The organism is Arthrobacter sp. MMS24-T111, from assembly GCF_054888995.1.
This window is the reverse complement of the sequence record NZ_JBTZRO010000001.1, coordinates 1594725-1704675: the sequence shown is the minus strand read 5'-3', so window position 1 is coordinate 1704675 and position 109951 is coordinate 1594725. Positions and strand designations below refer to the sequence as shown.

Below are 109951 nucleotides of genomic sequence, written 5' to 3'. Positions count from 1 at the left end.
GGACCTCGTGCCCGGCTGCGGCGAAGCCCCGGGCAAGGGCGTCCACTACCCTTTCCGTGCCTCCGTAGGTGGCCGGCGGGACCGGGATCCACGGCCCTGAGACAAGTCCAATCCGCATTCCTGGCCTCCCAGGTTACAGGCCGGGCTCCCCAGCAGGCCGGGCAAAATATCACCGGATGCGCTCTTGCACCCGATGAGTCTTCGATTCCGAGGGCCGCTGCATGACCACCTGATCCGACTATTGCCCACGACGGCCGCCGCCACAAGACCCAATGTGGCGGATCTCATAGCGGGCGCCGGAATGGCGCCCCCTGCCGGCCGGTTATGCAGGCCATGAAGATTGAGATCTGGTCCGACGTCGCCTGCCCGTGGTGCTTCATCGGCAAACGCCGCTTTGAGGCCGCCCTGGCATCCTTTCCGCACCGTGATGCTGTTGATGTGGTGTGGCGGAGCTACCAGTTGGATCCCGGGCTGCCGGAGCATTTCGATGGCACCGAACTGGAGTACTTGAGCAGCCGCAAGGGGATGCCGGCCCAGCAGGTCTCGCAGATGTTCGACCATGTGGCACGGCAGGCCAAGGACGAGGGCCTGAACTACCGCTTCGACAAGGTGGTGGTGGCCAACAGTTTCACGGCGCACCGGCTGATCCACCTCGCTGCCGCCCACGGCAAGCAGGACGCCGCCAAGGAACGCCTGCTCAGCGACCATTTCGAGCACGGCAAGGACATTGGCAGCCGGGAGTACCTGGCAGGACTGGGCAGGGAGCTTGGCTTGCCGGAGGACGAGGTGGACGAACTGTTCACCACGGACAAGTACGCGGACGCGGTCCGGTCCGACTTCCAGGAGGGCCAGTCCCTGGGCATCAGTGGTGTCCCGTTCTTTGTCATTGACCGCAAGTTCGGCCTGTCCGGCGCCCAGCCGGCGGAAACGTTCACGCGCGCGCTTAACCAGGCATGGCAGGAAGCCAACCCGCTGGTGCTGGTCGATTCCGCGGAGGCCGGGGCCTGCGGTCCGGATGGCTGCGCAATCTAGCGCCGTTTACTGACACATCGCGGTAAAGTGTCTGCATGCCCAGGATTTCAGCGGCCAGCAACGCCGAACAACGCGCTGACACGCAGCGCCGTATCCTCACAGCCTTCGGCGAACTCCTTTTCACCCACGGCCTTCCCGGGTTGACCATGACGGACGTGGCCCGGCACGCAGGGGTGGGCCGGACCGCCGTCTACAACTACTACGCGGACATCGAAGAACTGTTGATTTCCTACGCGCTGGAGGAGACGGAAAAGTTCCTCTCGGACCTGCGCGATTCGTTGGGCCGCCTGGAGAACCCGGTGGAGCGGCTGGCCCTTTACGTCCGCGCCCAGGTGGTTGACCTCAGCCGCCGCCACCTTCCGCCCGGACCGGCCATGGGCGCTGTGCTGTCGCCGTCGTCCTTTGCGAAACTCTCAGACCATGTCAGCGAGCTCAGCACCCTGCTGCAGGGCATCCTGCGTGACGGCATGGAGCAGGGCTACCTGCCGGTGGCGGACGTGGGGCAGCAGTCCCAGCTGATCCTGGGCACGCTGTCCTCCAGTGCCGCCAGGGGCAGCGACGAGCCTGCCGAACTGGAAGCGCGCGTGGCCCGCACGGTGCGGTTCATCCAGCTGGGCGCGGGAGCAAGGTTCGACGACGAAGGGCGGCCCCTGCGCGTGGCCGGCCTTCCAGCGGCGGCCGGCTAAGCCGTGGTCAGCGCGCCGGCACTACCGGAAGCTTGTTGGCATCCGCAATGCGGCGGCTTTCCCGGGGCAGCCCAGGGTCCCCGGGGTCTGGTCCACCACGTCGGCCGGGACGAGCGCTGCGAAGTCATGGGCCAGGATGACGTCCACGCTGGCGTCGGTCCTGCTGTCCTGGAAGTAGTCGGACCCCGGAACGTTGCGCTGCACCGTGAAAGCGGCGGCCTGCCCGGCCGCTCCAGAGACCACCGCCGCAACGCCCCGGTAGCCCGCATTGACGTTCGACACATTGCCCACCGCGAACTTCCGCGCCAGGAACTCATCCGCCACGGAGCGGGCCAGGCCGGCCCGGGTGGTGGAGTTGAAGACGTTCAGGCTGACCTTGTCGTTGGGCGTGTAGTCGAACACCGCGGTGGGGCACGAAGACACCGGCTTCTGGCTGGGCTCGGCCGTGGGAACCTTCAGCCGCCCGTTAATGATGGCAAGGGCAACGATGATGGCCGCGGCGATCAGCCCAACCAACAGGACCAGGACCACGCCGTGGAGCACGCGCCGGCGGACCCGGGCCGTTTCGTCGGCGTCCTTGGCCGCTTCCATCGCCGCCCGCAGCTCGGCGCCGGACACCACCCGGTGACCGTGCAGGACGCTGGGGTCCTTCGGCCGGCGGCTAGCCATCGAGCACCAGGACCCGGGCGTGGATCGCCGTGCGCTGGTGCAGTGCCGTACGGACCGCGCGGTGCAGGCCGTCCTCCAGGTAAAGGGTTCCCTGGTATTGCACCACGTGCGGGAACAGGTCACCGAAGAATGTGGAATCTTCGGCCAGCAACGCCTCGAGGTCCAGCGTGCGCTTGGTGGTCACCAGTTCGTCCAGCCGGACCGGCCGCGGCGGCAGCGACGCCCACTGTTTAGGGGTGCTGTAACCATGGTCGGGGTAAGGGCGGCCCTCGCCCACAGCTTTGAATATCACCATGCAACAGTAGGCACCGCGCCGCTCCAGCGAAAGCATCCGGGCGGACCGGCGCCAGGTTGTAGCCAAACAGTGACCATCCGTCACATCGGCCCGTTCCACGGCAGCGGGCCGGTTCCTGCTGACAGAATGGAGCCATGACCGCATCCGACTCCCCCGCCATGCCCGTGTCCGGAACCCGACTGCCATCCACGCCGCCGCTGGCGCTGCTGCTGGATGTGGACGGACCGGTGGCAAGCCCGGTGACCCGCGACGTGAAGCCGGACATCATCCTTGACCTGGTGGCGCTCGCGGCAGCCGGAATCCCCGTCATCTTCAACACCGGCCGCTCGGACGCGTTCATCCGCGAACAGGTCATGGAACCGATGATCGCCGCCGGAATCCCGGCGGGAACGGTCATCCACGCCGTGTGCGAGAAGGGCGCCGTCTGGTTCAGCTACACAAACGCCGGGGCAGGCCCCATCCACGTGGACCGGGAACTGGCTGTCCCTGCAGCGTACGGCGACGACATCCGGCGCCTGGTGGCGGATGATTACGCCGCCCACATGTTCTTTGACGAAACCAAACGTGCCATGGTCTCGGTGGAGCAGCACATCGACGTGCCCAGCGCCGAGTACCTGGCCGAGCAAAAACTGTTCGACGCGGACGCCATGGAGCTCATGGGCAGCCACGGCCTGGGCGTTGTCCGGCTGGACCACCATGCGCCCAATTCCGACGACGCCGTGGGCTACCGGGTGGATCCCACCATCATCTCCACCGACATCGAGTCCGTTCGGCTGGGCAAGGACCTAGGCGCCAGCCGCGCGGTGGAACTGCTGGCCGCCCAGGGGATCACGCCCCAGGCCTGGCGGACGGTGGGCGATTCCCGGACCGACTACGCGATGGCCGACTGGCTGCACCACAACGACCACCCGGTCAAGCACGTTGACGTCCGGCCCGCGGACGGCGTGCCCGGCAAACCATACCCGGTCCTCACGGCAGCGGACCTGGGACTGGACAGCACGGTGATCCACGACGACGCCGGCGGCGCTTTCCTGCGCGCCTGGCGGGAGGCGCTGGGCGCCTAAATCCCTGCCGCCGCGGGCCGAAACCTGCTGTTACCACGGCAGGACTATCATGCAGGTAAGAAAGCTTACTTCGACCACCACGGAGACAACCATTACAGAAGCACCGGTCCAGGACGAGGTCTACTACGGCGGCCAGGCGTCCGTGGAGGAACAATTTCACGCCGAGATCACCTCGGCGGCGGCGGAGCAGCGGCTCAGGCACCGCCCCGATGTCATCCGGCACAAGGGCCGCTACGCCCTGATCAACGACACCAGGACCCCTTACCAGGCCATGGTGGAGGACCTGCTGTTCCTGCGGAATGTCCTGGCAAACGCAGGCCTGGCGTACCTCCTGGTCCGCGGCAACAACGACCGCCCGGTGGTGGCGCTGGACTGGAAGAGCCGGAAGAAACTCCGCGCCGCCCTGGTGGAGGCGTGCCGGGACGAGCCCTTCTACTCCATGACCGTGGACGCCAAGAAGAAGACCTCCGTCCTGGTGGCCGACGGCGAGCTGTCCTCCAACCGGCAGGCACGGATCTTCCGCCTGTACCGGCCGCGGGTGGAGCCGGTGGGCGGTTTCGAGTTCGGCGCCTCCGCCGGCGTCCAGATCGAGCTGTGGTCCTTTGAAGGCGAGGAACTGATCCTCCCCATCGAGAACTCCCTGACCCGCAGGACCATGCTGCGGCAGGACGCCGTCCGCGGCACGGTGGAACGCTACGGCCACACCTGGCCCACCATCGAGAACATGTTCGCCGACCACGCCAGCGACATCAGCTTCGACATCGACCTGGTCTTTTCCTGGGTGGACGGAAGTTCTCCGGAGTACATCGCGGCCCGCCGCGCGCAGCAGCAGGGCGTGGTCCTGGGCGAGGGCGACGACCATGAGGCCCGGTTCCGGCAGATCAACGAACTCAAGTACGCGCTGCGCTCCGTGTACATGTTCGCCCCGTGGATCCGCCGCATCTTCATCGCCACGGACTCCCCCGCTCCGGCCTGGCTGGCAGAGCACCCGTCCGTCACGATCGTCCGCAGCGAAGAGTTCTTTGCCGATCCCTCAGTGCTGCCCACGCACAATTCCCAGGCTGTCGAGTGCCAACTGCACCACATCGAAGGATTGTCTGAACACTTCCTCTACTCCAATGACGACATGTTCTTTGGCCGGCCCGTAGGCCCGGACATGTTCTTCACCCCCGGCGGCATCACCAAGTTCATTGAGGCCGAAACCAGGATCGGCCTGGGCGAGAACGCTGCCGAACGCAGCGGGTTTGAGAACGCCGCCCGGGTCAACCGCAAGCTCCTCTGGAACCGGTTCGGGCGGATCACCACCCGGCACCTGGAACACACGGCAGCTCCGCTGCGGCGCAGCCTCGTAGCCCAGATGGAGGAAGAGTTCCCGGAAGAATTCCGGAAGACGGCGGCCAGCAGGTTCCGGGCGGCGGACAATATCTCCGTCACCAACTCGTTCTACCACTACTACGCCCTGCTGACGGGCCGCGCGGTCACGCAGACCGCCGCGAAGGTGCGCTACGTGGACACCACCATGCGGGCCGGGATCAACTATCTGCCCAAGCTGCTCGCCAAGCGGAACATGGACTTCTTCTGCCTGAACGATGGCAGTTTCCCCGAAGTCAGTGCCGACGAACGCGCAGAAGCGGTGACCGAGTTCCTGGAAAAGTACTTCCCCATCAAGGCGCCCTGGGAAAAGTAGGCCCGGGCACGGGTGCCCGGACCTGCCGGCGGGCCATCTCCGGGACCGGCGCTCCTATTTGCTGCTGGTCATGCCCTGCTTGGTGCTGCGGCGCTGCTTGGCGGTTTCCGGAATCCGGACTCCGGCAGCTGCCAGGCGCCGGGCGGTTTCCTCGGGTGAGACGTATTCACCCACGGTGGCGCCACGGCCCATCGGCACCACGGAGTGCACAATCGTGTGCTCGTACACGTGCACCAGGTTGAAGGCCTGTCCGCCGTCCTGCCCGCGGGTGCCTCCCACCGGAACGTTGAGGTCCTGCGTGTAGCAGGATGCGGACGCGACCGAGACCGGGACACCGGCGAAGCTGGCCGTGGTGGAGTAATGCAGGTGGCCGGCCAGGATGGTACGGACGTCAGAGTTGCGGACCACCGCTGCCAGGGAGGCTTGGTCGCGCAGCTCCACCAGCACCGAAAGATCGAGCACCGACGGGACCGGCGGGTGGTGGAGTGCAAGGATGGTGCCGTCCGGTGCCGGCGTTTCGAGTTGCTGTGCCAGCCACTCAAGCTGTGCTGTGCTCAGCTCGCCGTGGTGGAATCCAGGGACGGTGGTGTCCAGGGTAATGACGCGCAACCCGTTGATGAAATAGCTGTGGTCCACCGGTTCATCGGTGCCTGGCTGGTCCAGCAGGCCCCGGCGGAAGTTCGCGCGGTCGTCATGGTTTCCCATGGCCCAGATCACCTTGGCGCCGATTTCCTCGCATGCAGGGTCCACGATGGCACGGAGTTTCACATAGGCTTCGGGATCACCCTTGTCTGCGAGGTCGCCCGTGAAAATCACAGCCTCCGGCCGTGCACCGGACGCTTTGACTTCCTCGAAGAGCTGGATGAGGCGTGCTTCGCTGTCGACGGTTCCGTAGAGGGGTTCTGGACCTCCCAACAGGTGGGGATCGCTCAAGTGGAGTAGGAAGTGGCGTGGCCGGGGATGTTCGGCCTCGATGTGCTCCATTGCTACCTCTATGGTCGGTGGGAAGCCGTTCTTCCCTTGTACCCTTCAGTAATATTTATCCAATCAGACATTTGGCAAACTTGGGGTGAATCGCCGTAGCTGATGTGGAAAAAAACAAAAGAACTGCGCTTCTGCAGACTTAATTCGGCCTGCCGGGCGTATCAGCCCAGCGCTTCCTCTATCGCTTCGATGACCTTGGGCGCGTCCGGCTCCACGGTGGGGCCGAACCTGGCCGCCACCGTCCCGTCACGGCCCACCAAGAACTTTTCGAAATTCCACTTCACCGCTCCCGGCAGCAAACCGGTCCGGAACTTGGTCAGCTCGGAATAGAGCAGGTGCTGGTTGCGGCCCCGGACGTCCGCCTTGGCTGTCAGCGGGAAGGTCACCCCGAAGTTGCGCTCGCAGAATTCCGCGATTTCGCTGTCGGTGCCGGGCTCCTGGCCGGCGAACTGGTTACACGGGACGCCGAGGATCTCGAAGCCGCGGTCGCGGAATTTTCCGTAGAGGGCCTCGAGGCCGGCGTACTGGGGCGTGAAGCCGCAGTTGGAGGCGACATTGACCACCAGCACCACCTTGCCCTTGAACTGGCCGAAGTTCGTCCTGGTTCCGTCGTTGAGGAGCAACGGGATCGGGTACAGGGGCGCCGGGCGCTGTGTTTGCGAAAGGAAGCTCATAAGGGCAATTCGTTGCCGTCGGCACGGTGTACGGGTCCGACGTTGAAGAATTTTCCCGTCTAGGACGTCGTCGGGACAGGCGTGGGCTCCGTCGTCGTCGGGGCAGGTGCTGGCGAAATCGTCGTAGGGACGGGCGTGGGCTCCGCCGTCGTCGGGGCAGGTGCTGGCGAAATCGTCGTCTCAGGCGCCGTCGGGGCAGGCGCGGGCTCCACCGTCGTCGGGGCAGGTGCTGGCGTCGACTCCGTAGGCGTCGGCGTCGGGCTCGGCTCCGTCGGCGTCGGCGTCGGCGTCGGGCTCGGCTCCGTCGGCGTCGGCGTCGGGCTCGGCTCCGTCGGCGTCGGGCTCGGGCTCGGGCTCGGGTCCGTAGGCGTCGGCGTCGGCGTCGGGGTCGCTTGAGTGGGAGACGGGGACGGAGACGCCGTCGGGCTGCCGGGTGCCGGATCGGTCGACGGCGGTGCGGCACTGGGCGAAGGCGGGGCAGACGCCGTCGGGGCCGGCGTCGTCAACTGCCCGTTGGACATTGGAAAGAAGGTACCGGACGGCGCGGGGCCAGGCAGCAGGGGCGTCTGACCAGGCGATGCCTCCAGCCCGGCGGCCGGGGACAATCCCCGGTCCACCAGGAGCGGAATGGTCCAGCTGACCCTCCCGTCGGACAACCCAGGCCCGGGGCCGTAGGAAACCATGCCGGCCGGGAGTGCCTGGCCCACGGCGTGCAGCTGGACGAAGCTCCAATTCAACGGATTGGTGTAGCGGCCGTTCTGGATGGTCTCAAAGTGGAGATGGCAGCCCGTTGACCAGCCCGTGGTTCCCACCCGGGCGATGACCTGGCCCACCTGGACCCGATCGCCGGTATGGACGCCAGTCGATTCAAGATGGTTGTACGTGGTGATGAGGCCGTCACCGTGATCGATCTCAACCCGGTTGCCTCCACCCCAGGGGTGCCATCCGGCCGCCCGGACCACCCCGGAATCGGCCGCATAGACGGGGGTTCCGCAAGCGGCCGCGTAGTCCTGGCCAAGGTGGAAGTCTCCCGACGTCCCGCTGAGGGGACTCACCCGGAAACCGAAGGGCGAGCTCGTGTCGAGCACCTGGAGCGGCGCCATCAGGAAGCCTGCCGGCGGCCGGCCTACACCGGCCGGGCTTACCACTACTCCCGCCGACGGATCCTGGAAACCGCCCAGCGCTGCATGCGGGAAGGCCAAAGTGACATTGGGATCCGAGGCGATGGCCGGCGGAAGGGAACCGGCACCAACCTGGTCCAAGGCCTGCCGCCCGGTACTTCCATCCGCCGCCCCGGTGTCCGCGCCCGGGACCGCCCCGGCCGACGCCACGCCACCGGCAGTCCCGGCCCGGTCAAGCTCCCCTGCCAACCGGACGGGACCTGCGGGGCCACCGGAGAGATTGACTGCATAAGCGGCAGCCGCGACTATAGCGGCGGCGAACACGGCACGGACCAGGTGGGGAAAGGTCCGCTGGGCCGGTTTGCCGTTACCGGGCACCCAATAATTGCCCATTGATTGACTCCAGGACGGGGGTTGCCGCGCGTTGTCTCGACGGTACGTCCCATGGGACCACAGGTCCGGGCGCCGGGGAACCCTGGAGGAGCACAATGCGGGATTTTTTGTGGGCTTTAGGTGCAGGGACTTACCTGCCGGCCAAGCCGCCGACTGACGCGCAGACCGAAATGGGCAAGAATGGCTCATGCGCAATTTCGTTCGTACCTGGCGGGACGAAATCAAGAAGACTTTCTCCGGGAATGCCGACGCACCACCGGAGTGGTCGCTGCGGCTCGCGGAGGGCGACGACGCCGGCTACCACCTGCCAGGGTCGGCGGTGTGGGCGGTCCACGGCTCCATGTCCCCCATTGTGGGCGGTATCCGGACACTGCTGATGCAGTCGCTGCATCCCGGCGCCCTGGCGGGCGTGCACGAGCATTCCAACTTCCGCGAGGATCCCCTCCGCCGGCTGGCCAACACCATCCGCTGGATTTTCACCGTGACTTACGGTTCCACGGCCGCCGCGGAGGAGGCCTCACGGCGCGTCCGCCGCCTCCATGAGCCGGTGCAAGGCAGCTACCAGGACAACGCCGGCACCGAGCGCTCCTACAGCGCCAACGATCCCGGGCTGGCTGCCTGGATCCACATCGCCTTCACGGACGGTTTCCTGGCCGCCCACCGGATCTGGGGCGGCCCGATCCCCGGCGGAGAAGATGCCTATGTCCGCGAGTGGGCACAGGCCGGACGGCTCATGGGTGTGGAGGACCCGCCGGTCACCCGGGCGCAGATGCGGAGCCAGCTGGACGCCTGGTATGAGCGGGGCGAACTGCGGGCTGACGGCAGGGTCAAGGAAACGGTGGAGTTCATTCGCAACGCACCCCTGCATCCACTGTTGAGGCCGGGTTACCGCGTCTTGTTCGCGGCCGCCGTTTACAGCCTGGAGCCCCGGTACCGCCGGATGCTGGGCCTCTCCGTTCCACGGCTGGGCCCTTTCCCGCTTCCGGTACGGTTGGCCACAAAGCTGGTTCTCGGCTTCGTGCATCTCGCCCTGGGCGGCATCCGCAGGCGCAAGGGTCCCAGCGAATCAGCGGCGCTGGAGCGGCTGCGGCGCCTGGGCGAACCCGCCGCTGATTTGGCCTGAGAAACTCAACCGCCGTCCCGTGGGGGAGGACTGGTGGTTTAACGAAAGAACCCGGCCCCGGCAACTGCCGGGGCCGGGTTCCAACCGGCGGAGAATGGGGGATTTGAACCCCCGAGGGCGTTAACCCAACACGCGTTCCAGGCGTGCGCCATAGGCCGCTAGGCGAATTCTCCAACTGCTTCTGAATCAAAAGCAGGTACCAGATTACCTGAACTTTTCCGCATCGCCCAATTGGCCCGCGCGGGACCCGTTTTCGAACGTGCCCGGCAAGACCTTCAGAGTCCCGCCAGGCTCCGTCCCGACCTGGCAATGGACGCCCCCAATGCGCCCATTCCCTGTTGCTGCACCGTTGAGCTGCCGGGTCCGGTTCGTTCAACCAGGCCACGCAGCTCACAATCTTGAGATTGCCCCAATCGGTGTATATACAAATGATCATGGCTGCCCCGGGGATAAGCAATGGAAATCCGCGACGTGACCGGCGTTTCCTGCCTCGCGCCACCTCCGTCACCGCGGCAGCCGGCCGATTCGAGTCGCGCCCCATGTTCAGGTAAAGTGTTTGACGGCCCCTCATGTGGCGTCATCCTGTTGAACTCCCCCAGGACCGGAAGGTAGCAAGGGTAAATGGGCTCTGGCGGGTGCATGGGGGGTCTTTACTATTCCCCCACAGGGCGGCAGGATGTCAGCCCGGATTGGTAGGGTTTTCTCTGTGACAGTTACCACCGCCCTGTACCGCAGATACCGTCCCGACTCGTTCGCTGACGTTATCGGGCAGGAGCATGTCACCGAACCGTTGATGACGGCTTTGCGCAAGAACCGTGTCAACCACGCCTACCTTTTCTCCGGTCCCAGGGGCTGCGGCAAAACCACCTCCGCCCGCATCCTGGCGCGCTGCCTCAACTGTGCCCAAGGCCCCACGGACACCCCGTGCGGAACCTGCCCCAGCTGTGTGGAACTGGCCCGTGGCGGCTCGGGTTCCCTCGACGTCATCGAGATCGACGCCGCGAGCCATGGCGGCGTGGACGATGCCCGGGACCTCCGTGAGCGCGCCACCTACGCCCCGGTCCGGGACCGCTACAAGATCTTCATCATCGACGAAGCCCACATGGTCACCTCGGCCGGGTTCAACGCCCTCCTGAAGATCGTCGAAGAGCCGCCGGAACACATCAAGTTCATCTTTGCCACCACGGAGCCGGACAAGGTCATCGGCACCATCCGCTCCCGGACCCACCACTACCCGTTCCGGCTGGTACCGCCGGAGCCGCTGATGGCTTACCTTGAGCTGCTGTGCCGCCAGGAGAATGTTCCGGTGGCTCCCGGCGTGCTGTCCCTGGTTATCCGGGCCGGCGGCGGATCCGTCCGCGACTCCCTGTCCGTCCTGGACCAGCTCATGGCAGGTGCCGGACCCAACGGGCTGGACTACGAGCTCGCCGTTGCGCTCCTCGGTTACACCCACGCCTCGCTGCTGGACGACGTCGTGGAGGCCGTGGCCGCTTCTGACGCCGCAACGGTCTTCCGGGCCGTGGACCGCGTCATCCAGACAGGCCATGATCCGCGGCGGTTCGTGGAAGACCTGCTGGAACGCTTCCGCGACCTCATCATCGTCCAGGCGATGCCGGAGAGCGCGCATGCCATCCTGCGCGGCATGCCGGCGGACCAGATCGCACGGCTTCAGAACCAGGCGCACAACCTTGGCGCCGCAGAGCTGTCGCGGGCTGCGGACGTTACCAACACGGCCCTGACCGAGATGACCGGAGCCACGTCACCGCGGCTGCACCTTGAACTGTTGTGCGCGCGGATCCTCCTGCCCAGCTCCGAGCAGAACGAACGCGGCATGGCGGCACGGATCGACCGGGTGGAGCGGCGGCTCAACTACGCCGGGAACGACGTCGGCGCTGCCGCAACGGCCCTGCCGGCAGCCGCGGCAGCGCCTTCGGCGCCCGCACCGGCTGCCTCCGCCCCCACACAAGCGGCACCTGTCTCGGCACCAGCGGCCCCCGTCTCGGCACCAGCCACCCCCGCCCAGGCGCAGGTGCCCGCCGGACCGGCGTCCGGCCCTGCGTCACCCAGCCAACACCCTGCCGAGGAAGCCGCCCGGCCCGTTCCCCACCCCGGCCGGGATTCGGCGGACCAGCCATCGAATGCCTCGCCGGCGCCCGCCGTTCGCACGCAGGAAACCGAACAGGCCGCTCCCGCCCAGGCCGGATCGGCCGCCCCTGCGGCGACGGCTCCTTCCGCGGGACCGGCAGCCCCTGCAGGTCCGGCTTCCGCGAGCAGCCAGGGAGCGTCCGCGCAGGATGCACGCAACTCCCTCACTCCCCCACGCGTGAGCACCAACGACTGGCCCGTGGAGGAGCCGGCCCGCGGCCGCCCAGCCCAGGCGCCCGTTGCGGCAGCAGCCCCCAAGGCAACGCCTCCGGCGCCACAGGAGCAACCTGCACGGTCCGCCCCTGCAGCTTCCCCGGCAATGGGCGATGTTGAAGTCCTCCGCAGGGCCTGGCCTGATGTCCTGCAGACCTTGTCGAAGATCAAGCGCAGCACCTGGGCCTTGGTGGAACCCAACGCACAGGTCAGCGCCTTCGACGGCAGCACCCTGACCCTCTCCTTCACCACGCCCGGACTCGCCGGAGCCTTCGGCCGGGCGGACCACTCCGACAATCTGCGCCAGGCCATCCACAAGACGGTTGGCATCGATCTGCAGATCAACGCGGTTGCCGGCGGCGCCAGCCAGGCGAGCTCTGAGCCAAACCCAAAAGTGCCGGCCAGCCCGGTGGTTCCGGCCACTTCAGCTGACGTTGCCTGGGGGCTTGCTCCGGCCCCCGCCACATCATCCGAGGCCACGGCGGACAGTGCTGCCGCAACCACGCCGGCTGCAGCACCAGTACCTGCACCCGCGTCGCCGGCACCAGCCGTAGCCCCTGTATCGGCACCTGCCTCCGCATCCGCCCAGGCCGCGTCGTCTCCGGCATCCGCTGCAGCCGCTCCGCCCGCTGGTAAGAACCAGCGCCGGGAGTCCGTCCGGCCGGGCTCTGAAGGCACTGGAGCCCCGGGCAACGCATCCGGCCCCGCCGTGTCGCAGTCGCCCTACCCCTCCGCCGCCGGAGACTACTCGTATTCGGACGACGACTGGGGCCCGCCCCGGGACGAGGACGCTCCGCCGCTGGATGAAGAGCCCCCCATGGACTGGGAACCTTCGGCCCCTGCTTCCGGCCCCACCGCAGTGCCTGCCTCGACCGCCGGCGCGGACCGGCCTTCCGGCAGCAACCGCACAGAAGCCGCGCCTAACGCGGAACCGGCAGCTTCCCCTTCCGGCAATTCCGCACACGGAGAGGCCCCCTTTGCGGTAGCCGCCCACGACCCCTGGGCCCGGGCCGTCGAGCAGGCCCCCGGCGTTTGGGTGGTTGGAGACAAGACCAACGTGGGTTCACCGTCTGTCAGTGCTTCCGCGAACGAACCGGCGCCCCCGGCCCCGGCTCCGCATTACGAACCGGCCACTGCGCAAGTGCCGGCTGCCATCCCCGCCAGCGCAACCCGGGCCACGGCCGAGGCCGACTGGGGTGTGGGAGCGGTCAACCACAACAGTCGTGCGGACTCCGTCCGGGAAACGTACAAGCCGGTTGAGGCCAAGCCTGCTCCGGAACCCGAACTGGCCATGGCATCAGCCGGGCCTGCCACAACTGCCCCGTCCCGGCCACAGGCTCCGGCGGCCGCACCCTCAGCAGGGCGGCCTGAAACGCGGCAAAGCCTTTACCAGCGGCTGTCCAACAGCCCGGAAGCCGAGGCCGGCCGGGCCAAGGCGCCCGCCAGGGCCGCAACTGCACCCAGCGCGTACGTCCAGGACATCCCCAGCGCCGACGACGAAACCATCGAGGAGTCCGGTGTGTTCGGACGGGCGGCGGTGGAGCGTATTCTGGGCGGAAAGCTGATCGAGGAACGGTCCAACGACGGCACTCCCATAACGCCCCGGTACTGACCGGCCACAACGCCGCAAACCGTTGGTCCGCACCTGTTGACCTGCCCGCCATCCATGTCGAACTAAAGAGGGAATTGTGTACGAAGGTGCTGTCCAGGAGCTGATTGACGAGCTCGGACGCCTTCCAGGGGTGGGACCCAAGTCGGCGCAACGGCTGGCGTTCCACATCCTCGAGGCCGATCCCCAGGACATGAAACGGCTGGTCGAGGCCATCACCACGGTCAAGGACAAGGTCAAGTTCTGCACTGTCTGCGGCAACGTCACTGAACAGGAACTCTGCAACATATGCAGGGATCCGCGCCGGGACCCTGCCGTGATCTGCGTCGTGGAGGAGTCCAAGGACGTCCTGGCCGTGGAACGCACCCGGTCCTTCCGTGGCCGGTACCACGTACTTGGCGGTGCGATCAATCCCATTGCCGGCGTCGGGCCCGAGCAACTTCGGATTCGCGAACTGCTCACGCGGCTGAACGACGGCGCCATCCAGGAAGTCATCATCGCCACAGACCCCAACCTGGAGGGCGAGGCCACGGCCACGTACCTTGCCCGCATGCTGAAGACGATCGGTATCACCGTCACCCGCCTGGCGTCCGGCCTGCCGGTGGGGGGCGATCTCGAATACGCGGACGAAGTCACTTTGGGCCGCGCCTTCGAAGGCCGTCGAAACGCCTTGGCCTGACCGGCTCCCCGTCGGCTGCAGCATCGGGCACGGCCGGATTTTCCTGCCGAAGTCGCCGCCGCTTGGACGCCATCCGGGCTCCAGCCACCAGCGCGCCGGCAACGACGCCCTGGATCAGCAGGCCGGTAGCACCCAGAGGCACGTGCGTGGCCTCCCCGCCCAATGGTTCACCGTTGACGCATGGCACCTGGGTTCCGTCTGCTGCTTCCTGCAGTCGGGACGACAACCAGCCGAAGGGCTCCTTCGCGGCGTCCTGCCCGGCAGCAAGCATGACGAACACCACGCTGGGGCTGGATGCGGCCAGCCACATGATGCGCTCGGTCCGGTAAACCTCGGTGGTTCCTGCCTGGACCCTTGAGCATTCATAGGCCAGGAAGGTCCCATCCTGAGCCTGTTGAACATTCATGGCCACAGTTACCGGTTCCTCAGAACGGACGGCGGGGAGCAACAGGACGCAGGTCCCGATGCCGCCGGCCACCAGGAACAGGGCCACGAACCACCCCGCAACGCCGGCCCAGGCGCGGTTCCGCACCAGGGACGCCACTGCCGTCCCCATGCCGCTGAAGAACCCGGCCTCGACCGCCGCCACCACGGCGGAGACCGCTGCCGGTGTTGCATGCTGCCCGGCCATCGCCGCCAGGGCCAGGAGGACGGCCAGGATGAGCACCGCGAATACCAGGCTGCGCATGATCGAAGCCACGATCGGGGCCACCAGGCCGGCCGGCCAACCTGGCCCCACGGACCTGCGCCAACAGTCCATGCCCCAGTGCATTGCCACGAACGCGGATGCAGCCGGCAACAGCAGGAGCGCGAGCAGATAGGCAGTCACGGGCATCGATCCGGCAGGCTCGTCCGCACCCCCGAACAGCAAGGAAAGCGTCCCCACAACAACCCCCATGGCGACGGCGGCGCCCATGGTGGACGACCAGAAACGCAGGGTATGCACAACCCGCCACCAGTCCAGCGCCGCTGCCCGCACCGCCGGTCCGAACACCGGACCGGCGGTGGATTCAGCCGCCTCGTCGCCCAGCGGTTGGCGGCCGCCGTCGTCCCGTCCGATGGGTTCGAAGTAGGGCCCGGGCCGTTGCGGATCGGGGAGCTGCCAATCGTCGGCCATGCGTGGACTCCTTTCCCCGGACAGGCCGTCCGGGCGTTGTCCGGCCGGGCCGCCGCCTTCATGCCAGTCCCATCGTGGGCCGGTATGTGGTCATAATTCAACGTCCCTCCGGGCACGGCGATAAACTGTCGGAGGAAGTCGCGCCGCCAGGCTTCATGGCCTCCAAAACTCCAACTGATCCGATGAAGGTACGCGCATGAGTACGCCCACTACCGAACTGCACAACGCAACCCAGCCGCAGGTGGCGCCCGACGCCGGCGCGGTGACCAAACAGCTCATCGTGCAGAAATTCGGCGGCTCCTCCGTGGCGGACGCCGAGGGGATCAAGCGCGTGGCCAAGCGCGTGGTCGATGCCCAGGACGCCGGCAACGAGGTGGTGGTTGTCGTCTCGGCAATGGGCGACACGACAGATGAGCTCCTGGACCTCGCAGCGCAGGTGACAGATTCCGCCCCCGCCCGCGAAATGGACATGCTCCTGTCCGCCGGGGAGCGCATTTCCATGGCGCTGCTGGCCATGGCCATCAACAAGCTCGGTGCGTCCGCACAGTCCTTCACCGGGTCCCAGGCCGGCATGATCACGGACGGCATCCACGGCAAAGCCCGGATTATCGACGTCGACCCGCACCGTATCCGGACTGCGCTGGACAAGGGCAACATCGCCATCGTTGCGGGCTTCCAGGGCATGAGCCGGGCCACCAACGAAATCACCACCTTGGGCCGTGGCGGCTCGGACACAACGGCTGTGGCACTTGCCGCGGCGCTCGAAGCGGATGTCTGCGAAATCTACACCGACGTCGACGGCATCTACACGGCCGATCCGCGCGTTGTCCCCTCAGCCCAGAAGATCGACACCATATCCAGCGAGGAGATGCTGGAACTCGCCGCCTCGGGCGCGAAAATCCTGCACCTTCGCTGCGTGGAATATGCCCGCCGGTTCGGCGTGCCGCTGCACGTCCGTTCCTCATTCAGCCAGCATGAAGGCACCTGGGTCATTCCCGGCGCCGACGACAAGATCACCACTCAAGAGGGAGTTGCCTTGGAGCAGCCAATCATCTCCGGCGTTGCGCACGACCGTTCCGAAGCGAAGGTCACCGTGGTCGGCGTTCCCGACATCCCCGGCAAGGCCGCTGCGATCTTCCAGGTCATCGCCGACGCCCACTCGAATATCGACATGATCGTCCAGAACGTTTCCACCCACGGCACGGGCAAGACGGACATCTCCTTCACCCTGCCGATCGTCGAGGGTGCCGATGCCCTGGCCGCCCTCCACGCAGCGCAGGACCAGATCGGCTTCGAGGCCATTGAATACAACGAGCAGATCGGCAAGCTCTCCCTGATCGGCGCCGGCATGCGGTCACACCCCGGCGTTTCGGCCACGTTCTTCAAGGCCCTGTCCGATGCCGGCATCAACATCAACATGATCTCCACCTCTGAAATCCGCATCTCGGTGGTAACCCACGCTGACCTGCTGGACGAGGCCGTGCGCGTGATCCACCAGGCGTTCGGCCTGGACAGTGAAAGCGAAGCGACAGTTTACGGCGGCACCGGCCGCTGAGCAGGCACGAAAAAGCCGGGCTGCCGTTACTTTGGTAACGGCAGCCCGGCTTTTTCGTATCAGGACTCCCGGTCCAGGTCTTCCCGGCGCACTGCGTAGTGGTGGCCCGTTGAATCGGTTTCCACCACGAAATGTGAAAGATCCTCTTCGGAGGCCTGCTCAAATTCGTCGTGTCGGTGCACCACGGGCGTGTCGGCATCCAGCCGGGTGGCAGGGCCGAAGAAGAAGCGGAGCCTCTCGGTCAGGCCCATGAAACCGCTGAGGACATGTGCCACTGTTTCCCACCCCCTTCCCGAACCTCGGGCGAAAGTGCTGCTGCCTCCTAGCGGAAACAGTGCCCTTATTCTAATCCCGGCGCCGGAAAAAGGCGCCGGTGACGGCGGCGTGAAAGGGCTACCGCAAGGAACGGTCCTCAGGGTTCCTGGGCACAACATAGGTGCTGCCATCCGGTCTGGTAATGGTCTCCCACTGCTGGGTTTCCGCCTGGCGCTGGGCCAGCAGCCGGCGGTTTTCCTCGGTCATGTCGTGGGCCAGCGCGGAGCGGTTGGCCGGGCCGAAGACAGCCCTGAGTTTTCCCGTGGCGCGCATGAAGCGCTGGGAGGCGTTGCCTTTGTCCCCGGACCTGTCCCTGGCCATGAACGCGTTCCTTCCATTCACTGCTTGTTTCCCATCAATGTACACTAATAATTAGTGCACTAACAATGTAAGGAAGCCATGACCACCACATCTCCCGTCGATGCCGCTGATGAAGACCTCTTGCTGGAACACCAGCTGTGCTTTGCGCTGACGGTGGCCGCCCGAAGCGTCGTGGGCGCCTACAAGCCAGTGTTGGAAAAACTCAACCTCACACACCCGCAGTACCTGGTGATGCTGTGCCTGTGGGAGACCAGTCCGCGTACGGTACGGAACATCAGTGAGGCTTTGGCCCAGGAACCGGCAACCATCTCTCCGCTCCTGCGCAGGCTCGAGGCGGCAGGGTTGATTACCCGGGGCCGCGCTGAGGGTAACGAACGCGCCTTGGCGGTTGCCCTGACGCCAGAAGGAAGAGCGCTCCGGCAACAAGCCCTGCAGGTTCCGGGGACCATGATGGAACGGCTGGGCCTCACCAGGGAACAGTTGGCCGAACTGCACGCCTCCATGATGGGACTCATCGCCGCAACGTCGGAGGGCACGCGCTGACCGGTCAACCATCAAGCGGCCCGCCTGCCGGCCCGGGGTTCTGCCGCAAAACCGACGACTAGAATGGCATGACGAAAGGGAGGTGGCCTGATGCGTAACCTACGGTTGGCCGCGGCGGCCCTGGCCATGGGTGCAGGGCTGCTCTCCGGCTGCAGCGGCTCCTCCACCGGCGGGCCCACCGCGTCCGGCAATTCACCCGTGGGCCCCACTCCCGGTACTGAAACTTCGGCTGCGGCCCCTGCGCCCGCAACTTCACGGCCCAGCAACGGGCCGGGACAGGGAAACGCTGAGCTTGCCATTACCGTGATGCCGTCCGAGGGCGCACCCGCGCTCGCCTACACCCTGGTCTGCACCTCCGGAACTCCCGCCGCGAAGAGCAGCCACCCGGATCCTGCTGCTGCCTGCGCGGCCCTCAAGGCGAACCCCGCCATCGTGGCCTCGGCGGCGCCGGGAAGCGACCGGACCTGCACCCAGCAGTATGGCGGCCCACAGAAGGCGACTGTGACCGGGGCCGTGGATGGCGTCGCCGTCGAATCCTCCTTCGCCCGGACCAACGGGTGTGAAATCAGTGCGTGGGACGCTGCCAAGGATGTGCTCGGTGCTGCCGGTGGAGCCTCTTAGCCTGCTGGCGGAGGACAGCGCCCAGGCACGGGAGGAAGCCCACCTGCAGCGCGTCAGCCGCTACGCCGATCCTTATCTTGCCCGCCGGTCAGCCGGGCAGAAGCATCCGGTGGAAGATTTCCTTTTCACCTATTACACCCAGAAGCCGGGCCAGCTGAAGCGCTGGCACCCGGGGGCCGGGACCGTCCTCACGGGCGGGCAGGCGGCCGCCCGGCAGGGCTGGAAGCACTACCGGACGCTCGACGACGGCGAGCTTGCCTCGCTGGGACTGACTGCGGGGAGCATGGCAGTCACCTTCGACCGGGCGGCCTTCCTTGCCGACCGCACGGAGGCAGTGGCGTTCGCCGGGGTGATCCTTCGCGGCACGGCGGCACGGCCTGCACAGTTCGGCTGCTTCGGCCTGCATGAATGGGCCATGGTCTACCGGCAGGACAAGTTCGATCTCCGCCACGAATACCTGCACCTGCGGCTGGGATCAGCCGGTACGGACAAGGTGGTGGAGGACAACAAGATCCGGTGCACCCACTTTGATGCGTTCCGGTTCTACACCCCTGACGCCATTCCGCTCAACGAGTTTTCACCCAGCCGTGAATCGCAGCGCCACCTGGAGCAGCCGGGCTGCCTGCACGCCAACATGGACCTCTATAAGTGGGCGTACAAGCTGCTGCCGGCCCTTTCGAGCGAACTGGTCATGGACTGCTTCGAACTCTCCTGGCGCATCCGGGCCATGGACATGCAGGCTTCCCCGTACGACCTCGCCGAGTGGGGCTACCCCGCCATTCCCATCGAAACTCCGCAGGGCAAGGCTTCCTACGTTGAGCACCAGCGCAATTTTGCCGCCGAGGCTGCCGCCTTGCGCGAGAGGCTTGCCCTGGACCTGGACGCCCTCGCAGCGGGAGCGCCGATGTGATCGACCTGTCCATCAGCGTCCGAGAAGCCCCGGATGCCCCCGAGTATGTTTTCCGGCTGGTGGCGGAGGACGGAACTTTGGCGGCCGAAACCACCCTGCCGGCACCGGAGGCCGCCCTGGCGACCGTGGAGGAATTCGGGGAAGACATCTTCTTTCCCCGGCCCGGGCCACCGAGGCTGTGCACCCAGCAGTACGGAGGACCCCAGGTTGCCGTCGTTTCCGGCACGTTCCATGGACGCCCGGTCCATTCGGTCTTCACCCGGACAGACGGCTGCGAGATCGCCCGGTGGAAGGCCATGGCTCCCCTGCTGGGCGGTAACGCCACCTGACTGCCGGCAGCCGGGCACGAAAAGGGTCCCGGACAAGTCGTCCGGGACCTTCCCCCATGCTTACGTGATGGTCAGGCTCCGGGTACTGCCTGCGCAATGCCCATCTGGGGCGCGCCGGCCGGAGCCGGGGCAGAACCGGAACCCACCTGCACGTTTACCCAGGTCTTGATGCCGTTGCTGCCCAGGCTCAGCCGCGAAAGGTATTGCCCAACACCCAGGCCGGTCCAGTTCAGCGTGGCCGAGGTGGCCGTCCCGTTGGGTGCCACGATCGGGTTGGGGTTGACGGTCAGGTTGCCGGCGTCGCCCGCAAAACTCACCGCCTGGACCGAGGCCGTGGCCGGCCCGTTGTCCGGGGTGGCGTACAGGTTGGCCACCACGTAATAGGTGCCGGGCCGGGGCGATTCCAGGTCAAGGAACTCGCTCGCCGAGGCCGTCGCCACCTGGGTGGCCGTCAAGCCGCCCGAACCGTTGGGCGCGTACACCACCATGTCCCAGTCGACGTCGTTCGACTGCGCCTGGATGCCCAGCCGCGCGAAGGTGGAGCCAGCGGGAACCTGCACTTGGACCAGGGCATTGTGGGCATCATTCGTAGGTGCGTAGGCGCCCGGGGTCTTGGTGATCGCGGTCTGGTTCAGTGGCGCCAGGCCTTCCACGCCGACGGCGATCGGGCTGTCCGAGCCCGACACCAACTCCATGGAGCCGCTGCCCGTGCCCGTGGCCGAGCTGAACGAGAACGACGGAGCGATCTGGGCGTCGACCGGGCGGATGGCAATCGGCGATGTGACGGTGCGCGGCCCCTTCCAGGTGAGGCTTCCGGTGCTGAATTTGCCGACCGGTGCGCTGACGTTCCGGATGGTCAGTGTGACTTCACGCGTTTGTCCGGCTTTGGCGAAGTTCAGCGCCTTGGGTTCGACATTGACGTTGAAACCCGGCATGTTCACCTCGGGCCGGTACATGCCCGGTACCAGGGCCGTCAGCTTGCGCTTGACCTGGACCTCACCCACCAGGCTGCCCAAGGCGACCGACGGGAGGTTGAGGTCGCGGGCAGCGATGGAGCCGGCCTGCGGGGCCCCGGTATCGACGCCTTGTCCGTTCAGGAAACCAAGCCAGTCCCGGATGCCGGAGTCGTAAACGAGGCCGGGATCGAGGACCCGGGTGGAGTCGATGTGGCCGGCGCCGCCCTGGAACGGATCCGTGTTGGGCGAACCATCCGCGTTGACCAGCGGGTAGGCGGTGGTCATCATGGCCGACTTCACCATGGCGGGTGACCATTTCGGTTGCTTGCCGAGCACCAAGGCGCCGAAGCCCGCAATGTGCGGCGCGGCCATGGAGGTACCGGACATGAATCCGAACTGGTCGCCATGGTTGCCGATCGTGGAGACGCCGGCAAGGACGTTCACGCCCGGGGCCGAGATATCAGGCTTGAGCAGGTCGCCGCCTGAGGCGACGGTGGGTCCGCGGGACGAGAAGCCCGCGATCTGGGGCGCCGGCGCCGAGGGAAGTCCGGTCAGGTCACCCTTGACCAGGCTAACCGTCAGTGCCGTGTTTGCCTGCAGCTTGGACTTCAGTTCCAAGCTCTTGGGTGCGTTGACGTGGACGGTGGGAATGACATGGTTGTCGGCGTCCTCGGAGCTGCTGGTGAGATTCACCAGGATCATGCCAAGACCGCCCTTGTCCAGGACTTCCTTGCTCTTGGCTGTCCGGTCCACCACTCCGCGGTCGCAGACCACCACTTTGCCGGCCACCTTGGCGGGGTCCAGGGTTCCGGGCCCGCACAGGTTGGCGTTTTCCGCTCCGGGAGCAGCGGCAGCAGCGGCCACCACGACGGGCTTGTCCGCAACCTCGGATTTCATGATGGAAGCGCCGCGGTACAGCGAGCCGTCGGAAACCTTGACCGTTCCCACCAGGTCGCTGGGGAAGGTGGAGGCGGCCACGGTGGTCAGCCATGGTGAGGCATGGTTCACGGTGGAGGCTGTCGGGCCGGAGTTGCCGGCCGAGGCCGACACGAAGACGCCTGCGGCGGCTGCGTTAAGGAAGGCGAGCGCCACGGGATCAGTGGTGCTGTTGTTGTTGCCCGAAATTGAGTAGTTCAGGACGTCCACGCCGTCCTTGATGGCTGCGTCGACGGCCTCAACCGACGATGACGAGTAGCAGCCGCCGGTGTCCGGGTTGGTGTCCTCCCAGCAGACCTTGTAGACCGATACCTTGGCTGCCGGAGCCACGCCGGAGCTCTTTCCGAAGCTCGCTCCGTCGATGACCTGCTCGACGTTGGCGTTGCCAGCTGCCGTTGTTGCCGTATGGGTGCCGTGGCTGCCCACGTCCACGGGGGAAATCTGCTCCTCGGGGGCGCGGTCGCCGGGGGGTATGTACTGGAGGAAGGAGTCGGCGAAGTAGCGGGCGCCGATCACCTTGGAGTTGCAGAGCGAGCCGTCGAAGCCGGCACCGGTTCCCTGGCCTTTTTGGCATTCACCTTCAAAGGTGGTTCCGTCCGCCTTGAGCATGGCAATCTTGCCGTCGCCGGTGCGGTAGGGGACGCCCACCTGCGGGGTACCCTGCAGGGGCTGCAGGGGCTCGCCCTGGAGGAAGGGGTTGTCCGGGGCGTAGCCGGAATCGATCACGCCCACCACCACGCCCTTGCCGGCGTTGGCTTCACCCCCGAACTGCTTGGCCCAGGTCCCGTCCGGTCCAGTGAGTTTGAGGAAGTCGGTGCTGGTGTAATCGGGCTTGTTCTCGACGTCCGGCGCCACCACAAGCACACGCTTGTCCTTGGACAGTTCGGCCGCCTGGTGGGCGGTCAGCTCCGCGGTGAATCCGTTGAGGGCGGCGGTGTACTGCTTGGCCGGGGACACTCCCTGGGCTCCCGCAACGTCACGCTGCTGCTGGCGCAGGTGCGCGTCGTAGGCTTTGTAGTTTGGGCTGCCGGCATCCAGTTTGCGGCCTTGCTGCGGTTTGGTTGCGCCAAGCCCGGCGGCTCCCCCTCGTAGGCTGCTGCAGCCGGGCCGGCCAAGACCACGATGTACCGGCCGTCCTTGAACTGGCTGTCTTTCGCGGTGGCGGCGGCATTCCCGGGACTTTGGCTCCCCGGCGCCGCCGTGGCCGGCGTTACTGCCAGCGAGCTTATAAGGAGGGGCAACCCAACAGCCAGGGCGGCCGCCTTCCGAAGTCCCCAGCCCGCAAGGGGCTCTTTCCAGTTGATTTCACGCGCAACCCTTTCACGATGTACCGCCCAGACTTGGTGGGCGCCCCAGACGACTGGAACTGCAGAAGTAATTACAGATCTTGTAATTAGCTGAGACCAGACTGTTCACAGGGTACAGACTGAGAGCGAGATATGACATAGAGCACATTTTGGAAATTTTCGCTTGTCATATCCGTCCCGCCGGAACATTCGGGCATACAAAAAGGACGCCCCGAAGGGCGCCCCGGAGTTGCTGGGGAATTCCGCGCGGCTAGTGGCGGGGGGTCCGCACCACGTCGCTGATCCACTGCCTGGTCTTCTCGTCCAACGGGCCGGCGACCCGGGTTTCGCGGGCCATGCGGTCCGCCTTCACCTTCTGCAGCACCATCCTGCCCAGGCCGGCAAAAACGGCAGCGGCAACCATCGGCAACAGCAAGGACTTGGAATTTTGCGCCATCAACCAACCCTAGCGAACGCCCCACTGCAACTCCAGAAGCACATCCTTCGGGCCTCCACCCCGGTCCTCCCGGATCGGGGTCTGCTCCATGAACGTGCGGAATGCGGCGGCATGGGCCCGGGCCGGTAGAATAATAGGGCAAGCTCGCGGAGCGCCCGTCCACCATGTCCCCGACACCCCGGTACGGCGTGAGACGGCACCACTCCGCTGCGCCCTTAACCAAGCTCACGCACAGGAGTTGCCGGATGCCCCGGATCGTTGTTGACGTCATGCCCAAGCCCGAGATTCTGGACCCGCAGGGGAAGGCGATCGTTGGCGCTCTCCCCCGGCTGGGCTTCACCAGCTTCAGCTCTGTCCGCCAGGGCAAGCGCTTCGAACTGACGGTCGACGGCGAGGTGACGGAAGAGATCCTGGCCCAGGCCCGCGATGCCGCCGAGACCCTCCTGTCCAACCCTGTGATCGAGGACGTCGTCAACGTCGAGGTCGTCGAGGCCTGAGATGACTGAACTTCCCTTGATCGGCGAGGCAGTGGCCGTCGCCGCAGAGCCGCGCCTCGCCGGCGCCCGGATCGGCGTCGTGACTTTCCCCGGAACCCTTGACGACCGGGACGCCGCCCGGGCCGTGCGCCTGGCCGGCGCCACCGCCGTCGAACTCTGGCACGGCGACACGGAACTTGGCGACGTGGACGCAGTGGTCATCCCCGGCGGTTTCTCCTACGGCGATTACCTGCGCGCCGGCGCGATCGCCCGTTTCGCCCCGTTGATGTCAAAGATCATCGATGCCGCGAACAGCGACGCCAAGCTCCCCGTGCTGGGCATCTGCAACGGGTTCCAGATCCTGACCGAGTCGCACCTGCTGCCCGGCTCCATGATCAAGAACGACCACCTGAAGTTCCTCTGCCGCGACCAGGTGCTGCGCGTCGAGAACGCCAACACCGCGTGGACGCTGGACTACCAGGCGGGCCAGGAGATCACCATCCCGCTGAAGAACCAGGACGGCCAGTACATCGCGGACGAGAAGACCCTGGACGCCCTTGAGGCCGAGGGCCGCGTGGTGTTCCGCTACGTCGGCTTCAACCCGAACGGCTCCCGCCGCGACATCGCCGGTATCTCCAACGCCGCAGGCAACGTGGTGGGCCTCATGCCGCACCCGGAGCACGCCGTTGAGCCGGGCTTCGGCCCCGAGGCTGCGTTCTCCCGTGAGACGGGCATCGGCGGTTCCGACACCGACGGCCTCGGCTTCTTCACCTCCGTACTGAACAAGATTGTGGGAGGCGACAAGTGACCACCGAAACCACCAAGAAGTTCAACATCGACACCGTCGAGAACGCAGCCAAGACCCCGGACACCGAGCTGCCCTGGGCCGAACTCGGCCTGAAGCAGAACGAGTTCGACGAGATCGTCAAGGTCCTGGGCCGCCGCCCCACCGGCGCCGAACTGGCCATGTACTCCGTCATGTGGAGCGAGCACTGCTCCTACAAGTCCTCCAAGAACCACCTGCGCCAGTTCGGCCAGAAGGTCACCGAGGAAATGAAGAAGGACATGCTGGTGGGCATCGGCGAAAACGCCGGCGTGACCAACCTGGGGGACGGCTGGGCCGTGACCTTCAAGATCGAATCGCACAACTCGCCGTCGTTCGTTGAGCCCTACCAGGGCGCCGCGACCGGCATCGGCGGCATTGTCCGCGACATCATCTCCATGGGCGCCCGCCCCGTGGCCGTCATGGATCCGCTGCGGTTCGGCGCCATCGACCATCCGGACACCGCCCGCGTCATGCACGGCGCCGTGGCCGGCATCGGCGGCTACGGCAACTCCCTGGGCCTGCCGAACATCGGCGGCGAGATGGTGTTCGACTCCGTCTACCAGGGCAACCCGCTGGTCAACGCCCTGGCAGTGGGCGTCATGCGGCACGAGGACATCCGGCTGGCCAACGCCTCCGGCAAGGGCAACAAGGTGGTCCTGTTCGGTGCGCGCACCGGCGGCGACGGCATCGGCGGCGCCTCCGTGCTGGCCTCCGAGTCGTTCGATAACACCAAGCCCTCCAAGCGCCCGGCAGTCCAGGTGGGCGACCCGTTCGCGGAGAAGGTCCTGATCGAGTGCTGCCTCGAGCTCTTCAAGGGGTCCCTGGTGGAAGGCATCCAGGACCTCGGCGCCGCAGGCATCTCCTGCGCCACGTCGGAGCTGGCCTCCAACGGTGACGGCGGCATGCAGGTTGAGCTGACCTCCGTCCTGCTCCGCGACCCCACGCTGACCCCTGGCGAGATCCTGATGTCCGAGTCGCAGGAACGCATGATGGCCGTGGTCACTCCCGAGAACGTGGAAGCGTTCGAGGCCGTGATGGACAAGTGGGCTGTTGAGTATTCCTGGCTGGGCGAGGTGACCGACACCGGCCGCCTCATCATCACCTGGGAAGGCGACGTGATCGTCGACGTCGATCCCCGCACCGTGGCCCACGACGGCCCGGTCTACGACCGTCCGTTCGCCCGCCCGGAGTGGCAGGATGCCATCCAGGCCGACACCTTCACGGGCTCGGTCCAGGACGCCGGCCGTCCGGCCGCCCCTGCTGAGCTGGCCAAGGCCGTCACCGAACTCGTGGCATCGCCGAACATGTGCTCCAAGTCCTGGATCACCAACCAGTACGACCGGTACGTGGGTGGCAACACCGCCATGGCATTCCCCGATGACGCCGGCGTGGTCCGGGTGGACGAGGAATCAGGCCTGGGCGTGGCCCTGGCCACCGACGCCAACGGCCGCTACACCTACCTCGATCCGTACCACGGCGCGCAGCTGGCCCTGGCGGAGGCCTACCGCAACGTGGCCACTGCCGGCGCCATCCCGATGGCCGTCAGCGACTGCCTGAACTTCGGCTCCCCCGAGGACCCGGACGTCATGTGGCAGCTCGCCGAAGCGATCCGCGGCCTGTCCGACGCCTGCATGGTGCTGGGCATCCCGGTCACCGGCGGCAACGTCTCGCTGTACAACCAGACGGGCACCACGCCCATCCACCCCTCCCCCGTGGTCGCAGTCCTGGGCAAGCTCGACGACGTCGCACGCCGCACGCCGTCAGGCTGGCGCGAAGACGGCCAGGCCATCTACCTGCTGGGCACCACGGGCGCCGAGCTGGATGGTTCCGAGTGGGCGAACATGCGCGGCCACCTGGGCGGCCAGCCGCCGAAGGTGGACCTCGAGGCCGAACGCGCACTGGGTGAAATCCTGATCAACGCGTCCCGCGACGGCATGATCGACTCCGCGCACGACCTCTCCGAAGGCGGCCTCGCGGCTGCACTGGTGGAGTCCTCGCTGCGTTACGGCGTTGGCGCCCGGATCGCGCTGCAGGACGTCATGGACCGCGACGACGTGGACCTGTTCACGGCGCTCTTCTCCGAGTCGCAGGGCCGCGCCGTGGTGGGCGTTCCGCGCTCCGAGGAAGTCCGTTTCACCGACATGTGCACCGCCCGCGGCTTTGCCCACACCCGCATCGGCGTGGTGGATGCGGCCAGCGGCACCCTGGACATCAATGGCGTGGAGAGCCTGTCCCTGGATGACCTCCGCGAAGCCCACGAGGGGACGCTGCCGAAGTACTTCGGCTAGGCCCCACAAAACGCGGACGGACACTCAAGCCCATAGAGAGGGTTTTGGGTGTCCGTCCGCATTTAAGGACCGGTTCAGTCCTCGCTGTGGAGCTCCCGCTGGCGGGCGCTGAGCAGCTCAATCTCCGGCAGGCCTGCCACGAAGCGCTCGACGGCGGCAAGCACCTCCACCAGGTGCGCCCGGTCAGCAGAAACCAAGCCGACGCCCAGCTGCGTGCGCCGGTACTGGGCGTGGTCACCCACCTCAGCCACCGAGACATCGAACCGGCGCCTCAGTTCAGCCAGCAGCGGCCTGACAACCGAGCGCTTCTCCTTGAGGCTGTGGACCGGCCCCAGCAGTATGTCGAACTCGATCCAACCGATCCACATGGATTCATGCTATCGAGGGTCAGATGGTGAGTTCACCCATCAGGTCCCAGCCTTCGCCGTCGAACTGGCGGCTGACGATTTTCGGTGTTTCCACCAGGGCCTGCGGCATGTCCGCCATGGCCTTCTTGAAATGCTCGCTGTTGACGTGGTCGCCTGCAGCGTCGTCCTTGAAGGCTTCCACCAGGACGTATTCGTTGGGGTCCTCCAAGCTGCGGGACCAGTCAAACCACAGGTTGCCCGGCTCCTGCCGGGTGGCCTGGGTGAAGTCCGCAACGAGGTCCGGCCAGCGTTCAGACCATTCGGGCTTGACCTTGAACTTGACGACGATAAAGATCACTGGGATGTTCCTTCCGCGGCGAGAGAGCGTGCCCCTTCAATGTACCGGGAAGTAACGTGCCGCTGCGCCGCGCGGGTGACTGGTCCGCCGGCGGCGTAGAACCAGTTGGCCGGCTTGCTGAAGGCACGGATGCGAAGCCACACCTTCCCCTCCCCGTCAAGCTCCGCTTCGAAGGACTCCTCGCCACGGGCGGGGTGGCCGGGAAGCGTACCGTAGCCAAAGCCGGCCGATTGCGGCCCGTCCAGGTCCGAGGGTTCGTGGACCCACACCACCTGGCAGGGCGCATTGAGGCGAAAGGGCCCGACGCCGAATCCGCTCACCACGCGAACGCCGGGCGCCGCCCTTGGCGACCCCGCACGGACCCGCAGCCCGGCCCGCCGCTGCAGCTCCCAGCCCAGGATTCCATCCGCGACGTGCCGGTACACTTTGGTCCCGGAGCCAAGGTACGCCTCTTTGAGGACACGGCCATACCCGGCCGGTGCCGCACCCGTTTCAGTGCTGCCTATGCCGGGGTACTTCAGGCCACCCCCAGGCTGTCCCTCTTCAATCATCGCTTCCGGCCCTTTCGAGGCGCGCCCACCCCAGTTGCTCCTGCTGCTTCCGGCTCAGGCCGGCCACCACCAGGTCATAGGAGTCCTCCACCATGTCCCGGATCATCGCTGCCGGCAGGTTGCCATCAAGGCGCACCCCGTTCCAATGGGTCTTGTTCATATGCCACGCACCGGTAATCTCCGGGTGCACTGCGCGCAGCTGTACCGCCAGCGCCGGTTCACACTTCAGGCTCACCGAAAAGTCGCGCTCGTCCATGGTGGACAACGCGAACAACTTGGCCTCGTGCCGGGCACCCCCGGCGATGTGGGCCCGGACCTTGAAGACTGAGGTTTCCGGCCCGAACGGAAAATCCTCATATGCTCCCGGGAACGAAAGGCAGATCGTCCTCAGCTCAGTTGGGTCCATGAAGGAAGCCTATAAAGCCGGGCTGCTCGGTGCTAGTCTGCGAGCATGTCACACGACCAGGGCCCCATACCTGTTCTGGACCTGCATTCCGCACGGCAAGCGGACGGCTCTTTCAGCCCGGAATTCATCGAACAACTGCGGCACGCCACCCACAATGTCGGGTTCTTCCAAATCACGGGATACGGGGGCAGGCCAGGGCAGGCCGAACAGCTCCTGGACACCATCCGGCGCTTCTTCAACCTGCCGCTGGACGAACGGATGAAGCTGGACAACCGTTTGTCACCGCACTTCCGCGGCTACACGCGCATGGGTACCGAAGTCACCCAGGGGCGTGCGGACGCCCGGGAACAGATCGATTATTCGCCGGAACGCGAGCCCGTCACGGAGGTTCCGGCAGACCAGCCGTACTGGCTTTTACAGGGCCCCAACCTCTGGCCCGGAGAGGCGTTCCCCGAACTCCGGCCGGCCGCCATGGAGTGGGCCGCGCTGATGTCCGGTGTGGGCATGGAACTGCTCAGGGCCATTGCCGTCTCGCTGAAACTCCCCGAAGACTACTTCGACGAGCCTTTCCGCGATGCCCCCGCCTGGATGGGCAAGCTGGTGCATTATGTGGGCGGTGTGGTGGAAGCCGCCGGCGACCAGGGCGTGGGCTCGCATGCCGACTACGGCTTCGTCACCCTGTTGCTGCAGGACAACGTGGGCGGCCTTGAGGTGCTGCCGCCGGGTACCAGCCGCTGGCTGCCGGTGGAACCGCTGCCGGCGGCCCTGGTGGTGAACTTGGGCGAGATGCTGGAAGTAGCCACCGAGGGTTACCTTGCGGCCACCATCCACCGGGTCCAGGCGCCGCCTCCGGGCGTCGACCGCTACTCGGTACCGTTCTTCTGGTCGCCCCGGCTGGACGCGGTGATCCAGCCGGTCCCTCTGGCTCCGGAGCTTAAGGCCGCGGCACGGGGCATCACTGATGATCCCGCCAACCCCCTGTTGGCGTCCTTTGGCATGAACATGCTCAAAGGACGCATGCGCGCCCATCCGGACGTCACCGAACGGCACTATCCGGAGCTGATGAAGCGCTAGAGGTTGTACTTCCAGGCCAATTGGGCCGGGCAGGCGTTCATCACCACGTCCAGCCCTGCCGCCTTGGCGCGTTCCGCGGCGGCCTCGTCGATCACCCCCAGCTGCAGCCATACGGCTTTGGCGCCGGTGGCGATGGCCTGGTCCACCACGTCACCCACCCGCTGCGAGTTCACGAAGCAGTCCACGACGTCGATGGGCCGCTTTTCCGCCGGAATGTCGGCGAGGGTGCGGTACCCGGTCTCGCCATGGACAGGTTCGCCGGGCAGATTGACGGGGATGATGTCCATGCCGAGCTTGTCCCGGATGAACAGCGACGTATCGTAGGCGGCGCGCCACTCATTGGTGGTCAGGCCCACGATGGCCCACCGCCCTTTGGTGCGCATGAGGCGTTCAATGACTGCGGGATCGTTGGTGTGGCCCATGCGATCAGCCTACGCTGCACTTTCCGGAGACGTTGAGGCCAGGCAACGGCCGGGCCAGCGGACTACTTCGCCGGGGATTCAGCCTTCCGGCCGCTGCCCAGGCCCGGCGACTGGCCCACAGGTCCCGGCGCATCAGCCGACGTGGGCGTGACTGCACCGGGGCCGTCCTGGCCCTCTGCCGCGGCCTTCGCCGCGGGCGCGTCCGGCTTGCCTGCTGCCGGCGTCCCCGGAGGCGCGGCGTCTGCCGCCGGTGGTGCACCGCCGTCGTTCCGGCTGCGGCCGTTCCCGTCCGTCCCGCCTCCCGGCGTGGCGGGGAAAGCAGCCCAGGGCCGGGCCGGCACGCAGGCTCCCGGCCTGCCGCCGTCGTCGTGCGTGGAAGCTCCGCCGCAGCTTGGCACGCCCCCGCGGCCAGCAACTCCGGCAGCGTCGTCCAAGAAGCGGCTTGCGTGGCTTTTGCCGGGCGCGGCGGGTGAAGGTGACGAAACCGTGCCCGGGCCTTCGCCGTCGGCGGCGAGGACCGGGGACCGGTAGCCGCCTCCTGCGGCCGAAGCACTGGTGGCGGACGGCGCGCCCCACGGTGGAGGCCAGTCAGCCAGCACTTGCTGCACTGTTTCGTTGCCGGGTGCGGAGGAGCTGGCGGCCACCCCGCCAACCCCCAATCCCATTCCCGCCACCAGGACCAGGCCCAGGGCGGTGGGGCGGTGGCGCCGCCGCCGACGGCGCGCGAGGTCATCTGCGGGCTGCTCCCCGGCAGGAGGGTCTTCCAAGGCGCCTCCCGCCACGGGCGTGCCGGCGGCTGGCGCCAGCAAAGCTGCAAGCTCCGCACTGGGTGCCGGGGCGGGGAGCGAAGCCAGTGCACCGAGCGAAAGCAGGACGTCGCGAAGTTGCGGGTCATCGCCGCAGCCGGCGTCCCGGAGCAGGTCGTCGACAAGGGACACGAGGTTGCCGGATGGTGGTGTCATGGCGCGAGGTACTCCTTCACTGACGCCAGTTCCCGGAGTTTCAGCAGCGCACGGCGCTGGAGCTGCTTCACGGACCCGGGGCTCTTGTCCATGGCCTCCGCCGCCTGTTCCACGGTCAGGCCGGCCACGAGTCGAAGCGAGAGCGCTTCGCGCTGGTCTTGGGGCAGCCCGGACAGGAGTTCCAGGACCTCGCCGGGCGAGATGTTGCGCAGGGCTTCTTTTTCGGCGGAGGTGTCTTCGCGCTGGTCGAGCTCGGGCTCAAACGGCAGCTTTACCGGGTGACGGCTTTGGCGCCGGCGATCGTCCACCATACGGGCATGGGCAACGCTGAAGATGAAGGTCCGCAGCCCCGCTTCGCCTCCCCGCACGGTGTCGAGGCGGGGCAGGACGGAAAGGAACACTTCCTGCATGGCCGCCTCCGGATCGTCGACTCCCCGGGCCGTAAGGTAGCCCAGGACTTGTGATGCGTACGTTTTGTAGACGAGGCTGAAGGCAGCAGGCCCGGGGACGGCGTGGTCAGGGGCCGCATCTGTCTGTGCATCGGTCACTGACGTGGTGCTTTCAATCAAAAGGGCGTCGGCAAGGGAAGCGTCTCGCGTGGATCCGGAACGCTCCTCTTACTTTACCCTTCAGTAACCTCCCTGGCCGGCGATCGCCACGGGACGCCGCCCGTGCGGCGGCACTGCCAAGAGATCAAAAGAGCCGGCCTGGAACGTGATGGGGGACAGGTTCCAGACCGGCACTTCACAGGGGTAATCGCTGCGGACCGCGGGAGGGTTACGCCTGCACGGAAGTTTTTTTGGATTTTTTTCGGCCGGTCCTCAGCGGGCCGATGCGTTGGTCCAGCGCGGCGCGGCCTGCCTGCGCGGCGTTTTCGCCAGTGCATAGGCGTGCAGCCTCACCGGCAGCCGCTGGTCATCGCACGCAGGTACGACGACGGCGGGCAGGTCGCCGGAAACGGCGTCGGCGGCCGCAGCGGGTGCAGCGGCAGGACGGGAGACTGCCCCGGCGGGGCTGAGATCGGTCACCAGGCCAGTCCCCGCACATTCACGCACGGCCGCGATACCGGCAGCTACAGCCGCTTTGTCCTCGAAGCCTTGCGAGACGGCCATGACCGACCCGTCCGGCCCCAGGAGCCGGAACCTGTAGAGCAACTCCGGATCAAGAAAGACTTCAAAGTTCCCTGCCACGGCATGTCCTTCCGGTCTGGTGTTTTCGACCGGCGACGGCTCTTCGCTGGGTGCATCCCTGCACCGCCAAACGCATAGCGGGACCGTCCGCTGATCAGTTCAAATGGTGTTAACGAGTCTGGCCGCGGCGGCTGCAGGGGTACAAGACCCACTGCGTTAAGCCTGTGTAAATTACTGCCCACTCCGCCAAACACCAGCGGCGGCCCACCTGCAAGGGGTGGGCCGCCGCCGTCGTCTACCGTGTTCCGGAGGGACGTGTCAGTCGTTGATGAGGTCGTTCACCACGATGGTCTGGTCCCGGTCCGGACCAACGCCAATGGCGGAGAACCGGGTTCCGGAGAGCTTCTCCAGCGCCAGCACGTAGTTCCTGGCGTTTTCCGGGAGGTCCGCGAGGGTGCGGGCGCCGGTAATGTCCTCGGTCCAGCCGTCGAAGTATTCGAAGATGGGCTTGGCGTGGTGGAACTCGGTCTGCGTCATTGGCATCTCGTCGTGGCGGACCCCGTCCACGTCGTAGGCCACGCACACAGGGATCTGTTCGATGCCGGTGAGCACGTCCAGCTTGGTGACGAAGTAGTCCGTGAAGCCGTTTACGCGGGAGGCGTGGCGGGCCAGGACGGCGTCGTACCAGCCGCAGCGGCGCGGGCGGCCGGTATTGACGCCGAACTCACCGCCGGTCTTCTGCAGGTACATGCCCATCTCGTCGAAGAGCTCGGTGGGGAACGGTCCGGCGCCTACGCGGGTGGTGTAGGCCTTGATGATGCCGATGGAGCGCGAGATGCGGGTGGGCCCGATGCCGGAGCCGACGGACGCGCCGCCGGCGGTCGGGTTGGAGGAGGTCACGAACGGGTAGGTGCCGTGGTCCACGTCCAGGAACGTGGCCTGGCCGCCCTCCATGAGGACCACCTTGCCCTCATCCAGGGCGGTGTTGAGGACCAGTGTGCTGTCGATGACCAGCGGGCGGAGGCGGTCGGCAAAGGACAGGAAGTACTCAACGATCTCGTCCACCACCACGCCTCGGCGGTTGTAAACCTTGACCAGGAGTTCGTTCTTCTGGCGCAGCGAGCCTTCCACCTTCTGGCGGAGGATGGATTCGTCAAAGACGTCCTGGACACGGATGCCCAGCCTGGCCACCTTGTCCATGTAGGCGGGGCCAATGCCGCGGCCGGTGGTTCCGATGGCGCGGCTGCCGAGGAAACGTTCGGTCACTTTGTCCAGCACCTGGTGGTAGGGGGCCACCAGGTGGGCGTTGGCGGAGACGCGGAGCCGCGAGGTATCGGCGCCGCGGGCCTGGAGTCCGTCGATCTCTTGGAAAAGGGCTTCGAGGTTCACCACGCAGCCATTGCCGATGATGGGGACCGCGTTGGGGCTGAGAATGCCTGCGGGCAGCAGTTTGAGTTCGTACTTTTCACCGCCTACGACGACGGTGTGCCCGGCGTTGTTGCCGCCGTTGGGCTTGACGACGTAGTCAACACGGCCGCCCAGAAGGTCGGTGGCCTTGCCTTTTCCTTCGTCGCCCCACTGGGCTCCTACGATCACAATTGCTGGCATGGGATCCTCCCCCATTCGTTCGGGCTGCCCGGGGCCGGCCGCGGGGAGCGGACCTGCGCAGCGCCGTTCATGAGAATGCCCCGAACAGACCGGCCTTCGCCGCACCGCGGGGCGGCGAAGCGATGCAAGAGTTCCGGGGCTCTTACCACCCAAGTTTAGCGGATCAGGCACTTTGTCCACTCGATGGGCCCGCCGCAGCCCCGCAAGGGACTACGGCGGGCCTGGCCCCTTACTCGTCCTCGGCTTCCCCGGCCGGCCGGGACGTCTGTTCGGCGAGAGTGTCCCAGAAGGAGGTGTCGGCGTCGGCAATGGAACCGTCCGCGATCGCCGCGGCGGTAGAGGTCAGGGTGGTGACCGTCTGCTTGATCAGGTAGCCGTTACTCCGCTGCCCCAGCGCGTAACCATCCAGGTAATGGTCGGACATGCCGCGCATCTCGAAAAGCAGGGTGGCAATTCCGTATTCCACGGAGATTCCGTTGCGGCTGATGGTCTCCGCACTGCCGCCCTGGTACTTGCCCAGGTGGCCCCAGCCGGTGGAGTCCACGTTGTTGAAAACCACGGCACCAAGCCGCTTGGACTTTTCAACAACGGCGGGATCGGCGTTGGGGGTGGTGGGGTACAGGATGGATCCGGATACCAGCTTTCCGTCCCGCTCGGCCCGCGTTCCCTGGTGGTGCAGGTCGATCATGTAGTCGATCCGGTACTTGCTCATCACGTTGTTGTGCAGCGCCTGGGTTTCCGGCTGGATTTTGGCCACGTGGTCGCGGTTGAGGTCGACTCCCTCGGCGTTGTACCGGGTCAGGTTGCGGTCTCCCTTGGCGAGGTAGTTGTCCAGCGGGAAGTTCACGTCCCCCATGGCGCCGTCCGCGTTGAGCATGGGCAGCACCAGGATGTTCACGCCCTTGAGGATGTCCGCGGACTTCCCCGTCCCCAGGTGCTTGATGAACTCCATGGCGCCCTCGGTGGTGAGCTGTTCGTTGCCGTGCTGCTGGGTCAGGTACAGGATGGTGGGCTTGGCCGGATCCGAGATGTACTTGGCCAGATGGATGTCGCGGCCCTTGACTGTTTGGCCGATCACTTCCAGCTCCATGGCCGGCTGCTTGGCGTCCTGGTCCTCCAGGAAGGAAACCATCTGGCTGTAGGTCGCCAGCTTGCTGGTGGTGATCTGGCCGTTGCCGCCGTAGTTGGGGCCTTCGCCAACCGCCAGGGCAGGCGCGGGTGCGGCGACGACAGCGAGCGACAGGGCGCCTGCTGCCGCAAGGGCCTTGAAAGCAGCCAGGGATTTCTTCACGTGCGGTACCTCTTTCGAGTGCATTGAGTGGGTCCAGCCGCCATGTCCCCCATCGCGGGCTGTGACAAAATCCAAGCAATAATGTGAAATTCTGTCAATTTATTTGACGGCTTGTATTTAATACCGGAATGTACCGCACGCCAACGCTCATAACGGTTGGAAAGTCGAGAAAGTTCCCATGCTGGAGTAGACGATTATGACGGTCGATAATTAATCGGTCCGGCGGCAGAAGTACCCAGGTAAAGACTCAAAAGTCCGGGATGATTAATCAGGCCAACGCGGACGGCAGAAACTTTATATTCACCGGCTCGCGCTGAGACGTCGCCTGGTTTTACGCCCTGCCACGGCTTGTCAGGCTGGACGTTGACGTGGATGGAAACAAGGGAGCCGAACGCCGTCACGACAGTTCCGGCATCGGTAAGCGCGCCTGCGACGATTGGGGCCAGCGTTGCCTCCAGAGTGGACACCACCGTGTCCAGTGGCACCGCAACGGAGTTGGTGACGGCAGACACAACCCCGTTCACCAGCAGTGACGTCAACGGTGAGCTTAGGTTTAGCCCCAAGGGAATGACGGTTGGTTGAACGGTTCCTGCCCTGAATTGCCCCACGCTTCCGGCGATCTCAATCCTGGTGCTGCCCAACGAAACGCCAGTGAGCGGGACCTCAACGCTCGCCGTGACAGTCGCAGACACGATCACGGCATCAACAGCCGTCCGCAGGCGCGTGGTGATCTGTGCCAGGAGAGCCCGCGCATCCGCCTGCAATTGCGTTATGTCCGCCTCCGTCAGGAACACCGGCGTGTTAGGGTCCCGCCCGCTAGCGAGCGTTTCCTTTCCCGGAAGCTTGGCCAGATCCACGTTGAGGCGGCCCGTACCAAGGTTGAGAGTGATAGCACCTCGTGCCTGGGGTTGGGTAAGCACCTTCCGGACTTCATCGAGATTCATGGCTCCCACGTCGGCCGATGTGGTGGTCTTAACCAGGCCCAGAGGCGCCAGCGCGTTCTGAACGGCTTGACCCAGTGCACTGATGAGGTTTTGCTGCAGGACCTGCGGTGTGGGCATGCTGCCGAGCGCGGCGTTCGTGGTGCTAATGATTGATTCGGCAGCAGGCACATTCGTGCCCAGGTTCAGGCTGGCGACACCGTACTCCCGCGTGACGGCAGGGTTTGCCGCCAGCGTAGGCCAGCCGTTGACCAGGTCGCATCCCTGGACGGACGCGGACGACGCCACAGCACCTACGTCCAGTGACACTCCGGCCAGTGACGCAGGAACAAGATTGTCCAGCCTGACGGTGGCCGACTGGGGTGCGGTGGCAGCTCCGGTGGCCGTTCCGCCCACGTCCACAGCGCCGGACTGGTCGGTGACCAGTCCGGCGGCGGCGCGGGATTGTCCACTGTCCTGCGCCTGCGCCCACTGCGTGTACGTGCCCAGGCCTCCTACCGGAACGCCGAGGCCCAGGCCCACGGTCACAGGGTTGGTCCCCAGGGCCGTGACAGGCAGCTTGCTGATAAAGGCGTCCGGAATCCCCGTCACCGGAGTAGCCGACAGCGGCTGCGGCGACGCTGCGCCGCCGGCGTTGGTGACGGTGAGGCCTTCAACTCCCGCGATGGAATTGAGGTCCGTTCCCAGTACCCTGCCGGAAAGCTGGGTTGCGGACGCCTGGCCGCTGAAAAGGGTGTTGGTGGAACAGTCCCCCGGGGAACCAACGCCGACAGAACCGCCGGCCCATTCGTTGTCCACCCATGCCGCCGTGGTGACGGTGGTGGTCGCCACCAGGGAGACTGCGGCCGCTGCCGCTATGGCAACGGATGTCAGTGGGTTCCTTGCCCCGCGTCGCAGCAGGTTCCCGCGCGCGGTCTTCACGATGCCTCCCCCCTCCGGGTCATGTTCCGGCGGACTGCAGCCACCACCGCTGCGCCGAGGAGCAACAGGCCGCCGCCGGCCAACAGCCCCTGCACTACCGCTGCCCCGGTATTGGCCAACGGTGCGGGCGGCCGCTGGCCGGACGGGACCACGGCGTGGTCGTTCCCGGCAGCGGTGACCCCAATACCCAGCGTCAGCGCGGTGTCCGGCGGGTCCTGCGAATCCGCGGGCCGGGACAAGACAAATCGAAGGTAGGGCGAGGATCCGATGCGCAGATCACGCAAGGGAACCAGCACATCCTGGCGATGTTCAACGAGCGTTACCGGCGCTATCCGCGGCGTGGAGCCGATGGGGCAACGCAGGTCCCCGCCCAAGCCGCTGCTTCCCTGCCACGGGACATCGCATTCGTCCACGGACACAACGTAGGTGTCCGTACCGGCGATCTCACCGTCGGCGGTGACCTGCAGGGTGGACTCGCTGCTGGGCTGGTCCAGCGAAATGCCTATTTGCCAACTGAACGATTCCCCCGCTGACAGCCCCGGCAGTGTCAGTGGATAGACCGACGAGGAAAGCGACAGGAAGCCGGCCGCCCCCGTCTCCGGTACCGGAATCAGCTGCTCGTCCGCCACGGCTGCGCCAGGCGCAGCGCCCACCAGCAAAACCGCGACAACCCCCGCGGCCCGTACGACGTCCCTGGTGCTGGGTCCCGCCATGTCATCTACGACCTTACTGTTGTGGTTTAGCCCCGGTGGCGCAGATCTCTGCCTGGACCGCGGCCCGGCGCCGCGGCCAGTAGGCCCACGTGACCAGTGCTGCCACCGCCAGGGTTGCCGCGCCCAGGAACTCCGGCCCCCGGGAGGCCATGATCCAGGTTCCCAACCCGGGAACCGTGAAGAGCACCTTCTGCGCCGTGGCCACCTCGTAGGGCAACGGATCATCCGAAGTGTTGGCGTCGCCGCGGAGCCTTAGCGACGCTGTGGCCCCCTCCACACTGGGCGGGTCAACTGCCACCACGCGGTGGGTCACCAGAGCGGTCGCCGCTTCCCGGCGGACCGACACGACGTCGCCCGGGACGAGATCCTTGGCGGTGACCTGCACGGTCAGGGACAGCGCACCGACTGGATAGAGCGGCTCCATCGATCCCGTACGGAAGACGACGAAGGACGCCTTGAAGAAGAAGCCCAGGACCAGGACCAGGATGCACGCCAGCCCCAACAGGGCAACGACGGTGAGCAAAGCTTCGCGGAATCCCCTGGCCACACGGAGGGCAGCCGGCCGGGCCCGGGGTTCGGACGCCAATCCCGGCAACCGGAACCCGGGCTTGCGCCGGGACGCTGTCTGCCTCATCGGAGGGGTTATGGCAGGCCCACTGTGCTTGAGAACTTCCAGAGCGGGACGGTCTTCTGCCCCTGCAGGGATGACGGGGCATCCGTGGGGAGGGTCAGCGCGAAGCAGATGTCCACTGCGGAACCGGCGGTGACGTTGTCGCCCTTGGGCAGGCTGATATTGGTCGCTGCCCCGGGGATGGAGATGGCGCTAAGGAGTGAACCCGCAGGAATGATATTTGCATTCTGCACGGACCCGAATCCTGCAGCGTTGCATGAAGACTTCGGCACGCCCTGCTTGGCTTCGTACCTCAGGGCCGAGTAGAGCTGGGACGAGTTGGTGACGGCGTCAATGGGAGTGGATTGCGCGGTTTCAGTCAAGCTGGCTACCAGGGCTTCGGATCCGGCCACCGCCCGCAGCTGCATCGGTGCGTAAACGGTGCTGCCCGGCACCAGGTTGTCCGCATTGACGCTGAACGTCAAAGCGCCGCCGTTCCGGTCCGGCTGGTCACTCCATGCTGCTGTTCCACCGGTGCCTGTCCACGTGTTTTGCTGCATCTGGTACACCTTGGTCCCCGGGCCACCGCCGTTGTCGCTCTGGCCGAAGACCCACTCGTTGTCCGTCCACGCCGCGAGAGTGAAGGCCGCGCCGATCCCCAAGACAAGGCCGCCGGCAAGAATAGCGCGGACTCTATTAGCCTTTTGCGAGCGCGGCTTAGCGCTGGCTGATCCAACCATAATTTCCCCCAAATTAGAATTAAACCCCGAACGGTAAGACCGGGACACGGGTATGGGGGATTATCGGTATTTCCCCCAAAAGACCGATGTTTCTAGATCACCATCACTTACTAATTAAAGTCAAGTCGGTGTATTAAATGTTATCAAGTACCGCTTTCTCTCGGCGGAATCGTGCGGACGAGCTCCGACTGACGCTGCCGCGCCACAATATGAAACCGATTTGCCCCGCCGCCACGCTGTCGCTTTAGGTAAGAGAGGACCATCCGGAGCGGCCGAGAGACCTGGCTCAATGACGCCGCAGCAACCACGGTCCGGCAGGAAAGCTGCCGCCCGAAGGTGCTACTGCCAGGACCGATGGAAAGGAAGATTCCAGCATGCCGCTCAACACCGACCACATTCGCTCCACCCACGCCGGGTCCTTGCCCCGCACCGACGAACTCATCGCGGCCAACACCACAAAGGAATCCGACGGGATCACCCCGGCGTTCCTGGAGCTCCTGGAAGACTCCGTTGTGGGCGTGGTCCAGCGCCAGAAGGACTTGGGCATCGATATCCCCAACGACGGCGAGTACGGGCACACGATGTCCAACTCCGTTGACTACGGAGCCTGGTGGAACTACTCCTTTGCCCGGCTCGGCGGCCTGGAGCCGACCACCGTGGACCGGTGGGCGGAAGCCGCAGTCCGGCGGTCCTCCCCCGGAAACGTTGTCCTGACGTCCTTCCCCGACCGGAGGGACCGGCAGGCGTTCAACGAGGCGTACAGCGATCCTTCCTCCGGGATCCTGGCGCACCGAAAGAGCGTGTCCCAGCCCAAGATCGCCGGGCCCCTGACATATACCGGCCATGACCTGGTGGCCTCGGACATCAGGAACCTGAAGACCGGGCTCGCCGCGGCCGGCCTCAGCGAAGGATTCGTGGCGTCCCTGTCCCCCGGTTCCTGCGCCCGCGTTGCCAATGAGTACTACAAGAGCGATGAGGAACTCGTCTACGCCTGCGCCGACGCGATGCGCGAGGAATACAAGGCCATCATCGACGCCGGCCTGACGGTCCAGCTCGACGATCCGTCCCTGGCCGAGAGCTGGGACCAGATCAACCCGGAGCCGTCGCTGGAGGACTACCTGAAGTTCATCCAGCTGCGCGTCGAGGCCACCAACTGGGCCTTGCGGGACCTTCCGCAGGAACAGATCCGGCTGCACGTTTGCTGGGGCTCCTGGCATGGTCCGCACACTACGGACATCCCCTTCGCCGACATTATCGGCTCAGTGCTGCAGGTCAACGCCGGCGCCTACTCCTTCGAGGCGGCCAACGTCCGCCACGAGCACGAATGGCGGGTCTGGGAGGACACCGCCCTTCCTGAAGGCAAAGTCATCATCCCCGGCGTCGTCTCCCACGCCACCAATGTGGTGGAACACCCGGACCTGGTGGCGGACCGGATTGTCCGCTTCGCCAAGCTGGTGGGACGCGAGAACGTCATCGCCTCCACCGACTGCGGCCTGGGCGGCCGGGTGCATCCGCAAATCGCATTCGCCAAGCTGGAGGCTCTTGGCGAGGGCGCCCGCCGCGCCACCAAGCGCCTCTGGTAGTTATCCGCCCCTTCCGGGAATGACCGCCGGTCCACTGCGCCATGAATGAGGTGCGCTGGACCGGCGTTTCGTTTCTCCGGGCTTGGTAAACTGGCAAAGGTCGACCCGGAATCGGCCCACCCCAACTAACCACCGTTGATGAGCTGCGCCACCGTGCGCCCATTTTCGGCGGTGGACGCAACATCAATCCCCGCAGGAGAACCAGCCCTTCATGACCGCACTGGCCCCCGAAACATTCCACGAACAGCTCATGAGCCGCCGCTACGAGCCCAGCGTTGCCGCTGTCAACGAGCTGTGCGATTCCCTGCAGGACGCCAAGCCCGGAACCGTGGTGCCCTATGTGGACCCCATGCACGATGTTGAGGAATGCCGCATCATCAGCCTGTACTCCAACATTGGCGAGATGGACCAGTCCGGTTTCATCACTGCCGGTGACCAGGACGCCGCGACCCGCATGCTGGGCATCCAGTGGAAGCTTGGCCTGCGCCCGGAATTCGTGATGCCCTGGAACGTCCACCCGTGGCACGTCCCGGGCGAGGCCAACGGTAAATTCACCCCGGACCAGGTGCAGGCGGGCCTGAAGCCGCTGCTGAAGTTCCTTGCCCTCGTCCCCCGCGCCTCCGTGATCGTGGCGCACGGCACCGAGGCAAACCGCCTGGCCAACCTGCTGCTGAAGACCGAAGTACCGCTGCTGTGGCGCCGCGGCCTCAAGACCTACAAGGTCCGCTCCCTGAGTGGCCGCGCCTTCGCCGGTTCACCGGCCCGCCAGGAGGAGTTCCTCGCGGACATGCATACGGCCTACGCCGATGCCATGGCACGCACCGGCATCGCCAACCAGGCCTAGGGTTTCGCCAGGCTCAACCATCGACGACGGCAGGTCACCTTCGCTGGGAAGGTAACCTGCCGTCGTCGTAATTATTCGAATCTAGCCCTCGATGGCTGCCTTCGCCGCGGGATCGGAGTCGTTCAGGAACTTCTCGATCCGCTCCGGCTCGTCAGCTTCCCCGATGGCCGACGAAGCCCTGCCCAGCGAGTAGAGCGCACGGAGGAACCCGCGGTTCGGCTCGTGCTCCCACGGGATGGGCCCGACGCCGCGCCAGCCGTTGCGGCGCAGCGCATCCAGTCCGCGGTGGTAGCCCACCCGGGCGTACGCGTAGGAGTCGATGGTGCGGCCCTCGGTCCACGCTTCCTCGGCCAGGATCGCCCACAACAGTGAGGACGTGGGGTGCTTTTCCACCAGGTCCAGGGCCTCGTGCCCGGCTTCCAGCTGCGCGTTGACCTCGGTTTCCGCAGGCAGGAGCGTGGGCTCGGGCCCCATCAGGTTCCTGCGGAACTCATCCGACATCTAGAACGTCTTTCCGGCCGAACCGAGCTGCTTGGTGGCTTCCACCACGCGGGCCGCCAGGCCGGCTTCGGCGGAAGCGCCCCAGACGCGGGGGTCGTAGGTCTTCTTGTTGCCCACTTCGCCGTCGACCTTCAGGACGCCGTCGTAGTTCTTGAACATGTGGTCCGCCACCGGGCGGGTGTAGGCGTACTGGGTGTCGGTGTCGATGTTCATCTTGATCACGCCGTAGGAGACGGCGTCGGCGATTTCCTGGTCCGAGGATCCCGAGCCGCCGTGGAACACGAGGTCGAACGGGTTGTCCTTGCCGATCTTCGCACCCACCTGGGCCTGGATGTCCTTGAGGATCTCCGGGCGCAGCTTGACGCCGCCGGGCTTGTACACGCCGTGGACGTTGCCGAAGGTCAGTGCGGTGATGTAGCGGCCGTTTTCGCCGGCGCCCAGGGCGTCGATGGTGGCCAGGGCGTCCTCGACCGTGGTGTAGAGCTTGTCGTTGATGGCGTTTTCGACGCCGTCTTCCTCGCCGCCGACCGTGCCGATCTCCACCTCGAGGATCATCTTTGCGGCAGCCGTGCGCTGGAGCAGGTCGCGGGCGATGCGCAAGTTCTCCTGCAGGGTTTCGGCAGAACCGTCCCACATGTGCGAGTTGAAGAGCGGGTTGCGGCCGGCCTTGACCTCGGCCTCGGAAGCCTCAAGCAGCGGCAGGACAAAGCCGTCCAGCTTGTCCTTGGGGCAGTGGTCCGTGTGCAGGGCGATGTTTACGTTGTAGTTCTTGGCAACTTCGCGGGCGAAGGCCGCGAAACCCAGGGAACCGGCAACCATGTCCTTGGTGGACGCGCCGGACCAATAGGCGGCGCCGCCGGTGGAGACCTGCACGATGCCGTCGGACTCCGCCTCCGCGAAGCCCCGCAGTGCCGCGTTCAGCGTCTGCGAGGACGTGACGTTGACGGCGGGGAAGGCGAATCCGCCCGCCTTCGCGCGGTCGATCATCTCGGCGTAGATCTCTGGGGTTGCAATGGGCATGCTGGCTCCTCTGCTGAGTTTCGTCTGTGGGTGGATGACCCTCAAGTAGACCGCTTACGGCTAGGCACCATCCTAGCCATTCCCGGGCAGGCCGGGTGTTTCGGGTCACGGGTTGGTAATACTCAGACGTGCTGGCCGAAGACGTGCCGGCGGACCCAGGCGTGCATGGCGATGGCGGCTGCGGAGGCGGCGTTGATGGACCGGGTGGAGCCAAACTGCTCGATGGACAGGGTGGCGACGGCTGCCTCGTGGACCTCCGGAGTCAGGCCAGGGCCTTCCTGGCCGAACACCAGCACGCAGTCCCGGGGCAGCGCGTAGGTTTCCAGCGGGACGGAGTCCGGGAAGATGTCGATCCCGATGATGGCGAGCCCCTCCCCCTGCGCCCACTGGACGAAGTCCTCCACGGTGGGGTGGTGGCGTACGTGCTGGTAGCGGTCGGTGACCATGGCACCGCGCCTGTTCCACCGCCGTCGGCCGATGATGTGGACCTCTTTGGCGAGGAAGGCGTTGGCGGTGCGCACCACCGTGCCGATATTGAGGTCGTGCTGCCAGTTTTCGATGGCCACGTGGAAGTTGTGCCGCCGCGAGTCCAGCTCCGCAACGATCGCCTCGTGTTTCCAGTAGCGGTACTTGTCCAGCACGTTGCGCCGGTCCCCGTCCGCCAGGAGGTCAGGGTCCCAGTGGTCGCCTTCCGGCCATTCGCCTTCCCAGGGCCCGACGCCGACCTCGGCCTTGGCGGGTTCGGCATCCCCGGGCTCGCGGTTGGGTTCGTCTGTCATCCCGGGCGTTTGGTTCACCCTTCAACACTAGACTGGACCACTGGAGCATTCATCACCGGTGGAGGTAGACGTGGCAGAAGAAGTCCAGGCAGCAGGAAACCCCGCGGTTTACCGCAACGGCCAAGAAATTGAATGCTGGCTGACGGACATGGACGGCGTCCTGGTCCACGAGAACCAGCCTATTCCGGGCGCTGCGGAGCTGATCCAGCGCTGGGTGGATACATCCAAGCGGTTCCTGGTGCTGACCAACAACTCGATCTTCACCCCGCGCGACCTTGCTGCCCGCCTGCGCTCCTCAGGTTTGGAAATCCCGGAGGAAAATATCTGGACCTCGGCGCTGGCCACGGCCCAGTTCCTGAAGGACCAGGTGCGCGGCTCGGAATCCGGAAACCGCGCCTACACCATCGGCGAGGCGGGCCTGACGACGGCGCTGCACGAGGCGGGTTTCATCCTCACCGACCAGAATCCGGACTTCGTGGTGCTCGGCGAGACCCGGACGTACTCCTTCGAGGCCATCACCATGGCCATCCGCCTGATCCTGGCCGGCGCCAGGTTCATAGCGACCAACCCGGATGCCACCGGCCCGTCCAAGGACGGCCCCATGCCGGCCACCGGGGCGATCGCCGCCCTGATCACCAAGGCCACCGGCCGGGAACCCTACATTGTGGGCAAGCCGAACCCGATGATGTTCCGTTCCGCGATGAACCAGATCGACGCCCACTCCGAGACCACGGCCATGATCGGTGACCGAATGGACACGGACATCATCGCGGGCATGGAGGCGGGCCTGCACACGGTGCTGGTGCTCAGCGGCATCACGCATAAGGACGATATTGCCGCCTACCCGTTCCGGCCCAACCAGGTGCTGAACTCCGTGGCGGACCTGAAGAACCAGATCTAGAAGATACTTACCCGGGAGCCGCCCCTGGGCAACGGGAAGTACTCGTCCAGCAGCTCCGTCAGGAGGGGCCGGTAGATTTGCGGGTTCCAGCCGGGGCTGGCGTGGGCCGGCGCGGCTCCGATGGTTTGCAGGCCGCTGGATACCATGTTGTCCTTGAACGCCACGGCCCACGTCTCCGAGGCCGTTTCGTAGTCGACGGTCTGGTCTTTGGGGTTGCCGACGTAGGCCATCTTGGCCGTTCCAAGCTGCCCCGCGAACTGGCTGCCCTCGAAGTGGTAGATGTACGCCGACTCGGTCTGGATGAGCACGCTGGAAGGGGCGATCGGCGAAAGTTGTTCCAGCGTCTGGTCCAGGATCTGGCGCCAGCTCCGTTCGTCCTTGTGGATGATCCGTTCCCCCAGTTCGTAGCCGCCGCGGAGGGTGGACGGGAACCTGAAGCCGCGCTCGTAAAGGAACACCACGCCGTCGAACCAGCTCTGGTCCAGGACGTCATGCGCACTGTAGGGACTTGAGTCCAGCAGGATGAACTGCACCTGGATACCTGCCACGGCAAGGAGCCGGGCGGCTACTTGGGTGGCCAGCATGCCGCCGAAGCTGTGCCCATAGAAGAACAGTTTGGTGATCTTCTCCACGGCGACGTACTCGGAGATCGCGCGGACCACTTCGGTGACGTCCAGGCCCAGGTTGGAATAGCCGACGGCGGCAAGCCGGGCGCGCTTGTTCAGCGAGCCGCGAAGGGTGTTGAGGATCCACTGCGCTTCTTCCCAGCTGGTTTTGTACCCGGGAAAGAGGAACCAGCAGGCGTCCGGGTAATAGGCGTCGGCGAAATCATCCGCAACAGGCAGGATCTTGGTGGTTTGGCGCTGCGACTGCACTTCACGGGTCAGCAGCATGTCCGCAGCGAGCAACCCTGAGGCCCCGGCACCGGCGAGGAACGTCCGGCGGGAAAAGCGTCTGAGGGCAGCCGCCTCCGCCAGCAGCCGGGCCTGGGGGACCCCGCGCCGGTTTTCCGGACCTCTCTCCCCCTCATACGGCACACCCCTACCGTAAGCACACCTGAACTAAACGCCGCAAGGAGCGGTATGTAACCATTCCGCGACGCGGCGGTCAGCTGGCCGCCTGGCCCTCCGCTGCGGGGAACGGAGCCTGGGGCTTTTGCTGCCGGCGGACGATTTCCAGGCCAATGTCGTTGTAGCGGCCCAGCAGGTCCGCACCGTCAAACGCCTGCGGGTTGTCCAGCAGGGCGAAGACGGAATCGCTGGCGTTGAGCAGTTCTTCGTCCGAGTACTCGGTCAGCGGGCGGCCGTAGAGTACTTCGAAGAAAATCACGGGCAACTGAGGGAGTCCCTCGGCAAAATCACCGCCGGCGGTGAACAGCTCCGTGACATCGTCGTCCATAAGAAGCGGTTGGGTGGTCGATGGGCCGTCGGCGTTGCGGTCGTAACTGGCGGTTACAAGCTGGAGGGTCACCCCGGCGGAGGGAAGGCCTGGCAGGGAGTTGGTGTCCATGGCGTTCAGGTCGCCGCGCAACCCGGCGAGCGCCGATGATTCGATCAGGGCAGCCTGCGACAGATCAACACAAATACGGCAACGCAGGCCCATCCGCCGGACACGTCGAATGATGTGGACGAGTTCCGCACGGGTGTCGTGGCGAAGGGTTCCCCGGACTTCAATCCGGACGATGTCAGCTGAGACATCGAGGTCAACTAGTGCGTCAAGCGCGCGGTCCATAGGTACTCCAAAAGAGGTTCTATGGCCGACGGCTCAACCTCCGCAAGCGTAACCTCCAGCGGGAGCCCCGCACAAGCCGTCCCTCAGGCGCTCTGGCCCGGCCTGACGCTTCCCGGCTCCTGGTAGTGGGTGTGCGCGCCTGCCCCGCCGACGGAATCCACCAGCGACCTGGCGATGTCGCGCAGCTTGGTGTTGCTGTTGCTGGACGCCTCCGTGAGGATTTCGACGGCGGCCGCCTGGCTGCAGCGGTTTTGCGCCATGACAATGCCAATGGCGATGTCGATGATGGTCCGCGATTCCAGGGTGGCGCGGAGATTTGAGGCGCTGTCCGCATGCAGTGAGAACCTGACCGCGAGGCGCAGTGCCTGCGAAATCTCCCTGGTGAAGTCCCGCGCACGGGCAGCCGCCCCGCCATCGAACTTGTGCGGGACGTCGGAATAGAGGTTCAAGGCAGCCTTGGCCTCGCCCTGCAGGTTGAAGGGCAGGGAAAGCACCGAACGCAGCCCGTGGGACGCAACAGCGTTGGCGTAGTCCGGCCCCCACCTGTCCTCCTCGAAAAGGTCCGGAACATAGACCTCACGCTCGTCCTTTGCCGCGGAAAGGCACGGCCCTTGGGACAGGGAGTACTGGATTTCATCCACTTCCCGTGCCGAGTCACTGCTCCAGCCGATCGTGGCTGCCTTCCGGTCACGGAGCAGTGTGATTCCGCACAGGGCGTCGTCGCCGTCGCCTGCCATCTGGTGCGCGGAAAACCGCGCAAGCTCGTTGAGGAAGTCCTCAAAGTCAGCGCTGTCCAGAATCAGGTTCTGGACCTTGTCGGTAGCGCTCAAAGGTTGTTCTTGGGTGGGCAAGTGTATGGTCTCCAAGCAACTGAAGGGTGATAAGGCAAATATTAGGTCACCCGCTGGCCCTGACCAAGTGCGGACCCCAGTCCGAACCGACGCAATTCTTCGGAGCCGAAGGCGGTCAGTCGGACGGAGCGCGGGTGCGAGCCACGGATCAACCAGCCCCGGTCCAACGCGCCTGCTGCGAACAGTTCGGCAAAAAGCCCGGCCGCGTGGTCTACCCGTTCGGTCCAGTCCAGGCATGGCCGTGCCGGCGCACGGGTGGGATTCGCCGGTAACGGCATCCCAACGTCGCGGGCCCAGGCCCGGCCATTGTCAGTGACCGTCCAGTCGGATGAGAGGAGCCCTTTGTCCAGCCAGGTCCGGGTCACTGCAACCCCGAGGGCCCCGGCCAGGTGGTGGTAACAGGTCCGGCCTTGTTGCAGTTCATGGTTATGTTTCTGCGCCCGGAAGGACCGGGGCACCACGGGTTCTGCGCGCGGGCTCAGCCGGACCAGCGCCTCCACCGCGTCGGCCACGTTCCGGTTCTTCAGCCTCACATACCTGTGCCGCCCCTGGCGGACGTCCTCGACCAACCCCGCGTCAGTGAGTTTGTTAAGGTGCACCGTGGCGGTCCCGCGGGTGATGCCAGCGCTCTCCGCCAGTTCCGCCGCGGTCCATGCCCGCCCGTCCATGAGGGAGATCAGCATCCTGGCCCTCGACTCCTCAGCCATGGCCCGCGCCGTCAAAGCCAAGTCATCTGCCCAGAATGGTGCCATGCTCCAATAGTTCCACGGAGATGGTTTGGCCGGCACCAAACTGTTGAAGGGCCACTATTGGAGCATGTTCACCGCCATCACCCCGGGCGCCCACTACTTTGGCTCCCTCGTTGTCCTTCTGACCACCGCGAACCCCGACGGCAGCACGAACATCACACCCATATCCTCTGCATGGTCCCTGGGGGACCATTACGCCCTGGGGCTCGGCACCGCCAACCAGGGCCACGCGAATCTGATGCGGAGCGGCGAAGTTGTACTCAACCTTCCCGAGGCGCGCCTGGCCGGGAAAATAGAGCAGATTGCCATGACGACCGGAATGGACCCGGTACCGCCCCAGAAGAAGCGGCTGTACCGATACATACCCGACAAATGGGCCCTTACCGGCTGGACCAGCCTTCCGAGCATGGAAGTTTCGCCGCCCCGGATCGCCGAATGCCCCGTCCACATTGAGGCAACCCTGGAAAACAGTCTGGCCTTGGACACGGACATGGAGGCGGTGCACGTCCGGGTGCGCAAAGTCCACGTCAGGGACGACCTCGCCCTCGACGCACGACATGTGGACGTCGGCGCATGGCAACCGCTGTTCTATACGTTCCGCCACTATTTCGGGCAGGGCCACCACCTTGGATCCAACACCAGGGCGGAGCAGCGGCTGCCGGAGCCGGCCGGGCGGTAAGGGCAGCGTCCTGCCGCCGCCCTTACCGGGTACTAGGCAAGGCCGAGCCGTCCTTGCCGAACGCGAACAGGTAGGGAACACCCGTTTCCGCCTCGATCTTTTCCTTGGCGCCGGTGTCGCGGTCAACGATCACGGCCACGGCCACGACCTTCCCCCAGCCTTCCGCACGCCTTCCACTGCCGTCAGCGCCGATCCTCCGGTGGTGGACGTATCCTCCAGGACCAGCACCTTCCGACCTTCGACGGAAGGTCCCTCCACCTGGCGGCCCATGCCGTAAGACTTCTGGGCTTTGCGGACCACGAAAGCGTCAACTGGCCGGCCTGCGTCAACCGCGGCGTGCATCACCGCGGTCCCAACCGGGTCTGCGCCCATGGTGAGCCCGCCGGCGCACTCAAAGTCGATCCCGGCGTCGTCAGCCAGGGCCAACATCACCTGGCCCACCAGCTTGGAGGCTTCGTGGTGCAGGGTGATCCTGCGCAGGTCGATGTAGTAGTCGGCCTCGGCCCCGCTGGAAAGGATCACCTTGCCGCGGACAACGGCGAGCTCCTTGATCAGTTCGAGCAGTCGGGCGCGGGCAGCGGCAGCGTCTGGCGCAGCGTGAGTGGGCGAAGTCATGGGCTCCAGTTTAGTGGGTGAGCGGGCGGGCAAAGCCTGGCGCGTGCTCCGGAAGCGGACCGAAAGCGATGACCCGCGGCAGGATGCGCCGCAAGACAGGGTTGTGCCTGACAACGAACAGCAGCGCCTCGCGGAGCCTGGGCGTGTTTCCGGCTGCAGCGGCGGCCGGAAATTTCCCGGCGAACAACGGAACGAACACTGCCCTGTGCATGGCCCGCTGCACGGTTTGCACCACCACGGTGGGCATCCAGCGGCGGCGCTGGACCGCAGCAAGGGTGGCGGTACGCACCTGTCCGCGGCGCAGGTCCGGCGCCAGCCGCCTCGCAGCGGCCACCGCGTCCTGGATGGCCAGGTTGATTCCGACGCCCCCGGCCGGGGACATGGCATGCGCGGCATCCCCGATGCACAGGAAACCGTCGGCATACCACCGGTGCAGGCGGTTCAGCCTGACATCGAGCCAGTGCAGGTCTTCCACGCTGCTGATCGAACCGATACTGTCCGCCAGGTCGGGACGGAGTGCGGCCACACGCCGGCGGAACCGTTCCACGCCTTCGGCCCGGATCCTGGCGTCCGCACCCTTCGGGGCGAGGTAGCCCATCTGGTAGTAGTCAGTGCGGTTCAGTGCAATCATCGCTTCCCGGTCACCGAACGCCGGGACCACCCCGGCCGCCTCACTCCCTCCAGACGCCGGGCGCGGAAGTTTGAACCACCACACATCAAACGGCACCGGATACTCCTTCGGGGACAACCCCGCGGCCCGGCGCAGCACCGACTGCCGGCCATCAGCCGCCACCACCACGTCGGCGTGAAGCACCTGCTCTCCGCCGTCCACGGTATCGCCGGAGGCCCGGTAGCGCACCCCGGTGATGCGTCCGCCGTCGTCGAACTCCAATCCCGTGGCTTCGCATTCCATCAGGAGCGTGAATGTCGGTTCAGCCTTGGCGGCGGATGCAAGGAAATCCAGGAAGTCCCACTGCGGCATCATCGCCACATAGTTGTACGGGGGCTTCAAGGACTCGAAGTCAGCCAGGGTAACCAGGCCGGCGCCCGGCACCGGGAATGCCACATTCTGCAGGCGGCTCTGCGGCAGCGCACGGAACCCGGGGCCCAGGCCCAGCTCGTCCATGAGCCGGATCGTGGAAGCATGCACCGTGTCGCCCCGGAAATCCCGCAGGAAATCGCCATGTTTTTCCAGGACGGCCACGTCCACCCCGGCCCTGGCCAGCAACAGTCCGAGCATCATTCCCGCCGGGCCGCCGCCCACCACTGCACACCCCGTCCGCTCCATGCAGTTACGCTACGCCGGACGCCGCGCGTCCGGAACAGTTGAGGGTTGTTGACAGCGCTGGCTAGGCTGGACCACATGCGCGAACTCCAGGCCAAAATCATTGAAGAAATGGGCGTTCTGCCCCGGATCGACCCCGCAGGGGAGGTGCGCAAGCGCGTCACATTCCTGAAGGAATACCTCAAGGCAACGCATACCAAGGGCTTCGTCCTGGGCATCTCCGGCGGGCTGGATTCCTCCCTGGCCGGGCGCCTTGCGCAGCTGGCGGTGGAGGAGCTCCAGGCCGAGGGCGTGGAAGCGAACTTCGTGGCTGTGCGGCTGCCGTACGGCGTGCAGCACGATGAGGATGACGCGCAGGCAGCCCTGGACTTCATCAAGGCCAAGACCGAGTGGACCTTCAACATCTCCGCAGCCGTGGACGGTTTTGAGGACGAGTTCGAAAAAACGGTGGGCTCGGAGATTTCCGACTTCCACAAGGGCAACACGAAGGCCCGTACCCGCATGATCGCCCAGTACGCACTGGCCGGGGAATTCAACTACCTGGTGATCGGCACAGACCACGGCGCCGAATCCGTGACCGGCTTCTTCACCAAGTACGGCGACGGCGGCGCGGACGTCCTGCCCCTGTTCGGCCTCAACAAACGGCAGAACCGGGCCCTGTTGGCCGAACTGGGAGCGCCGGCCCGCATCTGGGAGAAGGTTCCCACCGCCGACCTCCTCGATGACAGTCCCGGCCGCACTGACGAAGACGAACTCGGCATCAGCTACGACCAGATCGACGACTACCTCGAAGGCCGCGACGTTCCGGAAACAGTGGCCGAATCGATCGAACAGAAGTTCATCCGCACCCGCCACAAGCGCACGGTTCCGGTGACCATCTTTGACACCTGGTGGAAGGACCAGGGCCCGGAGGAGCCCCGCGCCGGACTCTAGCGGGAACGCCGGCCGTCCGCGCCGCCCAACTGCTGCGTAATCCGGTGCGCCTCCGCCATCAGCAGGCCACCCAGCTCCTCCTGCCGTTCCGGTTTGAAGCGCGGCTCAATGCCGGTCAACGACAAAGCCCAGGCCGGCTTGCCGGATCGGTCGAACACAGCCGCGCCCATCCCCCAGCTGCCCTCCAGGACCAGCCCGGGGTTCACCGAGTAGCCCGCCAGCCGTGTGCGGGCAAGGTTTTTCCGGACCAGTGCGGCCGTGTGCTTTGCCGCAAATGCTCCTGCGTGGTGGGTCCACCGGTCCAGCAGTTCCTCCTGCTCGCTTTCCGGCAGGAAGGCCAGGATGGCTGTGCCGGCTGACGCGACGCCCAGCGGGAACCGCACGCCCTCGTGCAGGACGAAGGAACGCACGGGGAAGCTTCCTTCCTCCCGCAGCAGGCAGACCGTCTCAGCGCCGCGCCGGATCGAAAAGAAGGCGCTCTCCCCCGTGGCCTCGGCAAGTCGCCGAAGGCTGGGGCGGGCAATGTCCTCCATCGGAAACCGTGCCGCGGCCACCGACCCCATGAGCAACACCTCCGGGCCGAGCACCCAGTTGCCGGTGGCGGGATCGTGGTCCAGCAAGCCTTCAGAGGCGAGGGACGAAAGGAGCCGGTGGACCGTGGGGCGGGTGAGCCCTGATTCGCGGACCAACCCGGCCAGCGGCATGCCCTCCGCACTCCGGCCCACCAGCCGCAGCAGTCCGGCAATCCGCGTCACCACCTGGGCGCCCTGCACCGGCGTCGTGATCACAACCCCTCCTAATGTCCACAATATGGATACATTTAAGCATAACGTCCACACTGTAAATCCTTAGCAATGTTTCCTTGACAGGTACATTGAGCCGCCCGTAGTCTCCAGAAGCAGATCCCGCGTCCACTAAGTGGACGCCTACTGCGCTCAACGAGGAGACATCGTGAACAAACTCCAGCCTTCTGCCATCGCAGCCCTGGTAGGCGCACTGCGCGACGGGATGACCCTCGCCGTTGGCGGCTTTGGCCTGAGCGGCATCCCCGCTGACCTGATCGAGGCGGTGCGCGACTCCGGTGTCAAGGAACTGACCGTCGTCTCGAACAACATGGGCGTGGACGGCAAAGGCCTAGGCATCCTGATCGAAGCCGGCCAGGTCCGCAAGGTCATCGCCTCCTACGTTGGCGAGAACAAACTCTTCGCGGAGCAGTACCTCGCAGGGAAACTCGAGGTTGAGTTCACCCCGCAGGGAACACTGGCGGAACGCCTCCGCGCCGCCGGCGCCGGCATTCCGGCCTTCTACACCAAAACCGGCGTGGGCACCCTGGTGGCCGAAGGCAAGCCGCACGAGGTGTTCGACGGCGAAACCTTCGTCCAGGAGCGCGCCATCAAGGCCGACGTCGCACTGGTCCACGCACACACCGCGGACACGGACGGCAACCTCATTTACCGTTTCACTGCCCGGAACTTCAACCCGGTGGTGGCAACCGCAGCGGTCCTCACCATCGCCGAAGCGGAAGTCATCGTCTCCCCCGGCGAACTGGACCCGAACCACATCGTCACCCCCGGGGTCTTCGTCCAGCGGCTTGTGCAGGCCACGGCCCGGGTGAAGGACATCGAGCAGCGGACGGTACGCCAGCGCACTGTGGCTGCCGGCGCCGAAGCGCTGGCCGTCTGAGCCGGACCGGGAACTCAAGGGAGAGCACCACTTCATGACCACCACGCAACCCGATGACCTGGGTGTTCGCCAAAAGGGCCTGGCCCGGATGGCGGAGAGACTGGCCGGATGGACACAGAAATGGTTCCCGGACGCGTACATCTTCGCCCTGGCAGGGGTGCTGCTCGTCGCTGTCGCAGCGTTGGCGGCAGGCGCTTCGCCCAAAGCCGTGGTGGATTCCTTCGGCAACGGATTCTGGGACCTCACCGCTTTCACCCTGCAGATGTCAATGGTTGTCCTGACCGGTTACGTCGTGGCAACCTCGCCGCCGGTGGCCCGGCTGATTGAACGCCTGGCCCAGGTTCCCGGCTCCGCACGGACCGCCGTCAGCTTCGTCGCGGTCATGTCCATGTCGGTGTCATTCGTCAATTGGGGCCTGAGCCTGATCTTCGGCGGACTCCTGGCCCGTGCAGTGGCCCGGCGCGTGGACCTCCGCGTTGATTACCGGGCCCTCGGCGCGGCGGCGTTCATGGGACTGGGCGCAGTCTGGGCGCTGGGGATGTCCTCCTCCGCGGCCCAGCTCCAGGCAACCAAGGCTTCCATTCCACCGGCGCTCCTGAAGATCACCGGCGTCCTGGATTTCGGCACCACCATTTTCACGTGGCAGTCCCTGCTGACGCTCGTCATCCTGATGCTGCTGACAACCGTCATTGCCCACTTTTCCGCGCCGACCGGGAGCGCCATCAAAACAGCCGCCGATCTCGGCGTCGACCTTGACGACCAGCCCGAGCCGCCGGACGGGAAGTCCCGCCCCGGCGAGTGGCTCGAATACAGCAGGGTACTGCCCATCCTGGCGGGGGTGCTCACCCTCGGCTGGCTGGTGTCCCAGCTCCTGACCCTGCCCATCCTGAGCGTGGTCAGCTCACTGAACGGTTACCTCCTGGTTTTCCTCATGCTGGGGCTGGTGCTGCACGGCACGCCGCGAAGGTTCCTGCAGTCAGTGGCCAAGGCCGTGCCCGCAACAGCCGGAATCCTGGTCCAGTTCCCGCTCTATGCCGCGATGGCGGCCATCCTCACCAAGGCGACGGGCGCCGGCGGCCTGTCCGTGTCCGAGCACCTGGCGCAGTTCTTCACCAGCATCGGCGGTAACGGGGCGTTCGCCATCATCATCGCCCTCTACACAGCCTTCCTGGGGATGTTCGTCCCTTCCGGGGGAGGCAAGTGGCTGGTCGAGGCACCCTATGTCATGCAATCCGCGACGGACGTGAACATGAACCTCGGCTGGACCGTGCAGATCTACAACATGGCCGAGGCACTGCCCAACCTGGTCAACCCGTTCTTCATGCTGCCGCTGCTGGCCGTCCTGGGCCTGCGGGCGCGCGACTTGGTGGGCTTCACGTTCCAGCAGTTCCTGTTCCACCTGCCCGTAGTGCTGCTGTTGGCCTGGCTGCTGGGAATGACTTTCGAATTCGTGCCGCCGGTAATACCCAACTGACTACAGACACCCGAATACTGCGAGAAACAAGAAGGAGTTTCGCCATGGCCTGGACCAGGAATGAGATGGCTGCGATTGCGGCCGGGGAACTGAATGACGGCGACTACGTCAACCTGGGGATCGGCATCCCCACACTGGTGGCCAACAACCTGCCCGAGGGCGTGCGGGTGGTGCTGCAGAGCGAGAACGGGCTGCTGGGCATGGGGCCGTTCCCGTTCGAGGGCGAAGAGGACGCAGACCTGATCAACGCCGGCAAGCAGACCGTCACTGTGTTGCCCGGCGGCAGCATCTTCGACTCCGCCACGTCGTTCGGCATGATCCGCGGGGGCCACGTCAAGGTGGCCATCCTGGGCGCCATGCAGGTCTCCGGCAACGGCGACCTGGCCAACTGGACCATCCCGGGCAAGATGGTCAAAGGCATGGGCGGCGCCATGGACCTGGTGGCCGGAACACCGCGCGTGGTGGTCCTGACCGAACACAACGCCAAGGACGGCAGCGCCAAGATCGTCAGCCAATGCACCCTCCCGCTGACGGGGCTCAGCTGTGTGGACAGGATCATCAGCGACCTCGCCGTGTTTGACCTTTACAAAACGGACGACGGCGGAAGGCAGCTCACGCTGACCCGGCTGGCGCCAGGCGTCACCGAAGAGGAGATCCGGGAAAAGACCGACGCCGGCTTCGATGTCCGGCTTGAGAACGAGGAAGTGGCAGCGTGAGCCTGAAAGAACAGTTCGGCAAGGATGTCCTGATCACCGGCTGGGGGCACAGCAGGTTTGGGAAGCTGGTGGACGAGACCCTCGAATCGCTGATCGTTCAGGTGGCCACGGACGCCCTCAGCACAGCGGGCGTTGAACCGTCGCAGATCGACGAGGTCTACGTGGCCCAGTTCAACGCCGGCATGATGCCGCTGGCCTTCCCGTCGTCGCTGGCCCTGCAGGTTTCCCCGGACCTGACCAACGTCCCGGCCACCCGCGTGGAGAACGCATGCGCTTCCGGCTCGGCCGCGTTCCAGCAGGGCACCAAGTCGTTGCTGGCGGGTACCGCAAAGACGGTCCTTGTGATTGGCGCGGAAAAGATGACCCATGCCGGGGCAGACGTGGTGGGGGCCGCGCTTCTCGGGGCGGACTATGACATGGCCGGGAAGCAGTCCACCACGGGTTTCACAGGGCTCTTCGCCGAGGTGGCAAAGCACTACGCCAAGCGCTACGACGCCGCCGGCAACCTGGGAGACGTGCTGGGCAGCATTGCCGCGAAGAACCACCGCAACGGCGTGGACAACCCGTACGCCCAGCTCCGCAAGGACCTTGGCGAGGAGTTCTGCCGGACCGTCTCGGACAAGAACCCGATGGTGGCCGACCCCCTGCGCCGCACCGACTGCTCCCCGTCTCCGACGGTGCAGCCGCCGTCGTCCTGTCCGTCTCCCCCACCGGCGGTGCCACGGCTCCGGTACGGCTTGCCGGCTTCGGCCAAGCCAACGACTTCTTCCCCACCGACCGCCGCGACCGCACGGCGTTCGAGGCCACCCGGGCGTCCTGGCACCGCGCCTTGGCGATGGCCGGCGTCGGGCTCGAAGACCTGGACCTGGCCGAAGTCCATGACTGCTTCACCATCGCGGAACTGCTCATGTACGAAGCCATGGGCCTGACCGCCCCCGGCGAAGGTGCCCGTGCCATCGAGGAAGGCTGGGTGTACAAGGACGGCAAGCTGCCGGTCAACGTCTCCGGCGGGCTCAAGGCCAAGGGCCATCCGGTGGGCGCCACGGGAGTATCGCAGCATGTGCTCGCTGCGATGCAGCTCACCGGGACCGCCGGCGATATGCAGCTGGCGGCCCCGCGCAGGGCTGCGGTGCAGAACATGGGCGGCGTCGGCATCGCCAACTACGTCAGCATCCTTGAGGCTGCCTGACTTAATGCGATTGGGGCAACCGCGTCCTGCTTACTTCGCGGCACCCGCAACAGCATCGGCGCCGGCGGTGGCACAAGCTTCATCCAGGGCGCCATCAGGTGCCCCGCCCACGCCGATGCCGGCAACAGAAACGCCATTGACCTTCAACGGGACACCGCCTGCCAGGAACAGCGTGCCCGGCAGGTCGGCGATCGAGGGACCATTGCCATTGACGCGCTTGGCGAGTTCGCTGGTGGGTGCACCGAAGGCTGCGGCCGTGTAGGCCTTCTGCTTGGCGGCCTCAATGGTGTGGGCGGCGGCGTTGTCTCCCCGGAGCACGGCCTGGACCGTGCCGAAGCGGTCAACGACGGCCACCGTGACGAAGGGCAGCTTGTCTGCCTGGCATTTGGCGAGCGCCGCAGTCACGGCCTGGGCCGAAGCTCCGGCAGTGATCCGGTTCTGCTGCACCACTGTTTCCGGAGCCGGCTGGACATCAACGGCCGGTACGACGGCGGGAGCTTCCGCGCCGTTCGCCCGGCCGGTACCGGCGTTCGCGGCCACCGTCGCTCCGGCCGTGGCCAGGATCGCTGCGGCTGCTGCGGCGGTGAGTGCTTTGTGCGACGTCTTCATGATGCTTCCTTCGGTTCGATGGGCGTGCTGCTACCGGGTTCCATCCTTCCGGCCCCGCCCTGCGGCGGCATCGGTTGATGGGCTGTTCCTGGCTACCCCGAAAGGCCGGTCATATCAGCCAAAAGGCTGAGGGCAGCCAGGGCCGGGACGCCTAGCATGGAATGCAGTGCCACCCATGAGAACCGGATCCCGCATGCCCACCAGAGATGCCATACCAGCCACAGGTCCGGCTGCCGGCGCCGCCCAAGGCCCGGACGCCAGGCGGCCCCCTCCTGCCCCGGCTGTGAACGGCCGCCTCGGCGGGATCGAGGCCGCGGTCCATCTTGGCTTCGCGGTGCTCCTCGTCGCCTCCGTGGTGCGGTACGTTCTGCGGCACTCACCGGCCGACAACGTACTGGTGCTGGGCCTCGCCGCTGCCGCCAGCCTGCTGTACGCCGTCGTGGCCCTTCTGTCGGCACGTGACCGGCACAGCGTTACGTGGGTGGTGGCGTTGGTTGTCGTGTGGGCGGCCCTTGTGGTGGCGGCACCAAGCTTCGCGTGGTGTTCCTTTGCCCTGTTTTTCCTGTGCAGGAGTGCTTTGCGGGGCGCTGCCGCCTACATCCTGGCGACCGTCATTACCCTGGCAACAGCCGCCGGCCTGTTCCGGCTCGGCAACGGCACCGATATCGCGATGCTGCTGGGTCCGCTGGCCGTCGGCACCATGCTGACGCTCATCTATGACAGGATCCAAAACGACGCCCAAGAGCAGCGCCGCCTGAACGCGCAGGTTTCCCTGGCCCAAGGGCAACTCGCGGCCAGCGAGCGCCGCGCCGGCACCATCGCCGAACGGGAGCGGGTATCCCGGGAAATCCACGACACCGTCACCCAGGGGCTCGCCAGCAGCCTGCTCCTGCTCGAAGCAGCGGGCCGCGGGTGGCCGGCTGCGGCCGCGCGGGATGGTCTGCGCCAAGCCACCGAACTCCTCCGCGCCAACCTGGCGGACACCCGGAACCTGGTCCACGAACTCGCCTCCCCAGGGTTGGAATCGACGCCGTTGCCGGATTCGCTGCTGCTTGCCGCCCGGCGGTACTTGCCGGCGGCCACCTTGGCGGTGACGGGCGAACCGGGCCCCGTTCCCCGGACGTTCGGCACGCCCTGCTGCGGGTTGCGCAGAGTGCCTCCTCCAACATCGCGCTGCATGCTTCGGCTTCGATGGCCGCCCTGACGTTGGGTTTCCTGCAGGACACTGTCACCTTGGACATTTACGACGACGGCGCGGGCTTTGACCCGGCGGCGGCAGCCCCGCCGTCGGCCTCAGGTGGGTACGGCCTGCGGGCAATGCGGCAACGGGTGGAGCAGCTGGGCGGGAGCTTCTCGGTGCAGCTTCCCCGGGCGAGGGGACCATCGTGGCGGCGCAACTTCCTTTGGAGGGGCCATAGATGGGCGGCATTACGGTCCTTCTGGTGGACGACCACCTGGTGGTTCGCAGCGGCTTGCGTGCGTTGCTTGCGACCCAGCCTGATATGGATGTCGTCGCAGAGGCATCGTCGGGTGAAGAGGCGTTGCAGCTGGTCCATTCGCACGCCCCGGCGGTGGTGGTGATGGACCTGGCCATGGGGCCGGGCATGGATGGCATTGAAGCCATCAGGCAGATCCGAAACCTCGGCACCGGCCAAGCGGTCTTGGTTTTCACCACGTACGACTCCGACGCCGATATTGTCCGCGCTGTTGATTCCGGGGCCATGGGCTACCTGTTGAAAGATGCGGCACCGGAGGAGATCTTCGCCGCCATCCGGGGCGCGGTCCAGGGCAGGAGCGTGATGAGCCCGCCGGTGGCCTCCAGGCTGTTCCAGCAGCTGCGCAACCCCGACGAGGTCCTCACTCCCCGCGAGGCGGAGCTGCTCAGCCTGCTCACTGAAGGCCTCAGCAACCGCGAACTCGGCCGGCGGCTGTTCATTTCCGAAGCCACGGTGAAAACCCACCTGGCACACGTCTATGCCAAGCTCGGAGTGGATACCCGGGCGGCCGCTATTGCCACCGCCATCCGCCGCGAAGGCATGCGTTAACCGCACATTATGGCCGCTACCCTTGCACCCGGGGCCCGCGCCCCGTACGTTGGGGACTGTGGGGGACTAACTCCCGCGCACCCCGGGACGGTTCCGGGGAGAGAATCAGAGTCACATGAAGGAATGCAGCCATGGCAACAGGCACAGTTAAATGGTTCAACGCCGAAAAGGGTTTTGGCTTCATTGCCCCCGATGACGGGTCCGCTGACGTATTCGCCCACTACTCGGCAATCGCCACCAGCGGCTACCGCTCACTGGACGAAAACCAGAAGGTCGAATTCGATGTGACCCAGGGCCCCAAGGGTCCGCAGGCAGAGAACATCCGCCCGCTCTAAGTCTTCGGCGGCTCCGGCAACAGCCGGGACCCCGTCCAGCGGCCCCTCCAACGAACGTTGGAAGGGCCGCTGTTTTTCTTCCCCGATGGTGTTCGCCGGCACTGTTTCGCGGCATTGCTTTCGCCGGCGTTGTTTTCCGCCGGCGGTGTCCTTCGCGGCATTGTGGGTTTGGGATAATTGACCCATGACCGGAAAGGATCAGGACAAGGATCCGTGGGTCGAGTTCGACGGACTCGGTCCCGCTGCACCCGACCGCGTCCCGGGCCAGCCCGGCGGCGAACCCCACGGCTTCGGATTCCGCACGGGCGTACGCAGCGCCCGGGTCGCCGTCGGCTTTGCCGTCTACGCCCTGGCCCTGGGCACCATCCTGGCCCTGACGGGTTGCGTCGTGTTCATCACCCGGCAGCAATGGCTGCTGGTAGGCCTCATGCTGATGTTTGAATCCATCTTTGTCTTTGCCTTCACACGGCTTGTGGCCCAGGCGCGGCACCGGACACCGCGAAACGGTCCGGCCAAGTAAGCGGACAAGTCCCCTTGACCTTGACGCAGCGTCAACCCCTAGGCTCAAGGGCATGGAAGAAATCCGTGGCAACGGCTTGAGGGATTGGCCCATCCAGGATGTGGCCAGGATGGCCGGCACCACCAGCCGCACACTCAGGCACTACGACGACATTGGGCTCTTGAAGCCCAGCCGGGTGGGCGGCAACGGCTACCGCTATTACGACGGCGCCGCCCTCCTTCAGCTGCAGCGGATCCTTTTGCTGCGGGAGCTGGGCCTGGGCCTGCCGGCCATCGCCGAAGTCTTCCAACGCCAGGCCGACCCCGTCGCCGCACTCTCCCGCCACCTTGAGTGGCTGGGGCAGGAGCAGCAACGGCTGGCCCGGCAAGCGCAGTCCGTGCGGCAAACCATCGAAACAGTGAGGGCAGGAGGCCAACTGATGGCTGAGAACATGTTTGACGGCTTTGACCATACCCAGTACCGGGAGGAGGTCGAGGAACGCTGGGGCAAGGACGCCTATGCGGCCTCTGATGCGTGGTGGCGGGGGATGGACGCCGCGGAAAAGCAGGCATGGAAGTCCAGGGTGGAGGAGCTGGGCAAGGACTGGATCGCGGCCGGCGCTTCAGGGATGCCGGCGGAGGGACGTGAGGCCCAGGACCTGGCACGCAGGCACGTGGCCTGGCTCCAGTCCATTCCCGGAACTCCCGCTGCGGCCGCGGGCGGCGACATCAAGGGATATGTCACCGGACTCGCTGACATGTATGTTGCGGATCCGCGTTTTGCCGCCAACTATGGGGGCACCGACGGAGCAGCCTTCGTGCGGAGCGCCCTGCGCTTTTTTGCGGAGAAGCATCTCTAGGGACACCTGTCAGCGGCCGGCCCTGACCCGCCTGCCCCTCCTGACCCGCCGGATGATGAGCAGCGCAACCGCAACTCCCAGCGCCGCGTAAACGGCGTAATTCAGGAAATGCGAGTACTTCTCGATCAGCTGGTACTGGGTGCCCAGCAGGTAGCCGAGGCCAATGAGAGCCCCGTTCCACAGCCCGCTGCCGGCGAGGGTGAAGATGCTGAAAGTTCCCAGCGGCATGGCGGCGGCGCCGGCCGGCAATGAGATGAGGCTGCGGATGCCCGGCAGCAGGCGGCCGAAAAAGATGGATGACCTTCCGTGGCGGCGGAACCAGTCCGTGGCCTGTTCAAAGTCCTCGCGGTCCACCAGGGGCAGTTTGGACAGGCCCCGAATTGACCGGTCCAGGCCAAGTTTGGCGCCGAGCCAGTACAGCAGCAGGGCTCCCAGGGAGGCGCCCAGGGTGCTGGTGGCGAAGACCAGGAGGAAGTTGAGGGAGCCTTGCTTGGCAAGGTAGCCGGCCAGGGGAAGGATCACTTCGCTGGGGATGGGAGGCACCACCGTCTCCGCGAGCGTGAAGGCACCCACGCCCCATTCCCCCAGGGTGTCGATGGCCCTCGCGGCGAAGCCCACGATGCCCGTGAGTCCGTCGGTGGGGCTGGCTGCACCGGTCATGGTTGTCCACATACGTCTGTCCCCGTTCGCTGGCATGGCATGGACGTCTGTTACCCGTCATGTCCACAATACGGGCCGCGCAATTCGTCGAGCGCCCCAAAGTCCCGGACAGCGCGTCCCGGGGTCACCGGTGCTTGAACTGCGGCTCACGCTTTTCTGCGAACGCCGCCATCCCTTCCTTTTGGTCTTCGGTGGCGAACAGCGAGTGGAAGAGCCTCCGTTCAAACAGGACCCCTTGGGCCAGCCCGGTTTCGAAGGCTGCATTCACGGCTTCCTTCGCAGCCATGGCAGCGGGCTTCGACTTGGCGGCGATCAGCCCGGCTGCCTTGAGGGCCTCTGACACCACTTCCTCAGCCGGGACAACCCGGGAGACCAGTCCGCACCGGTCCGCTTCCTCGGCGCCGATGAACCTGCCGGTGAGGATCAGGTCCATGGCCTTGGCCTTGCCGATCGCGCGGGTGAGCCGCTGCGAACCTCCCATCCCGGGAAGTACGGCAAGGTTGATTTCCGGCTGGCCGAATTTGGCGTTGTCCCCCGCAATAATGAGGTCGCACATCATCGCGAGCTCGCAGCCGCCGCCCAGGGCGAACCCGGACACCGCCGCGATGGTGGGGATCCGCAGCCGGGTGAAGTCCTCCCAGCCGCGGAACCAGTCCGCGGTGTACATGTCCATGTAGCCCTGGTCGGCCATCTCCTTGATGTCGGCTCCGGCAGCAAACGCCTTGGCCGAGCCCGTGATCACCACGGCGCCTACGCCCGGATCGGAGTCCATCGCGGTCACGGCGGCGACCAGTTCTTCCATGGTGGCTTTGTTGAGCGCATTCAACGCCGATGGCCGGTTGAGGGTCACCAGCCCCACCCTGCCTTGTCGCTCCACCAGGATGTTGGCGTATTCAGTCATTCGGGGCTCCCGTCGTCGTGTGCTGCCGTGGTCCGGCTCCGGCCCGTTGCGTCCGTTCCTGTTGCCGCCGCCGTGGTGTCCGCGGCAGCCGGTTCCGCGCTGCCGCGGATATCCGTGATGATGGCGGAGAAGTCGCGGCCGGCGCCGCCCTCCGCGGCAAACGTATCGTAGATGCGGGCGGCGAGCGCCCCCATCTGTCCCGCCGCTCCCGTGCTGTTGAGGGCGTTGACCGCCAGGCTGAGGTCTTTGGCCATCAGCGCCGCCGTAAAGCCCGGCTGGTAGTCCCTGTTGGCCGGGCTGGAGGGGACGGGTCCCGGTACCGGGCAGTTGGTGGTGAGCGCCCAGCACTGGCCCGAGGCCGCGGAGGCGACGTCGAACAGGGCCTGGTGGCTCAGCCCCAGCTTTTCGCCGAGGACAAAAGCCTCGCTGACCGCGATCATGGAAACGCCCAGGATGAGGTTGTTGCAGATCTTGGCGGCCTGGCCCGCGCCGTGGCCGCCGCAATGGACCACGCGTTTGCCCATTACCTCCAGGAGCGGCCGCACCGACTCGAAGTCCTGCGCTTCGCCGCCGGCCATGAACGTCAACGTCGCTGCTTCGGCGCCAACCACGCCGCCCGAAACAGGCGCGTCGACGGAACGGTGGCCCGCTTCACCGGCCAGGCGCGCGGCTTCCCGTGCCTCATCGACGTTGATGGTGGAGCAGTCAAGGAACATGGTGCCCGGCGGAGCCGCAGCCAACAATCCGGGTTGTCCGGCGTCGCCGCGGTAGGCGTCCAGGACGTGTCCGCCGCTGGGGAACATGGTCACCACGACGTCGGCCCCGGCTACGGCCCCATCCGCGCTGGCCGCGACCGGCACACCATGTTCCCGTGCCGTTTGGACGGCGGCAGGCACCACGTCGAAACCAACCACCGCGTAGCCGGCCCGGACCAGGTTCGCGGCCATGGGACCGCCCATGTGCCCCAAGCCGAGGAAAGCCACGGTTCCTTTCTCAGGCATGGTCCGCCTCCTCGGGTGCAAGTTCCGTATGCAGGTCCAGCTCTCCGCCCTCGAGCGGTTCGAAGAACCTGTCCACCTGGCCTGGAAGCACGTCAGCCAAAGTTGCCGGTTTCCACTGCGGATTCCTGTCCTTGTCCACAACTTGGGCGCGGATGCCTTCGCGGAAGTCGGGACCGGCCAGGAATCGGATCCCGGCACGGTACTCCTGGGCCAGCGCTTCATCCAGGGTCAACGCCGCGGCCCGGCGCAGCGACGCCAGGGTGACTTTGACGGAGGTGGGTGACTTCGCTTCAATCGTGTCGGCCGCCTCCGCCGCGCCCTCCTTCCCGGGCCCGGCCCACTCCCGGAGGCTCCGGACGATCCCGGCTGCGTCATCCGAGGCGTAGCAGGCGTCGATCCAGTCACGCTGCCCGGCGAGCAGCGAGGCCGGGGCGGGCTCGGCATACCGTTCGACGACGTCTTCCGGGCTATGGTCCTCAAGTGCGGCCGCCAGGTCCGGCAGCGATCCTGACGGTATGTAGTGGTCCGCCAGGCCGAGGAACACCGCATCGCCGGCGCCAAGATGCGCGCCGGTCAGGGCAGCGTGCGTTCCAGCCTCGCCGGGTGCGTGCGAGAGCAGGTACGTGCCACCGACGTCCGGGGCGAACCCGATGGTGGTTTCGGGCATGCCCATCCTGGTCCGCTCCGTAACCACCCGGACGCTCCCATGGGCGGAGATCCCCACCCCGCCGCCGAGGACCAGGCCGTCCATAAAGGCGACGAACGGCTTGGGATACCGGGCGATCAGGGAGTTCAGGCGGTATTCGGCCTGCCAGAAACCAGCCGTCCGGGTTCCGCCGTGCAGCATGTCCTCATAGATGGCCACAATGTCGCCGCCGGCACAGAGGCCACGCTCCCCGGCGCCCTGCACCAGGATGGTGGCGACGTCGTGGTCCCCGGCCCACGCTGTCAGCTGCCGGAGCATCACGTCCACCATGCCGGTGGTGAGTGCGTTCACGGCCTTAGGCCGGTTGAGCGTTACCACTCCCAGCCGGCCGCGGCGTTCAAACAGTACTTCCGGGTGCCCGTCGCCGGCGGCACCATCCATTCCCTTGGCTGCGGTCATCGGCTGGCTGCTCCTTCGCATGGTGGCCGGATGAGTGATCCAGGTCATTCTGGTTGCGAATATACCCGCCGCGTCATGCTTGGGACCAACCGCATGCGCGGTACCGCCCGGGCCGGCGGGAAGCTTTACCCGGCGCACGGCTCCCAAGGTAAGTTAGGAACCGTGAAGATAGCTACCTGGAATGTGAATTCGCTCCGTGCCCGCGCCGACCGTGTTGAAGCCTGGCTCCAGCGCAGCGACTGCGATGTCCTGGCCATCCAGGAGACCAAGTGCAAGGACGAGAACTTCCCGTGGAAGCTCTTCGAACGGATGGGCTACGAGGTTGCCCACTTCGGCGTCAACCAGTGGAACGGTGTGGCCATCGCCTCCCGCGTTGGACTGGAGGACGTGGAGCGGACGTTCCTGGACCAGCCCTCGTTCGGCAAGGCCGGCAAGGACCCCGTCCAGGAGGCCCGCGCCATGGCTGCCACCTGCGGCGGCGTCAGGGTCTGGAGCCTGTATGTCCCCAACGGGCGTTCACTGGACGACGAACACATGCCTTACAAGCTCAAGTGGCTGGAAAGCCTGAAAACGCACGCCCAGGGCCTGGTCACGGACAACCCGCAGGCGCAGGTCGCCTTGATGGGCGACTGGAACATCGCCCCGTTCGACGACGACGTCTGGGACATCGACTTGTTCGTCAACAACCGCTACACCCACGTCAGTCCGCCGGAGCGTGCGGCGTTCCATGCCTTCGAGTCCGCCGGCTTCACCGACGTCGTGCGCCCCTATACCCCGGGCCCGGGCGTCTACACGTACTGGGACTACACCCAGCTCCGGTTCCCCAAGAAGGAGGGCATGCGGATCGACTTCATCCTGGCCTCCCCTGCCTTGGCGGCCCGGGTCACCGGCGCCTCCATCGACCGCGAGGAACGCAAAGGCAAAGGCGCCTCGGATCACGCACCCGTGCTGGTAGACCTGGCGGACTGATGACAGCCCCCTGCGCCCATCCAAGGAGACCGTCATGACGGGAAACCTCTACCGGGGCCAGGCAGGCCTGCCATTTTCTTCGACGCTCCGCGTCTACGAACCCTTGGACGCCTTTCCGGCGGAACAACGCCCTGCCCTCCAGGCCGCCGCCGAGCGCGCCGCGTCCCGTGCCGCCGTCGAAAACGCTGAACTGCTGGCCTCGCTGGGACGGATCACCCGCTCCGGCGGTGACCCGTTTCCCACCGGGCGCACCGACCTGGTGCGCGTCACCACCGCGCCGGCACCGGACGGCGGAACGGCCGACGACGGCGCTGCCGCCGGCACCGCGCCAGTGTTGCTGTACTGCCCCAGCCAGCTGGTCCTGCGCGCCGGGCTGGCCGCCAATGCCCTGATGGAAGGGATCCACGGCCCGCTGGCGGAGCTTGCTGATCCCTGAGGAACAGCGCGACCGGCACCAGGAGCGGATCGACCTGATGAAGGCACGGGACGGATCCGTCCGCGTGCATACGCGGGCCTCCACCTGGGGCATCCCGTTCAGTTGGTTCTCGCTGTTCATGGAGTCCGACCGCAAGGACGTAGTGGAAGCCGCCGGCCGCATCCTTACGGTCCGCGTCTGGGCGCCGATCACAGATGCCTTGGAGCGGGCCCGCTATGCCGTGGCCAACCTGGCGCTGGCCGCCCCGGACCTGGACATGCTTGACGACCTGGCACAGCTGACCGAATGGCTGGAGCTGTTCCACGTGGACTCCATGGTGGAGCTGGACTACGGTGCCGTCGCAGACAAGGTGTACCCGGACGAATCACCCATGGACATCAGGCTGGGGATCGAGTGCCTGGCTGAGGGCGACATGACCGGCGCCGCGGCCGCCTACCGCAGGCTCGCCTCGCGCTGGATCCCCATCCGGCAGCTTGCCCGCGCTTCCTGAGGCCGTTTCAGCCCTTGGGGGGCGCGGTGGTTCGCCGGATGATCAGTTCATGCGGCGCGACGGCGGACCGGACGGAGCCGATGTCCCCGTCCAGTTCGTCCAGAAGCATCTTGGTGGCCAGTTCGGCCTGCTCGTCCGGACGTTGTCCAACGGTGGTGAGGCCCATGGCCTCCGCGAAGTCGTGGTTGTCGATCCCCACCACTGACAGTTCGGCGGGGATGTTGACGCCGAGGCGGTTGGCTTCGAAGATGACCCCCATGGCCATTTCGTCGGAGGCGCAGAAGATCGCCGTGGGCTTTGGCCCGGACCCTGACCAAAGGCGGCGGAAGGCTTCCTGGCCGCTGCGCACCGTGAAGTCGCCCCATTCGTCCCATTCCGGCCGGGTAGCAAGGCCTGCGGCGGCCATGACGTCCTTGAACGCCAGGATACGCACCCTCGGAACGTCGAAGTTAAGGTCGGTCTCGTCGTCGCCGTGCAGCAACGCGATGTCCCGGTGGCCCAGGTCGATCAAGTGCCGGACCGCGGTTGAGGCCGCCGCGTAATCGTCAATGCCGATGTAGGGGCACTCTTCGACGTGGCCGCCCACCACCACCAGCGGAATGTCGATTTTTTGCAGGTGTTCGATTTCTTCGTGGCTGAGCGCCATACAGAGCACCAGCAGGGCATCGATCTGCTTGTAGACCATGGTCTTGCTGAAGAGCCGCTCGCGGTTGCTGCCGTGGCCGCCGAGATTGAACAGGGAGAGGTTGTAATGCCGGGCGTGAAGCTCGCGGTCCGCACCCTCAATGGCCTTGGAGAAGAACCAGCGGCTCACGAACGGCGCCAGGACGCCAATGGTCTTGGTGCGTCCCGTCGCCAGGCCGGAAGCGGAGGACGATGCCACGTAGCCCAGGTTTCCAGCGACTTCGAGGATCTTCTCCCTGGTGGCCGGCGAAACGCGGGGCAAACCACGTACGGCGCGGGAGACGGTTGCGGTTGAGACTCCGGCGGCCGCTGCCACGTCCTCGATGCTGACGCCGTTATGGCCGCCCCGTTGGGACCTTTCCGTTGTCCGTGCCACCGTGTCCCCTCATAACTCCTGCGCGGCGTAGGGCCGGGCTGGCCCTGCGTTTACCCCCAAGCCTCGTATTTTTCCATTCCGCGGCCGGGCAGTGGTAACTGTGGCGGGGACCGCTGTTGTGGATGCGCCTACTTGCGGGCCGGGAGCTTACGCCGCAGGCGCACCATTCCGTACAGGGCGAGCAGGGTTGCCAGCAGGCCCAATGCCCAGCCGATGGCCGGCTGCGCAGTGATTTCCATCCACACAGTGACCGCCAGGAGGACCACTGCCCAAAAACCAAGGAAACCGATGATGATGTCGAAATCCTCGCCCGACCTGACCAGCCGGCTGCGGTTGCCCGCCCCCGCTGGTGTGCGGGGGCGGGAACCGTGCTCCGTCACTTGACCGCACCTGCCGTGAGGCCGGCGACGATCTTGCGCTGGAAGACCAGGACCAGGATCACCAGCGGAATGGTGACAATGGTGCCGGCGGCCATGATGGCCGTGTACGGGATCTGGTTTGGCTGTGCACCGGCGAAGTTGGCGATTGCCACTGTCACCGGCTGCGTTGCGTCGCTGGAGAGCTGGCTGGCAATCAGGAACTCATTCCAGGAGGAAATGAACGCCAGGATTGCCGTGGTGAAGATCGCCGGCGCCGCCAGGGGCATGATGACCTTTCGGAAGGCCTGACCCTGGGTGCAGCCATCAACGCGGGCCGATTCCTCCAGCTCCCACGGCATTTCACGGAAGAACGAGGTCATGGTGTAGACCGTCAGCGGGAGCACAAAGGAGATGTTGGGGATAATCAGCGCCTGGTAGGTGCCCATCCAGCCGATGTTGGTGAACAGCTGGAAAAGCGGGGTGATCAGGGCAACGCCCGGGAACATGGAAGCCCCCAGGATGAAACCGAGCACCAGGTACTTGAACCGGAAATTCAACCGGGCCAGGGCGTAGGCGGCGAACACGCCGATCACCAGAGACACCACCGTCACCACGCCGCCAATGAACACACTGTTCAGCAGTGCCTGTCCGAACCTGTTGCCGAAGGACGTATCGAAGGCGGTGATGAAGTTGTCCATGGTGACATGGGTGGGCAGGATCGAGGTGTCGTACGTGAACCCGACCTCGCGGAAGGCGGTGACCACCATCCAGTAGGCCGGCGCAAGGCACCAGATCAGGACGACTACTGCACTGATGTAGGTCCTGCCTTGGGCCCACTTTTCCCGGTTCTGGGCAGTTTTGCGGCCCTTGTCCTGGCGCGCCCGCAGCGCGGTGGCGTCTGCTGTTGCCGTGGTCATTTCTTCCCCTTTCCGGTTGCGCCGCTCTGCTCAACCACATTTGCCCCGAGGAAGCGGACAAAGATGAAGGCGACGAGGAAGATGATGATGAACGTGATGGTGGACAACGCCGCCGCGGAATTGAAGCCCTGCCTGATCTGGTTGATGACCAGGATGGACAGCGTGGTGGTGTTGTTCGCGCCGCCGGTAAGGATGTACGGGAGGTCAAACATGCGCAGCGCATCCAGGGTACGGAACAGGATCGCCACCATCAGCGCCGGCTTGACCAGCGGCAAGGTGATGAGCCGGAACCGCTGCCACGCGGACGCACCGTCCACCTTGGCCGCCTCATAGACTTCGGCCGGAATCATCTGCAGGCCTGCAAGGATCAGCAGTGCCATGAACGGCGTGGTCTTCCAGACGTCGGCAATAATGACGGCCCACTTGGCCGGCCACTCGCTGCCGGTCCACAGGATGGTGGTGTTGAACAGCTTGTTGGCGATCCCCTCGAAAGCGAAGATGAAGAACCAGAGCTTTGCCGTCACAGCCGTGGGGATGGCCCACGGCACCAGGACGGCCGCGCGGACGAGGCTCCGGCCGCGGAAGGTCCGGGCCATGATCACGGCCATCCAGAACCCCAGCACCGTTTCCAGCGTCACCGTCACGATGGTGAAGAAGAAGGTCGTGGCAGTGGCGGACCAGAACTGGCCGCCCAGGGTGCCTGGCGGGCAGGCCACGGTACCGCCGGCGGGCGCGGAGCACTGCTGCGCCAGCCAGTTGACATAGTTTTGGATGCCGGCCGAGCCGCCGGCCGTGAACAGGCCGGTGGCGGGATCCAGGCCGGCGTCCTTCTGGAAGGACATCACGATGGCGCTGACGATGGGGTACACGATCACAATGCCCAGGGCCACGATGGTCGGGGCGAGCAGCCAGGACGCCCAGCGACCCTGGCTTGCGATCCTGTTGTCTTCCCCTACGCCCTTGGGCGCGTGATGGACAGGGGCAGCGCCCGACGCCGGTGACTTAACCGGCGTCGGGCCTAGTTCGGTTGCCATGGCAGGACTACGATCCTGCACCGGCGGATTGGATGGCGTTCTGCATGTCGGAAAGTGCAGCGTCCACTGTCTTTTCTCCCTTGATAGCGGAGTAGGCATTATCTTGGATTGCCTTGGTGACAGCCGGGTAGAAAGGCGTTACGGGACGCGGTACGGCGTTCTCGATGGACGTCTTCAGGACCGGCAGGTAGGGCAGCTTGGAAACCAGTTCCTGGTCTTCATACAGCGAGCCGAGGACCGGAGCCAGGGAGCCCTGGGTCGCGTAGAACTTCTCGGTCTCCGCGGAGGTCATGAACTTCATGAAGTCCAGTGCGGTGGCCTTGTTCTTGGAGTACACGCTGGTGGCGAGGTTGTGACCGCCCAGCGAGGACGCACCCGGACCGCTCTTGCCGGGGAGTGCCGCAAGGCCGGTCTTGTCCTTCACAGCCGAAGATCCTTCGGTGGTGATCAGGTTGAAGGCGTAGGGCCAGTTGCGCAGGAACAGGAGCTTTCCGCTCTGGAATGCCTGGCGGCTGTCCTCTTCCTTGTACGTGATGGCTTCCTTGGGGATGTTCCCGTCAGCGTAGGCCTTGGCCAGGTTGCCCAGGCCGGCCTTCGCTTCCGGCGTGTTCACGCTGGGCTTGCCGTCCTTGTCCAGGACTGAGCCGCCTGCGGAGTTGATGGCCTCGGATGCGTTGACGGTCAGGCCTTCATACTTGCTGAACTGGCCGGCGTAGCAACCAATGTTGTTCTGCTTGGCGATGGAGCACATGCTCATCATCTCGTCCCAGGTCTTGGGAGGCGTGGGAACCAGGTCCTTGCGGTAGTACAGGATGCCGCCGTCAGAGGTTTGCGGGGCCGCGTACAGGGTGCCCTTGTAGGTGGCGCTGTCCACGGTGGGCTTCAGCATGGCGCTGGTGTCGATCGCCATCTTGTCCTTCAGCGGCTGCAGCCAGCCCTTGGCCGCAAACTCCGCGGTCCAGACAACGTCTACGTCAACAACGTCGTAGTCGGACTGCTTGGCCTGGAAGTGCTGGACCAGGTCATCATGCTGCTGGTCGGCCTGGTCGGTCTGCTCCTTGAAGGTGACCTTTTCATTCGGGTGCGCGGCATTCCACTTGTCAATGAGCGGGCGGACGACGTTGCTGTTGTCCTTGCCCTGGACATACGTGATGGGGCCGCGGCCGTCGAGGTTGGCGTCAGCATCGCTGCCTCCCCCGCCGCCGGTGGTGCCCCCTCCGCCGCCACCGCAGGCGGACAACGTCAGGGCCAGAATGCCGGCCGTGGCGGCCGGAAGCAGGAATCTCGGGGTTTTCATTAGCTTGAAGCTCCTCGCTGAGTGACAAGTAAGTCGACAGTGCGCTTGTAGGTGAGGTTGATGTGGTGACCATCACACTAGTAAGGTTGCTGTCTCGAATGCAAGCGTTTACATCAAAAAGTTATCTTAGGGGAACCAAATGCCCAACCCGTCCGTTCCGGTACCCCGTTCCGTACCCTCCGCATGGTGGGCGGACGCGGTCGTCTACCAGATTTACCCCCGGTCCTTCGCCGACGGCAATGGCGATGGAATGGGCGATTTGCGGGGCGTCCTGCAGCGGCTCCCCTACCTGGAAAAGCTGGGAGTGGACGCTGTCTGGCTCTCTCCCTTTTACAAGTCGCCCCAGGCCGACGGCGGTTACGACGTCGCCGACTACCGCCAGGTGGATCCGCTCTTCGGCACCTTGGCGGATTTCGACGCGATGTTGCAGGAAGCTCACCGCCGCGGCCTGAAAGTCATCGTTGACCTGGTCCCAAACCACACTTCCGACGAACACGCCTGGTTCCAGGCGGCGCTGCGGGCAGGCCCGGGAAGCCCGGAACGGGAACGGTACATCTTCCGTGACGGCAAAGACGAGGTGCCGGGATCGGGGGATGGCCGGCTGGCGCCCAACAATTGGAAATCCATCTTCGGCGGACCGGCATGGAGCCGCCTTACCAACGCTGACGGCTCACCCGGCCAGTGGTACCTGCACTTGTTCGACACCAGGCAACCCGACCTGAACTGGGAAAACCCGGAAGTACAGGAGGAGATGCGCTCCGTGCTGCGTTTCTGGCTGGACCGCGGGGCGGACGGCTTCCGGGTGGACGTGGCCCACGGACTGGTCAAAGAGGCAGGCCTCCCTGACTGGGACGGAGCCGCGGCCATGGTGGAAGGAACAACGGGTCCGCGCAGGGAAAGCCACCTGCCCGGAGACGCTCCCCATGCCCACACCGATGCCGAGGAACCGCACCGGGCCGTCTCACCGATGTACCCGCCATCGCCCTTCTTCGACCAGGATGGCGTGCATGAGATCTACCGTGACTGGAACCGGGTCCTGGCCGAATACGGAGGGGACCGGATGATGGTGGCGGAGGCCTGGGTTGAACCGGCCGAACGCCTGGCCAGGTACGTCAGGCCGGATGAGATGCAACAGGCCTTCAATTTTGATTTCCTGCTGGCCGGCTGGGACGCCGAGCGGATGGCTGGCGCCATCAACGCGTCCTTGGCAGCGGCCGCTTCCGTGGGCGCGCCGTGCACCTGGGTGCTCAGCAACCACGACACGGTCCGGCACAGCACAAGGTTCGGACTCAAGGATCCGACCACGTTCCCGAAGGGCATTGGTGCCGGCGACGAACAACCGGACGCTGCCTTGGGCCTCGCCCGCGCACGCGCCGCCACCCTGGTTGCACTGGCATTGCCGGGTTCGGCCTACCTCTACCAGGGCGAGGAGTTGGGGCTCCCGGAACACACCACCCTTCCCGACTCGGCCAGGCAGGACCCGACATTCTTCAGGACCAAGGGAGCCGAGATCGGCCGCGACGGGTGCCGCGTCCCGCTGCCATGGGCCCAGGGCGAACCGGGGTTCGGGTTCTCCGCCGGTCCCTCCGGCCAGGCGCCTTGGCTCCCGCAGCCTGAAAGCTTCGGCCCCCTGGCCGCGGACCAGCAGGACGGCGAGGCAGGTTCAACCCTTGAGCTCTACCGGGCCGCTATTGCGTTCAGGTCTGCGCACCACCTTGGCAAGGGAACAGTGGAGTGGACAGATGAGCACGCGCCGGACAGCGGGCTGCTGGCATTCCGGAACGGAGATGTCATTGTCCTGTCCAACCTGGGCTTCGCCTCCGCGCCCGTGCCTGGCGGTTACACCGTAGCGCTCTCCAGCAGGCCTGAACCGGCCAACGAGCAGGCAGCGATGCGGGAAGTTCCCGTGGACTGCACCGTCTACCTTCTGCGGGACTGAGCCGGCAGGAGGACTGGCCGGCGGCCCCGCCTGCCGTTCAGCGGACGCGCTCAGCCCGGCTGAAGCGCGTCCGCGCCCCCGCACCGATGTGGATAAGGACCGGAATCTCCTTGCCCACCACAGCGTCCAAGGCGTCCAGGAGCACCGATACCTCGGCAGCCAACAGGTGTGGCGCCACGCCCTGCCGAGGCAAAAGCCGGACCTTGAGCGCGGGTGAGCCCTTCACGTCATAGGTGGTGACGGTGGAACCGGCAAGGTCCGGACGCCCCTCAAGGGCCTGCTTGAGCGCCTGTTCGGCGACGCCGCCACCGATCCGGACATCGCCGGGAACGTCACCGGGGTCGTACTCGGCCGCAAGGACGTTGGCGCGGCCCTTTCCCTGCTGCGCAATCCAGGCCACCATGAGTCCCATCAGGACCAGCAGCGCCAAGGCCACCGCGATCCACAGCCAGCTTTCCTGCTGTCCGGGTAAACGGGTGGAACTGAAAGCCTGGTTGATGCCTTCCCATGCCCCGGAGGCCCAGGCGTGCCACCACGGACCGGTTGCCGGCACAGCTGCCAGCAAGACCAGCAGCAGGCCCACCGTCAGCAGGATAACGCCCAGCAGGGTGAGGAGGATCCGGTTCAGCAGCGCAGGGGTGCTGGTCATGCGCCGATCACCCCGGACGGGGCCACGTTGACACGGGCAACGGGGGCCGGTTGAAGCTGCATCTGGTCCAATTCATCGCTGACGGCTTCAAGGACGCGCCCCTGGTCCACCGCAACGCCGGAGGTGGGCCGGACGTTCACCAGGACCTGGCGCTGGGAGACCACCACCATGACCTGCTCAGGCGTGACATTCGCAGCCAGCCGGGCACGGCGTGCGATCGAAGACGCCACGACTTCGTCGTCCACCACGGCCGCCGAGGACCCGCCACGACGGCCGCCGGCCAGCTGGTGGCGCGCCCGCCGTCCCGGAAGTATCCCGTTGAGGAAGAAGATCACGCCCAGCATGCCGAGCACCCCGCCGATCGCTCCCAGCAACAGTGGCGGTACACCGGAAGGCAGGTCCACGATCCGTTGGGCCGCCACCTGCGGTTCAATCAGCCAGGCAGACTGCCCGACGGCATGGACACCGGATTCGAGGACGCCGTAAGCGGCCAGCACCAGGACTAGGGCTGCAGCCACGACCGAGACTGCGGCGCGCGTTGAATGCGTCTCGCGGTAGGTGATCCGGCGCATGTCCGGCCCGTCGCTGCCCCGGGAACCTGCCCTTGCACGGCGGTTCTCCACGCTGCCGCTCATTGCACCCGCCCTCCTGTACTGATCTTTGCCCCGCTGACGCGGATATCCACCCGGCTCAGCCTGGAACCGCTGAGCTCCGAGACTGTCTGCAGAATGACTGCTTTGGCCTTGACCGTGCGATCCCAGATGGATCCGCCGGATGCCTGGACCCGCGCGGGATCAAGTACAACCGACCCCAAAGGCGGGATGCTGATGGGCGCCACGAGGGACAAAGCCAGCAGGCCGTCGTCGTCCGTCCAATCCGCCCGCACGTCCTGCGCCTCGACGCCCAGGGCCTGGGCGGCGGCCGCTTTGGCGAGGCTGGTCAATGCCTGGGTACTGATCCGGTTGTGGCCGCTGAGCGCCTGCCCACTCGCAACGGGCGCTGGTGAGCTCATGAGGACGAACGCCGGCCGATGATGGCATCGATCACGCCGCGCAGATCCAGCTTCCCCTCGGCGGCGCGGCCCAGGACGGCACCGATAGCCATGAAGAGCAGGGACACGATGAATCCCCACAAGCCGAACTGCAATGACATGAAGGCCACGAAGGCGCCCATGGCCGTACCCGCAACGGTGAGGTTCACAGCAACGCCTCCCGGTCCACAGCCGCCGGCTTGACCGGCGGCGGCACGTACACGTCCGTGATCTCGACATTGACTTCGATGACCTGCAGGCCCACCAGTTCCTCGACGGCGCGGTAAACGGCGGCACGGACGTCATTGGCCAGCGAGTGCAAGGGGGTCCCGTAGCTTGCCACCAAGGTGATGTCCACGGCTACCTGCGTTTCGCCCACTTCCGCGTGGACTCCGGCCGCATGGTCCGAACTTCCGACGGCGTCCCGGATGGCACCCAGCGCGCGGGACGGACCCGAGCCAAGGGAATAGACGCCGGGAACGGACCGTGCCGCGATACCCGCCACCTTGGCCACTGCGGTTTCGGAGATTACGGTGCGCCCGGGCCCCGGACCCGTCACCGGGCTGGCGGCAGGACGGTTTGGCACCACGGGTTGTGGGTTCTGGTATTCCATCAGGCACTCCCCCTTCTGTTGATTCCACCCTATCCCCAGCCTGCGACAGATGCGCCGGAAACACTGCGGGGCGCCGCGCCCAAGCTTCCGCCCGGACGGAAAAGGCCCAGGCGGGGAAGCCCCCAAGGACATCCCCGCCTGGGCGGTATACGGCCGGATTTACCGGCGGTGGATCAAGAAACGGCCTACTTGTAGAGGCCCTCGCCGCCTACCCTGACGTTGGTGGGCAGGTAGCCGAACGGGCCGAGGCCGTTCCGGCCAAAGCTGCGGTCAACCTGGGATACGCCGTTGCGGAAGTTGATCTTCACGGTCGGCGACAGCGAGCCGCCGCGGACGCCGTTGACGTTGTCGATGAACGACTGCACCAGGCCGCCGGGCTGCACGTAGTGCGAATAGGCCTGGAACTGCCGCCCGTTCTGCTTAGCGGACGGGCTCTCCGGTGCGTTGGCTGCCAGGTTGAGGTCCGTCGGGGATCCCAGGGCCAGGCCGCTGTTGTTCATCGGCTGGAAGTCGGAACGGATGCCGTCGCCCGCGAAGCCGTAGACGCCGTCGGGACCGCGCATACCGGCTGCATAGGTGAACTGGTGGCTGATGGTGAACAGGTAGTACTTGTTCTTCCCACCCTCATTCTGGATGAAGATCTGCGGCCGTTCAGTCTGGTCGTTCACGCAGTTCGCGGAAAGGATCGGCGGGAGGAAGGACCACTTGGTGAGGTCCTTGTTGTCGGCCACGGCGAGGCCAACGTTTGCGGTCTGGTAGTAGGCGCCGCTGTTCTGGACGTCACTGACGTTCTCGGCGTGGGGATCGCCCGGCTTGTAGCCAAGGTCCTCGTCCTTGCACTTGTAATCGCCGCGGGTGCCGCCGGTGTTGCCTTCGAACACCATGTAAGTCTTGCCGGGGTGGGCCGGGTCAACGAACGTGTAGGGGTCGCGGAACGCGAAGCCGGGGTTCTGCGCCTTGGTCTGGTACATCTTGCCGTCCGGTTCCAGCAGTTTGGTGTGCTGGAACCCATCGAACGTGACGCCATTCTTGTCGGCGTGGATGTTGCCCAAGGCCTTCGCGATCGCAGCATCGGGAGCAATCCCGCCGCCACCGGCATTACGCTGGGCGATGTCGTAGAACGTGGTGGCCGTGTAGAAGACGTTGACGTGGTCACCCTGCATCAGGCGGGAGGAGCCGGACCACTCGGTGTTGCCGATGGATGTGTTGTCCAGGAACAGGTGGCCGCCGTAGTTCCACTTGTCCTTGGCCGGGTCGGCGTTGGTCTTGCGGAAGAAGTAGCCGATCCGGGCGTTCCAGTGGCGCTGGTCGAAGCCGTAGCCGGCGTGGCGGTCCGCCACCAGGGAGAAGATAACATCCCAGCCCTTGTAGCTGATCTGGTTGGCATTCTCGTCGGTCAGGGACCAGGTGTCCCAAACCCACACGTCGTCGTTCATGGTAGGGAAATCCTGGGGGATCTCGGGCATGGTGACGTCGGGGCTCATGGAGTTTGCGCCGGGAGTGACGGTCGAGTCGCTCTGGGCCATGATCTGCTTGGCGTCGGCACGGGTCCACTTGGACGTGAAGTCCGACGCCGGATCGAACGCCTGCTGCGTGTGTCCGGTCGGGAGGGGGAAGCCTGGAGCGGGTGCCGGCATTTGCTGCACGGCGGGCGGGTCGGACGGCTCGTTGGCCTGTGCCGAGGGGACTGCCAGGAAGGCGGAGGCGGCGACGGCCGCGGCCAATGCTGCGGCGGCGGGGCGCCACCGCAGCATCCGGTTTTGGGGGTGCTTGTGCATTGTTGCTCTTCTCGCGGAGTTGTAACTGTTCGTGGAAGACGGGCATATGTGCCCATTGCCCCGAGAACATCCGCGGCCCCGGCAACACCTCAGGTGCCGTCGGAGACGCCTTTGTGTGTCGGGAATCAGCAGGGCCTGGGTAGGACCCCGGGCAGATGGAAAGCATGCTTTCCCTCGCCGCGATCCACGCTATGGGGCATTCCGCAGCCATTTCAAACCCTGTTTCACCGTCCCGAAAGACCTACCGGCGGGTAAGGTGCAAGCGCTTACGCAAGCCAATGCGCGCGCGTGCCACAACGGTTTGGCGAAGGTCAAATGTTTCGTGGCAAGGACAATTTTTTTTGTTGCAACCTGCCCGGATGTTGCGCAGGCCACTGGCTGAGCCGAGGCCAGAGCGGCTCTGCGGCGGGCCAGTTGGGGGGGAATCGCGTGCAGTCCCGGCTCGTCCCGCCAGGCAAGGGTGGCAATGCCGGACACTTGGGCGCAGGGTTCGAGGCCGGGATTCCTGGCCCGCCGCAGGCGGGCCGTGCACCCTCACCTTCGCGCCGCATATGCCCTAGGCGACGCGTAAGCGCGGGTCGCACGGATGCCCGTGGATGGCACACGATTCCATGCCTTAAACGAAGAAAAGCACCAGTTCCGAAGAACTGATGCTTCCCAGTGGTGGCTCCGACCGGCGTCGATCCGGTGACCTTTCGATTTTCAGTCGAACGCTCTACCAACTGAGCTACAGAGCCTAGGTGACTAGTCACCATGAGAGCCGGAATTGCTTCCAACAATCAGAGCGACCCTGACGGGACTTGAACCCGCGACCTCCGCCGTGACAGGGCGGCGCGCTAACCAACTGCGCTACAGGGCCTTGCGTTTCTTGCTTTCGCAGTATCTCTACCGCTTTTTTCAAGGCTTCCAGCCTACCAGACTTTTTCAGCCTGCCTGACCAGTTCCTTGCGTACCCCCAACGGGATTCGAACCCGTGCCGCCGCCGTGAAAGGGCGGTGTCCTAGGCCGCTAGACGATGGGGGCCAGAACCCGTTCGGCACAAAATAAAAGGCGTCAAGCGAGGCTTTCCGTCTTTGTCCTTTGCGTTTCTCCGAACTGGACTCAACAACTATAGGGCCTTCGCAGGAATTATCCAAAATCAGCCAAAAACACCGCCATTCCGCCATTGCAGGGGCCAAGATGGACGGATGGATGCCGTCACAGCCCTCAACGAGATTGCTTTCTGGCTGGAGCGCGGGCGCGCTGCCACCTTCAAGGTGCAGGCCTTCCGCAAGGCTGCCGCCAGCATCGGTGCGCTGGATCCGGACGAACTGGCGTCCCGCGCGCTGTCCGGGCGGCTGAAGTCCATGAAGGGGATCGGCGACCGGACCTACACCGTGATCCGGGAGGCCGTGGACGGACAAGTGCCCGAGTACCTGGCGGACCTCCGGGAGAAGGGTGCGCAGCCACTGGCGGCCGGCGGCACGGACATCCAGGAGGCGTTGCGCGGCGACCTTCACAGCCACAGCGAGTGGTCCGACGGCGGCTCCCCCATTGAGCTGATGGTGGCCGCCGCGGAGGTACTGGGCCGGGAGTACCTGGCCCTGACGGACCACTCCCCCAACCTCACCATCGCCAACGGTCTCTCGCCCGAACGCCTGCGCGACCAGCTGGACGTGGTGGCGGGCATCAATGGCAAGGGCGGACCCACCCGGCTCCTGGCGGGCATCGAGGTGGACATCCTGGAATCGGGAGAGCTGGACCAGGAACCGGAGCTGCTGGACAGGTTGGACATCGTGGTGGCCAGCGTCCATTCCAAGCTGCGCGCTGACCGCAAGACCATGACCACGCGGATGCTCGGAGGGATCACCGACCCCCGGACCAACGTCCTGGGCCACTGCACCGGCCGGCTGGTAGAGGGCTCGCGAGGGACCAGGCCGCCGTCGGAATTCGATGCCAAGGAAGTTTTTGCCGCCTGCGCTGAGCACAACGTCGCCGTGGAGATCAATTCCCGTCCGGAGCGGCAGGACCCGCCCGACGCCCTGATCCAGCTGGCTTTGGAGGCCGGCTGCCTGTTCTCGATCGACAGCGATGCCCACGCACCCGGGCAGCTGGATTTCCTGCAGTACGGTGCCGAACGGGCGGCCCGAAACAACGTTCCTGTTGAGCGGATCATCACCACCTGGCCGGCGGACAAGCTGCTGGCCTGGGCCGCATCACCCTAGAGCCCCATCGGGCATCGGGGAGTCCCCACCGCCGTACCTCGTTGTCCGATTCCCGCCAGCCGGGCGCCACCGCCGCCGCTACATTTGGTTCATGCCCTCATCCAGCCCCGCACCCGAAGCACTCACTCCCCAGCTCCCGCAGCCGCCCCGGTGAGGGCCCTCGGCGTGGCGGCAATGGCGGTCACCGTGCTGCTGTGGGCTTCGGCATTCGTGGGAATCCGCGCGATCGGACCGTATTTCTCCCCCGGCTCCCTGACGTTGGGCAGGCTGGCGGTTGCCGCCGTCGTCCTGGCCTTCCTGGTGCTGCCGCAACTCCTGAGGAGCCGCATGGTGCCCCGGGGGCGGGAGTGGCTGCCCATCCTCGCCTACGGGGTGATGTGGTTCGGTGGCTACAACGTGGCGCTGAATGCCGCCGAGCACATCCTGGACGCAGGGACCAGCGCCCTCCTGATCAACGTCAATCCCATCCTGGTGGCAATCATGGCCGGCATCTTCCTCAAGGAAGGTTTTCCACGCTGGCTGCTGATTGGCAGTACGGTGGCCTTTGCCGGTGTCGCGATGATTGCCATCGGTTCCGGGCAGCCGCGAACCCCGGGCGGGAGTACGACGCCGGACCTTGCCGGCGTGGCGCTGTGCCTCCTTGCCGCGGTGCTCGCCGCAGTCAGCGTCATCATCCAGAAGCCGGTGGTGCGGAAGTTTCCCGCGGCCCAGGCCACCTGGTTCGGCATCGTGGTGGGGGCCCTCTGCTGCCTGCCCTTCGCCGGGCAGCGCGCGGCCGAAGTACAGGCAAGCTCCGCCGCAGGCCACCTGGGGGCTGGTGTACCTGGGGGTCTTCCCCACCGCCATCGCCTTCACCACATGGGCTTACGCGTTGTCCCTGGTGGATGCCGGGAAGCTGGCCGCCACCACGTACCTGGTGCCCGGAACCACCGTCCTCATCTCCTGGCTCCTGCTGGGCGAGATTCCTACCGCCTGGGGACTGGCGGGTGGCTTGGTGTGCCTCGTGGGCGTCGGCCTGACCCGGCGCCGGACCCGGGCGTCCGGCGGGCGCCGCCGCCCGCATCGGGGCTAGAGTCGACCTATGCCAGCCAGCCTGCCACCGGGCCTGCCGATTGTCCCCTCGAGTCCGGACGGAGCAACCCCTAAGGAACCGGTTGCGGACGCGCCCGCCGGATTCGCCATGTCTCCGGACGAGTTCGAGACCGCCGTCCAGGATGCCCTGGACGGCATTCCGGACCGCCTGGCCCGCGCCATGGACAACGTGGCCGTCTTCATCGAAGACGATTATGTTCCCGGACCCGGGGAAGATCCGGACGCCGTCCTGCTGGGACTCTATGAAGGGGTACCGCTCACGGAACGCGACTCGTGGTGGGATGCCGGTTCCCTGCCGGACCGCATCACCATCTTCCGCGAACCCATCCTGGAGCTCTGCGGCTCCCGGGATGACGTGATCCACGAAGTGGCGGTGACCGTGGTGCACGAAATCGCCCACCACTTTGGCATCTCCGATGCCCGGCTGCACGAGTTGGGCTGGGGCTGAGCCGCCTCCGGCGTGCGACCGTTTCCGCGACACGCCCCCTCAACCACCACCACGAATGACATTCTTGTGGTTTATGTTATTGCTGTGACTGCTGTTGCCAATGTGCAGCCAGTCACGTAACCTCGGACTGCTGGCGAGCAACTGAGGGGCACCGTCGTGCCGCATCCAGAACCTCACTCCCAGCTCAATTGTTGCGAGGTCTCTGCACATGGTTTTATCCGGATCCGGCCGCAAAACGGCCGTGCTGTGCGCCGCCGTCGTACTCTTTGCCTCCGTTGCAACACCCGCAGCAGCCGTACCGGCTCCTTCCGCGCCGCTGTCCGTCCCAGCATCGCCGGACATCCCGTCCCCGGAAGACATTGCCGCGGCAAAAGCCAGCGAAACCGCGACGGCGGACCAGGTCACCGCGATCGAACGCATCCTTGCCGACGCATCCACGGCCCAGCAGGCGGCCTTCGCCGTGGCGATGCAGGCAAACAACTCCTACAGCGAAGCGCTGGTGGAGCTGCAGCAACGGACCCAGGCTGCGTCCGCGGCCTCCGCCCGGGCCTCGTCCGCGAAGGAGCAGCTGGACAAAACCCGGAAACAGGTGGGGCAACTCGCCGGCGACCTTTACCGCAACGGCGGACTGAACCCCACGCTCGGAACGTTGGCCGGCGGTGGGGACAGCCTGCAGCAGGCAGCCACGCTCGAAGCACTGTCCGCCAGCAGGAGCCGTGCTTTTGAAGCTGCGGATGCCGCGGCCACCGCGTACCGCTCCCTGACGGCATCCGCCGACGATGCCACGAAGGCCGCTGACGATGCTGCGAAAACGGCCGAGCAGCGGAAGTCCCAGGCCGAAGAAGCCAACGCCGCGCAGGCCAAGGCCGTGTCCGACGCGAAGGCGCAGCGGACTATCCTGGTGGACCAGCTGGCGCAGCTCCGCAACACCACCGTTGCGCTGGAATCGGCCCGGGTGGATGCCCTGGACAGGCAGCGTGAAGAAGCGCGGCTTGCGGCGTTGTCTGCCGCTGCCGACAAGGCCGCTGCCGACAAAGCGGCTCAGGACCAAGCGTCACAGGACCAGTCCGCTGCGCAGAACGCCCCGGCCCGGGACGCGGCACCTGCTCCTGCCGCTCCGGCGCCGGCGGCCCCGGCTCCGGCCCCGGTTCCAGCCCAGCCGCCTGCAGCTCCGGCGCCAGCCGCACCCGCTCCCGCGGCCCCGGCCCCCGCTGAGCCCGCGCCGGCCCCTGCTCCCGCCGACCCCGCACCGGCACCGGCACCGGCACCCGTTCCGGCGCCCCCGTCGACCGGCTCAGGCACCTACGAGACAGCGATCTCCGTCGCCTTGGGGAAGGTTGGCGCACCGTACTACTACCAGTGGGGCGGCACCGGCGTGTACGGCTTTGATTGCTCCGGCCTGGTGCAGAACGCCTTCGCCGCCGCCGGAAAGTACCTCCCGCGCACAGCATCGCAGCAGTACGCTGCCGCCCCTGTCCACGTCCCGATCTCACAGGCGCGCCGCGGCGATCTCCTGGTGTGGGGCTCGGCTCCGAACTTCTACCACGTGGCCATCTACCTCGGAAACGGCCAGGTGGTGCAGGCGCTGAATCCGCAGGAAGGCATCACCGTCTCCAGCATCAGTTCCATGGTGGGAATGGACCTCTACCCGTACGCCGCCCGCTACTGAGCCGCACTGCGGGTCCGCCCACCAGTCAGCTCAAGACGTCCTTGGTGACAAACCGGCCATACGCCAGCGCCCCGAACACCGCCACATAGCCTGCTTGGAGCAGTCCATTGGCGGCGAACGAGTCCCACAGCACCGGCTGGCGCAACATGTCACCGAAACCAAGCCAGTAATGGCTGAACAACCACGGATGCAGCCATTCCAGCTGGGGAAGCTGGTCCAGGACTTCGGAAACGACAGAGACCACCACGGTGGCCGCCATCGCACCGACGGGGACCACAGTCATGGTGGACAGGAACAGCCCAATCGCTGAGAGGCCCGCCAGGGACACGGCAATGTAGGCGGCAATGAGCACTATCCGCACGGCGGCCTCGGCGGGCTGGACCACCCCGCCGGACAGCAGGGTCACCGGCCCTACTGGAAAGAGCGCCGCGCCGATGGCCGCCCCCATCAGGCCGATGGTCAACGGCGCCACGATGCAGAAGGCCACGGCGCCCACGTATTTGACCAGGAGCAGCCGCACCCTTCCCGCCGGGGCCACCAGCAAATAGCGGAGGGTTCCCAGGCTCGCTTCCCCGGCTATAGTGTCGCCGGCCACCACGCCCACGGCGAGCGGCATGAACAGCGGCACGGAAACCAGCATGGCTGTGAAGGCCACGAACAGGCCGTTTTGGGTGATCCGGTCAAGGAACGCAGGGCCGCGCCCGGGCGGGACGGCGGACGAGACCTTGACCGCGACGGCGATGAGCACCGGAATGGCAGCCAGGGCCAGCAGCAGCGCCCAGGTGCGCCGCCGGGTGAACAGGACCCTGAGTTCCGAGGCCAGCAATGACAACCCGGCACCTGCCGTCCTGGAACCGGACCGCCTGGACGTACTCTGCGGGGCTGCGGCGCGGGCGGTTCCCGCGCCCTGTGGGATGTCGGCAGGCACGCTACTGGGCAACGTCGAATCCTTCCCCGGTAAGGGCAACAAAGCGGTCTTCGAGGCTTTCGCGTTCGACGGCGAAGCCCCGGACACGGACGCCGGCCTGGACCAGGTGCGCCACCACTTCTTCCGGGAGCGGGGCGGGTTGCTCCATTGAGGTGCCCAGGGCTGCGACGATGGTCTCGCCGTCCGGCGAGTGCTTGCCGGATTCCCCTTCCGGAGGTGCAGGTGCCAGCCCGAGCCGGGCGAAGACGTCCCGCGCCGCGCCGCCGTCCGGGGTGACCAGCCGGAGGCGGGTGCTGCCGGCTTGCCGGAGTTCGGCCAGCGGCCCTTGCGCCACGAGCTTGCCGGCGCTCATCACGGCGGCGTGGGTACACATCTGGTCCACCTCGGCCAGCAGGTGGCTGGAGACGAACACGGTGGTGCCCTCGTGGGCCAGGGACCGGATCAGGTTGCGCACCTCCCGCGTACCTTGCGGATCCAGCCCGTTGGTGGGCTCATCCAGCACCAGCAGGTCCCGGGGAGACAGCAGCGCGTTGGCTATGCCCAGCCGCTGCTTCATGCCCAGCGAGTATGCGTGGACCCGCTTCCCGGCCGCGTGTTCCAGGCCCACGCGCTCCAAGGCCCGTTCCACCCTGGCCTTGCGGGTGGCCGGAACGGTGTGCCGCCCGGCGGCATCAAGGCGGTGGAGGTTGGCGGCCCCGGAGAGAAAGGGATAGAACGCCGGTCCTTCCACCAAGGCACCGACCCGCGGAAGCACGTCGTGGAACTCATCCGGCATCTGCCTGCCGAGCATTTTCACGGTTCCGGCGGACGCGGCCGCCAGGCCGAGCAGCATGCGGATGGTGGTGGTCTTGCCGGACCCGTTGGGCCCGAGGAAACCGAACACCGCCCCGTGCGGGACGGCAAGATCCACAGCGTCGACGGCGGTCTGGTGGCCGAACCGCTTACTCAGGCCACGGGTCTCGATCGCAAGCCCGGCAGCCGCCGGACCAGCGCCCGCCGGGCCCGTACTCACCGAGCCGCTGCCGCTGCGGCCTGCAGTGCCTCCGGCGGCACCATGCCGGCAAATATCCGGCCGTCGTCAGTGACCAGTACGTTCAGCAAGGCGGTGGAAAGAAGGCGGCCGCCGGAGACGGGGACTGCGGCCTGTGCCAGCAGCGGATCGGCCAGCAGGGACGTTGCAGCTGAACCGGATGCGCCCGCTGCCGTGCCCACTACCGTTTCCCAGCCGGTTCCGGCCACCGTGACGTGCGCCTTCGCTTCAAGCTGGGGCAGCAATTGGTCCGGGTTGGCCATGGGCCCCGGATGTGCAGCATCTGTGGGCTCATGGGACTTGTCCGGAACCGGAACGTCCTTAACAGTGCTGCCGGGCGGTGGCGTGAAGCTGAACAGGGACTGGTCAGGCGTGGCCAGGGACAAGGCGGTGAAACCGGAACGGAAAGCCGGTTTGTCGGCTCCGCGGGCGGTCACCTGGACGGACAGCGGCAAGCCCGTTTGGCCATCGACTGCGATGGCCACCCTGCCCACCAGGGTGGCATCGGTGCGGGGTTCAATCACCAGGTTGTAGGCGCTGCGGCCGGCAACGACGACGTCCGGTCCCACGGTGACGGCCGTGGTGGGATCCACCTTGGACAGGAACTGCTGCGCCAGGTCGCCCGGCGCAGGGACGCCGGGTGTTCCCTGCGCGTCCCTCGAGGGGCTCGAATCCTGGGTTTTGGCGGGCAGCGTCAGGTGCTCGGCGGTGTTGTCCTTCGACGAGTAGAACCAGACATCATTGCCATGCCGGACCACGTCCCGTTCCGCCAACTGATCCACTACCTGCACACGGGAGTTGTCCTTGCCGTCGACGTAGATGCGGGCGCTGTGGCGGCCGGACAGGAACTCAATCACGGCGGCTGCGCTGCCGGCTGATGCAGGGGCGGAGGTCTTGCCGGTGGCCGGAAGCTCGGGCAGGCCCAACTCCGACACCTGCTCCAATGTTCCCGAGAAAGAGTGCACCTGATGGGTGGCCACCAGTTCCAGGACCTGTGCAGGGGTTTTCGCAGGCAGCGGGTCCCCGGCGCTGGCCGGCAGGGAACTGGTGAGCGCGCCCACAGCGATCACCACCGGGGCCGCGGCGGCCGGCATCCACCGAAGCCATGGCCGTCGGCTCAACCTGCTGCGCTGTCGGAACTCTCCACTGGAATCCAGCGTGTTGGAACCCATAGATCAAGGTTACGCCCGCGCGGCCGGGTCGGTGCCGGTAGCGGTCCCTAAAAGTTTGGTACCCGCCGGACGTTCGGGCACGACGGTTCCCGCACCGCCGTCGACCGTTACTCTCTGGCCGGTGGTTATCAGCCTGGTGGCATCTGCCACTCCAACGACAGCAGGGATCCCGTATTCCCTGGCCACGACGGCGCCATGGGAGTTGGCGCCGCCCATTTCCATCACCAGCCCTCCCGCAGTGAGGAACAACGGTGTCCACCCGGGGTCAGTGGACGGGGCAACCAGGATCTCGCCCGGTTCGAGGCGGGCGCCGACGGGGTCCAGGACCACCCGCGCCGCTGCCGTCACCGTCCCTGCCGAGGCAGGACTTCCGGCCAGCGTTCCTTCCGCAATGCCGGCGGCGGTACGGACCGCCTCGGGTTCGGTGCCGTCCGAGAGGAGCACCCGGGGTATACGGCGCCGATCAAGCTCCCGGCCGTAGTCCGCCCGCCGGCCGGCGACAAGCTGCCTGACGTCCGGGAACGTTGCTCGCGGATCCCCTGTTCCACCGGTAAGGGCCTGCCGCGCCTCGGCGAAGTCCAGGAAGAAGACGTCGTCCGGGCGGTCGAGGGCTCCTGCCTCCGCGAGTTCAGCGCCCACCAGGAGCAGTTGCCTGCGGACTTCTCCAAGGCCAACCACCAGCTGGTACTTGGGCAGTTCACGGAGGCCGGCGAAGAGCCGCGCCCTGCGCAGGGCGGCCCGCACCAGCACGCCCCTGATCCTGCCGCGCCCGGCTGCGCGGGCCACGAGCCGGTCGGCCTGGGCTTCAGCGTCCTCGGCTGCTGTGCTGAACTGCAGGTCCGGCGCGAGGGCGGGATCCTCCAACCGGAGGTAGTTGGCCAGGATGCCCAGGATGTGTGCGGGCTCTTCCGACCACCGCGGCAGCCCGACGTCGATCTCAGCCACGGCCCGGTGTCCGTACCGGTCCAGGAACCTCCCCAGCCCGGCGTCCAGGCGCGCGGGCAGCCGCCCGGCCTTGAAGTGGTCCGCCAGTGCCACTGGATCCGATCCCATCAGGGCGGCCGCCGATTCGCCATCATCCTTGATGGCCTTGGCGAGGCGCCACAGCTCAAGGTCCATCTCGGTGGTGACGTTGTTCGGCAGGCCCCGGATAACAGGCTGGAGTTCGTCCCACGCGTCGTCGCCAAGGAGCTTCCCGGCGAGGCCCAGCATCGCAAAACCCACCAAGGGAAGGGGAAGTATGGCCGGAACAATCGGAAACAGGCGTGCTCCGAGGAGGGCCTCGACATGGTCCAGCCTGGCCACGGCCCCCGCACCATCGGCGGGGGCCAAGGATCCCTCGAAGTCCCGGGTAAAGCGGTCCAGCCGGCGGAGTGCCGCCCCGGGCCGGAGCAGGGCCCGGAGTATTGCCTGCGGAACCTTGAAGTGGACTGCTGCCAGGCCCGCGTGCCGGAGGAGCCCGAGGGGCGTCCTGCCGGTCACCGAAAATGCAGGGTCCTCGAACAGTTGCCGCATGACCGTTGCGGTCCGTGCCTCCATGACGTCAAAGACCCGGGGAACGATCCAGCGGCCCACGGCGCTGCGAAGGGGCGTGGTGAAGTCGATGTATATCCGCTGCCCTGCCTCGGCGTACGGGGACGGCCCCCGCCGGGGTTCGGGGACAGGGAACCGTGCGGCCGTGGCCACGGACGAGGCGACAAGGCGCAAGGCGGCCAGCCCCATGGGGGTAAGAGGCCGGGTGAGTCCCTGTGCCAGGCTGAAGCACAGGTACGCCCTGGTGCCGCCGGCGCCGCGCCCGCCTTGGCGGACGTGGGCGGCCCCGTTGCTTTCCGGGACCGGGTAGAGGGTGGTGATGGGCCGGGATTGGGTCAGCCACAGGGTGCCGGCGTTATCGATGGCCCATTCGGTGTCCTGCGGGGCGCCGAAGTGGTCTTCGGCCTGCAGCCCGAGCCTCGCCAGGGCGGCCAGCTGGGGTTCCGTCAGGCAGGGTGTTCCGGTGCCGCCCGGCAACTTCCTCGTCTCCGTGCCGCCGCCGGGAAGGGCCCGGACCTCGATGCCTTCCCCGCCAAGCCGCTGCTCCACCATCCTGCCGGTCAGGCCATCCACCACGAAGTGGTCGGGGTTGACCGCGCCGGAGACCACGGCTTCGCCCAGGCCCCGGCCGGCATCGATGACGATCTGCCGGCGCCGCCCGGTGAGTGGGTCCGCCGTGAACATGACTCCCGCCGTGTCCGCATCCACCATCCGCTGGACCACCACGGCGAGGGCCACCCCGGCGGGGTCGATGCTCAGGCTTGCCCGGTAGGCGGTTGCACGGTCGGTCCAGAGCGATGCCCAGCAATTGCGCACTGCCCCAAGGACCGCATCCACGCCAACGACGTTGAGGTAGGTGTCCTGCTGGCCGGCGAAACTCGCAAATGGCAGGTCCTCGGCGGTGGCGGAGGACCGTACCGCCACCGGCACGTCCGGGCCCATCGCGGCGTACGCCTGCCGGACGGCGTCGGATACTGCTGCCGGAAGCGGCGCCGCCAGGATTGCGGCGCGCGCGGCTCCGGCCACCCCTGCCAGGTCGATGGCCTCGTGGGCGGCAAAATCACGGCTTGTGGCCCCTGCTGCTGCCTGCAGTGCCGCGTAGGCGTCCGCAAGCGCCGGAAGGACGGGCGCAGGGGCGCCGACCACCTGCCAATATGCATCCGTGGTCAGGCAGAAACCTTCCGGGACGGGCAGCCCGGCGGACATCAGCTCGCCGAGGTTCGCCGCCGTGCCGCCCACGAGGGCCAGCATCCCGGCGTCGAGGGCGGCCAGCGGCAGGACCGGCCCGGCGTCTGCGCTGGTGCCCGATGACGGTGTCCCGTGCTGCCCCATGGTGTGGCTGCCCTGCCGGCGGACCTGGTGTGCCTACGCGGCGTCGCCCAGGATGGGCCCGAACCGTGCCCGGTCTGCCAGGCGTGGGTCTTCCCGGTCCGGCACCACCATGACCGGTCCTTTGGCGTGATGGAGTACGCCGTCCGATGTTGAGCCGAGGAGCATGCCGGTGAAGCCACCGCGGCCGCGGGTGCCCACCACCACCAGCTCCACGTGCCTGCTTTCCTCTACGAGGACGTCGACGGGCGAACCATCCTTGAGCTCGTAATCGGCCCGCAGGTGGGGATAGTGGCTGCGAAGCCAGGCCATGCCGGCATCCAGGGTGACGCGGATGTCCTCAAACAGGGCTTTCCGGTCCATCGGGGCGGGAACCCAGGCCAAGGAACCGCTGTACTGCGGGACGGCACAGACCACACGGAGCGCGGCGCCGAGCCGTTCGGCCTGGTCAGCCGCTTCCAGGACGGCCACCCTGGCCTGCTCGGAACCGTCGACGCCGACCACCACCACGTTCTCGACCGGCCGGTGGCCGGATTTGGCCTGCTCTGCCTTGATGCGCCGGTCCTCGGTGGTCTCACCGAGCCGCTCCGAGCAGAACAGCGGCACGGTCACCGTGGGGCATTTCGCATGGGCGGGCAGCGCGCTGCTCACCGACCCCAGGAGCCTGCCCACGAAGCCGCCGCGGCCGCGGGTTCCCACCACCAGGAGCTCGGCGGTTTCGGAGATCTCCAGCAGCACACCGGCGGCGTCGCCGTTCTCAACCGATGAGCTGACCTCGACGTCGTACGTTGAAACCTTCTCGAGGGCCTGTTTGGCGATGGCCTCGGCCCCCTCCCGGATGACCGAGTCGTCCACGGTGGCGTAGCCGCCGTCCAGGCCGGACGCGGCGAAGATCGGCACCGAATAGGCGGTGACGATATGGAGGGGACGACGACGGCGCTGGGCCTCCCGCGCGGCCCACACCAGGGCGCACTGGCCATGCTCGGAGCCATCGACACCCACCACGATGCCTTCGGGAGCGGCCGGAGAACCACCGCCGTCCCGGGCCGGGTCCGGATGCAACTCTTGTGAGCCCATGGGGGCCGCCTCCTCGCGATACTGCCTGATGTTGCGGCTATTCTGCCAGAAAACGGCCCCGGGTCCGTGCACCCCGTCCCGCTGCTGCAACGGCAGGGAACAGACCGCTTCCATTTCCCACTATTCTCCGTCCCCCGCGGCTTAGCAAGCCTGTTCAGGGGCGGGAACGAGGGTTATCCACAGGCTTTCCCGGCGCTCCCGGAAAGCGCCTTCACCACCGCGCGAATGTTTTCTCCAATGGGCTATTCACGGCCGCAATTGTTCTGTAGTCTTCAGGACATTGTTGGTCCGGGACGCCAGCTGCAACTTCCTGTTGGGGGCGGCCCGGCCATGCGCTGCGACCGTGCTTGGGGGCATCGGGACGCGAGCCGGCGAGGTCGCCGGCAACCTGCCGAAGCTTCGAAGGAGGGAAACTGTAGTGTCAAGCATGCCTGGGAGTGCCGGGACCGAACAGACCACCACTGTGATCATTGGCACCGGACTGTCCGGGCTGGCCGTGGCCGCTGAACTGCGGCGGCACGGAGTGGACTCCATCGTGGTGGACGGCCTGGATATCCTGGGCGCGGCGCAGCCGGCGAACACGTCGTCGCTGCAGCGCTGCGACGCCGCTGACAGTGACACCCTGAGGGAGCGGAACGAGATCCTGCGGCACCTGCGCAACTACGCCGCAAGCCACAGCGTCGACGTGCGGAATACCACCCGGGCTGTGCAGCTGACCATGCTTGAGGGTCCGGAGGATACCGCAGCGCCCCAGTGGCAGGTCCACACGCCCACAGGCATCCTGGTGGCAGACCACATTGTCCTGACGCGTTGCGCCCACAGCCAACTGCGGCGCATGCTCAGCGACTTCGGCATTACCGTAGGCAAGAACGTGGCAGCAGCCATGCGGGCGATCGGCATCTACCTGGTGGGCGTCGGCGAGCTGATCACGCCGTCACCCAAGGAGGTGCTGCGCCAGGCCAAGACCGTAGGCCAGGCGATCTCCGCCAAGGTCAACGTTGGCACCGTCCAGCCGTCGGCCGGCGCCTTCCCTGCAACGGGCAGCTTTGCGGCGCTGACCTGCTGACGGCAATCCTTTTGACCGCCGGCCTTGATCTGCCTGCTCTGCCAAGCGCCCGCTACGGGCGGGCCTCTCCGTCCGTGTCGGCGTCACCGGGCTGGTCCGCGTCGTCGGGCTGGTCTGCTTCGTCGGGCTGGTCTGCGTCGTCGGGCTGGTCTGCGTCGTCAAGCGTGTCACCGTCACCGGATAGCCGGCGCCGGGCCAGGACGCCCAGGCTGACGAGCAATCCAACGGCCACAGCGGCAAACAGCACGATGCTCCATTGGAAGGGTTCGGCTGCGCCGGCAGGTGCTGACGGTTCCTCCGTCACCCCCGGCCTCGCGGTGCTTATGCCGGGGACGGCGCCGGCCGCCGTCGAACTTTCCGACGGGGCAGGGACTGAGGCAGCGGCTCCCGCAGGGGCGGATCCCGACGCCGCGGTGAACGTGAACGTCCCCTCGATCGGGTGTGAATCTGAGCTGACCACGCGCCACGCCACCGTGTACGCCCCCGCCGGGCCACCCGATCGAAGCTTTTGGGTGGCGACGTTGTCGACGATGCGGACGGAACCGTCAGCCCACTCCTTCCCGGACGCATCCTTGACCGAGAACGAGGAACCAATGCCCAGCGGCGGGTTGCTGAAGGTCACCGAAACTTCTTCAGGCGGGGCCGCCAACGCGGCTCCCTGCGCCGGGGTGGTGGATTCCGCGGCATCATGCGCGGAGGCCGGCCCCACCAGGCCAAGGGTGGCGGTTGCAAGGACGAACAAACCGAGCATTATGCTCAGCAACTGCCGGTGGACCGGGCGCATGGGCTGCTCCTCATGTTGGCTTCCTTACAGACTAGGCGAATTTGGCCGCCCCCACCGTGCAGCACCCTTAGGATGCAGGTATCCCCACACATTCCCCCGGAGGACTAATGCTTAAGCAAGGCTCTGCCCTGGACCGGTATTTCATGGCCACGGAGCGAGGCTCCAACTTTTCCCGCGAGATCCGCGGCGGGTTCGCCACCTTCTTCGCCATGAGCTACATCGTGGTGCTGAACCCCCTGATCCTGTCCGGCCCCGACTCCACCGGGGCAACGCTCGGTTTCACCGCCGTTGCCGCCGTAACCGCGCTCGTGGCCGGGGTCCTGACCATCCTCATGGGCGCATGGGGACGGCACCCCTTCGCACTGGCCACCGGCCTGGGCGTCAACGCCTTCGTAGCCGTGACGGTCGCCAGGAATCCGGGCCTCACCTGGCCGGACATGATGGGCCTGGTGGTCCTCTCCGGCATCACCATGCTGATCCTGGTCCTCACCGGTTTCCGCACCGCCGTCTTCAAGGCCGTACCTGAGGGGCTCAAGACAGCAATCGTGGTGGGCATCGGCCTGTTCATCGCCCTGATCGGCTTGGTCAATGCCGGGTTCGTACGGCGAATCCCGGACGTGGCAGGAACCACCGTGCCCGTGGGCCTGGGCTTCGACGGCAAACTGCTGGGCTGGCCCACGGCCGTGTTCGTCTTCGGCCTGATCCTGACCATCGCCCTGGTGGTCCGGAAGGTCAAGGGCGCCATCCTGATCGGCATCATCACCTCGACCGTACTGTCCGTCATCCTTGAGATGACCCTCCACATCGGCCCGAGCTTTGACGGCAAGACCTCCAACCCGCAGGGCTGGTCCCTGGTGGCCCCCACGTTCAGCGGCTGGGCAGCCCCGGACCTCTCCCTGATCGGCAAGGCCAACCCGTTCGGCGCCTTCTCCGATCTCGGCTTCGTGGCCGCCACCCTGCTGGCCTTCGTGATCCTGCTCAGCATCTTCTTCGACGCCATGGGCACCATGGTGGGCCTGGCCAACGAAGCCGGCACGGTCGACGAACACGGCAACATTCCCGACGTGGACCGGGTGCTCCAGGTGGACGCCCTCGGTGCCATCATCGGCGGCGGCGCGTCCGTCTCCTCCAACCAGATCTACGTCGAAGCCGGTGCCGGCATCGGTGAGGGCGCCCGGACCGGCATCGCCTCGATCGTCACCGGCCTGCTGTTCCTGGTGGCCATGTTCTTCACCCCGCTGATCAACCTGGTCCCGTTCGAGGCCGTAGCCCCGGCCCTTGTGGTGGTGGGCTTCATGATGGTCTCCCAGGTGGGCAAGATCGACTGGCAGGACTGGGGCATTGCCATCCCGGCCTTCCTGACCTTCACCCTCATGCCGTTCACCTACTCCATCGCCAACGGCCTGGGCGCCGGCTTTATCGCCTACGTCCTGATCCGTACGGTCCAGGGCAAGGTAAAGGACATCCACCCCCTGATGTGGGCCGTGGCCGCGGCATTCCTGCTGTTCTTCGCCATCGGCCCGATCGAGGCCGCCCTCAGCATGTAACCACCCGCCGGACGAAAAAGGGCTGGTGCGGCGTCTGCCGTACCAGCCCTTTGCCTTAACCGGCCGGCTATACCGGCGTGTTGGGCGCGAGTCCTTCGTCCCCGGAAACCGCCAGCGCCCGTTTCTCGCGCAGCCGGTCCAGCCGGTTCATCAGCGGCGAGGTAGTGGCACCGTGGATCACGATGGACAACGCCACCACCAGCCCCACAAAGGACCAGAGCCAGTGCGCCTGGTCCGAGAAATGGTCCTCCCCCAGGGCAAAGGCCAAGTAGTACAGCGATCCGATGCCGCGGATGCCGAAGAAGGACAGCGCCACCCGTTCGCGCGGCCCGGTCTTGCCGCCCAACAGGCCCAGCCACCCCGCAAGGGGCCTGATTACCAGCAGGAACGCCAAGGCAACCAGCACCTCCGCCGGCCCGATTCCGGCGAGGAGCCCCCGGGCTATGGCACCGCCGAGCAGGACAAGGATCACCACGGTCAGGAGCCGTTCGAGCTGCTCCACGTATGAGTGCAGCACCCGGTGGTAGCCGTGGCTGCGCTCGGCCGCACGGATGGTCACGGCACACACGAAGACGGCGATGAAGCCGTAGCCCTCCGCCAGCTGCGTCAGCCCGTACGCCAGGAAAGTGGCCGCCAGCGCCACGAAGCCCTCCGAGTGGTTGGAAAGCCGCAGGCTGTCGCGGCGCGCTGAGAAGAACAGCTTCGCCAGCATTTTTCCGGTGAGGAAACCCACCAGCAGGCCGACCGCCAGCCGCCACAGCACGTCCACCCCGAACCATTCGGGAAACCAGGCCGACGGCGAGGCGCCGGCCACGCTGATGGCGATGGCGAGGTAGACGAACGGGAAGGCTAAGCCGTCGTTGAGGCCCGCCTCCGAGGTGAGGCCGAACCGCACCTCATCTTCCCTTTCGATGCCTTCTTCCTCGTCCGCCGGTTCGCCCACCTGCACTTCCGAGGCCAGGACCGGATCCGTGGGGGCCAGGCTGGCGGCCACCAGCAGTGCCGCACCAAGGCCCAGGCCCAGGAACCACATGCCCAGCAGCGTCAGGCCCGCGATGCACAGCGGCATGGCGATGCCCAGCAGCCGCCAGGTGGTGGACCACCGTTTGCGCCCTACCGGCCGGTCAAGGGCAAGCCCGGCGCCCATCAGCGAAATAATGACGCAGATTTCCGCCAGGTGCATCACGAAGCCACTGTGCTCCACCGGGTTGGGATCCGGGAGCGAGGGAATCAGCGCAAAGGCCCCCATGCCGGCACCGAGGAAGACCATCGGCATGGACAGGGGCATGTTGCGCAACAGCTTTGGCAAGACGGCGGCAACGAAGACGGCCGCTCCGGCGGCCGCAAAGATGATGTTAGCGGCGTCGAACATGGGCGGCCTCCAGCTTGGAAAGGTGCGTGGTTCCGGCACAGGCACGTCACGCTTGGATCTGGCCGACCGCTCCCACCCTACCCCCGCCCCGCCCCGCGGGGTTGGTTCTTGGATCCCGGACAGGACGACGGCGGCGGTGCTGGTTTTTGTGCCCGGCGTACGGTGAGCTTGAAGCATGCCTTTCCAGTCCCCAGCCGTTGACGTCCCCCCGCAGCCCTGGACAGGGAGGTACGACGGCGACGGCCCGGCCCACCGCCGCTGGTGGCAGGCAGTGAACCACGCGCTCCAGCCCGGGCCGTTGGACGCCCCGGGCGGCCAGGGTGCCGGGCAACCAGTGGCCTCGGGCCGGAAGCCGCTGGCCTTGCTGGGTTTCGCCAGCGACGAGGGGGTACGCCGGAACAAGGGCCGGACCGGGGCTGCCGCCGCCCCCGCTGCGCTGCGGAGGGCGCTCGGCCCGCTGGCCTTCCATCTGAACCGGGCCGTTTCCGATTGCGGTGACGTAGTGGTGTCCGGAGACCGGCTTGAGGCCGGCCAGGAACGGCTGGGCCACGCCCTGGCAACCCTGCTCGACGCCGGCCACCAGACTGTCGTCCTGGGCGGCGGCCACGAAACCGCCTACGCCAGCTACCTTGGCGTCAGTGCGTCGGCCGCCGTCCGGAGCGGACAGCGCCTGGGCGTGCTGAACCTCGACGCGCACTTCGACCTCCGCGACGAAGCGGTTCCGAGTTCGGGGACGCCGTTCCTGCAGATGGCCCGTGCGGAAGCGGAGGCCGGACGCGACTTCCGCTACGCCGTCGTCGGCATTTCGGAGCCAAACAACACCCGGGCCCTGTTCGACACCAGCGGAAAACTCGGCGTCCGTTACCTGCTGGACGAAGACTGCGAGGCAGAACGCGTCCGGGCGTTCGTGGCGGACTTCCTGGCGGAAACCGACGTCCTGTACCTGACCATCGACCTGGATGTACTCCCCGCCGCGGTGGCCCCGGGCGTCAGCGCCCCCGCAGCCTACGGCGTGCCACTTCCAGTGATCGCGGCCGTGTGCCGGCAGGTGGCCGCGAGCGGGAAGCTGCTGCACCTTGACGTGGCGGAACTGAACCCCGCGTTCGACATTGACGGCCGGACCGCGAGAACGGCCGCCCGGCTGGTTGATACGCTGCTGCGCTGACAGTCCTTTGGCGGCCGGCCGGGTCAAGCCGAATCAGGCAGAATCAGGCCTTCAAGACATAACGCCGTTCCGGCCGCCCCACGCCGTACTTGAGCCGCACGTCCAGGGCGCCTTCGTCATGCAGGTATTCCAGGTAACGGCGGGCGCTGACGCGGGACGTTCCCAACTCCTGGGCAACCTCCGCGGCGGACACGTCGCCGGCGGCAGCGTTGAGGGCGGCCTCCACCAGTTTCAGGGTCTCGATGCTGCACCCCTTGGGCAGCGGCCGTTCGCCGCGGTCCAGGCCGAATACCCGGTTGACGTCCGATTGCTCGGCCACGTCCTTGGCGGCATCCAGGCCCTGGTACGCGCTGCGGTAATGTTCCAGCCGCTCCTGCAGGTCCGACTGGGAAAACGGCTTGATCAGGTAATGCACAATGCCGCCCCGGAGCGCCTTCCGTACCGTTTCGACCTCGCGGGCGGCACTGATCACGAGGACGTCCAGTTCGGGGGCCACGCTGCGCAGCCGGTGCATGAGGTCCAGGCCGTTGACGTCGGGCAGGTGGATGTCCAGCAACACCAGGTCGGGCCGGAGCCGTTGGGTCTCGGCAACTGCCTGCGCCCCGGTGTGGGCCGCCCCCACCACGGTGAAGCCGGGCGTGCGCTGGATGAATCCGGCATGCACTTTGGCCACCATGAAGTCGTCGTCGACGATCAGGACTTTGATCATGCCTGCGTACTCCCTCGTTTCAGCACGGCTGTGAAGACCGCCCCGTGGTCATTGGCCACCGTCAGGTCCCCGCCGCCGCGGCGGCAGACAACCCTGGACATCGCCAGGCCAAAGCCGCGGCTGCCCGCCGGTCCTGGTTCTTTAGTGGTGAAGCCCTGGCGGAAAATGTGGTCGGCCGAGCCGCCCGGGACGCCGGGCCCGTTATCCCGGACTGTGACCACCACGTCTTGCCCGGCCCGGCCTTCCACCAGCACCGTGACGGCTGCCTGCGGAAGCCCGGTGACGGCGTCGAACGCGTTGTCGACGAGGTTCCCCACCACCGTGGTGAGGTCCCGGGACAGCGCGTCATCCACCTTGTCCAACCCTGAACCCGGGTCCAGTTGCAGGGCCACGCCGCGCTCGGCGGCCAGGCTGGATTTGGCGATCAGCAGGGCGGCGAGCGCGGGATCGGCGATCCGGCCGGTCACCTCGTCATTGAGCCGGGTCCGGTCCACCGTGGCACCGTTGACGAACTGGACCACGGACTCGTACTCGCCGATCTGGATCAAGCCGGAGATGACATGGAGCTGGTTGGCAAACTCATGCGCCTGGGCCCGAAGGGTGTCTGTGGCGGTGCGGGTGGCGCCCAGCTCCTGCTCGAGTTCGGAGAGCTCCGTCCGGTCGCGGAGCGTGGCCACCGATCCGATGACCTTGCCGCGGGACCGGATGGGCACCCGGTTCATCACCACCAGGCGGTCCCCGACGAGCACCAGCTGGTCCGGTCCGGGCTGGTCCCGGGTGAGGACTTCCTTGAGGGCCGGCTCGACGGCCAGGCCGGACACCCGCTTGCCCACGCAGTCCGGCGGAAGGCCCAACAGCGACCGTGCACTGTGGTTGGCCACCGTGATCCGTTCGTGCAGGTCAAGGGCCACCACGCCCTCCTTGAGGCCGTGCAGCATGGCCTCCCGGTTTTCCACCAGGCTGGTGATTTCGCTGGGTTCCATGCCGAGGGTCTGCCGCTTGACCCTGCGGGACAGCAGGAGGGACCCGGCGATGCCCAGGACACTGGCAACCCCAAGGTAGGTGAGGAGATTGGGGACGGCGTCGCCCAGCCGTTCCAGGACGGTGGGATAGTTGCGGCTGATGGAGGCGATCCCGATCATGCGGCCGGAATCGTCCAGGACCGGGACATGGGCGGACAGGAGCGGGGCGGGCGTGCCGCCCACCACCCCGGTCCAGGCCCTGCCTTCCATCACCCGGCTGGCACCGAGCTCCAGCGGCTGGCCGAGCAGGCTGGGATCCGAGGAAGCCACCACGGTACGGTCCAGTTTCGCCAGCGCCACCCGGGATGAGCCCGAGACAATGCGCACGGACTCCGCCACCGCCGGCAACACGGCACCGCCACGCGGTTCTGTTTCCGGAAGCAGTTCACGCACCACCGGGTTGCCGCCAAGCGCTTCCGCCGCCGAGAGGGCACGCCTGCCCTCGGTCCGTTCGAACGCCGCCGCGGACTGGGCCAGGGAAATGGCCACCACGCCCACCAGCACCGCCAGGACAATGAGCAACTGCAGCAGAAGGTACTGCCCCGCAAGGGACATTCCTCGTCGTCGAGTCACAATGGTCTTCCTGGTGTTCCGGGGGGCGATACCCGGGAACTATATCCCAAAGCCTCCGGCGGGGACGGTGCGGGGCCTTTGACGCGTGAACGCAATGAACACAACTTTCTCTGCGTACACAAGAGTGATCGCCGTCACTGCCGCCCCTAGCATCGGAACCACCAGTCAGCCGATGCTGATCAGATTTTGATGAGAAGAGGAATACATGCGCCAGATCCGCGCATTGCGAGTCGCCGCCATTGCCGCCGGCATCGCCCTGATGGCCACCGGTTGCGGTGCCACCAGCAAGAGCTCCACCGGCACGGAAAGTTCCGGCGCCGCCGCCGGTCCCATCACCGGCCTGCAGATCATGGTCCCCAACACCCCGGGCGGCGGCTACGACACCACCGCACGCGCCGCAGCGAAGGTGCTCGACGACGCAAAGATCTCCACAAACACCGAAGTGTTCAACCTTGCCGGTGCCGGCGGCACCGTGGGACTGGCCCGCATCGTCAACGAGAAGGGCAACGGCGACCTCGCCATGCTCATGGGCCTGGGTGTGGTGGGCGCCAGCTACACCAACAAGTCCGAGTCGAAGCTGACCGACACCACCCCGCTGGCCCGGCTGATCGAAGAACCGGGCGCCATCATGGTGGGCAAGAATTCGCCCTTCAAGACCATCGACGACCTGGTGAAGGCCTGGAAAGCCGATCCCGGCTCCATCGCCGTTGGCGGCGGGTCCTCCCCGGCGGCCCGGACCACCTCCTGCCGATGCAGCTGGCCGGCGCCGTGGGCATCGACGCCACCAAGGTCAACTACGTGGCGTACGACGGCGGCGGCGACCTTTTGCCCGCAATCCTCGGCAACAAGCTCGGTTTCGCTGCCTCCGGTGCCGGCGAGTACCTCAAGCAGATCGAATCCGGCGAGGTCCGCGTCCTGGCCACCAGCGGTGAGAAGCGCCTGGACGGTGTGGACTCACCCACGCTGAAGGAGTCCAACATCGACCTGGTGTTCACCAACTGGCGCGGCGTGGTGGCCCCTCCGGGCATCAGCGACAAGGACAAGGCCGCCCTGATCGCGGCCCTGGAGAAGATGCACGGCACCGACGGCTGGAAGGAAGCGCTGAAGACTCACAGCTGGACCGATGCCTTCATCACCGGCGACCAGTTCACCACCTTCCTCACCGAGCAGGACAAGCGCGTAGCCAACGTCCTCACCAAGCTCGGGCTGGCGTGACGTCCCTGGCAACAGGCCTCAAAGGCCGCTCCGAGCTGGGAGTTGCCCTCCTGCTCGGGGCGGCCGGCTTCCTGGTCTTTCTGGACGCCAACGGCCTGGCAACCCCGTATTCGAAATCCGATCCGGTAGGGCCCAAGACGGTTCCGTTCATCGTGGCCGGAATGCTGGTGGTCTGCGCCGTGCTGCTGGCACTCAACGTCCTGCGCGGCGGCAAGGGCGAGGCGGAAGCCGGCGAAGACGTCGACCTCACCCACCCCGCCGACTGGAAGACCGTCCTCCCGCTGGCAGGAGCCTTCATCCTGAACATCCTGCTCATCGACTGGGCCGGATGGGTGATCTCCGGAACGGTCCTGTTCTGGGGCAGCGTCCTGGCCCTCGGCAGCCGCCGCTACGTCCGGGACGGGCTGATCTCCGTTGCCTTGTCCCTGCTGACCTTCTACGGCTTCTACCTCGGCCTGGGCATTGCACTGCCGGCCGGCCTCCTGGAAGGAATCCTGTAAATGGACGTCTGGTCCTCCCTGATGGACGGTTTCGCCACCGCCCTCACCCCCATGAACTTCCTGTACGCCGTGATCGGCGTGATCCTGGGAACCGCCGTCGGTGTCCTTCCCGGCCTGGGCCCGGCCATGACCGTTGCCCTGCTGCTCCCCGTCACCTACGCCCTGGAGCCCACCAGCGCCTTCATCATGTTCGCCGGCATCTACTACGGCGGCATGTACGGCGGCTCCACCACCTCGATCCTCCTCAATACCCCCGGCGAATCGTCCTCCGTGGTCACCGCCATCGAGGGCAACAAGATGGCCAAGGCGGGCAGGGCGGCGCAGGCGCTGGCGACGGCGGCCATCGGCTCCTTCGTTGCCGGCACCATTGGCACCGCATTGCTGGCGGTCTGCGCGCCGATCGTGGTGAAGTTCGCCGTCAGCCTTGGCGCTCCCAGCTACTTCGCCATCATGGTCCTGGCCCTGCTGGCCGTGACCGCGGTGCTGGGCTCCTCACGGTTGCGCGGTTTCGCGTCCCTGGGCCTGGGCCTGGCCATCGGCCTGGTGGGCATGGACTCGGTGACCGGCCAGCGCCGCCTGACGTTTGGCCAGCCGCTCCTGGCGGACGGCCTGGACATCGTGGTGGTGGCCGTAGCCATCTTCGCCGTGGGCGAGGCCCTCTGGGTTGCCGCGCACCTTCGCCGGACCCCGATGCACATCATTCCCGTGGGCCAGCCGTGGATGGGCAAGAAGGACTGGCAGCGGTCCTGGAAGCCCTGGCTCCGGGGCACGGTGTTCGGGTTCCCGTTCGGCGCCCTGCCTGCCGGCGGCGCTGAAATCCCCACTTTCCTCTCTTACGTCACCGAGAAGCGCCTCACCAAGCACCCGGAGGAGTTCGGCAAGGGCGCCATCGAGGGCGTAGCCGGTCCGGAAGCGGCCAACAATGCGGCTGCGGCCGGCACGCTGACGCCGATGCTGGCCTTGGGCCTGCCGACGAATGCCACCGCAGCCGTCATGCTGGCCGCCTTCACCAGTTACGGCATCCAGCCTGGACCGCAGCTCTTCGAAAGCGAAGGGCCGCTGGTGTGGGCGCTGATCGCGAGCCTGTTCATCGGCAACACCCTGCTCCTGCTGATCAACCTGCCGCTGGCGCCGCTCTGGGCCAAGCTGCTGCAGCTCCCCGGCCGTACTTGTACGCCGGCATCCTGTTCTTCGCCACCCTGGGCGCCTATTCGGTGAACCTGCAGGCATTCGACCTGGTGATCCTGCTGGTCCTGGGCGCACTCGGTTTCATGATGCGGCGATTCGGCCTGCCCGTGCTGCCGCTGATCCTCGGCGTGATCCTGGGACCGCGTATTGAAGGGCAGCTCCGCAAGACCCTGCAACTGAGTGCGGGCGACCCCGCGGGTCTCCTCAGCGAGCCGATCGCCGTCGGTATCTACGTGATTATCGGCATCATCCTGCTCTGGCCTTTCGCCTACAGGGTGTTCCGCCGCAACCGTCCGGTTCCCGCTTCAGCAGGCGGGGCCGCACCCCTTGCCTCGGAACCCCTTGATGCGGTCCACTCGAAGCAGGACGCCTTCAGTCCCGACCAAAAGGAGCGATCATGACCGTCGTTGTGGGATACGTCCCGACCCCGGAGGGCGAAGCTGCCCTGACGCAGGCCATCACCGAGGCCCGAAAAGCCAGCAGCACCCTGGTGCTGATCAACTCCTCCAAGGGTGAAGCGGCAGTGGACAGCCGGTTTGCGCAGGAAGGCGAGATCCAGGACATCGAGCAGCGGCTGGCCGGCGAGGGCATCGAGTACCTGATCAAGCGCCCAGTCCGGGGCCATGACGCTGCCGCCGAGGTACTGGACGCTGCCGAGGAACACAAGGCCAACCTGATCGTGATCGGCCTCCGCCGCCGCACCCCGGTTGGCAAGCTGATCATGGGCAGCACATCCCAACGCATCCTGCTGGAGGCGGACTGCCCGGTGCTGGCTGTAAAAGCCGGCCAGTAACCCTAGGCCGTAGCGGCCGCCGGCGCCCTGAACAACTCCTGGCGCTGGCGGCCCAGGCCTGCCACTTCGACCTCCACCACGTCGCCCGGTTGGAGGTACGGGAAACGGCCGCTCAGAGCCACGCCCTCCGGGGTTCCGGTGAGGATCACGTCGCCCGCTTCCAACCGCATGTACTGGCTGCAGTGGTGGACCAGGGTGGCTGCGTCAAAGATGAGCTCCGAGGTCGAGGAGTCCTGGCGTGGTTCCCCGTTGACCCAGCTGCGCAGCGGGAGGTTGCCGCCGTCAATGTCTTTCGCCGGAACCAGCCACGGGCCAAGCGGGGTTGACCCGGGCAGCGACTTGCCTTTGGTCCATTGGCCCGCGGCCCCCGGCAACTGGTATTCGCGTTCCGAGAGGTCGTTGGCCGTGACGTAGCCTGCGATACACGCGGTTGCTTCTTCCGGGGAGCCCAGGTAGCAGGCCTCCCGGCCGATCACAATGCCCAGTTCCACCTCCCAGTCGTACTTTTGGGAATGCGGAGGGAGCGGGGCCGGGTCGAACGGGCCGGTGACCGTATTGCTTGGCTTGAGGAAGACCACCGGAATCGTGGGCGGCTCGGCCCCCGATTCGGCTGCGTGGGCGGCATAGTTCATCCCGATTCCCACCACGGCGCCGGGTCTCGCCACGGGCGGTCCGACCCGCAGCCCGTCCGCGTCTTCGAGGACCGGCAGGTCACCTGCCGCCAGGGCTTTCCGGACCTTGTCCAGGCCCCCAGCGGCGAGGAAACCGCCGTCGACATCGTCAGTCAGCGGCAGCAGGCTGAAGTACCGGCCGGCGCCGTCCGCTGAGGGAACGAACACTGCGGGCTGTTCGCTGCCGCTGTTGCCCAGGCGCATGATCTTCATACCGAATCTCCTCAAGGTGTGGGGGCGGGACTGCTGGATGGGGCCCCGGCAGTGCCCGCTTCCATGGTCGTTGATTCCGTCCGGCGCCGCGAACAAACGCTTTGTGACCGCCTCTCACAGGCTATGGGAGGGCAGTCATCTGACATATATGGATACTGATCGATAGAATAGCGGAGCCACCCGGCACGAAACACAGAAAGTTCAGTACATGATCACAAGCACTTTGGAGCGCGTCCCCGCCGCTGCCAAAACCGCCGAAGGCCCGGAGCTCCGGTCCATCAGCCTCGAGTTCTCCAGCGCCAGCGAGGTTCACTCCGGACTGGAAGAGGCAGTAGCCGAGCTGATTGAGGTGGCAGCGAAGGACGCCGCCTGCGGCATCCTGGTGACCAGGCTGCACCCGGGGCGCTACACGGTTGCCCTGGACGAATCCGTACCCTTTGGCGAGACCTACGAATCCTTCGCGGCCTGAGTTGCCGGCTGCGCCCCGGACGGCGGCCTGAGTTGCCGGCCGACTGGCTCGCTGTTCAGGGCAGCCCCCGGGCCACCGGACGAACGCTGAGAGCCAAAGAAAGAATCCCCGCAGTGCCGTAACGCGCTGCGGGGATTCTCTTGTCTAGCGGGTGCTGCCTTCAGGCGAGGCGGACCTGGACGCCGTCGGACTTAAGGAGAAGCTGCTTTTCCGACAGGTCTGACGGTCCGGCCGGCACCAGCCAGAGGACGTTGCCGCTCTGCGACACCTCTTCCACTTCCCCGGCTGCCACCACATGCGCATGCTTGATGATTTCGACGCGGTCCCCGGCCTTGAGGGCCTTCCAGTTGGATACCGCGGCGGAATGGGCGTTGCGCCTGGACAGGACTGCCCCACGTGCTTTCATTTGAACTTCTACCCCTTTGTATTGTTCTGCTGCCACAGCTTCGTTGATGTGACTTTCACTACACCATCAGTTCTACTACACTCCGGACTCCGCCATTGGCAGTGTCGCCGGATATTCCACACTTCGGACCGGAGCGCAGCAGGTACTGAAGATCCTTCGGTTTTCAGGCCAGGAAGCCGACGGCGGATTCGGCCGCGCGTCGCACCTCCCCGGAAGCAACCAGCCGGTCCGCCGCTTCCAGTTCCGGAGACAGGAAACGGTCCGTCCCCGGTCCCTCCACCACGGCGCGAAGGGCAGCCACGACGGCGGTGCCCGCCGGGCCCGGAGTGAGCTCCCCACCGGAAAGCTGCGTGCGGATATCCAAGGCCCGCGCAGACGTGACCAGCTCGATGGCCAGGACCCGCCGGAGGTTCTCCACCGCCTTGCGCAGCTTCCGCGCCGCGTGCCAGCCCATGGAGACGTGGTCCTCCTGCATGGCGGAGCTCGGAATGGAATCCACCGACGCCGGCACGGCCAGCCGCTTGTTGTCGGATACGAGGCCTGCCTGGGTGTACTGGGCAATCATCAGGCCCGAGTCCACGCCGGGATCGGAGGCCAGGAAGGCGGGGAGGCCGTGCGAACGGGCGGGATCAAGCATCCGGTCGGTCCGGCGTTCGGCGATGGAGCTGAGGTCCGCGACCGCGATGGCAAGGTAGTCCAGGACGTACGCCACCGGGGCGCCGTGGAAGTTGCCGTTTGAGCTCACGCGCCCGTCGGGCAGGACCACCGGGTTGTCGATGGCCGCGGCCAGTTCGCGGGTTGCCACGAGTTCCGCATGGTCCACGGTGTCACGGACGGCACCGGCAACCTGCGGGGCGCAGCGCAGCGAGTACGCATCCTGGACCCGGGAGTCCCCCACCTTGTGGGACGCGACAATCGGCGAATCCGAGAGCACGCGCAGCATGTTGTCGGCACTGGCTGCCTGGCCGGGATGCGGGCGCAGCGCGGCGTGCAGTTCGGGAACGAATACCTGGTCGGTGCCCAGCAGCGCCTCGACACTGAGCGCGGCGGTAATGTCCGCCGTCGCCAGCAACTGGCGGAGGTCGGCAATGGCCATCAGGAGCATGCCCAGCATGCCCTCGGTGCCGTTGACCAGCGCCAGCCCTTCCTTCTCGGCCAGGGTGACCGGCTCGATGCCGTGGTCTGCAAGCAGCTCGGCAACAGTCCGCTCTCCGCGCCCGCCGTAAGTGACGCCGTCGGGCCCTTCCGCTTCGCCTTCACCCATCAGCACCAGGGCGCAGTGCGAGAGCGGCGCGAGGTCGCCGGAGCAGCCCAGCGAGCCGAACTCGCGGACCACCGGCGTGATTCCGGCGTTCAGCACGTCCACCATGGTCTGCAGCACCACGGGGCGGACGCCGGTTCGGCCGGAGGCGAGGGTCTTGGCGCGCAGGAACATGATGCCGCGGACCACTTCGCGTTCCACGGCCGGACCCATGCCGGCGGCGTGGCTGCGGATCAGCGACTTCTGCAGTTGGGTGCGCAGGTCATTGGGGATGTGGCGGTTGGCCAGGGCACCAAAGCCTGTGGAGATCCCGTAAGCCGGGATGTCGCTGGACGCGAGGCTGTCGATGTGGGCGCGGACCTTGGCCACGGCGTCCAGGGCTTCCTGGGCGATGGTCACCTGCGCGTCGTGGCGTGCGACGGCGACGACGTCCTCGGGCGTGACGCCGACGGACCCAAGCGTGACGGTGAGCGGTGAGTGGGTTGTGAGAGTCATCGGATGTTCCTAGTTCATTGCTTCTGCGGAGTCGGCGAACTCCTGCATGGGGATCCGGACGCCGCGTTCCTTGGCGACGTCAAGGGCTCGTTCGTAGCCGGCGTCGGCGTGGCGGATGACGCCCATGCCGGGGTCGTTGGTGAGGAGGCGCTCGAGCTTTTCGGCTGCGAGGTCGGTGCCGTCAGCGACCGACACCTGCCCGGCGTGGATGGAGCGGCCGATGCCCACGCCGCCGCCGTGATGGAGGGAGACCCAGGTGGCGCCGGAGGCGGTGTTGAGCAGCGCGTTCAGCAGCGGCCAGTCGGCGATCGCGTCCGAGCCGTCAGCCATGGCCTCGGTCTCGCGGTACGGGGAGGCAACGGAGCCGGAGTCCAGGTGGTCGCGGCCGATCACAATAGGAGCCTTGACCTTACCCTCCTTGACCAGCTGGTTGAACAGCAGGCCGGCCTTGGCGCGTTCGCCGTAGCCGAGCCAGCATATGCGGGCGGGCAGGCCTTCGAATTCCACCCGCTCCTGGGCGGCGTCGATCCAGCGGTGCAGGTGCTTGTTCTCGGGGAAGAGTTCCTTGATGGCCTCGTCCGTGACGCGGATGTCCTCAGGGTCGCCGGAGAGGGCCACCCAGCGGAACGGGCCCAGGCCCTCGCAGAACAGCGGCCGGATGTAGGCCGGGACGAAGCCGGGGAACTCGAAGGCCCGGGTGTAGCCGCCCTTGCGGGCTTCGTCGCGGATGGAGTTGCCGTAGTCGAAGACCTCGGCGCCGGCGTCCTGGAACTCGACCATGGCCTGGACGTGGCGGGCCATTGAGGCCTGGGCTTTCTTGGTGAAGCCTTCCGGGTCCGCTTCAGCCTCACGGTGCCATTCCTCGACCGTGATGCCCTCGGGCAGGTAGCTCAGGGGGTCGTGCGCGGAGGTCTGGTCCGTGACGATGTCGACGGTGAACTCGCCGGCGTTGTGCCGGCGGAGGATCTCGGGGAAGACCTCGGCGGCGTTGCCCACATAGCCTACGGACCAGCCGCGACGCTCCTCCTTGGCCTTGAGGACCTTGGCGATGGCGGTGTCGAGGTCGGTTTCGACCTCGTCGAGGTAGCGCTTGCCGGCACGGCGGCGGAGGCGCGTCTCGTCGACGTCGACGATCAGGCAGGCGCCGTCATTCAGGGTGACGGCGAGCGGCTGCGCGCCGCCCATGCCGCCGCAGCCGCCGGTGAGGGTCAGGGTTCCGGCGAGTGTGCCGTTCTGGTCCCCGGTAAGTTTGCGGGCGATTGCAGCGAAGGTTTCGAAAGTGCCCTGCAGGATGCCTTGGGTGCCGATGTAGATCCAGGACCCGGCGGTCATCTGGCCGTACATCATCAGGCCCTCGGCCTCAAGCCGGCGGAACTCGGGCCAGTTGGCCCAGTCGCCGACGAGGTTGGAGTTGGCCAGCAGCACGCGCGGGGCCCATTCGTTGGTGCGGAAGACGCCCACCGGCTTGCCGGACTGGACCAGGAGGGTCTCGTCCTTTTCCATCGTTTCCAGCGTGCGGGTGATGGCGTCGAATGCGGCCCAGGACCTGACGGCGCGGCCGGTGCCGCCGTAGACCACCAGGTCATCCGGGCGCTCGGCGACCTCGGGGTCCAGGTTGTTCATGAGCATGCGCAGCGGCGCTTCGGTCTGCCATGACTTTGCAGTGAGCTCGGTGCCGCGGGCTGCTTTGACCGGGCGGGCACCGGTGGTGAAATCGGCGGGTGCCATGATGGGCTCCTTCGGGTGGTGTCTGTTGGAGGAAAGAAGTTCTGTATCAACTAAAGCCCTTGGCGCACGGGCTTCACAGGGGTTTTGACGGGGCGCTGTCCGGTATTCCAGACATGGCTGCCGCTCGATTCCGGCTCGCTTGCCCAGGTTCTCCAGCGGCCTGGATGAAGGCAAAGGTTGGCAGGGCAAACCCTGCGGGAGGCGCTATTTTCCGGGCCGGCCGTGGAGGCGGAGCGAGAGTTCATCGGCCACCTTCTGGACGCGCGCCGCAAGGACGGGCCATTCCGCCGCGGGCAGCTTGTCCTCGAGGAAGGTGACTGCCACGGCGGCAGTTGGCCATCCCAGGTGGTCGGTCACGGCAGCGGCAATGGAACCGAAGCCAGGCGTAACCTCGCCGTGTTCGGTGGCGTACCCCCGCTGGCGGACCTGGTCCAGGTGCGAGGACAACGCGGAATATTTCATGATGGCGCCCTCCACCTCATGCCGGGCGGTGAAGGCGGCGGCGTTCGGGTAGAGGGCACGCACCTGCGACTTGGGCAGCGCGGCAAGGATGGCGCGTCCGCTGGCGGTGAGGTGGCTGGGAAGGCGGACGCCGACGTCGGTCACCAGCGACGGACGGTTCTTGGCCCGTTCCTCCACGATGTACAGGACATCGCGGCCGTGCAGCACTGCCAGGTGGGCGCTCTCACCGATGGCATCCACGAGGCTCGCGAGGAGGGGGCGGCCCAGCCGCGACAAAGGTTCCTGCCGTGAATAGGCGGAACTGAGTTCGAAGGCGCTGATGCCCAGCCCGTAGCGTTGCTCCTCATGCAAATGGAGGACGAAGCCGTTCGCCTCCATGACGCCCAGCAAGTGGTAAACACTGGACCGGGGAAGGCTCAGGCTGGAGGCGATCTGGGAGGCCGCCATTGGCCCGCGCCGAGAGGCCAGCAACTTGAGGATGCGGAGGGTATTTTCCGCAGCAGGGACTTTTGAGGATGCTTTGACCGCAGCGCTGGGCGCGTGGGCTTCGGCTCGTGTTTCGGCGCCCGGTCTTTCGGCGCCCGGTCTTTCGGCGCCCCGTGATGCGGCGCTTAGTGCAGTGCTCATGGGCTCAAATGGTCTTTCTGGCTAGCTCTGTCCGGTATCCCGTACTTCAGTGTGACGGCTGCCCTTTCCGCTTACGGCACCGCCGCAATTCAATGTGTCCGGTATACCAGACGCTGGCCTGCCCAGCGCAGCTTGCGGTGCCGAATCATCCACGTTTCGGTAGAGTCCGGACCATGGACGGGAAAGAAACCCTGCACACGTACCTCCGGATCCGGCGGGACAACCTGTTGGGCAAGCTGGACGGACTGAGCGATTACGACATGCGCCGGCCCCTCACGCCAACGGGCACCAACCTGTTGGGACTGGTCAAACACGTTGCCAGCGTGGAGTTGGACTACTTCGGCGTGGTCTTCGGCCGGCCCAGTGGGCGCCACCTGCCGTGGCTCGAGGACGGCGGCCGCCCGGACGCAGACATGTGGGTAACGGCTGACGAGTCATTCGAAGACATCGTCGAACTCCACCGCTTCGCAGGAACGCACAGCGACGCGACCATCGAGGCTCTGCCGCTCGACGCTCCAGGCTCCGTGCCGTGGTGGCCGGAGGAGCGCCGCCAGGTTACGCTGCAGCAGATTCTCGTCCATATGGTTGCTGAACGTGCCCACCATCTGGGCCACGCGGACATACTCCGTGAACTGATTGACGCGACCGTCGGCCAGCGTCCAGGGGACCCGAACCTGACGTCCAGGACAGCGGAAGAGTGGGCGGCGCACCGCGCCGAAATCGAAGATGCAGCGCGGGACGCAGCCGGTACCTGGCGGAATTGATGCCAGCGTGAAGCGCCCAGGGTATTAAAGAGGAAGCGCCCGAAAAGTGCAGGGTCTGACCGCAACGGGTCCCGAATCTGCGGTCACGGAGGAGCGCGCTGATCTCGGAGGAGGCAAGTCCTGAAGGCACGGGGCAGGTTCCAGCCTGGTCAGGGTGGAGCCTCGAGGTAGCGGGACAACGCGTTTTCCCAGGGAGATCCGTGGTGGCGCACTATATCGATGGTTCCCGCCCGCGCCAACGACGTTCCCTGTGAGGGCGGACAATGGGTTGGCCAGTGGGGTGGTTCCCAGTCCTGGTGCTCGCTGCTGTAGCGGCGACCGGAGGGTGAAATCCAGCCGGGTGGTTTGTTTTTGCCGGCAGTCGTGGGTTTCCAGGCCGTGGTATGCCGGAGCCTGTGGTGTTTGGGGCAGGGCTGACCGAGGTTGCTGATCCCGGTGGCACCGCCCTTGGCCCAGCTGAGGAGATGGTCGGCGTCGTTGTCGAGGGAATGGTTGCTGCACCCGGGAAACGGGCATTTTCCGTCCCGCATCCGCAGCCAAGCCCGCATGGCCTTGGTCAGCCGATAGCTGGTCCGCCCGATTTCCAGCGGTGCACCGTCCCTCGGATCCACCAGCACCCGGTAGAACGACCCCGCCCCCTCGGCCACCAGGGCCCGTGCCATCAACGGTGGAATGGGACCGTACCCGTCCAGGACCGCCGGTTCATCGGTGAAGCCCATCAGCGAGAACACCGGGACAGTGACCAGCACCTGAGCGCGGATTCCGGAGAAAGGGCGCTCAGCGGCCTGGCATCCCCGGCTGCCTGCGGGGAAGGTAGCCAGCAGCGACGAGGCGTAGTTGTCAGCCCGCAACTGGGATAGCGTGCGACCTTCCTCAGTACCCTGCATGCTGCGAGCCTCGGAGGTGAGCCGGTCCCAGACTGCCGAGGCTTGGCCGG

102 protein-coding genes, 4 tRNA genes, 1 other RNA gene, 11 pseudogenes and 1 riboswitch (2 of these 119 only partly in view) are annotated in these 109951 nt (G+C 66.3%); of the genes and pseudogenes, 47 read left to right on the top strand and 71 right to left on the bottom strand.

All coding sequences use genetic code 11. The features are described 5' to 3' along the window. Positions 1 to 118: the 5' end (the start) of a glycosyltransferase family 4 protein gene (locus ACX5I6_RS08000; RefSeq protein WP_461840102.1), read on the bottom strand. It extends 953 nt beyond the left edge of the window; 118 of the gene's 1071 nt are visible here — the first part of the coding sequence; the start codon lies at positions 116 to 118; its stop codon lies off the left edge, out of view. Positions 119 to 333: 215 nt separating this feature from the next. Between ACX5I6_RS08000 and ACX5I6_RS07995 the strand changes: the two genes are divergently transcribed. Continuing rightward, positions 334 to 1032: a DsbA family oxidoreductase gene (locus ACX5I6_RS07995; RefSeq protein ID WP_461840101.1), complete on the top strand. Its 699-nt coding sequence runs from the start codon at positions 334 to 336 to the stop codon at positions 1030 to 1032. A gap of 35 nt (positions 1033 to 1067) precedes the next feature. After that, positions 1068 to 1718: a TetR/AcrR family transcriptional regulator gene (locus ACX5I6_RS07990; protein ID WP_133831112.1), complete on the top strand. Its 651-nt coding sequence runs from the start codon at positions 1068 to 1070 to the stop codon at positions 1716 to 1718. 7 nt (positions 1719 to 1725) lie between these two features. On the opposite strand, the pseudogene ACX5I6_RS07985 reads toward ACX5I6_RS07990, so the two are convergent. After that, positions 1726 to 2387, bottom strand: a pseudogene (locus ACX5I6_RS07985) (LytR C-terminal domain-containing protein). After that, positions 2380 to 2679, bottom strand: coding sequence for a type II toxin-antitoxin system VapB family antitoxin (locus ACX5I6_RS07980; RefSeq protein ID WP_026264985.1), 300 nt, complete (start codon positions 2677 to 2679; stop codon positions 2380 to 2382). The pseudogene ACX5I6_RS07985 and the gene ACX5I6_RS07980 overlap by 8 nt, the downstream one beginning before the upstream one ends. A gap of 137 nt (positions 2680 to 2816) precedes the next feature. Between ACX5I6_RS07980 and ACX5I6_RS07975 the strand changes: the two genes are divergently transcribed. Together ACX5I6_RS07975 and ACX5I6_RS07970 are read left to right on the top strand one after the other, a co-directional pair. Then, positions 2817 to 3746, top strand: coding sequence for a hypothetical protein (locus ACX5I6_RS07975; protein WP_461840100.1), 930 nt, complete (start codon positions 2817 to 2819; stop codon positions 3744 to 3746). Positions 3747 to 3795: 49 nt separating this feature from the next. After that, entirely contained in the window at positions 3796 to 5433 is a 1638-nt protein-coding gene (locus ACX5I6_RS07970; protein WP_461840099.1) for a stealth family protein, read from the top strand. Between the two features lie 54 nt (positions 5434 to 5487). Here ACX5I6_RS07970 and ACX5I6_RS07965 read toward each other — a convergent pair whose 3' ends face one another. The 4 genes and pseudogenes from ACX5I6_RS07965 to ACX5I6_RS07950 all read right to left on the bottom strand — a co-directional run. Continuing rightward, the gene (locus tag ACX5I6_RS07965; protein WP_461840098.1) at positions 5488 to 6417 is read right to left on the bottom strand and encodes a phosphodiesterase; all 930 of its coding nucleotides are present in this window, start codon (positions 6415 to 6417) and stop codon (positions 5488 to 5490) included. Between the two features lie 161 nt (positions 6418 to 6578). Then, positions 6579 to 7091, bottom strand: a complete 513-nt coding sequence (locus ACX5I6_RS07960; RefSeq protein ID WP_109045877.1) for a glutathione peroxidase — start codon at positions 7089 to 7091, stop codon at positions 6579 to 6581. A gap of 180 nt (positions 7092 to 7271) precedes the next feature. Beyond that, positions 7272 to 7823, bottom strand: a complete 552-nt coding sequence (locus tag ACX5I6_RS07955; RefSeq protein ID WP_461841760.1) for a hypothetical protein — start codon at positions 7821 to 7823, stop codon at positions 7272 to 7274. A gap of 65 nt (positions 7824 to 7888) precedes the next feature. Further along, positions 7889 to 8194: pseudogene (locus ACX5I6_RS07950) on the bottom strand (M23 family metallopeptidase); the annotation flags it as partial. Between the two features lie 598 nt (positions 8195 to 8792). Here ACX5I6_RS07950 and ACX5I6_RS07945 point away from each other — a divergent pair. Continuing rightward, complete coding sequence (locus tag ACX5I6_RS07945) at positions 8793 to 9728, top strand: oxygenase MpaB family protein (protein ID WP_461840097.1); 936 nt, start codon at positions 8793 to 8795, stop codon at positions 9726 to 9728. 88 nt (positions 9729 to 9816) lie between these two features. Here ACX5I6_RS07945 and ACX5I6_RS07940 read toward each other — a convergent pair. Then, a tRNA-Ser gene (locus ACX5I6_RS07940) sits at positions 9817 to 9901 on the bottom strand. A gap of 385 nt (positions 9902 to 10286) precedes the next feature. On the opposite strand from ACX5I6_RS07940, the gene ffs reads away from it, so the two are divergent. From ffs to recR, 3 genes are all read left to right on the top strand, one after another. Further along, positions 10287 to 10383, top strand: an RNA gene (gene ffs, locus ACX5I6_RS07935) — signal recognition particle sRNA small type. Positions 10384 to 10404: 21 nt separating this feature from the next. Continuing rightward, the gene (locus ACX5I6_RS07930) at positions 10405 to 13698 is read left to right on the top strand and encodes a DNA polymerase III subunit gamma and tau (RefSeq protein WP_461840096.1); all 3294 of its coding nucleotides are present in this window, start codon (positions 10405 to 10407) and stop codon (positions 13696 to 13698) included. 76 nt (positions 13699 to 13774) lie between these two features. After that, positions 13775 to 14374, top strand: a complete 600-nt coding sequence (gene recR / locus ACX5I6_RS07925; protein ID WP_018763158.1) for a recombination mediator RecR — start codon at positions 13775 to 13777, stop codon at positions 14372 to 14374. On the opposite strand, the gene ACX5I6_RS07920 is transcribed toward recR, so the two are convergent. Next, complete coding sequence (locus ACX5I6_RS07920) at positions 14328 to 15491, bottom strand: hypothetical protein (protein WP_461840095.1); 1164 nt, start codon at positions 15489 to 15491, stop codon at positions 14328 to 14330. The two genes, recR and ACX5I6_RS07920, sit on opposite strands and share 47 nt — an antisense overlap. Positions 15492 to 15687: 196 nt before the next feature. Between ACX5I6_RS07920 and ACX5I6_RS07915 the strand changes: the two genes are divergently transcribed. Further along, the gene (locus ACX5I6_RS07915) at positions 15688 to 17046 is read left to right on the top strand and encodes an aspartate kinase (RefSeq protein ID WP_285247322.1); all 1359 of its coding nucleotides are present in this window, start codon (positions 15688 to 15690) and stop codon (positions 17044 to 17046) included. A gap of 59 nt (positions 17047 to 17105) precedes the next feature. Here ACX5I6_RS07915 and ACX5I6_RS07910 read toward each other — a convergent pair whose 3' ends face one another. Together ACX5I6_RS07910 and ACX5I6_RS07905 are read right to left on the bottom strand one after the other, a co-directional pair. After that, a complete protein-coding gene (locus tag ACX5I6_RS07910; RefSeq protein WP_018763156.1) occupies positions 17106 to 17321 on the bottom strand; it encodes a hypothetical protein in 216 nt (71 codons plus the stop codon). Between the two features lie 118 nt (positions 17322 to 17439). Continuing rightward, the gene (locus ACX5I6_RS07905) at positions 17440 to 17682 is read right to left on the bottom strand and encodes a hypothetical protein (RefSeq protein WP_285247321.1); all 243 of its coding nucleotides are present in this window, start codon (positions 17680 to 17682) and stop codon (positions 17440 to 17442) included. A 78-nt stretch (positions 17683 to 17760) separates the two neighbouring features. Between ACX5I6_RS07905 and ACX5I6_RS07900 the strand changes: the two genes are divergently transcribed. From ACX5I6_RS07900 to ACX5I6_RS07885, 4 genes are all read left to right on the top strand, one after another. Next, on the top strand, positions 17761 to 18225 hold the full coding sequence (locus ACX5I6_RS07900; RefSeq protein WP_461840094.1) for a MarR family winged helix-turn-helix transcriptional regulator: 465 nt from the start codon (positions 17761 to 17763) through the stop codon (positions 18223 to 18225). Positions 18226 to 18315: 90 nt separating this feature from the next. Continuing rightward, positions 18316 to 18846, top strand: coding sequence for an SSI family serine proteinase inhibitor (locus ACX5I6_RS07895; RefSeq protein ID WP_461840093.1), 531 nt, complete (start codon positions 18316 to 18318; stop codon positions 18844 to 18846). Further along, complete coding sequence (locus ACX5I6_RS07890) at positions 18815 to 19756, top strand: 3-methyladenine DNA glycosylase (RefSeq protein WP_461840092.1); 942 nt, start codon at positions 18815 to 18817, stop codon at positions 19754 to 19756. The genes ACX5I6_RS07895 and ACX5I6_RS07890 overlap by 32 nt, the downstream gene beginning before the upstream one ends. Next, positions 19753 to 20085 carry a serine protease inhibitor gene (locus ACX5I6_RS07885; RefSeq protein ID WP_461840091.1) on the top strand — a complete coding sequence of 111 codons (333 nt, stop codon included), beginning with the start codon at positions 19753 to 19755 and terminating at the stop codon, positions 20083 to 20085. The genes ACX5I6_RS07890 and ACX5I6_RS07885 overlap by 4 nt, the downstream gene beginning before the upstream one ends. Positions 20086 to 20156: 71 nt before the next feature. Here the strand turns inward: ACX5I6_RS07885 and ACX5I6_RS07880 are convergent. Both ACX5I6_RS07880 and ACX5I6_RS07875 read right to left on the bottom strand, forming a co-directional pair. Beyond that, a pseudogene (locus tag ACX5I6_RS07880) lies at positions 20157 to 23197 on the bottom strand (S8 family serine peptidase). Positions 23198 to 23534: 337 nt separating this feature from the next. Next, positions 23535 to 23720 (bottom strand): hypothetical protein, encoded by a 186-nt coding sequence (locus ACX5I6_RS07875; RefSeq protein WP_461840090.1) that lies wholly within the window; start codon positions 23718 to 23720, stop codon positions 23535 to 23537. 245 nt (positions 23721 to 23965) lie between these two features. On the opposite strand from ACX5I6_RS07875, the gene purS reads away from it, so the two are divergent. From purS to purL, 3 genes are read left to right on the top strand one after another with little or no spacing between them, the layout of a single operon-like run. Next, positions 23966 to 24217: a phosphoribosylformylglycinamidine synthase subunit PurS gene (gene purS, locus ACX5I6_RS07870; RefSeq protein WP_015935902.1), complete on the top strand. Its 252-nt coding sequence runs from the start codon at positions 23966 to 23968 to the stop codon at positions 24215 to 24217. Between the two features lies 1 nt (position 24218). Beyond that, positions 24219 to 25004 (top strand): phosphoribosylformylglycinamidine synthase subunit PurQ, encoded by a 786-nt coding sequence (gene purQ / locus ACX5I6_RS07865; protein WP_461840089.1) that lies wholly within the window; start codon positions 24219 to 24221, stop codon positions 25002 to 25004. Then, positions 25001 to 27310 carry a phosphoribosylformylglycinamidine synthase subunit PurL gene (gene purL, locus ACX5I6_RS07860; RefSeq protein ID WP_461840088.1) on the top strand — a complete coding sequence of 770 codons (2310 nt, stop codon included), beginning with the start codon at positions 25001 to 25003 and terminating at the stop codon, positions 27308 to 27310. The genes purQ and purL overlap by 4 nt, the downstream gene beginning before the upstream one ends. A gap of 74 nt (positions 27311 to 27384) precedes the next feature. Here the strand turns inward: purL and ACX5I6_RS07855 are convergent, their stop codons facing one another. Genes ACX5I6_RS07855 through ACX5I6_RS07840 form a run of 4 tightly spaced genes read right to left on the bottom strand, consistent with a single transcriptional unit; the run spans position 27385 to position 28972 of the window. After that, complete coding sequence (locus tag ACX5I6_RS07855; protein WP_461840087.1) at positions 27385 to 27678, bottom strand: DUF503 domain-containing protein; 294 nt, start codon at positions 27676 to 27678, stop codon at positions 27385 to 27387. Positions 27679 to 27697: 19 nt separating this feature from the next. After that, positions 27698 to 28015 carry a putative quinol monooxygenase gene (locus ACX5I6_RS07850; RefSeq protein WP_461840086.1) on the bottom strand — a complete coding sequence of 106 codons (318 nt, stop codon included), beginning with the start codon at positions 28013 to 28015 and terminating at the stop codon, positions 27698 to 27700. Beyond that, entirely contained in the window at positions 28012 to 28566 is a 555-nt protein-coding gene (locus ACX5I6_RS07845) for a DUF1990 family protein (RefSeq protein ID WP_461840085.1), read from the bottom strand. Before ACX5I6_RS07845 ends, ACX5I6_RS07850 begins: the two co-directional genes overlap by 4 nt. After that, positions 28559 to 28972 (bottom strand): MmcQ/YjbR family DNA-binding protein, encoded by a 414-nt coding sequence (locus ACX5I6_RS07840; RefSeq protein WP_461840084.1) that lies wholly within the window; start codon positions 28970 to 28972, stop codon positions 28559 to 28561. The genes ACX5I6_RS07845 and ACX5I6_RS07840 overlap by 8 nt, the downstream gene beginning before the upstream one ends. Before the next feature lie 45 nt (positions 28973 to 29017). Here ACX5I6_RS07840 and ACX5I6_RS07835 point away from each other — a divergent pair, with 45 nt between their 5' ends. Continuing rightward, positions 29018 to 30046: an isopenicillin N synthase family dioxygenase gene (locus tag ACX5I6_RS07835; protein WP_461840083.1), complete on the top strand. Its 1029-nt coding sequence runs from the start codon at positions 29018 to 29020 to the stop codon at positions 30044 to 30046. Here ACX5I6_RS07835 and ACX5I6_RS07830 read toward each other — a convergent pair. The 10 genes from ACX5I6_RS07830 to ACX5I6_RS07785 form a co-directional block, all read right to left on the bottom strand. Next, the gene (locus ACX5I6_RS07830; protein WP_461840082.1) at positions 30043 to 30468 is read right to left on the bottom strand and encodes a CoA-binding protein; all 426 of its coding nucleotides are present in this window, start codon (positions 30466 to 30468) and stop codon (positions 30043 to 30045) included. The genes ACX5I6_RS07835 and ACX5I6_RS07830 overlap by 4 nt on opposite strands. Before the next feature lie 62 nt (positions 30469 to 30530). Continuing rightward, complete coding sequence (locus tag ACX5I6_RS07825; RefSeq protein ID WP_461840081.1) at positions 30531 to 31430, bottom strand: hypothetical protein; 900 nt, start codon at positions 31428 to 31430, stop codon at positions 30531 to 30533. Further along, on the bottom strand, positions 31427 to 31978 hold the full coding sequence (locus ACX5I6_RS07820) for an RNA polymerase sigma factor (protein ID WP_461840080.1): 552 nt from the start codon (positions 31976 to 31978) through the stop codon (positions 31427 to 31429). Before ACX5I6_RS07820 ends, ACX5I6_RS07825 begins: the two co-directional genes overlap by 4 nt. A gap of 273 nt (positions 31979 to 32251) precedes the next feature. Next, positions 32252 to 32620, bottom strand: a complete 369-nt coding sequence (locus ACX5I6_RS07815; RefSeq protein WP_461840079.1) for a DUF1508 domain-containing protein — start codon at positions 32618 to 32620, stop codon at positions 32252 to 32254. 258 nt (positions 32621 to 32878) lie between these two features. After that, positions 32879 to 34168, bottom strand: coding sequence for an adenylosuccinate synthase (locus ACX5I6_RS07810; protein WP_285247304.1), 1290 nt, complete (start codon positions 34166 to 34168; stop codon positions 32879 to 32881). Between the two features lie 229 nt (positions 34169 to 34397). Further along, a complete protein-coding gene (locus tag ACX5I6_RS07805; RefSeq protein ID WP_461840078.1) occupies positions 34398 to 35483 on the bottom strand; it encodes a M14 family zinc carboxypeptidase in 1086 nt (361 codons plus the stop codon). Positions 35484 to 35653: 170 nt separating this feature from the next. Next, positions 35654 to 37321 carry a choice-of-anchor G family protein gene (locus ACX5I6_RS07800; protein ID WP_461840077.1) on the bottom strand — a complete coding sequence of 556 codons (1668 nt, stop codon included), beginning with the start codon at positions 37319 to 37321 and terminating at the stop codon, positions 35654 to 35656. After that, complete coding sequence (locus ACX5I6_RS07795; RefSeq protein WP_461840076.1) at positions 37318 to 38034, bottom strand: hypothetical protein; 717 nt, start codon at positions 38032 to 38034, stop codon at positions 37318 to 37320. Before ACX5I6_RS07795 ends, ACX5I6_RS07800 begins: the two co-directional genes overlap by 4 nt. Positions 38035 to 38047: 13 nt before the next feature. Next, positions 38048 to 38668, bottom strand: coding sequence for a signal peptidase I (locus ACX5I6_RS07790; RefSeq protein ID WP_461840075.1), 621 nt, complete (start codon positions 38666 to 38668; stop codon positions 38048 to 38050). An 8-nt stretch (positions 38669 to 38676) separates the two neighbouring features. After that, a complete protein-coding gene (locus ACX5I6_RS07785) occupies positions 38677 to 39384 on the bottom strand; it encodes a SipW-dependent-type signal peptide-containing protein (RefSeq protein ID WP_461840074.1) in 708 nt (235 codons plus the stop codon). Between the two features lie 256 nt (positions 39385 to 39640). Then, positions 39641 to 39745, top strand: a riboswitch (SAM riboswitch). 13 nt (positions 39746 to 39758) lie between these two features. Here ACX5I6_RS07785 and ACX5I6_RS07780 point away from each other — a divergent pair. Together ACX5I6_RS07780 and ACX5I6_RS07775 are read left to right on the top strand one after the other, a co-directional pair. Next, entirely contained in the window at positions 39759 to 40967 is a 1209-nt protein-coding gene (locus tag ACX5I6_RS07780; protein WP_461840073.1) for a cobalamin-independent methionine synthase II family protein, read from the top strand. Positions 40968 to 41178: 211 nt separating this feature from the next. After that, entirely contained in the window at positions 41179 to 41811 is a 633-nt protein-coding gene (locus tag ACX5I6_RS07775; RefSeq protein ID WP_285247298.1) for a uracil-DNA glycosylase family protein, read from the top strand. Positions 41812 to 41892: 81 nt separating this feature from the next. Here the strand turns inward: ACX5I6_RS07775 and ACX5I6_RS07770 are convergent, their stop codons facing one another. The 3 genes from ACX5I6_RS07770 to ACX5I6_RS07760 all read right to left on the bottom strand — a co-directional run bounded on the left by ACX5I6_RS07770 (position 41893) and on the right by ACX5I6_RS07760 (position 44111). Then, the gene (locus ACX5I6_RS07770) at positions 41893 to 42312 is read right to left on the bottom strand and encodes a DUF3151 domain-containing protein (protein WP_387454532.1); all 420 of its coding nucleotides are present in this window, start codon (positions 42310 to 42312) and stop codon (positions 41893 to 41895) included. Further along, positions 42313 to 43332: a class II fructose-bisphosphate aldolase gene (gene fbaA / locus ACX5I6_RS07765; protein WP_109045859.1), complete on the bottom strand. Its 1020-nt coding sequence runs from the start codon at positions 43330 to 43332 to the stop codon at positions 42313 to 42315. A 122-nt stretch (positions 43333 to 43454) separates the two neighbouring features. After that, a complete protein-coding gene (locus ACX5I6_RS07760) occupies positions 43455 to 44111 on the bottom strand; it encodes a TrmH family RNA methyltransferase (protein WP_461840072.1) in 657 nt (218 codons plus the stop codon). Positions 44112 to 44169: 58 nt separating this feature from the next. Between ACX5I6_RS07760 and ACX5I6_RS07755 the strand changes: the two genes are divergently transcribed. Continuing rightward, positions 44170 to 45012, top strand: a complete 843-nt coding sequence (locus tag ACX5I6_RS07755) for an HAD-IIA family hydrolase (protein WP_285247295.1) — start codon at positions 44170 to 44172, stop codon at positions 45010 to 45012. Here ACX5I6_RS07755 and ACX5I6_RS07750 read toward each other — a convergent pair. The 4 genes from ACX5I6_RS07750 to ACX5I6_RS07735 all read right to left on the bottom strand — a co-directional run bounded on the left by ACX5I6_RS07750 (position 45009) and on the right by ACX5I6_RS07735 (position 48301). After that, the gene (locus ACX5I6_RS07750) at positions 45009 to 46049 is read right to left on the bottom strand and encodes an alpha/beta fold hydrolase (protein ID WP_285247294.1); all 1041 of its coding nucleotides are present in this window, start codon (positions 46047 to 46049) and stop codon (positions 45009 to 45011) included. The two genes, ACX5I6_RS07755 and ACX5I6_RS07750, sit on opposite strands and share 4 nt — an antisense overlap. Positions 46050 to 46119: 70 nt before the next feature. Beyond that, the gene (locus ACX5I6_RS07745; protein WP_461840071.1) at positions 46120 to 46743 is read right to left on the bottom strand and encodes a hypothetical protein; all 624 of its coding nucleotides are present in this window, start codon (positions 46741 to 46743) and stop codon (positions 46120 to 46122) included. An 83-nt stretch (positions 46744 to 46826) separates the two neighbouring features. Further along, positions 46827 to 47573 (bottom strand): GAF and ANTAR domain-containing protein, encoded by a 747-nt coding sequence (locus ACX5I6_RS07740; protein ID WP_461840070.1) that lies wholly within the window; start codon positions 47571 to 47573, stop codon positions 46827 to 46829. A 62-nt stretch (positions 47574 to 47635) separates the two neighbouring features. Continuing rightward, on the bottom strand, positions 47636 to 48301 hold the full coding sequence (locus ACX5I6_RS07735) for a helix-turn-helix domain-containing protein (RefSeq protein ID WP_461840069.1): 666 nt from the start codon (positions 48299 to 48301) through the stop codon (positions 47636 to 47638). 70 nt (positions 48302 to 48371) lie between these two features. Here ACX5I6_RS07735 and ACX5I6_RS07730 point away from each other — a divergent pair, with 70 nt between their 5' ends. Then, positions 48372 to 49022: a flavin reductase family protein gene (locus ACX5I6_RS07730; protein ID WP_461840068.1), complete on the top strand. Its 651-nt coding sequence runs from the start codon at positions 48372 to 48374 to the stop codon at positions 49020 to 49022. Positions 49023 to 49044: 22 nt separating this feature from the next. Here ACX5I6_RS07730 and pyrE read toward each other — a convergent pair. Both pyrE and ACX5I6_RS07720 read right to left on the bottom strand, forming a co-directional pair. After that, positions 49045 to 49637: pseudogene (pyrE, locus tag ACX5I6_RS07725) on the bottom strand (orotate phosphoribosyltransferase). Between the two features lie 10 nt (positions 49638 to 49647). Further along, the gene (locus ACX5I6_RS07720) at positions 49648 to 50925 is read right to left on the bottom strand and encodes an FAD-dependent oxidoreductase (RefSeq protein ID WP_461840067.1); all 1278 of its coding nucleotides are present in this window, start codon (positions 50923 to 50925) and stop codon (positions 49648 to 49650) included. Between the two features lie 75 nt (positions 50926 to 51000). Here ACX5I6_RS07720 and nadE point away from each other — a divergent pair, with 75 nt between their 5' ends. Continuing rightward, positions 51001 to 51855, top strand: coding sequence for an ammonia-dependent NAD(+) synthetase (nadE, locus tag ACX5I6_RS07715; RefSeq protein WP_461840066.1), 855 nt, complete (start codon positions 51001 to 51003; stop codon positions 51853 to 51855). On the opposite strand, the gene ACX5I6_RS07710 is transcribed toward nadE, so the two are convergent. After that, positions 51852 to 52643: an IclR family transcriptional regulator gene (locus ACX5I6_RS07710; protein ID WP_461840065.1), complete on the bottom strand. Its 792-nt coding sequence runs from the start codon at positions 52641 to 52643 to the stop codon at positions 51852 to 51854. The genes nadE and ACX5I6_RS07710 overlap by 4 nt on opposite strands. Positions 52644 to 52806: 163 nt before the next feature. Between ACX5I6_RS07710 and ACX5I6_RS07705 the strand changes: the two genes are divergently transcribed. The 4 genes and pseudogenes from ACX5I6_RS07705 to ACX5I6_RS07690 all read left to right on the top strand — a co-directional run bounded on the left by ACX5I6_RS07705 (position 52807) and on the right by ACX5I6_RS07690 (position 56917). Then, entirely contained in the window at positions 52807 to 53538 is a 732-nt protein-coding gene (locus tag ACX5I6_RS07705) for a CoA transferase subunit A (RefSeq protein ID WP_461840064.1), read from the top strand. A 34-nt stretch (positions 53539 to 53572) separates the two neighbouring features. After that, a complete protein-coding gene (locus ACX5I6_RS07700) occupies positions 53573 to 55012 on the top strand; it encodes a short-chain fatty acid transporter (RefSeq protein ID WP_461840063.1) in 1440 nt (479 codons plus the stop codon). Between the two features lie 44 nt (positions 55013 to 55056). Beyond that, positions 55057 to 55728 (top strand): CoA transferase subunit B, encoded by a 672-nt coding sequence (locus ACX5I6_RS07695; RefSeq protein WP_461840062.1) that lies wholly within the window; start codon positions 55057 to 55059, stop codon positions 55726 to 55728. Then, positions 55725 to 56917 (top strand): annotated as a pseudogene (locus ACX5I6_RS07690) (acetyl-CoA acetyltransferase). Before ACX5I6_RS07695 ends, ACX5I6_RS07690 begins: the two are co-directional and overlap by 4 nt. 30 nt (positions 56918 to 56947) lie before the next feature. On the opposite strand, the gene ACX5I6_RS07685 reads toward ACX5I6_RS07690, so the two are convergent. After that, a complete protein-coding gene (locus ACX5I6_RS07685) occupies positions 56948 to 57526 on the bottom strand; it encodes a GlcG/HbpS family heme-binding protein (protein WP_461840061.1) in 579 nt (192 codons plus the stop codon). 193 nt (positions 57527 to 57719) lie between these two features. Between ACX5I6_RS07685 and ACX5I6_RS07680 the strand changes: the two are divergent. The 5 genes and pseudogenes from ACX5I6_RS07680 (at position 57720) to ACX5I6_RS07660 (ending at position 61264) form a co-directional block, all read left to right on the top strand. Further along, positions 57720 to 58944, top strand: a pseudogene (locus tag ACX5I6_RS07680) (sensor histidine kinase). After that, on the top strand, positions 58945 to 59571 hold the full coding sequence (locus ACX5I6_RS07675; protein ID WP_461840060.1) for a response regulator: 627 nt from the start codon (positions 58945 to 58947) through the stop codon (positions 59569 to 59571). Between the two features lie 131 nt (positions 59572 to 59702). Continuing rightward, on the top strand, positions 59703 to 59906 hold the full coding sequence (locus ACX5I6_RS07670; RefSeq protein WP_009357211.1) for a cold-shock protein: 204 nt from the start codon (positions 59703 to 59705) through the stop codon (positions 59904 to 59906). A 184-nt stretch (positions 59907 to 60090) separates the two neighbouring features. After that, positions 60091 to 60426 carry a hypothetical protein gene (locus tag ACX5I6_RS07665; protein ID WP_285247278.1) on the top strand — a complete coding sequence of 112 codons (336 nt, stop codon included), beginning with the start codon at positions 60091 to 60093 and terminating at the stop codon, positions 60424 to 60426. A 52-nt stretch (positions 60427 to 60478) separates the two neighbouring features. Continuing rightward, entirely contained in the window at positions 60479 to 61264 is a 786-nt protein-coding gene (locus ACX5I6_RS07660) for a MerR family transcriptional regulator (RefSeq protein WP_285247277.1), read from the top strand. A gap of 9 nt (positions 61265 to 61273) precedes the next feature. Here ACX5I6_RS07660 and ACX5I6_RS07655 read toward each other — a convergent pair whose 3' ends face one another. From ACX5I6_RS07655 to ACX5I6_RS07640, 4 genes are all read right to left on the bottom strand, one after another. Further along, a complete protein-coding gene (locus ACX5I6_RS07655; RefSeq protein ID WP_461840059.1) occupies positions 61274 to 61936 on the bottom strand; it encodes a DedA family protein in 663 nt (220 codons plus the stop codon). 112 nt (positions 61937 to 62048) lie between these two features. Further along, positions 62049 to 62825, bottom strand: coding sequence for an enoyl-CoA hydratase (locus tag ACX5I6_RS07650; protein ID WP_285247275.1), 777 nt, complete (start codon positions 62823 to 62825; stop codon positions 62049 to 62051). Next, positions 62822 to 63826 (bottom strand): 3-hydroxyisobutyrate dehydrogenase, encoded by a 1005-nt coding sequence (gene mmsB / locus ACX5I6_RS07645; RefSeq protein WP_461840058.1) that lies wholly within the window; start codon positions 63824 to 63826, stop codon positions 62822 to 62824. The genes ACX5I6_RS07650 and mmsB overlap by 4 nt, the downstream gene beginning before the upstream one ends. After that, positions 63819 to 64931, bottom strand: a complete 1113-nt coding sequence (locus tag ACX5I6_RS07640; RefSeq protein WP_285247273.1) for an enoyl-CoA hydratase/isomerase family protein — start codon at positions 64929 to 64931, stop codon at positions 63819 to 63821. The genes mmsB and ACX5I6_RS07640 overlap by 8 nt, the downstream gene beginning before the upstream one ends. Positions 64932 to 65093: 162 nt before the next feature. Here ACX5I6_RS07640 and ACX5I6_RS07635 point away from each other — a divergent pair, with 162 nt between their 5' ends. Then, on the top strand, positions 65094 to 65900 hold the full coding sequence (locus tag ACX5I6_RS07635) for an exodeoxyribonuclease III (RefSeq protein ID WP_461840057.1): 807 nt from the start codon (positions 65094 to 65096) through the stop codon (positions 65898 to 65900). 34 nt (positions 65901 to 65934) lie between these two features. Next, positions 65935 to 66826 (top strand): annotated as a pseudogene (locus ACX5I6_RS07630) (hypothetical protein). A 7-nt stretch (positions 66827 to 66833) separates the two neighbouring features. On the opposite strand, the gene ACX5I6_RS07625 reads toward ACX5I6_RS07630, so the two are convergent. The 5 genes from ACX5I6_RS07625 to ACX5I6_RS07605 form a co-directional block, all read right to left on the bottom strand. Then, positions 66834 to 67886 carry a LacI family DNA-binding transcriptional regulator gene (locus tag ACX5I6_RS07625; protein ID WP_461840056.1) on the bottom strand — a complete coding sequence of 351 codons (1053 nt, stop codon included), beginning with the start codon at positions 67884 to 67886 and terminating at the stop codon, positions 66834 to 66836. A 128-nt stretch (positions 67887 to 68014) separates the two neighbouring features. Beyond that, positions 68015 to 68266 carry a hypothetical protein gene (locus ACX5I6_RS07620; RefSeq protein WP_285247269.1) on the bottom strand — a complete coding sequence of 84 codons (252 nt, stop codon included), beginning with the start codon at positions 68264 to 68266 and terminating at the stop codon, positions 68015 to 68017. Continuing rightward, positions 68263 to 69162, bottom strand: coding sequence for a carbohydrate ABC transporter permease (locus tag ACX5I6_RS07615; protein WP_018763099.1), 900 nt, complete (start codon positions 69160 to 69162; stop codon positions 68263 to 68265). Before ACX5I6_RS07615 ends, ACX5I6_RS07620 begins: the two co-directional genes overlap by 4 nt. Beyond that, positions 69159 to 70196, bottom strand: coding sequence for a carbohydrate ABC transporter permease (locus ACX5I6_RS07610; RefSeq protein WP_461840055.1), 1038 nt, complete (start codon positions 70194 to 70196; stop codon positions 69159 to 69161). Before ACX5I6_RS07610 ends, ACX5I6_RS07615 begins: the two co-directional genes overlap by 4 nt. A 7-nt stretch (positions 70197 to 70203) precedes the next feature. After that, positions 70204 to 71493 carry an ABC transporter substrate-binding protein gene (locus ACX5I6_RS07605; protein WP_461840054.1) on the bottom strand — a complete coding sequence of 430 codons (1290 nt, stop codon included), beginning with the start codon at positions 71491 to 71493 and terminating at the stop codon, positions 70204 to 70206. 139 nt (positions 71494 to 71632) lie between these two features. On the opposite strand from ACX5I6_RS07605, the gene ACX5I6_RS07600 reads away from it, so the two are divergent. Then, a complete protein-coding gene (locus ACX5I6_RS07600; RefSeq protein ID WP_461840053.1) occupies positions 71633 to 73432 on the top strand; it encodes a glycoside hydrolase family 13 protein in 1800 nt (599 codons plus the stop codon). A gap of 37 nt (positions 73433 to 73469) precedes the next feature. On the opposite strand, the gene ACX5I6_RS07595 is transcribed toward ACX5I6_RS07600, so the two are convergent. The 9 genes from ACX5I6_RS07595 to ACX5I6_RS07555 form a co-directional block, all read right to left on the bottom strand. After that, positions 73470 to 74081, bottom strand: a complete 612-nt coding sequence (locus ACX5I6_RS07595; protein ID WP_461840052.1) for a hypothetical protein — start codon at positions 74079 to 74081, stop codon at positions 73470 to 73472. Further along, the gene (locus ACX5I6_RS07590; protein WP_461840051.1) at positions 74078 to 74716 is read right to left on the bottom strand and encodes a hypothetical protein; all 639 of its coding nucleotides are present in this window, start codon (positions 74714 to 74716) and stop codon (positions 74078 to 74080) included. The genes ACX5I6_RS07595 and ACX5I6_RS07590 overlap by 4 nt, the downstream gene beginning before the upstream one ends. Next, complete coding sequence (locus ACX5I6_RS07585) at positions 74713 to 75093, bottom strand: hypothetical protein (protein WP_461840050.1); 381 nt, start codon at positions 75091 to 75093, stop codon at positions 74713 to 74715. The genes ACX5I6_RS07590 and ACX5I6_RS07585 overlap by 4 nt, the downstream gene beginning before the upstream one ends. Then, a complete protein-coding gene (locus tag ACX5I6_RS07580; protein WP_461840049.1) occupies positions 75090 to 75281 on the bottom strand; it encodes a hypothetical protein in 192 nt (63 codons plus the stop codon). Before ACX5I6_RS07580 ends, ACX5I6_RS07585 begins: the two co-directional genes overlap by 4 nt. Further along, entirely contained in the window at positions 75278 to 75724 is a 447-nt protein-coding gene (locus ACX5I6_RS07575) for an Asp23/Gls24 family envelope stress response protein (protein WP_285247262.1), read from the bottom strand. The genes ACX5I6_RS07580 and ACX5I6_RS07575 overlap by 4 nt, the downstream gene beginning before the upstream one ends. 185 nt (positions 75725 to 75909) lie before the next feature. Then, a complete protein-coding gene (locus ACX5I6_RS07570) occupies positions 75910 to 77502 on the bottom strand; it encodes a glycoside hydrolase family 68 protein (RefSeq protein ID WP_461840048.1) in 1593 nt (530 codons plus the stop codon). Positions 77503 to 78163: 661 nt separating this feature from the next. Continuing rightward, a tRNA-Phe gene (locus tag ACX5I6_RS07565) sits at positions 78164 to 78239 on the bottom strand. A 48-nt stretch (positions 78240 to 78287) separates the two neighbouring features. After that, positions 78288 to 78361 (bottom strand) — tRNA-Asp (locus tag ACX5I6_RS07560). A gap of 91 nt (positions 78362 to 78452) precedes the next feature. Continuing rightward, positions 78453 to 78525: transfer RNA gene (locus tag ACX5I6_RS07555), tRNA-Glu, on the bottom strand. A gap of 164 nt (positions 78526 to 78689) precedes the next feature. Here ACX5I6_RS07555 and ACX5I6_RS07550 point away from each other — a divergent pair. The 4 genes and pseudogenes from ACX5I6_RS07550 to ACX5I6_RS07535 all read left to right on the top strand — a co-directional run bounded on the left by ACX5I6_RS07550 (position 78690) and on the right by ACX5I6_RS07535 (position 82915). Continuing rightward, on the top strand, positions 78690 to 79706 hold the full coding sequence (locus tag ACX5I6_RS07550; RefSeq protein ID WP_461840047.1) for a PHP domain-containing protein: 1017 nt from the start codon (positions 78690 to 78692) through the stop codon (positions 79704 to 79706). A 150-nt stretch (positions 79707 to 79856) separates the two neighbouring features. After that, a pseudogene (locus ACX5I6_RS07545) lies at positions 79857 to 80778 on the top strand (DMT family transporter). Between the two features lie 9 nt (positions 80779 to 80787). Further along, on the top strand, positions 80788 to 81246 hold the full coding sequence (locus tag ACX5I6_RS07540) for a metallopeptidase family protein (RefSeq protein ID WP_461840046.1): 459 nt from the start codon (positions 80788 to 80790) through the stop codon (positions 81244 to 81246). A gap of 208 nt (positions 81247 to 81454) precedes the next feature. After that, entirely contained in the window at positions 81455 to 82915 is a 1461-nt protein-coding gene (locus ACX5I6_RS07535) for a C40 family peptidase (protein WP_461840045.1), read from the top strand. Between the two features lie 25 nt (positions 82916 to 82940). On the opposite strand, the gene ACX5I6_RS07530 is transcribed toward ACX5I6_RS07535, so the two are convergent. The 5 genes from ACX5I6_RS07530 to ACX5I6_RS07510 form a co-directional block, all read right to left on the bottom strand. After that, positions 82941 to 83843, bottom strand: coding sequence for an ABC transporter permease (locus ACX5I6_RS07530; protein WP_461840044.1), 903 nt, complete (start codon positions 83841 to 83843; stop codon positions 82941 to 82943). A 1-nt stretch (position 83844) separates the two neighbouring features. Then, complete coding sequence (locus ACX5I6_RS07525; protein WP_461840043.1) at positions 83845 to 84855, bottom strand: ABC transporter ATP-binding protein; 1011 nt, start codon at positions 84853 to 84855, stop codon at positions 83845 to 83847. After that, entirely contained in the window at positions 84852 to 85967 is a 1116-nt protein-coding gene (locus ACX5I6_RS07520) for a LolA family protein (RefSeq protein ID WP_461841685.1), read from the bottom strand. The genes ACX5I6_RS07525 and ACX5I6_RS07520 overlap by 4 nt, the downstream gene beginning before the upstream one ends. Before the next feature lie 87 nt (positions 85968 to 86054). Further along, positions 86055 to 88910, bottom strand: a complete 2856-nt coding sequence (locus tag ACX5I6_RS07515) for a PEP/pyruvate-binding domain-containing protein (RefSeq protein ID WP_461840042.1) — start codon at positions 88908 to 88910, stop codon at positions 86055 to 86057. 33 nt (positions 88911 to 88943) lie between these two features. Continuing rightward, positions 88944 to 89984, bottom strand: a complete 1041-nt coding sequence (locus ACX5I6_RS07510; protein ID WP_285247253.1) for a universal stress protein — start codon at positions 89982 to 89984, stop codon at positions 88944 to 88946. Positions 89985 to 90411: 427 nt separating this feature from the next. Here ACX5I6_RS07510 and ACX5I6_RS07505 point away from each other — a divergent pair, with 427 nt between their 5' ends. Beyond that, entirely contained in the window at positions 90412 to 91050 is a 639-nt protein-coding gene (locus ACX5I6_RS07505; RefSeq protein WP_461841684.1) for an NAD(P)-binding protein, read from the top strand. 52 nt (positions 91051 to 91102) lie between these two features. Here the strand turns inward: ACX5I6_RS07505 and ACX5I6_RS07500 are convergent, their stop codons facing one another. Further along, the gene (locus ACX5I6_RS07500) at positions 91103 to 91834 is read right to left on the bottom strand and encodes a copper resistance CopC family protein (protein WP_461840041.1); all 732 of its coding nucleotides are present in this window, start codon (positions 91832 to 91834) and stop codon (positions 91103 to 91105) included. Positions 91835 to 91941: 107 nt separating this feature from the next. Between ACX5I6_RS07500 and ACX5I6_RS07495 the strand changes: the two genes are divergently transcribed. Beyond that, the gene (locus tag ACX5I6_RS07495) at positions 91942 to 93381 is read left to right on the top strand and encodes an NCS2 family permease (RefSeq protein WP_461840040.1); all 1440 of its coding nucleotides are present in this window, start codon (positions 91942 to 91944) and stop codon (positions 93379 to 93381) included. 67 nt (positions 93382 to 93448) lie between these two features. On the opposite strand, the gene ACX5I6_RS07490 is transcribed toward ACX5I6_RS07495, so the two are convergent. Continuing rightward, the gene (locus ACX5I6_RS07490) at positions 93449 to 94753 is read right to left on the bottom strand and encodes a cation:proton antiporter (RefSeq protein WP_461840039.1); all 1305 of its coding nucleotides are present in this window, start codon (positions 94751 to 94753) and stop codon (positions 93449 to 93451) included. A 175-nt stretch (positions 94754 to 94928) separates the two neighbouring features. Here ACX5I6_RS07490 and hutG point away from each other — a divergent pair, with 175 nt between their 5' ends. Beyond that, a complete protein-coding gene (gene hutG / locus ACX5I6_RS07485; RefSeq protein ID WP_461840038.1) occupies positions 94929 to 95918 on the top strand; it encodes a formimidoylglutamase in 990 nt (329 codons plus the stop codon). A gap of 43 nt (positions 95919 to 95961) precedes the next feature. Here the strand turns inward: hutG and ACX5I6_RS07480 are convergent, their stop codons facing one another. Continuing rightward, complete coding sequence (locus tag ACX5I6_RS07480; RefSeq protein WP_461840037.1) at positions 95962 to 96627, bottom strand: response regulator; 666 nt, start codon at positions 96625 to 96627, stop codon at positions 95962 to 95964. Then, on the bottom strand, positions 96624 to 98204 hold the full coding sequence (locus tag ACX5I6_RS07475; RefSeq protein WP_461841683.1) for a sensor histidine kinase: 1581 nt from the start codon (positions 98202 to 98204) through the stop codon (positions 96624 to 96626). The genes ACX5I6_RS07480 and ACX5I6_RS07475 overlap by 4 nt, the downstream gene beginning before the upstream one ends. A 223-nt stretch (positions 98205 to 98427) precedes the next feature. Here ACX5I6_RS07475 and ACX5I6_RS07470 point away from each other — a divergent pair. The 4 genes and pseudogenes from ACX5I6_RS07470 to ACX5I6_RS07455 all read left to right on the top strand — a co-directional run bounded on the left by ACX5I6_RS07470 (position 98428) and on the right by ACX5I6_RS07455 (position 101918). After that, positions 98428 to 99437 (top strand): annotated as a pseudogene (locus ACX5I6_RS07470) (Bug family tripartite tricarboxylate transporter substrate binding protein). Next, positions 99434 to 99937 (top strand): tripartite tricarboxylate transporter TctB family protein, encoded by a 504-nt coding sequence (locus tag ACX5I6_RS07465; protein WP_307360236.1) that lies wholly within the window; start codon positions 99434 to 99436, stop codon positions 99935 to 99937. The pseudogene ACX5I6_RS07470 and the gene ACX5I6_RS07465 overlap by 4 nt, the downstream one beginning before the upstream one ends. A 69-nt stretch (positions 99938 to 100006) precedes the next feature. Further along, positions 100007 to 101526 (top strand): annotated as a pseudogene (locus tag ACX5I6_RS07460) (tripartite tricarboxylate transporter permease). Then, a complete protein-coding gene (locus ACX5I6_RS07455; protein WP_461840036.1) occupies positions 101523 to 101918 on the top strand; it encodes a universal stress protein in 396 nt (131 codons plus the stop codon). The pseudogene ACX5I6_RS07460 and the gene ACX5I6_RS07455 overlap by 4 nt, the downstream one beginning before the upstream one ends. 2 nt (positions 101919 to 101920) lie before the next feature. On the opposite strand, the gene ACX5I6_RS07450 is transcribed toward ACX5I6_RS07455, so the two are convergent. Next, entirely contained in the window at positions 101921 to 102802 is an 882-nt protein-coding gene (locus ACX5I6_RS07450; RefSeq protein ID WP_461840035.1) for a fumarylacetoacetate hydrolase family protein, read from the bottom strand. Positions 102803 to 103010: 208 nt separating this feature from the next. On the opposite strand from ACX5I6_RS07450, the gene ACX5I6_RS07445 reads away from it, so the two are divergent. Further along, positions 103011 to 103271 (top strand): hypothetical protein, encoded by a 261-nt coding sequence (locus ACX5I6_RS07445; RefSeq protein ID WP_285247243.1) that lies wholly within the window; start codon positions 103011 to 103013, stop codon positions 103269 to 103271. A gap of 160 nt (positions 103272 to 103431) precedes the next feature. Here the strand turns inward: ACX5I6_RS07445 and ACX5I6_RS07440 are convergent, their stop codons facing one another. The 4 genes from ACX5I6_RS07440 to ACX5I6_RS07425 all read right to left on the bottom strand — a co-directional run bounded on the left by ACX5I6_RS07440 (position 103432) and on the right by ACX5I6_RS07425 (position 108250). Next, on the bottom strand, positions 103432 to 103677 hold the full coding sequence (locus tag ACX5I6_RS07440) for a hypothetical protein (RefSeq protein WP_461840034.1): 246 nt from the start codon (positions 103675 to 103677) through the stop codon (positions 103432 to 103434). A 163-nt stretch (positions 103678 to 103840) separates the two neighbouring features. Then, positions 103841 to 105433 (bottom strand): histidine ammonia-lyase, encoded by a 1593-nt coding sequence (gene hutH / locus ACX5I6_RS07435; protein WP_461840033.1) that lies wholly within the window; start codon positions 105431 to 105433, stop codon positions 103841 to 103843. Positions 105434 to 105442: 9 nt separating this feature from the next. Further along, positions 105443 to 107161, bottom strand: coding sequence for a urocanate hydratase (hutU, locus tag ACX5I6_RS07430; RefSeq protein WP_461840032.1), 1719 nt, complete (start codon positions 107159 to 107161; stop codon positions 105443 to 105445). Between the two features lie 204 nt (positions 107162 to 107365). Continuing rightward, positions 107366 to 108250: an IclR family transcriptional regulator gene (locus tag ACX5I6_RS07425; RefSeq protein WP_461840031.1), complete on the bottom strand. Its 885-nt coding sequence runs from the start codon at positions 108248 to 108250 to the stop codon at positions 107366 to 107368. Positions 108251 to 108423: 173 nt separating this feature from the next. Here ACX5I6_RS07425 and ACX5I6_RS07420 point away from each other — a divergent pair, with 173 nt between their 5' ends. Continuing rightward, positions 108424 to 109014 (top strand): DinB family protein, encoded by a 591-nt coding sequence (locus ACX5I6_RS07420; protein WP_461840030.1) that lies wholly within the window; start codon positions 108424 to 108426, stop codon positions 109012 to 109014. A gap of 149 nt (positions 109015 to 109163) precedes the next feature. On the opposite strand, the pseudogene ACX5I6_RS07415 reads toward ACX5I6_RS07420, so the two are convergent. Continuing rightward, positions 109164 to 109951 (bottom strand): annotated as a pseudogene (locus tag ACX5I6_RS07415) (HNH endonuclease signature motif containing protein) (it continues 693 nt past the right edge of the window).

What these genes read in the sequence shown, in the direction of transcription:
- ACX5I6_RS07665 (WP_285247278.1), top strand. Translation starts at nt 60,091, where the DNA reads ATGACCGGAAAGGATCAGGACAAGGATCCGTGGGTCGAGTTCGACGGA.
- ACX5I6_RS07615 (WP_018763099.1), bottom strand. Translation starts at nt 69,162, where the DNA reads ATGACCACGGCAACAGCAGACGCCACCGCGCTGCGGGCGCGCCAGGAC.
- ACX5I6_RS07595 (WP_461840052.1), bottom strand. Translation starts at nt 74,081, where the DNA reads ATGACCAGCACCCCTGCGCTGCTGAACCGGATCCTCCTCACCCTGCTG.
- ACX5I6_RS07785 (WP_461840074.1), bottom strand. Translation starts at nt 39,384, where the DNA reads ATGGTTGGATCAGCCAGCGCTAAGCCGCGCTCGCAAAAGGCTAATAGA.
- ACX5I6_RS07795 (WP_461840076.1), bottom strand. Translation starts at nt 38,034, where the DNA reads ATGGCGGGACCCAGCACCAGGGACGTCGTACGGGCCGCGGGGGTTGTC.
- ACX5I6_RS07990 (WP_133831112.1), top strand. Translation starts at nt 1,068, where the DNA reads ATGCCCAGGATTTCAGCGGCCAGCAACGCCGAACAACGCGCTGACACG.
- ACX5I6_RS07685 (WP_461840061.1), bottom strand. Translation starts at nt 57,526, where the DNA reads ATGAAGACGTCGCACAAAGCACTCACCGCCGCAGCAGCCGCAGCGATC.
- ACX5I6_RS07605 (WP_461840054.1), bottom strand. Translation starts at nt 71,493, where the DNA reads ATGAAAACCCCGAGATTCCTGCTTCCGGCCGCCACGGCCGGCATTCTG.
- ACX5I6_RS07700 (WP_461840063.1), top strand. Translation starts at nt 53,573, where the DNA reads ATGACCACCACGCAACCCGATGACCTGGGTGTTCGCCAAAAGGGCCTG.
- ACX5I6_RS07920 (WP_461840095.1), bottom strand. Translation starts at nt 15,491, where the DNA reads ATGGCCGACGATTGGCAGCTCCCCGATCCGCAACGGCCCGGGCCCTAC.
- ACX5I6_RS07790 (WP_461840075.1), bottom strand. Translation starts at nt 38,668, where the DNA reads ATGAGGCAGACAGCGTCCCGGCGCAAGCCCGGGTTCCGGTTGCCGGGA.
- ACX5I6_RS07550 (WP_461840047.1), top strand. Translation starts at nt 78,690, where the DNA reads ATGGATGCCGTCACAGCCCTCAACGAGATTGCTTTCTGGCTGGAGCGC.
- ACX5I6_RS07670 (WP_009357211.1), top strand. Translation starts at nt 59,703, where the DNA reads ATGGCAACAGGCACAGTTAAATGGTTCAACGCCGAAAAGGGTTTTGGC.
- hutH (WP_461840033.1), bottom strand. Translation starts at nt 105,433, where the DNA reads ATGACTCTCACAACCCACTCACCGCTCACCGTCACGCTTGGGTCCGTC.
- ACX5I6_RS07975 (WP_461840100.1), top strand. Translation starts at nt 2,817, where the DNA reads ATGACCGCATCCGACTCCCCCGCCATGCCCGTGTCCGGAACCCGACTG.
- ACX5I6_RS07420 (WP_461840030.1), top strand. Translation starts at nt 108,424, where the DNA reads ATGGACGGGAAAGAAACCCTGCACACGTACCTCCGGATCCGGCGGGAC.
- ACX5I6_RS07840 (WP_461840084.1), bottom strand. Translation starts at nt 28,972, where the DNA reads ATGGACCCAACTGAGCTGAGGACGATCTGCCTTTCGTTCCCGGGAGCA.
- ACX5I6_RS07480 (WP_461840037.1), bottom strand. Translation starts at nt 96,627, where the DNA reads ATGATCAAAGTCCTGATCGTCGACGACGACTTCATGGTGGCCAAAGTG.
- ACX5I6_RS07535 (WP_461840045.1), top strand. Translation starts at nt 81,455, where the DNA reads ATGGTTTTATCCGGATCCGGCCGCAAAACGGCCGTGCTGTGCGCCGCC.
- ACX5I6_RS07570 (WP_461840048.1), bottom strand. Translation starts at nt 77,502, where the DNA reads ATGCACAAGCACCCCCAAAACCGGATGCTGCGGTGGCGCCCCGCCGCC.
- ACX5I6_RS07745 (WP_461840071.1), bottom strand. Translation starts at nt 46,743, where the DNA reads ATGGACCGCGCGCTTGACGCACTAGTTGACCTCGATGTCTCAGCTGAC.
- ACX5I6_RS07610 (WP_461840055.1), bottom strand. Translation starts at nt 70,196, where the DNA reads ATGGCAACCGAACTAGGCCCGACGCCGGTTAAGTCACCGGCGTCGGGC.
- ACX5I6_RS07735 (WP_461840069.1), bottom strand. Translation starts at nt 48,301, where the DNA reads ATGGCTGAGGAGTCGAGGGCCAGGATGCTGATCTCCCTCATGGACGGG.
- ACX5I6_RS07475 (WP_461841683.1), bottom strand. Translation starts at nt 98,204, where the DNA reads ATGTCCCTTGCGGGGCAGTACCTTCTGCTGCAGTTGCTCATTGTCCTG.
- ACX5I6_RS07830 (WP_461840082.1), bottom strand. Translation starts at nt 30,468, where the DNA reads ATGGGCCACACCAACGATCCCGCAGTCATTGAACGCCTCATGCGCACC.
- ACX5I6_RS07780 (WP_461840073.1), top strand. Translation starts at nt 39,759, where the DNA reads ATGCCGCTCAACACCGACCACATTCGCTCCACCCACGCCGGGTCCTTG.
- ACX5I6_RS07835 (WP_461840083.1), top strand. Translation starts at nt 29,018, where the DNA reads ATGTCACACGACCAGGGCCCCATACCTGTTCTGGACCTGCATTCCGCA.
- ACX5I6_RS07500 (WP_461840041.1), bottom strand. Translation starts at nt 91,834, where the DNA reads ATGCGCCCGGTCCACCGGCAGTTGCTGAGCATAATGCTCGGTTTGTTC.
- purS (WP_015935902.1), top strand. Translation starts at nt 23,966, where the DNA reads ATGCCCCGGATCGTTGTTGACGTCATGCCCAAGCCCGAGATTCTGGAC.
- purQ (WP_461840089.1), top strand. Translation starts at nt 24,219, where the DNA reads ATGACTGAACTTCCCTTGATCGGCGAGGCAGTGGCCGTCGCCGCAGAG.
- ACX5I6_RS07585 (WP_461840050.1), bottom strand. Translation starts at nt 75,093, where the DNA reads ATGAGCTCACCAGCGCCCGTTGCGAGTGGGCAGGCGCTCAGCGGCCAC.
- ACX5I6_RS07965 (WP_461840098.1), bottom strand. Translation starts at nt 6,417, where the DNA reads ATGGAGCACATCGAGGCCGAACATCCCCGGCCACGCCACTTCCTACTC.
- ACX5I6_RS07490 (WP_461840039.1), bottom strand. Translation starts at nt 94,753, where the DNA reads ATGTTCGACGCCGCTAACATCATCTTTGCGGCCGCCGGAGCGGCCGTC.
- ACX5I6_RS07640 (WP_285247273.1), bottom strand. Translation starts at nt 64,931, where the DNA reads ATGACCGCAGCCAAGGGAATGGATGGTGCCGCCGGCGACGGGCACCCG.
- ACX5I6_RS07660 (WP_285247277.1), top strand. Translation starts at nt 60,479, where the DNA reads ATGGAAGAAATCCGTGGCAACGGCTTGAGGGATTGGCCCATCCAGGAT.
- ACX5I6_RS07825 (WP_461840081.1), bottom strand. Translation starts at nt 31,430, where the DNA reads ATGACACCACCATCCGGCAACCTCGTGTCCCTTGTCGACGACCTGCTC.
- ACX5I6_RS07520 (WP_461841685.1), bottom strand. Translation starts at nt 85,967, where the DNA reads ATGCCGGCCGCCGCGGCCCCGGTGGTGATCGCTGTGGGCGCGCTCACC.
- ACX5I6_RS07875 (WP_461840090.1), bottom strand. Translation starts at nt 23,720, where the DNA reads ATGGCGCAAAATTCCAAGTCCTTGCTGTTGCCGATGGTTGCCGCTGCC.
- nadE (WP_461840066.1), top strand. Translation starts at nt 51,001, where the DNA reads ATGCGCGAACTCCAGGCCAAAATCATTGAAGAAATGGGCGTTCTGCCC.
- ACX5I6_RS07455 (WP_461840036.1), top strand. Translation starts at nt 101,523, where the DNA reads ATGACCGTCGTTGTGGGATACGTCCCGACCCCGGAGGGCGAAGCTGCC.
- ACX5I6_RS07960 (WP_109045877.1), bottom strand. Translation starts at nt 7,091, where the DNA reads ATGAGCTTCCTTTCGCAAACACAGCGCCCGGCGCCCCTGTACCCGATC.
- ACX5I6_RS07970 (WP_461840099.1), top strand. Translation starts at nt 3,796, where the DNA reads ATGCAGGTAAGAAAGCTTACTTCGACCACCACGGAGACAACCATTACA.
- ACX5I6_RS07515 (WP_461840042.1), bottom strand. Translation starts at nt 88,910, where the DNA reads ATGGGGCAGCACGGGACACCGTCATCGGGCACCAGCGCAGACGCCGGG.
- hutU (WP_461840032.1), bottom strand. Translation starts at nt 107,161, where the DNA reads ATGGCACCCGCCGATTTCACCACCGGTGCCCGCCCGGTCAAAGCAGCC.
- ACX5I6_RS07450 (WP_461840035.1), bottom strand. Translation starts at nt 102,802, where the DNA reads ATGAAGATCATGCGCCTGGGCAACAGCGGCAGCGAACAGCCCGCAGTG.
- mmsB (WP_461840058.1), bottom strand. Translation starts at nt 63,826, where the DNA reads ATGCCTGAGAAAGGAACCGTGGCTTTCCTCGGCTTGGGGCACATGGGC.
- ACX5I6_RS07495 (WP_461840040.1), top strand. Translation starts at nt 91,942, where the DNA reads ATGCTTAAGCAAGGCTCTGCCCTGGACCGGTATTTCATGGCCACGGAG.
- ACX5I6_RS07905 (WP_285247321.1), bottom strand. Translation starts at nt 17,682, where the DNA reads ATGGCCAGGGACAGGTCCGGGGACAAAGGCAACGCCTCCCAGCGCTTC.
- ACX5I6_RS07445 (WP_285247243.1), top strand. Translation starts at nt 103,011, where the DNA reads ATGATCACAAGCACTTTGGAGCGCGTCCCCGCCGCTGCCAAAACCGCC.
- ACX5I6_RS07510 (WP_285247253.1), bottom strand. Translation starts at nt 89,984, where the DNA reads ATGGGCTCACAAGAGTTGCATCCGGACCCGGCCCGGGACGGCGGTGGT.
- ACX5I6_RS07590 (WP_461840051.1), bottom strand. Translation starts at nt 74,716, where the DNA reads ATGAGCGGCAGCGTGGAGAACCGCCGTGCAAGGGCAGGTTCCCGGGGC.
- fbaA (WP_109045859.1), bottom strand. Translation starts at nt 43,332, where the DNA reads ATGCCCATTGCAACCCCAGAGATCTACGCCGAGATGATCGACCGCGCG.
- ACX5I6_RS07655 (WP_461840059.1), bottom strand. Translation starts at nt 61,936, where the DNA reads ATGTGGACAACCATGACCGGTGCAGCCAGCCCCACCGACGGACTCACG.
- ACX5I6_RS07855 (WP_461840087.1), bottom strand. Translation starts at nt 27,678, where the DNA reads ATGTGGATCGGTTGGATCGAGTTCGACATACTGCTGGGGCCGGTCCAC.
- ACX5I6_RS07505 (WP_461841684.1), top strand. Translation starts at nt 90,412, where the DNA reads ATGCCTGGGAGTGCCGGGACCGAACAGACCACCACTGTGATCATTGGC.
- ACX5I6_RS07760 (WP_461840072.1), bottom strand. Translation starts at nt 44,111, where the DNA reads ATGACAGACGAACCCAACCGCGAGCCCGGGGATGCCGAACCCGCCAAG.
- ACX5I6_RS07575 (WP_285247262.1), bottom strand. Translation starts at nt 75,724, where the DNA reads ATGGAATACCAGAACCCACAACCCGTGGTGCCAAACCGTCCTGCCGCC.
- ACX5I6_RS07845 (WP_461840085.1), bottom strand. Translation starts at nt 28,566, where the DNA reads ATGATTGAAGAGGGACAGCCTGGGGGTGGCCTGAAGTACCCCGGCATA.
- ACX5I6_RS07900 (WP_461840094.1), top strand. Translation starts at nt 17,761, where the DNA reads ATGACCACCACATCTCCCGTCGATGCCGCTGATGAAGACCTCTTGCTG.
- ACX5I6_RS07930 (WP_461840096.1), top strand. Translation starts at nt 10,405, where the DNA reads ATGTCAGCCCGGATTGGTAGGGTTTTCTCTGTGACAGTTACCACCGCC.
- ACX5I6_RS07945 (WP_461840097.1), top strand. Translation starts at nt 8,793, where the DNA reads ATGCGCAATTTCGTTCGTACCTGGCGGGACGAAATCAAGAAGACTTTC.
- ACX5I6_RS07915 (WP_285247322.1), top strand. Translation starts at nt 15,688, where the DNA reads ATGAGTACGCCCACTACCGAACTGCACAACGCAACCCAGCCGCAGGTG.
- ACX5I6_RS07720 (WP_461840067.1), bottom strand. Translation starts at nt 50,925, where the DNA reads ATGGAGCGGACGGGGTGTGCAGTGGTGGGCGGCGGCCCGGCGGGAATG.
- ACX5I6_RS07810 (WP_285247304.1), bottom strand. Translation starts at nt 34,168, where the DNA reads ATGCCAGCAATTGTGATCGTAGGAGCCCAGTGGGGCGACGAAGGAAAA.
- ACX5I6_RS07600 (WP_461840053.1), top strand. Translation starts at nt 71,633, where the DNA reads ATGCCCAACCCGTCCGTTCCGGTACCCCGTTCCGTACCCTCCGCATGG.
- hutG (WP_461840038.1), top strand. Translation starts at nt 94,929, where the DNA reads ATGCCTTTCCAGTCCCCAGCCGTTGACGTCCCCCCGCAGCCCTGGACA.
- ACX5I6_RS07770 (WP_387454532.1), bottom strand. Translation starts at nt 42,312, where the DNA reads ATGTCGGATGAGTTCCGCAGGAACCTGATGGGGCCCGAGCCCACGCTC.
- ACX5I6_RS07890 (WP_461840092.1), top strand. Translation starts at nt 18,815, where the DNA reads ATGTGCTCGGTGCTGCCGGTGGAGCCTCTTAGCCTGCTGGCGGAGGAC.
- ACX5I6_RS07995 (WP_461840101.1), top strand. Translation starts at nt 334, where the DNA reads ATGAAGATTGAGATCTGGTCCGACGTCGCCTGCCCGTGGTGCTTCATC.
- ACX5I6_RS07805 (WP_461840078.1), bottom strand. Translation starts at nt 35,483, where the DNA reads ATGCACTCGAAAGAGGTACCGCACGTGAAGAAATCCCTGGCTGCTTTC.
- ACX5I6_RS07895 (WP_461840093.1), top strand. Translation starts at nt 18,316, where the DNA reads ATGCGTAACCTACGGTTGGCCGCGGCGGCCCTGGCCATGGGTGCAGGG.
- ACX5I6_RS07775 (WP_285247298.1), top strand. Translation starts at nt 41,179, where the DNA reads ATGACCGCACTGGCCCCCGAAACATTCCACGAACAGCTCATGAGCCGC.
- ACX5I6_RS07650 (WP_285247275.1), bottom strand. Translation starts at nt 62,825, where the DNA reads ATGACTGAATACGCCAACATCCTGGTGGAGCGACAAGGCAGGGTGGGG.
- ACX5I6_RS07540 (WP_461840046.1), top strand. Translation starts at nt 80,788, where the DNA reads ATGCCAGCCAGCCTGCCACCGGGCCTGCCGATTGTCCCCTCGAGTCCG.
- ACX5I6_RS07695 (WP_461840062.1), top strand. Translation starts at nt 55,057, where the DNA reads ATGGCCTGGACCAGGAATGAGATGGCTGCGATTGCGGCCGGGGAACTG.
- ACX5I6_RS07675 (WP_461840060.1), top strand. Translation starts at nt 58,945, where the DNA reads ATGGGCGGCATTACGGTCCTTCTGGTGGACGACCACCTGGTGGTTCGC.
- ACX5I6_RS07425 (WP_461840031.1), bottom strand. Translation starts at nt 108,250, where the DNA reads ATGAGCACTGCACTAAGCGCCGCATCACGGGGCGCCGAAAGACCGGGC.
- ACX5I6_RS07440 (WP_461840034.1), bottom strand. Translation starts at nt 103,677, where the DNA reads ATGAAAGCACGTGGGGCAGTCCTGTCCAGGCGCAACGCCCATTCCGCC.